100 protein-coding genes and 1 pseudogene (2 of these 101 cut by a window edge) are annotated in these 115,343 nt (G+C 39.2%); 70 read left to right on the forward strand and 31 right to left on the reverse strand.

Translation table 11 applies throughout. The features are described from left to right. The 10 genes from nuoI to spoIID all read left to right on the forward strand — a co-directional run. Positions 1 to 161, forward strand: partial view of an NADH-quinone oxidoreductase subunit NuoI gene (gene nuoI / locus M3175_RS15340; protein ID WP_066057898.1) — the end only. The gene continues 259 nt to the left of window position 1, outside the view; only the last 161 of its 420 coding nucleotides appear in the window; its start codon lies off the left edge, out of view; it ends in the stop codon at positions 159 to 161. Further along, complete coding sequence (locus M3175_RS15345; protein ID WP_251520584.1) at positions 158 to 679, forward strand: NADH-quinone oxidoreductase subunit J; 522 nt, start codon at positions 158 to 160, stop codon at positions 677 to 679. The genes nuoI and M3175_RS15345 overlap by 4 nt, the downstream gene beginning before the upstream one ends. Continuing rightward, a complete protein-coding gene (nuoK, locus tag M3175_RS15350) occupies positions 676 to 990 on the forward strand; it encodes an NADH-quinone oxidoreductase subunit NuoK (protein WP_160545851.1) in 315 nt (104 codons plus the stop codon). Before M3175_RS15345 ends, nuoK begins: the two co-directional genes overlap by 4 nt. 88 nt (positions 991 to 1,078) lie before the next feature. Continuing rightward, complete coding sequence (nuoL, locus tag M3175_RS15355) at positions 1,079 to 2,947, forward strand: NADH-quinone oxidoreductase subunit L (RefSeq protein WP_251520587.1); 1,869 nt, start codon at positions 1,079 to 1,081, stop codon at positions 2,945 to 2,947. Continuing rightward, a complete protein-coding gene (locus M3175_RS15360; RefSeq protein ID WP_251520589.1) occupies positions 2,944 to 4,440 on the forward strand; it encodes a complex I subunit 4 family protein in 1,497 nt (498 codons plus the stop codon). The genes nuoL and M3175_RS15360 overlap by 4 nt, the downstream gene beginning before the upstream one ends. Before the next feature lie 6 nt (positions 4,441 to 4,446). Then, positions 4,447 to 5,964, forward strand: coding sequence for an NADH-quinone oxidoreductase subunit NuoN (nuoN, locus tag M3175_RS15365; RefSeq protein ID WP_251520592.1), 1,518 nt, complete (start codon positions 4,447 to 4,449; stop codon positions 5,962 to 5,964). Positions 5,965 to 6,322: 358 nt separating this feature from the next. Next, the gene (locus tag M3175_RS15370) at positions 6,323 to 6,568 is read left to right on the forward strand and encodes a DUF1146 family protein (protein ID WP_251520597.1); all 246 of its coding nucleotides are present in this window, start codon (positions 6,323 to 6,325) and stop codon (positions 6,566 to 6,568) included. A 164-nt stretch (positions 6,569 to 6,732) separates the two neighbouring features. Continuing rightward, positions 6,733 to 7,479 carry a YwmB family TATA-box binding protein gene (locus M3175_RS15375; protein WP_251520599.1) on the forward strand — a complete coding sequence of 249 codons (747 nt, stop codon included), beginning with the start codon at positions 6,733 to 6,735 and terminating at the stop codon, positions 7,477 to 7,479. A gap of 32 nt (positions 7,480 to 7,511) precedes the next feature. Then, complete coding sequence (murA, locus tag M3175_RS15380) at positions 7,512 to 8,819, forward strand: UDP-N-acetylglucosamine 1-carboxyvinyltransferase (RefSeq protein ID WP_251520601.1); 1,308 nt, start codon at positions 7,512 to 7,514, stop codon at positions 8,817 to 8,819. A gap of 227 nt (positions 8,820 to 9,046) precedes the next feature. Further along, positions 9,047 to 10,066, forward strand: a complete 1,020-nt coding sequence (gene spoIID / locus M3175_RS15385; RefSeq protein ID WP_251520603.1) for a stage II sporulation protein D — start codon at positions 9,047 to 9,049, stop codon at positions 10,064 to 10,066. Positions 10,067 to 10,084: 18 nt separating this feature from the next. Here spoIID and M3175_RS15390 read toward each other — a convergent pair whose 3' ends face one another. Next, on the reverse strand, positions 10,085 to 10,459 hold the full coding sequence (locus M3175_RS15390) for a VanZ family protein (protein ID WP_251520605.1): 375 nt from the start codon (positions 10,457 to 10,459) through the stop codon (positions 10,085 to 10,087). Between the two features lie 123 nt (positions 10,460 to 10,582). Between M3175_RS15390 and spoIIQ the strand changes: the two genes are divergently transcribed. From spoIIQ to M3175_RS15430, 8 genes are all read left to right on the forward strand, one after another. Beyond that, on the forward strand, positions 10,583 to 11,488 hold the full coding sequence (spoIIQ, locus tag M3175_RS15395; RefSeq protein ID WP_251520608.1) for a stage II sporulation protein SpoIIQ: 906 nt from the start codon (positions 10,583 to 10,585) through the stop codon (positions 11,486 to 11,488). A 222-nt stretch (positions 11,489 to 11,710) separates the two neighbouring features. Continuing rightward, positions 11,711 to 13,318 (forward strand): gamma-glutamyltransferase family protein, encoded by a 1,608-nt coding sequence (locus M3175_RS15400; RefSeq protein ID WP_251520610.1) that lies wholly within the window; start codon positions 11,711 to 11,713, stop codon positions 13,316 to 13,318. A gap of 14 nt (positions 13,319 to 13,332) precedes the next feature. Next, positions 13,333 to 13,941 carry a pyroglutamyl-peptidase I gene (locus tag M3175_RS15405; RefSeq protein WP_251520613.1) on the forward strand — a complete coding sequence of 203 codons (609 nt, stop codon included), beginning with the start codon at positions 13,333 to 13,335 and terminating at the stop codon, positions 13,939 to 13,941. Positions 13,942 to 14,239: 298 nt separating this feature from the next. Beyond that, a complete protein-coding gene (locus M3175_RS15410; protein WP_251520616.1) occupies positions 14,240 to 14,419 on the forward strand; it encodes a hypothetical protein in 180 nt (59 codons plus the stop codon). A 138-nt stretch (positions 14,420 to 14,557) separates the two neighbouring features. Next, the gene (locus tag M3175_RS15415; protein ID WP_251520620.1) at positions 14,558 to 14,860 is read left to right on the forward strand and encodes a DUF4212 domain-containing protein; all 303 of its coding nucleotides are present in this window, start codon (positions 14,558 to 14,560) and stop codon (positions 14,858 to 14,860) included. A 69-nt stretch (positions 14,861 to 14,929) separates the two neighbouring features. Then, positions 14,930 to 16,597 carry a sodium:solute symporter family protein gene (locus M3175_RS15420; protein ID WP_251520622.1) on the forward strand — a complete coding sequence of 556 codons (1,668 nt, stop codon included), beginning with the start codon at positions 14,930 to 14,932 and terminating at the stop codon, positions 16,595 to 16,597. After that, positions 16,578 to 18,461 (forward strand): DUF294 nucleotidyltransferase-like domain-containing protein, encoded by a 1,884-nt coding sequence (locus tag M3175_RS15425; RefSeq protein ID WP_251520625.1) that lies wholly within the window; start codon positions 16,578 to 16,580, stop codon positions 18,459 to 18,461. The genes M3175_RS15420 and M3175_RS15425 overlap by 20 nt, the downstream gene beginning before the upstream one ends. A gap of 13 nt (positions 18,462 to 18,474) precedes the next feature. After that, positions 18,475 to 19,140, forward strand: coding sequence for a 3'-5' exonuclease (locus M3175_RS15430; RefSeq protein ID WP_251520628.1), 666 nt, complete (start codon positions 18,475 to 18,477; stop codon positions 19,138 to 19,140). A gap of 30 nt (positions 19,141 to 19,170) precedes the next feature. On the opposite strand, the gene M3175_RS15435 is transcribed toward M3175_RS15430, so the two are convergent. Next, entirely contained in the window at positions 19,171 to 20,007 is an 837-nt protein-coding gene (locus M3175_RS15435; protein ID WP_251520631.1) for a LysM peptidoglycan-binding domain-containing protein, read from the reverse strand. 661 nt (positions 20,008 to 20,668) lie between these two features. On the opposite strand from M3175_RS15435, the gene spoIIID reads away from it, so the two are divergent. The 7 genes from spoIIID (at position 20,669) to M3175_RS15470 (ending at position 25,937) form a co-directional block, all read left to right on the forward strand. Further along, entirely contained in the window at positions 20,669 to 20,941 is a 273-nt protein-coding gene (spoIIID, locus tag M3175_RS15440) for a sporulation transcriptional regulator SpoIIID (RefSeq protein WP_119710225.1), read from the forward strand. Positions 20,942 to 21,285: 344 nt separating this feature from the next. After that, positions 21,286 to 22,287 carry a rod shape-determining protein gene (locus M3175_RS15445; RefSeq protein ID WP_119710224.1) on the forward strand — a complete coding sequence of 334 codons (1,002 nt, stop codon included), beginning with the start codon at positions 21,286 to 21,288 and terminating at the stop codon, positions 22,285 to 22,287. Between the two features lie 373 nt (positions 22,288 to 22,660). After that, a complete protein-coding gene (locus tag M3175_RS15450; RefSeq protein WP_251520634.1) occupies positions 22,661 to 23,500 on the forward strand; it encodes a flagellar hook-basal body protein in 840 nt (279 codons plus the stop codon). Positions 23,501 to 23,518: 18 nt separating this feature from the next. Beyond that, the gene (locus tag M3175_RS15455; protein ID WP_251520637.1) at positions 23,519 to 24,346 is read left to right on the forward strand and encodes a flagellar hook-basal body protein; all 828 of its coding nucleotides are present in this window, start codon (positions 23,519 to 23,521) and stop codon (positions 24,344 to 24,346) included. Positions 24,347 to 24,360: 14 nt separating this feature from the next. Next, the gene (locus M3175_RS15460; RefSeq protein ID WP_251520640.1) at positions 24,361 to 24,645 is read left to right on the forward strand and encodes a DNA-directed RNA polymerase subunit beta; all 285 of its coding nucleotides are present in this window, start codon (positions 24,361 to 24,363) and stop codon (positions 24,643 to 24,645) included. A gap of 108 nt (positions 24,646 to 24,753) precedes the next feature. After that, positions 24,754 to 25,188, forward strand: a complete 435-nt coding sequence (gene fabZ, locus M3175_RS15465; protein ID WP_119710220.1) for a 3-hydroxyacyl-ACP dehydratase FabZ — start codon at positions 24,754 to 24,756, stop codon at positions 25,186 to 25,188. Between the two features lie 50 nt (positions 25,189 to 25,238). After that, the gene (locus tag M3175_RS15470) at positions 25,239 to 25,937 is read left to right on the forward strand and encodes a polysaccharide deacetylase family protein (RefSeq protein ID WP_251520643.1); all 699 of its coding nucleotides are present in this window, start codon (positions 25,239 to 25,241) and stop codon (positions 25,935 to 25,937) included. Positions 25,938 to 26,473: 536 nt separating this feature from the next. Here M3175_RS15470 and M3175_RS15475 read toward each other — a convergent pair. Beyond that, positions 26,474 to 26,899, reverse strand: coding sequence for a YwpF-like family protein (locus tag M3175_RS15475; protein ID WP_251520645.1), 426 nt, complete (start codon positions 26,897 to 26,899; stop codon positions 26,474 to 26,476). A 140-nt stretch (positions 26,900 to 27,039) separates the two neighbouring features. Between M3175_RS15475 and M3175_RS15480 the strand changes: the two genes are divergently transcribed. From M3175_RS15480 to M3175_RS15500, 6 genes are all read left to right on the forward strand, one after another. Beyond that, positions 27,040 to 27,618 (forward strand): DUF6944 family repetitive protein, encoded by a 579-nt coding sequence (locus tag M3175_RS15480; RefSeq protein WP_251520648.1) that lies wholly within the window; start codon positions 27,040 to 27,042, stop codon positions 27,616 to 27,618. A 193-nt stretch (positions 27,619 to 27,811) separates the two neighbouring features. Further along, on the forward strand, positions 27,812 to 28,198 hold the full coding sequence (gene ssb / locus M3175_RS15485) for a single-stranded DNA-binding protein (RefSeq protein ID WP_251520651.1): 387 nt from the start codon (positions 27,812 to 27,814) through the stop codon (positions 28,196 to 28,198). Positions 28,199 to 28,203: 5 nt separating this feature from the next. Further along, positions 28,204 to 28,329: a hypothetical protein gene (locus M3175_RS24920; protein WP_285852300.1), complete on the forward strand. Its 126-nt coding sequence runs from the start codon at positions 28,204 to 28,206 to the stop codon at positions 28,327 to 28,329. 186 nt (positions 28,330 to 28,515) lie between these two features. Further along, complete coding sequence (locus M3175_RS15490; protein ID WP_251520654.1) at positions 28,516 to 28,917, forward strand: CidA/LrgA family protein; 402 nt, start codon at positions 28,516 to 28,518, stop codon at positions 28,915 to 28,917. Next, positions 28,893 to 29,585: an LrgB family protein gene (locus M3175_RS15495; protein ID WP_251520657.1), complete on the forward strand. Its 693-nt coding sequence runs from the start codon at positions 28,893 to 28,895 to the stop codon at positions 29,583 to 29,585. Before M3175_RS15490 ends, M3175_RS15495 begins: the two co-directional genes overlap by 25 nt. A 181-nt stretch (positions 29,586 to 29,766) precedes the next feature. Continuing rightward, positions 29,767 to 30,693: an LCP family glycopolymer transferase gene (locus tag M3175_RS15500; RefSeq protein ID WP_251520661.1), complete on the forward strand. Its 927-nt coding sequence runs from the start codon at positions 29,767 to 29,769 to the stop codon at positions 30,691 to 30,693. Between the two features lie 205 nt (positions 30,694 to 30,898). Here M3175_RS15500 and M3175_RS15505 read toward each other — a convergent pair whose 3' ends face one another. From M3175_RS15505 to M3175_RS15525, 5 genes are all read right to left on the reverse strand, one after another. Continuing rightward, positions 30,899 to 33,724, reverse strand: a complete 2,826-nt coding sequence (locus M3175_RS15505; RefSeq protein WP_251520664.1) for a DEAD/DEAH box helicase — start codon at positions 33,722 to 33,724, stop codon at positions 30,899 to 30,901. Next, entirely contained in the window at positions 33,717 to 35,339 is a 1,623-nt protein-coding gene (locus tag M3175_RS15510; protein ID WP_251520667.1) for an SWIM zinc finger family protein, read from the reverse strand. Before M3175_RS15510 ends, M3175_RS15505 begins: the two co-directional genes overlap by 8 nt. Positions 35,340 to 35,634: 295 nt before the next feature. Next, the gene (locus M3175_RS15515; protein ID WP_251520670.1) at positions 35,635 to 36,930 is read right to left on the reverse strand and encodes an ABC transporter substrate-binding protein; all 1,296 of its coding nucleotides are present in this window, start codon (positions 36,928 to 36,930) and stop codon (positions 35,635 to 35,637) included. A gap of 81 nt (positions 36,931 to 37,011) precedes the next feature. Further along, positions 37,012 to 37,839, reverse strand: coding sequence for a carbohydrate ABC transporter permease (locus M3175_RS15520; RefSeq protein WP_251520673.1), 828 nt, complete (start codon positions 37,837 to 37,839; stop codon positions 37,012 to 37,014). Beyond that, on the reverse strand, positions 37,839 to 38,807 hold the full coding sequence (locus M3175_RS15525) for a carbohydrate ABC transporter permease (RefSeq protein WP_251520676.1): 969 nt from the start codon (positions 38,805 to 38,807) through the stop codon (positions 37,839 to 37,841). Before M3175_RS15525 ends, M3175_RS15520 begins: the two co-directional genes overlap by 1 nt. Before the next feature lie 175 nt (positions 38,808 to 38,982). Between M3175_RS15525 and M3175_RS15530 the strand changes: the two genes are divergently transcribed. The 11 genes from M3175_RS15530 to dprA all read left to right on the forward strand — a co-directional run bounded on the left by M3175_RS15530 (position 38,983) and on the right by dprA (position 55,398). Further along, positions 38,983 to 40,776, forward strand: a complete 1,794-nt coding sequence (locus tag M3175_RS15530) for a cache domain-containing sensor histidine kinase (protein ID WP_251520679.1) — start codon at positions 38,983 to 38,985, stop codon at positions 40,774 to 40,776. Between the two features lie 2 nt (positions 40,777 to 40,778). Then, entirely contained in the window at positions 40,779 to 42,371 is a 1,593-nt protein-coding gene (locus M3175_RS25170; protein ID WP_251520682.1) for a response regulator, read from the forward strand. A gap of 319 nt (positions 42,372 to 42,690) precedes the next feature. Beyond that, positions 42,691 to 45,864, forward strand: a complete 3,174-nt coding sequence (locus M3175_RS15540) for a glucosaminidase domain-containing protein (RefSeq protein WP_251520984.1) — start codon at positions 42,691 to 42,693, stop codon at positions 45,862 to 45,864. A gap of 623 nt (positions 45,865 to 46,487) precedes the next feature. Next, positions 46,488 to 47,213, forward strand: a complete 726-nt coding sequence (locus tag M3175_RS15545) for a ThuA domain-containing protein (RefSeq protein ID WP_251520685.1) — start codon at positions 46,488 to 46,490, stop codon at positions 47,211 to 47,213. Position 47,214: 1 nt separating this feature from the next. Next, positions 47,215 to 48,246, forward strand: coding sequence for a Gfo/Idh/MocA family protein (locus M3175_RS15550; protein WP_251520688.1), 1,032 nt, complete (start codon positions 47,215 to 47,217; stop codon positions 48,244 to 48,246). Continuing rightward, on the forward strand, positions 48,246 to 49,274 hold the full coding sequence (locus M3175_RS15555; protein ID WP_251520691.1) for a Gfo/Idh/MocA family protein: 1,029 nt from the start codon (positions 48,246 to 48,248) through the stop codon (positions 49,272 to 49,274). The genes M3175_RS15550 and M3175_RS15555 overlap by 1 nt, the downstream gene beginning before the upstream one ends. Beyond that, positions 49,271 to 50,239: a sugar phosphate isomerase/epimerase family protein gene (locus M3175_RS15560; protein ID WP_251520694.1), complete on the forward strand. Its 969-nt coding sequence runs from the start codon at positions 49,271 to 49,273 to the stop codon at positions 50,237 to 50,239. Before M3175_RS15555 ends, M3175_RS15560 begins: the two co-directional genes overlap by 4 nt. 20 nt (positions 50,240 to 50,259) lie before the next feature. Then, positions 50,260 to 51,951 (forward strand): glycoside hydrolase family 13 protein, encoded by a 1,692-nt coding sequence (locus M3175_RS15565; RefSeq protein ID WP_251520697.1) that lies wholly within the window; start codon positions 50,260 to 50,262, stop codon positions 51,949 to 51,951. A 298-nt stretch (positions 51,952 to 52,249) separates the two neighbouring features. Continuing rightward, the gene (locus tag M3175_RS15570; protein ID WP_251520700.1) at positions 52,250 to 52,834 is read left to right on the forward strand and encodes a transposase; all 585 of its coding nucleotides are present in this window, start codon (positions 52,250 to 52,252) and stop codon (positions 52,832 to 52,834) included. Then, the gene (locus M3175_RS15575; RefSeq protein WP_251520703.1) at positions 52,815 to 54,353 is read left to right on the forward strand and encodes a YifB family Mg chelatase-like AAA ATPase; all 1,539 of its coding nucleotides are present in this window, start codon (positions 52,815 to 52,817) and stop codon (positions 54,351 to 54,353) included. The genes M3175_RS15570 and M3175_RS15575 overlap by 20 nt, the downstream gene beginning before the upstream one ends. Then, positions 54,346 to 55,398, forward strand: a complete 1,053-nt coding sequence (gene dprA, locus M3175_RS15580) for a DNA-processing protein DprA (RefSeq protein WP_251520706.1) — start codon at positions 54,346 to 54,348, stop codon at positions 55,396 to 55,398. Before M3175_RS15575 ends, dprA begins: the two co-directional genes overlap by 8 nt. A gap of 158 nt (positions 55,399 to 55,556) precedes the next feature. On the opposite strand, the gene celB is transcribed toward dprA, so the two are convergent. Beyond that, a complete protein-coding gene (gene celB / locus M3175_RS15585) occupies positions 55,557 to 56,900 on the reverse strand; it encodes a PTS cellobiose transporter subunit IIC (protein ID WP_251520709.1) in 1,344 nt (447 codons plus the stop codon). 709 nt (positions 56,901 to 57,609) lie between these two features. Here celB and pulA point away from each other — a divergent pair. Further along, complete coding sequence (pulA, locus tag M3175_RS15590) at positions 57,610 to 64,980, forward strand: type I pullulanase (protein WP_251520712.1); 7,371 nt, start codon at positions 57,610 to 57,612, stop codon at positions 64,978 to 64,980. A gap of 47 nt (positions 64,981 to 65,027) precedes the next feature. Here pulA and M3175_RS15595 read toward each other — a convergent pair whose 3' ends face one another. Further along, a complete protein-coding gene (locus M3175_RS15595) occupies positions 65,028 to 65,312 on the reverse strand; it encodes a hypothetical protein (protein WP_251520715.1) in 285 nt (94 codons plus the stop codon). 75 nt (positions 65,313 to 65,387) lie between these two features. On the opposite strand from M3175_RS15595, the gene srtD (M3175_RS15600) reads away from it, so the two are divergent. Then, entirely contained in the window at positions 65,388 to 65,975 is a 588-nt protein-coding gene (srtD, locus tag M3175_RS15600) for a class D sortase, LPxTATN-specific (RefSeq protein WP_251520718.1), read from the forward strand. Between the two features lie 76 nt (positions 65,976 to 66,051). On the opposite strand, the gene M3175_RS15605 is transcribed toward srtD (M3175_RS15600), so the two are convergent. The 6 genes from M3175_RS15605 to M3175_RS15630 all read right to left on the reverse strand — a co-directional run bounded on the left by M3175_RS15605 (position 66,052) and on the right by M3175_RS15630 (position 72,519). Then, positions 66,052 to 66,663, reverse strand: coding sequence for a DUF2059 domain-containing protein (locus tag M3175_RS15605; RefSeq protein WP_251520721.1), 612 nt, complete (start codon positions 66,661 to 66,663; stop codon positions 66,052 to 66,054). 112 nt (positions 66,664 to 66,775) lie between these two features. Further along, positions 66,776 to 68,227 carry a zf-HC2 domain-containing protein gene (locus tag M3175_RS15610; protein WP_251520724.1) on the reverse strand — a complete coding sequence of 484 codons (1,452 nt, stop codon included), beginning with the start codon at positions 68,225 to 68,227 and terminating at the stop codon, positions 66,776 to 66,778. Beyond that, positions 68,224 to 68,715 carry an RNA polymerase sigma factor gene (locus tag M3175_RS15615; RefSeq protein WP_251520727.1) on the reverse strand — a complete coding sequence of 164 codons (492 nt, stop codon included), beginning with the start codon at positions 68,713 to 68,715 and terminating at the stop codon, positions 68,224 to 68,226. Before M3175_RS15615 ends, M3175_RS15610 begins: the two co-directional genes overlap by 4 nt. Before the next feature lie 135 nt (positions 68,716 to 68,850). Beyond that, entirely contained in the window at positions 68,851 to 69,465 is a 615-nt protein-coding gene (locus M3175_RS15620) for a PH domain-containing protein (RefSeq protein ID WP_251520730.1), read from the reverse strand. A gap of 120 nt (positions 69,466 to 69,585) precedes the next feature. Further along, the gene (locus M3175_RS15625) at positions 69,586 to 69,780 is read right to left on the reverse strand and encodes a hypothetical protein (protein ID WP_251520733.1); all 195 of its coding nucleotides are present in this window, start codon (positions 69,778 to 69,780) and stop codon (positions 69,586 to 69,588) included. A gap of 528 nt (positions 69,781 to 70,308) precedes the next feature. Continuing rightward, positions 70,309 to 72,519, reverse strand: coding sequence for an N-acetylmuramoyl-L-alanine amidase (locus M3175_RS15630; protein ID WP_251520736.1), 2,211 nt, complete (start codon positions 72,517 to 72,519; stop codon positions 70,309 to 70,311). A 449-nt stretch (positions 72,520 to 72,968) separates the two neighbouring features. On the opposite strand from M3175_RS15630, the gene M3175_RS15635 reads away from it, so the two are divergent. From M3175_RS15635 to M3175_RS15650, 4 genes are all read left to right on the forward strand, one after another. Beyond that, the gene (locus M3175_RS15635; RefSeq protein WP_251520739.1) at positions 72,969 to 73,625 is read left to right on the forward strand and encodes a 5-bromo-4-chloroindolyl phosphate hydrolysis family protein; all 657 of its coding nucleotides are present in this window, start codon (positions 72,969 to 72,971) and stop codon (positions 73,623 to 73,625) included. Continuing rightward, entirely contained in the window at positions 73,622 to 74,821 is a 1,200-nt protein-coding gene (locus M3175_RS15640; protein WP_251520742.1) for a toxic anion resistance protein, read from the forward strand. Before M3175_RS15635 ends, M3175_RS15640 begins: the two co-directional genes overlap by 4 nt. 432 nt (positions 74,822 to 75,253) lie before the next feature. After that, positions 75,254 to 75,916 (forward strand): hypothetical protein, encoded by a 663-nt coding sequence (locus M3175_RS15645; RefSeq protein WP_251520747.1) that lies wholly within the window; start codon positions 75,254 to 75,256, stop codon positions 75,914 to 75,916. 16 nt (positions 75,917 to 75,932) lie between these two features. Further along, the gene (locus tag M3175_RS15650) at positions 75,933 to 77,141 is read left to right on the forward strand and encodes an efflux RND transporter periplasmic adaptor subunit (RefSeq protein WP_251520750.1); all 1,209 of its coding nucleotides are present in this window, start codon (positions 75,933 to 75,935) and stop codon (positions 77,139 to 77,141) included. A gap of 35 nt (positions 77,142 to 77,176) precedes the next feature. On the opposite strand, the gene srtD (M3175_RS15655) is transcribed toward M3175_RS15650, so the two are convergent. Both srtD (M3175_RS15655) and M3175_RS15660 read right to left on the reverse strand, forming a co-directional pair. Further along, on the reverse strand, positions 77,177 to 77,821 hold the full coding sequence (srtD, locus tag M3175_RS15655; protein ID WP_371321702.1) for a class D sortase, LPxTATN-specific: 645 nt from the start codon (positions 77,819 to 77,821) through the stop codon (positions 77,177 to 77,179). Further along, positions 77,821 to 78,972, reverse strand: coding sequence for a processed acidic surface protein (locus M3175_RS15660; RefSeq protein ID WP_251520756.1), 1,152 nt, complete (start codon positions 78,970 to 78,972; stop codon positions 77,821 to 77,823). The genes srtD (M3175_RS15655) and M3175_RS15660 overlap by 1 nt, the downstream gene beginning before the upstream one ends. 189 nt (positions 78,973 to 79,161) lie before the next feature. Here M3175_RS15660 and M3175_RS15665 point away from each other — a divergent pair, with 189 nt between their 5' ends. Together M3175_RS15665 and gloA2 are read left to right on the forward strand one after the other, a co-directional pair. Next, on the forward strand, positions 79,162 to 81,165 hold the full coding sequence (locus M3175_RS15665; RefSeq protein WP_251520759.1) for a penicillin-binding transpeptidase domain-containing protein: 2,004 nt from the start codon (positions 79,162 to 79,164) through the stop codon (positions 81,163 to 81,165). A 53-nt stretch (positions 81,166 to 81,218) separates the two neighbouring features. Next, complete coding sequence (gene gloA2, locus M3175_RS15670; protein WP_251520986.1) at positions 81,219 to 81,605, forward strand: SMU1112c/YaeR family gloxylase I-like metalloprotein; 387 nt, start codon at positions 81,219 to 81,221, stop codon at positions 81,603 to 81,605. A gap of 70 nt (positions 81,606 to 81,675) precedes the next feature. Here gloA2 and M3175_RS15675 read toward each other — a convergent pair whose 3' ends face one another. The 4 genes from M3175_RS15675 to M3175_RS15690 all read right to left on the reverse strand — a co-directional run bounded on the left by M3175_RS15675 (position 81,676) and on the right by M3175_RS15690 (position 86,451). Then, positions 81,676 to 83,778: a S8 family serine peptidase gene (locus M3175_RS15675; RefSeq protein WP_251520763.1), complete on the reverse strand. Its 2,103-nt coding sequence runs from the start codon at positions 83,776 to 83,778 to the stop codon at positions 81,676 to 81,678. Between the two features lie 172 nt (positions 83,779 to 83,950). Next, complete coding sequence (locus tag M3175_RS15680) at positions 83,951 to 84,274, reverse strand: 8-amino-7-oxononanoate synthase (protein WP_251520767.1); 324 nt, start codon at positions 84,272 to 84,274, stop codon at positions 83,951 to 83,953. Continuing rightward, the gene (locus tag M3175_RS15685) at positions 84,271 to 85,188 is read right to left on the reverse strand and encodes an HD-GYP domain-containing protein (protein ID WP_251520783.1); all 918 of its coding nucleotides are present in this window, start codon (positions 85,186 to 85,188) and stop codon (positions 84,271 to 84,273) included. Before M3175_RS15685 ends, M3175_RS15680 begins: the two co-directional genes overlap by 4 nt. Positions 85,189 to 85,434: 246 nt before the next feature. Next, positions 85,435 to 86,451, reverse strand: coding sequence for a C40 family peptidase (locus M3175_RS15690; protein WP_251520785.1), 1,017 nt, complete (start codon positions 86,449 to 86,451; stop codon positions 85,435 to 85,437). A gap of 232 nt (positions 86,452 to 86,683) precedes the next feature. On the opposite strand from M3175_RS15690, the gene M3175_RS15695 reads away from it, so the two are divergent. Further along, positions 86,684 to 86,827, forward strand: coding sequence for a YwzD family small protein (locus tag M3175_RS15695; RefSeq protein ID WP_251520788.1), 144 nt, complete (start codon positions 86,684 to 86,686; stop codon positions 86,825 to 86,827). Between the two features lie 31 nt (positions 86,828 to 86,858). Here M3175_RS15695 and M3175_RS15700 read toward each other — a convergent pair whose 3' ends face one another. Next, on the reverse strand, positions 86,859 to 87,641 hold the full coding sequence (locus tag M3175_RS15700; RefSeq protein ID WP_251520791.1) for an SGNH/GDSL hydrolase family protein: 783 nt from the start codon (positions 87,639 to 87,641) through the stop codon (positions 86,859 to 86,861). 198 nt (positions 87,642 to 87,839) lie between these two features. Here M3175_RS15700 and M3175_RS15705 point away from each other — a divergent pair, with 198 nt between their 5' ends. The 18 genes from M3175_RS15705 to M3175_RS15785 all read left to right on the forward strand — a co-directional run bounded on the left by M3175_RS15705 (position 87,840) and on the right by M3175_RS15785 (position 107,198). Beyond that, positions 87,840 to 88,577 carry a YveK family protein gene (locus tag M3175_RS15705; RefSeq protein ID WP_251520794.1) on the forward strand — a complete coding sequence of 246 codons (738 nt, stop codon included), beginning with the start codon at positions 87,840 to 87,842 and terminating at the stop codon, positions 88,575 to 88,577. Continuing rightward, positions 88,567 to 89,271: a CpsD/CapB family tyrosine-protein kinase gene (locus M3175_RS15710; RefSeq protein ID WP_251520797.1), complete on the forward strand. Its 705-nt coding sequence runs from the start codon at positions 88,567 to 88,569 to the stop codon at positions 89,269 to 89,271. Before M3175_RS15705 ends, M3175_RS15710 begins: the two co-directional genes overlap by 11 nt. 90 nt (positions 89,272 to 89,361) lie before the next feature. Further along, positions 89,362 to 90,126, forward strand: coding sequence for a tyrosine-protein phosphatase (locus M3175_RS15715; RefSeq protein WP_251520799.1), 765 nt, complete (start codon positions 89,362 to 89,364; stop codon positions 90,124 to 90,126). 118 nt (positions 90,127 to 90,244) lie between these two features. Next, positions 90,245 to 92,065 carry a polysaccharide biosynthesis protein gene (locus M3175_RS15720; protein WP_251520803.1) on the forward strand — a complete coding sequence of 607 codons (1,821 nt, stop codon included), beginning with the start codon at positions 90,245 to 90,247 and terminating at the stop codon, positions 92,063 to 92,065. A 38-nt stretch (positions 92,066 to 92,103) separates the two neighbouring features. After that, positions 92,104 to 92,232, forward strand: coding sequence for a hypothetical protein (locus M3175_RS24935; protein ID WP_285852302.1), 129 nt, complete (start codon positions 92,104 to 92,106; stop codon positions 92,230 to 92,232). Positions 92,233 to 92,306: 74 nt separating this feature from the next. Further along, the gene (locus M3175_RS15725; protein WP_251520806.1) at positions 92,307 to 92,447 is read left to right on the forward strand and encodes a hypothetical protein; all 141 of its coding nucleotides are present in this window, start codon (positions 92,307 to 92,309) and stop codon (positions 92,445 to 92,447) included. A 129-nt stretch (positions 92,448 to 92,576) separates the two neighbouring features. Then, positions 92,577 to 93,197, forward strand: a complete 621-nt coding sequence (locus M3175_RS15730; protein ID WP_251520809.1) for a sugar transferase — start codon at positions 92,577 to 92,579, stop codon at positions 93,195 to 93,197. A 55-nt stretch (positions 93,198 to 93,252) separates the two neighbouring features. Beyond that, positions 93,253 to 94,443, forward strand: a complete 1,191-nt coding sequence (locus tag M3175_RS15735) for a glycosyltransferase family 4 protein (protein WP_251520813.1) — start codon at positions 93,253 to 93,255, stop codon at positions 94,441 to 94,443. Between the two features lies 1 nt (position 94,444). Further along, positions 94,445 to 95,464 (forward strand): polysaccharide biosynthesis protein, encoded by a 1,020-nt coding sequence (locus tag M3175_RS15740; protein WP_251520815.1) that lies wholly within the window; start codon positions 94,445 to 94,447, stop codon positions 95,462 to 95,464. Continuing rightward, a complete protein-coding gene (locus tag M3175_RS15745; RefSeq protein WP_251520817.1) occupies positions 95,464 to 96,573 on the forward strand; it encodes a capsular polysaccharide biosynthesis protein CapF in 1,110 nt (369 codons plus the stop codon). The genes M3175_RS15740 and M3175_RS15745 overlap by 1 nt, the downstream gene beginning before the upstream one ends. A gap of 3 nt (positions 96,574 to 96,576) precedes the next feature. Then, entirely contained in the window at positions 96,577 to 97,707 is a 1,131-nt protein-coding gene (gene wecB, locus M3175_RS15750) for a non-hydrolyzing UDP-N-acetylglucosamine 2-epimerase (protein ID WP_251520819.1), read from the forward strand. After that, positions 97,704 to 98,909, forward strand: a complete 1,206-nt coding sequence (locus M3175_RS15755; protein ID WP_251520821.1) for a glycosyltransferase family 4 protein — start codon at positions 97,704 to 97,706, stop codon at positions 98,907 to 98,909. Before wecB ends, M3175_RS15755 begins: the two co-directional genes overlap by 4 nt. 38 nt (positions 98,910 to 98,947) lie before the next feature. Continuing rightward, the gene (locus M3175_RS15760) at positions 98,948 to 100,162 is read left to right on the forward strand and encodes a glycosyltransferase (RefSeq protein WP_251520823.1); all 1,215 of its coding nucleotides are present in this window, start codon (positions 98,948 to 98,950) and stop codon (positions 100,160 to 100,162) included. A gap of 1,140 nt (positions 100,163 to 101,302) precedes the next feature. Next, complete coding sequence (locus M3175_RS15765) at positions 101,303 to 102,502, forward strand: O-antigen ligase family protein (protein ID WP_251520825.1); 1,200 nt, start codon at positions 101,303 to 101,305, stop codon at positions 102,500 to 102,502. A 57-nt stretch (positions 102,503 to 102,559) separates the two neighbouring features. Further along, positions 102,560 to 103,474, forward strand: a complete 915-nt coding sequence (locus M3175_RS15770; RefSeq protein WP_251520827.1) for a beta-1,6-N-acetylglucosaminyltransferase — start codon at positions 102,560 to 102,562, stop codon at positions 103,472 to 103,474. A gap of 81 nt (positions 103,475 to 103,555) precedes the next feature. Further along, on the forward strand, positions 103,556 to 104,755 hold the full coding sequence (locus M3175_RS15775; protein WP_251520830.1) for a glycosyltransferase family 4 protein: 1,200 nt from the start codon (positions 103,556 to 103,558) through the stop codon (positions 104,753 to 104,755). Positions 104,756 to 104,812: 57 nt separating this feature from the next. Beyond that, on the forward strand, positions 104,813 to 105,688 hold the full coding sequence (locus tag M3175_RS15780; RefSeq protein WP_251520833.1) for a glycosyltransferase family 2 protein: 876 nt from the start codon (positions 104,813 to 104,815) through the stop codon (positions 105,686 to 105,688). A 43-nt stretch (positions 105,689 to 105,731) separates the two neighbouring features. After that, positions 105,732 to 107,198, forward strand: a complete 1,467-nt coding sequence (locus M3175_RS15785; protein ID WP_251520835.1) for a flippase — start codon at positions 105,732 to 105,734, stop codon at positions 107,196 to 107,198. A gap of 898 nt (positions 107,199 to 108,096) precedes the next feature. Here the strand turns inward: M3175_RS15785 and M3175_RS15790 are convergent. From M3175_RS15790 to istA, 7 genes and pseudogenes are all read right to left on the reverse strand, one after another. Next, positions 108,097 to 108,510 (reverse strand): annotated as a pseudogene (locus tag M3175_RS15790) (ATP-binding protein); the annotation flags it as partial. Positions 108,511 to 108,632: 122 nt separating this feature from the next. Beyond that, on the reverse strand, positions 108,633 to 109,655 hold the full coding sequence (locus M3175_RS15795) for a site-specific integrase (RefSeq protein ID WP_251520838.1): 1,023 nt from the start codon (positions 109,653 to 109,655) through the stop codon (positions 108,633 to 108,635). Continuing rightward, positions 109,642 to 110,625: a tyrosine-type recombinase/integrase gene (locus M3175_RS15800; RefSeq protein ID WP_251520841.1), complete on the reverse strand. Its 984-nt coding sequence runs from the start codon at positions 110,623 to 110,625 to the stop codon at positions 109,642 to 109,644. The genes M3175_RS15795 and M3175_RS15800 overlap by 14 nt, the downstream gene beginning before the upstream one ends. After that, positions 110,618 to 111,859 (reverse strand): site-specific integrase, encoded by a 1,242-nt coding sequence (locus M3175_RS15805; RefSeq protein WP_251520844.1) that lies wholly within the window; start codon positions 111,857 to 111,859, stop codon positions 110,618 to 110,620. The genes M3175_RS15800 and M3175_RS15805 overlap by 8 nt, the downstream gene beginning before the upstream one ends. A 69-nt stretch (positions 111,860 to 111,928) precedes the next feature. Next, positions 111,929 to 112,297 carry an ATP-binding protein gene (locus M3175_RS15810; RefSeq protein ID WP_251520846.1) on the reverse strand — a complete coding sequence of 123 codons (369 nt, stop codon included), beginning with the start codon at positions 112,295 to 112,297 and terminating at the stop codon, positions 111,929 to 111,931. A 2-nt stretch (positions 112,298 to 112,299) separates the two neighbouring features. After that, complete coding sequence (locus tag M3175_RS15815; RefSeq protein WP_251520849.1) at positions 112,300 to 112,602, reverse strand: hypothetical protein; 303 nt, start codon at positions 112,600 to 112,602, stop codon at positions 112,300 to 112,302. Positions 112,603 to 112,797: 195 nt separating this feature from the next. Next, entirely contained in the window at positions 112,798 to 113,748 is a 951-nt protein-coding gene (gene istA, locus M3175_RS15820) for an IS21 family transposase (protein ID WP_251520850.1), read from the reverse strand. An 840-nt stretch (positions 113,749 to 114,588) separates the two neighbouring features. Here istA and M3175_RS15825 point away from each other — a divergent pair. Then, on the forward strand, positions 114,589 to 115,029 hold the full coding sequence (locus M3175_RS15825) for a hypothetical protein (RefSeq protein WP_251520852.1): 441 nt from the start codon (positions 114,589 to 114,591) through the stop codon (positions 115,027 to 115,029). 312 nt (positions 115,030 to 115,341) lie between these two features. On the opposite strand, the gene M3175_RS15830 is transcribed toward M3175_RS15825, so the two are convergent. Beyond that, positions 115,342 to 115,343, reverse strand: a 2-nt sliver of a protein-coding gene (locus M3175_RS15830) for an HD-GYP domain-containing protein (RefSeq protein WP_251520854.1). Its footprint extends 1,204 nt past the window's final position; a 2-nt sliver of its 1,206-nt coding sequence is all that appears in the window; the start codon falls outside the window, past its right edge — the gene reads right to left on this strand; only part of the stop codon is in view: it crosses the right edge, with 2 bases visible at positions 115,342 to 115,343.

Here is a 115,343-nt window from a genome sequence, read left to right on the forward strand (position 1 = left end):
TCTGTATCCTATGTGATCTTTGTACGGAGGTATGTCCGACAGAGGCCATCATTATGACGAATAATTTTGAGCTCGCGGAATATAGCCGGGATGAGCTATTTAAAAACCTAGAATGGTTAGATGAGAACGATGAAAATATTCGGAAGGTGAATAAAGCATGACAGTTACGGGTGAATTAATCGCATTTATGTCGCTAGCGCTCGTTGCGGTCATTGGCGGCGTTCTGTTATTGAATTTGACGAAGGTTGTTCATATGATCGTAGCACTTGTGTTCACCTTTGTGAGCATTGCGGGAATTTACGTCATGCTCTCTGCTGAATTTGTCGCAGCGGTTCAAATTTTAATCTACTCAGGCGCCATTACGATCATTATGCTTTTCGGGATTATGCTTACCCGTCATAATGATACGAGCGAGCCGGAGGAAGGCTGGATTCGAAAGACTCTCCTCTTTATCGGTGTCCTCGGCTTTGCCGTTGTAATGTATATCGGGGTGTATGATTTAGATTTGGCATCTGTACCAAACACTCTTCATGAAAATAATACCGAGCAAATTGGTGTGGCGCTTTACTCAAAGTTTGTCATTCCATTTGAAATCACTTCTGTTATCTTGTTAGTTGCTCTGATCGGAGCCATTGTATTAGCGAAAAAAGATGATGAAAAGGAGGCGAATAAGGAATGAGCTCAGTTCCCGTTTCAGCCTACCTCACGCTTGCATTGATTCTGTTTTGCATCGGATTGTACGGTGCATTAACGAAGCGCAATACCGTTATCGTATTAATTTCAATTGAATTGATGCTAAACGCAGTTAATATTAATCTGGTTGCGTTTAGTAAGTACGGAGCGAATCCAGGCATTACGGGTCAAGTGTTTGCATTATTTTCAATCGCTGTGGCAGCAGCGGAGGCAGCCGTTGGGTTGGCGATTTTAATTGCCCTTTACCGTAATCGAAAAACCGTTAATATGGATGAAATGAACACCTTAAAGCATTAGAAAAATATGACTCGCTTATATACAGCGGGCCTCAATCAAACGCGTAACATAACAAAACCGGTGCGCGTTCTAAAAGGGGATTGTGATATTGATGGAAAATGCATGGATCATACCGCTTTTCCCGCTACTATCATTTTTGTTCCTTCTTCTGTTCGGAAAAAAGCTAAAGGAAAACAGCGCCTATGTCGGAATCTTGCTAGTGGGTGTGTCGTTTGTTTATTCGCTCATCGTCTTATTTGAGCGGTTCACACAACCGACCTACAAAGCAGAGGGCACATGGCTTTCGATCGGAGATGTTCAACTAACAGCGGGTTTTGAAGTAAACCAGTTAAATGCGCTAATGCTCGTCATCGTATCTCTTGTTAGTTTGCTTGTACATACGTATTCAAAGGGATATATGCATGACGATGAACGCTTTCATGTGTTTTATGCGTATTTAGGATTATTCACGTTTGCAATGCTTGGTTTGGTTTTATCGCCCAATCTTTTACAAACGTATATTTTCTGGGAATTAGTCGGGGTTGGCTCCTTCCTATTAATCGGTTTCTACTTTTTTAAGGAAGACGCCAAAAAGGCTGCAAAAAAAGCCTTTATTATGACTCGTATTGGGGATGTTGGCCTTTTTATCGGGATGATTCTATTATTCTGGCAGGTAGGAAGCTTTGAATATGATGAGATTTTTGCTGCGGTAGAGGCAGGCTCGATTTCTGCAGGAATGATCACCGTTACGGCCATCCTTATCTTCATTGGGGCTGTTGGGAAATCAGGTCAATTCCCGCTTCATACGTGGTTACCGGATGCGATGGAAGGTCCGACGCCAGTGTCAGCATTAATCCACGCGGCAACCATGGTTGCGGCAGGGGTATACTTAGTAGCGGCTTTATTCCCGCTTTTCACCGCAAGTGAAACCGCGTTAATGACGGTAGCTGTGGTTGGAGCAATTACCGCAATCTTTGCGGCTAGCATCGGCTTAGTTCAAACCGATATCAAACGGGTTCTTGCTTACTCTACGGTCTCTCAGCTAGGTTATATGATGTTAGCGCTTGGGTCGGCTGGCTATGTAGCAGGGGTATTCCACCTGATGACTCACGCGTTTTTCAAGGCATTATTGTTTTTAGCAGCAGGTAGTGTCATTCATGCGGTTCATACGCAAAACATTGAAGAAATGGGTGGCTTATGGAAAAAGCTTCGCGTCACTGGTCCATTATTTTTAGTGGGAACATTGGCGATTAGTGGAGTTCCATTATTCTCAGGGTTTTTTAGTAAAGATGAAATCTTAATTTCTGCTTGGGTTCATGGAAACACGGCATTATTTTGGTTAGCTGTGATCGCTGCTTTCTTTACTGCTTTTTATATGTTCCGTTTATTCTTCCTCGTCTTTACGGGTGAGGCTAGAAAAGAAATCAAGCATGTTCATGAGTCTCCTGCTGTGATGACCCTTCCGATGGTTGTGCTCGGTGTTCTTGCCGTTGTTGCTGGATATGTGAACACACCTTGGTTTGGGACATTTTTAGGCGATTGGTTAGTGGAAGGCAATGAAGCGCTTGGCCATGGACACGTTGAAGGTCCAGCGTGGATTATGATTGTGGCAACACTTGTGTCACTAGCGGGAATTTTTCTTGCTTATCTCATGTATGGGAAAAAGTCTCTTTCACGCGATTGGCTATCTAGCCGAGCACCAGTGACGTACAGTGTTTTATACAATAAGTACTTTGTTGATGAGTTTTACGAGTTAACGATTGTAAACATTACAAAGTTCTTTAGCTTGTTCCTCAAGTATATTGAAGTGTTTATTGTGGAAGGGATCGTTAACCTGGTTACCCAGTTTGTTCAAACGTTTGGAAAAATTGGTTCACGCGTGCATAACGGTCAGGTGCAAATGTACGGAACGGTTGCTTTCGTTGGCTTAGCTGTCTTATTTGTGATTTTTGCTGTAACAGGGGGGTACTTCGGATGAATTTGATGTTAGCACTCATCGTGTTTTCCCCGTTACTAGGGATTCTCGTTTTATCATTTATACCAAAAATGCAGGAGAGCTCCATTAAGCTAGTTGGGGTACTTGCTACTTTGCCAGCAATGGTTCTATCATTGGCTGTTTTCTCTCAATTTAAAAATGGAACAGAACTGTTTGAGTACAATCTGAAATGGAACTGGATTCACTTTGGAATGAGTGAAGGAGTATTTGAAATTCCGTTTGAGTTGGGGATGGATGGATTCTCACTACTCATGGTGGTATTAACAAGTATTCTTTCCGTGTTAGCAGCGGTTGCTTCGTTTCATATTAAAAAAGAGTGGAAGGGCTACTTCATGCTATTCCTTCTACTTGAAGTAGGAATGCTCGGAGTATTCGTGGCCGAAAATTTAATTCTGTTCTTCTTATTCTTTGAAATCACACTTATTCCGATGTTCTTTTTAATCGGAAAATGGGGATATCATGAAAAAGAAAAAGCAGCATATAGCTTTCTGATTTACAATGGACTTGGTTCAGCAGTTCTTTTAATTGTCATTATGGTATTGTTCGCTCGTACAGGAACCTCCAATATTGATGTGTTGCAGCAATTGTTAACAGCGGATGCAGGTCATGCTCGAATTACGGACTCTGTAAAAATGGGGCTGTTACTAGCCTTATTAATTGCGTTTGGTGTAAAGCTACCTATTTTCCCGTTACATACATGGATGCTTCGCGTTCACGTTCAAGCGCCACCACCAATCGTTATGCTTCACTCAGGAATTCTTTTGAAAATTGGAGCTTACGGGTTAATTCGCTTCGGGATGGGAATTTTCCCAGAACAATTTACCTCCATCGCTTGGTTGCTTGCCACGCTCGGTGTGGTGAATTTATTGTATGGAGCCTTTCTTGCTCTGATTCAAAAGGATTTCAAGATGGTGTTAGCTTACTCTTCAATTTCTCATATGGGAATTGTGTTAATCGGAGTGGGAGCACTAAATGAAGCAGGTATTCAAGGAGCGATCTTCCAAGTGGTTTCTCACGGGTTAATCTCAGCTCTATTGTTCTTCTTAGTAGGCATCTTTTATGAGCGTTTCCATACGTCTCATATTCAAAAGCTTGGCGGAATGGCAAAGGGAATGCCGATCACAGCTGGTTTCTTATTAGCTGGAGCAATGGCTTCACTTGGTCTACCGGGAATGAGTGGATTCGTAAGTGAGTTCATGGCGTTTTTAGGATTATTCGAGGCCATGCCCGTACTTGCTGCTGTCGGCTGCTTAGGTATCATTTTAACAGCTGTGTACTTACTGCGAGCAGTGTTAGGAATGACATTTGGAAAAGCGCACCGAGAATTCACAGGTGTTTCGGATATTCGTTCCTTTGAATGGGCGCCGGTTCTCGTTCTTGTCGGGTTAATTGTGTTAATTGGTGTTTACCCAAGTGTACTAAGTGAAACATTAAAAGCCACACTTGAGACTATCATGCTTGGGTTAGGAGGGTGATGAAGGATGGATCTTGAACAAATGTTATCGTATCAATGGGCAATTATGACACCGGAGTTCATCATCCTTGGTATTGCAACCGTCCTTTCTATCATGGACTTGTTCATGCCGAAAAACCAAGATCGAAAAATTCTTGGCTGGATTGCATTCACTGCCATTATTGCAGCGTTTGTGTCTTTACTAGGATTGGTAGATTTAGAATTAACGAGTATTTTATATGATACGTTTCGCTTAGATTCGTACGCAAAAGCGTTCAAGTTGTTACTACTCATAGGTGCAGCGCTTGTTATGCTACTTGCGGTCAGCTATGAACCAAAGGAAGAGATGAAAGAATACAAGGGAGAGTTCTACTATTTATTTTTAACCGCTTTGCTCGGAGCGATGGTCATGACATCGAGCGGAGACTTAATCACATTATTTGTCGGACTTGAACTTTTATCGCTTTCTTCCTATATTTTAGCGGGCATGCGTAAAAAGCATCTTCCATCGAATGAGTCAGCTATGAAATATGTCATCAATGGCGGAATTTCAACAGCTGTCACCCTGTTTGGATTAAGCTATGTGTTTGGATTAACTGGATCAACCAACTTAACCGAGATTACAGGTGTGTTATCAGCGAACTTTGATACACAGCAAATCTACTTGCTTGGTTTATCTTTTTTACTAGTGTTTGTTGGACTATCATTTAAATTGGCATCGGTACCGTTTCATATGTGGGCGCCAGATGTGTATCAAGGAGCGCCAACGCCAGTTACTGCCTTTTTAAGCGTTGTATCCAAAACCGCTGGATTCGTGATTTTGCTTCGTATTCTGTTGTCTGTATACGGGGCAGCACCATCTGGTTCGAGTACGGCATCGTATCCGATGCTGATTAAAATGCAAGATTATATCGCACTGCTTGCAGGAGCAACGATGATCATCGGGAATGTTATTGCTTTACGTCAACGCAATGTGAAACGTCTTTTTGCTTACTCGAGTATCGCGCATGCGGGTTACCTATTGGTCGCGATAGCGGCATTGTCAGCGTTCATGTTTGACGCGATGTGGTTTTACTTAGGAGCATATTTGTTCATGAACCTTGGTGCGTTTGCCATCATACAGCTGATCAGTGGAAAAACAGATAATGAAGATATTAGTGCATTTGCTGGACTTTATAAGCGTTCACCAATCTTGGCCGTTTCAATGGGAATATTTCTTCTTTCGTTAGCGGGAATTCCAGGAACAGCAGGCTTTATTGGAAAGCTGAACATTTTTATGGGAACGTTCTATGTGGACCCAGCACACTATGTGCTAGCATCGGTCATGATCGCCACGACCGTCATTTCGTACTTCTACTATTTCGGCATTTTTACACAAATGTTCTTCCGACCAGCAGCAACCGATGAAAAAATTCAGCTTCCAGCTGGAATAATCGTCGTGTTAATTATTACGGTCGCAGCCACCATTGTGTTTGGTCTATTCCCGAATTTGGCGTTTGATTTCTTGCACAATCAATTCAACGGCTTTTCGGACATGTTTCAATAAGTAATACTGGGAGTAAAACTAGCAAAAGTTGGGGGACTTTTGCTAGTTACACACGGTAAGATGGGGTTTTAATAGAAGTAGCAAGAAGAGGGTTGGGGGACCCTCTTCTTTTTTGTGTAAGGAGGTTTTTATTGTTGGGGAGCGGGGTAAAGAGAGTTTTATGACGTTTAACGGTGGTACCAAAAGCTTAAATGGGTCATAAAACGTCAGCCCATAAAAATCTCTAAAAAAAACGAAACTTTTTCCCACCCTCACTCGTCAATAATGAGGTATGTGGTTCTGTTTTTGTAACAAAAATGATACAATGAAAGGTGGGCTTGCCCAAAGACCAATTGTATAAGGGAGAGAAGAAGTACCGATGATCGCAGAATTTGGACATCAAGCGTTGATTAGCATTTTGTCGCATTTGTTTTTTATTGCACTTGCTTGGTGGGCGCTACAGTCCATTAATTATGAAAAGTTACTAAGAGCGAACCATGTGTTACAAGCAAGAGTGTTGTTTATATTTTTATCGATTGTGATTGGTTCTACTGTTAGTAATTTTTTCCTGGATTATTTACTGTGGTCACAACAACTACCATTACTCTTCCAAATGATTATGTAAAATATAGGTCTTCTGACATTTTTATTAATGTCTAAATTTAAGTAAAATTCTCTTTGTGTGTTACTGCACAAAAGCTTACATAAGACTTGTCAAAAAGTGACGACAATTCCTAAGTATGACCTTGAGCTACCTGGTAACAATGGTAGTAAGGGGAGGAATTGTAGATGAAAAAACTTTCTTATGTCTTATTAATCATTTGCTTAACAGGTTTTGCCATTATAAACATTGGGAATAAAACGATAGTAGCGAAAGAACAGCTTGACTTACTTACACTTGCTTCTGTCGTGGAAGGGGAACAAATTCCCATCACTGAATGGTCTTTACATGCAAGAGAGAAAATGGACCATTTAACCAGTTTGGAGGACGTGAAGGAGTTCAGTAACGACTTGCAAAAAAAATTTCCTGAATGGTCATGGAATGTGAATTCTAAAGCGAATATGTGGGAAGCTACAGGTATAAGCACCACTGACCATGGTCCAAAGGAAAAAATCCAAGTTTTAACAACCCTCACAAATCAGCACCCTCAAACGTATATCATTTATGAGGTGAATGACCAGAAATTTTCGCAACAAACCACACAATTTCTTGAAAATGAACTACCATTGCAGCTCTCTGACATATTTCGAGGAAAACCAACAATTTTCTCTTGTATAAAAGGCGAATTCAGTGATAAGATGAATAAGTCTTTGCCTGATACTGTCAACCGTTTGCTGGCACAGTTTAAGGCAGAAGAGATTGAATCATTAGACGAAAATAATTTTGTATCATCATCGGCGTTTTCGCCTATGTTGTCAAAAGGTCTAACAAGCAAACAGAAAGAAATGAATCTACAACTAGGACTTAGAACGCAAGGATTGGGCGCAAAGACTACCCTAGTAGTTGGCACACCAATCATTACGATTGAATATTAATATAGAGAAAATGGACGCGGAGGGGAATACACTTGGAAAAAATCATCGTCCGCGGCGGAAGAAGGCTTAGTGGCTCAGTGAAAGTAGAAGGCGCTAAAAATGCAGTTTTGCCTGTGATCGCCGCAACATTATTAGCAAGTGATGGAAAATGCGTAATTAAAGATGTGCCGACGCTCTCCGATGTATATACAATCAATGAAGTGTTACGCTATTTGAATGCCAACGTTGGATTTAAAGATAACACGGTAACGGTTGATGCATCTGGAGTATTAAGAGAAGAAGCACCATTTGAATATGTTCGAAAAATGAGAGCATCTGTACTAGTAATGGGTTCATTGCTAGCTCGAAATGGCCGTGCACGAGTTGCATTGCCGGGTGGCTGTGCAATTGGTTCACGTCCAATTGATCAGCATTTAAAAGGCTTCGAAGCTATGGGTGCCAAGGTGAAAGTTGGAAACGGATTTATTGAAGCTGAAGCTCCAGAAGGTCGCTTACACGGCGCAAAAATCTATTTAGACTTCCCAAGTGTCGGTGCGACTGAAAATATTATGATGGCCGCGACTCTTGCCAATGGTACGACCGTGATGGAAAACTGTGCGAAAGAGCCAGAAATTGTGGACTTAGCCAATTTCCTTAACAAAATGGGTGCCAAAGTAAGAGGAGCAGGAACAGGTACAATTCGCATTGAAGGTGTAGACGTTCTTTTTGGTTGCGAGCATCATATTATTCCTGATCGTATTGAGGCTGGAACATTCATGGTTGCTTCCGCTATTACTGGTGGAAATGTGCTTGTAAGAGGAGCCGTTCCAGAACATTTAACCTCACTTATTGCGAAAATGGAAGAGATGGGCGTTATTATTGAAGAAGAGGCTGACGGTTTACGTGTCATTGGACCAGATAACCTAAAAGCCGTTGATATTAAAACGATGCCACATCCAGGATTCCCAACAGATATGCAATCACAAATGATGGCATTGCTTCTTCACGCAAAAGGAACAAGTATGATTACGGAAACGGTATTTGAAAACCGCTTTATGCACGTGGAAGAATTCCGTCGTATGAATGCTGATATTAAAATTGAAGGTCGTTCAGTGATTATGAATGGACCATCTAACCTGCAAGGAGCAGAGGTTGCTGCAACGGATTTACGTGCGGCTGCTGCGCTTATTTTAACAGGGTTAGTGGCTGATGGCATCACTCGTGTAACAGAGCTTAAGCATTTGGATCGTGGGTATGTTGACTTCCATCATAAGCTTGCAGCACTTGGTGCAGATATCGAGCGTGTGACAGAAGTGGTTGAAACAATCGCAGAAACATACGTTAGCGATATGAATGCTTAAATAAATATATATTCGTAAATGTAAACCGTAGAAGTATTCCATACTCTGCGGTTTTTTACATTTTTATTACATAAAATAATGACCACCTAGAATATTGTGATGCATCGTCGATGTTTTTATTCATAAAAGAAGAAAAAGTCATATTTGCTTGTCCAAGTCCATATGTATGAATGGAGACGGGACTACATATTCCTTGTTACCTAATGCGTACTGGAGGCACAAGCGCAATGAAACTAAAACCATTTGTAATCGTATCCGCCATTCTATTCGTCGTCACACTCATGATTCCTACACTCGTCGTGCTCCCTTTTTCAGAGGGTAAGGTAAGTGGAAAACTTGGAGAGGAAACCGCCAAAGAGACGGTAGCTGAAGCACCACCAACGGGTCCGGCCGTAGAGGTTGCTGTTTATCGTACAGCTTCAGAATCAGTTGAGACATTGGAGTTGGATAACTATGTGACAGGCGTCGTTGCTTCAGAAATGCCAGCCACGTTTGAACTTGAAGCATTAAAGGCACAAGCTCTTACAGCCAGAACCTATATCGTGAGACAAATGATCAGCTCGGAAAAACTGGAAGTACCGGATGGGGCGCTCGTGACGGACACGGTACAGCACCAGGTATATAAGAATGATGAAGAGCTTCGAAAAATTTGGGGCAAAGACTACACCTGGAAAATAGAGAAGATCCGTAAAGCTGTACAAGAAACGAGCGGACAGATCTTAACCTACGAGGGAAGTCCGATCGATGCGACGTTCTTTTCAACCAGTAACGGGTACACAGAAAATGCCGAAGCAGTTTGGCAAGGAGCTCTTCCTTATTTGAAAAGCGTTGAAAGCCCTTGGGATAAGAACTCAAAGGAATTTAATGGACAAAAGGTGGTATCCGTGGCAGATTTTGAACGCCTTTTAGGAGTAAAGGTGGGCTCAGGTGATACAATTGGGAAAGTCGTCGAACGAACATCCAGTAATCGAGTGAGCAAAGTGGATTTTAATGGCACGGTTTTAACCGGGCAAGACATTCGTACAAAGCTGGAGTTAAAATCAACCGACTTTACGTGGGAGCGAAAAGGCAACCAAATCGTTATAAATACAAAAGGGTACGGTCACGGCGTTGGTATGAGCCAATACGGGGCGAATGGAATGGCGCAAGAAGGGAAGAACTACGTAGATATCGCGAAGTACTACTACCAAGGAGTAGAAGTCGTATCATCAAACGATCTGCTCACGAAGATTACTGCCCAGAAATAGCTAGAGCGACTGCTCTAGCTATTTCTTTTTCAAAAAAGAAAAGCGGTTGACGACATAGTAGGCTACGGTAACACCAATCACGTCCTTCACAAGGTCAATCCATGTGGCCGAGCGGTAAGGAACGAAGGACTGATGGATTTCATCTGTTGCTCCGTACAGGCAAGCAATGATCGCGAAGATGAGGCTCGTCTTTTTTGATAGCTGTCCATTTCCATAAAGTGCAAGGGCGAATAAAAGATACAGAATACCGAATTCGATCAGGTGTAAGGATTCTTTGATGATGCGGTCGAGGGACAAATCGGGCAGGGCGACGAATTCGTCAGCCGGGAAGCTAGATAGTGTCCAAATAAGCGCCATATATGCAAGGGGAAGGGCCCAAAGAAATTTTTTCATAAAACAATCTCCTATCATGAATAATTGTAAAAGCTTTGTCGAAAAATAAGTCTAAAAATTTTTTTCCTCACAACGTATATATTTCTCTCACATTGTTCAAACTGATTGCTGAGGTGATGATAAATGAGAGAGGAAGAAAAGAAACGATCTTCTCAAGATTCAAATGTTAAGCGCTTTTTAAAGAAAAGATGGGCATTCCCAGCAATTTATCTAGGAAGCGCAGCGATCATTTTAACCGCGGTTTTATGGTATCAAAGCAGTGCAACAGACTCAGACAAGTTTGGGTACAACAACGAGGCTACTGACGTTACAGACAAGAAGTTCAATGAGCCAGCTGTTGAAGTATCACGTACAATGGAAAACTTTGTAATGCCGGTAACAGATCCAAACAAGGTCGAAATTCAAAAGCAATTCTATGATAATAACGGCTCAGAAGAACAGCAAGAAGCAGCCCTAGTATTCTACGACAATTCGTACCATCCAAACACAGGTATTGATATTGTTCAAAAAGATGGGGAAGCATTCGATGTAGTAGCAGCTCTTAGCGGAACAGTTACAAAAGTGGTTGATAACGATTCCCTACTTGGAAATGTAATTGAAATTGAGCATGACAAAGGAATTGTAACACAATATCAATCAGTTAGTGACATCAAAGTAAAAGTGGGCGACGAAGTAAAGCAAGGTAAATCGATTGCAACAGCAGGTGAAAGCCTTGTTAATGAAGAAGCTGGCGTTCATGTACACTTTGAAATTCGCAAAGACGGAGTAGCTCTAAATCCAATTGACTACTTCCAAAAGCCTTTAAGTGCACTGAAAGATGTTAATGTGTCTGATATGGAAAACAGCGGAAAAGATGATCCAAGTGCAGTAGAAGAAGAAGAGGAAGCAACAGATGACGCAGCAGAAAAGAAAGCTGCTGAAGAAGAAGATGCGGACAAGTCTACTGAAAAAGAAGGAACAGATTCTGGTAAAAAAGAAACTCCTGGAACTGAACAAGGAACTGACAGCACAGATAATTCTGATGCATAGGATATGAAATGAGAAAACCCGCCCTAGTGCGGGTTTTTTTGTTGAGGAGGAGGAACTTTGTTTATTAAGTGTCCACCTGGGACGGACAAAAACCAGAATTTGTCCACGAACGGTGACAGACACCCTAGTTGAGACCCTAGTTTGTAATTTCTTATTATTGGAAAAATTCAAAATCTATCGTATAATATTTCGAAAGACGAAGTTTAATAGGGGGAGTTTCATTTGTCATACCTTACATATCCGTATCGTTCACAGCGAATGGCAACGATTGCTAGAAATGGCATGGTGGCAACATCTCAGCCACTAGCAGCACAGGCAGGTCTTGATATGTTAAAAAAGGGCGGAAATGCGGTGGATGCGGCGATTGCAACAGCAGCGTGCTTAACCGTGGTTGAACCAACGTCAAATGGCATTGGTGGTGATGCGTTTGCGCTTGTGTGGATTAAAGATAAGTTGTACGGCTTAAATGGGAGCGGACCTTCCCCGCAAGGAATTTCCATTCAAAAAGTGAAAGAGCTCGGTCATGAAAAAATGCCATCGCATGGCTGGATCCCCGTTACAGTACCAGGAGCTCCTTCTGCGTGGGCGGAGCTCTCCAAACGATTCGGACGTTTGCCGTTAACGGAAGTATTAAAGCCGGCGATTACTTATGCACGTGATGGGTACCCGGTATCTCCAACGCTTGGAAAGTACTGGTCTGGTGCTTATAAAATTTATCAGAAACGCTTTGGGGATGATGCTACATACAAAGAATGGTTCCGCGTGTTTGGTCCCGATGGAAAGCCACCACAAATTGGTGAGCTGTGGAGATCTGAGGATCATGCGAATACACTTCAGGAAATCGCAGAAACAAATGCAGAAAGCTTTTACCGAGGCCGATTAGCAGATGAAATCGACGCTGCTTCTAAGGCTCATGGAGGATTTTTACGAAAAGAAGATTTAGCAGCCTATCAAGCGGAGTGGGTGGATCCAATTAGCGTAAACTACCGCGGCTATGATGTGTGGGAAATTCCGCCAAACGGACAGGGCTTGGTCGCACTGATGGCACTCAATATATTAAAAGGATACGAGTTTACGCATCGTGAAGATTTAAAGGGATTACATGTGCAATTAGAGGCGATGAAGCAGGCATTTACAGATGGAAAAACATATATTACCGATTCGAAAACGATGAAAGCAAGTGTTTCAGATATGCTTTCGGAGGAATTTGCCCAGCAAGCACGTGAGAAGATCACAGACGAGGCCCAAACCCCAGAACCGGGCACTCTTCCAAAGGGTGGAACGGTATATTTGGCGACCGCTGATGGAGAAGGGAATATGGTTTCTTTTATCCAAAGCAATTATATGGGTTTTGGTTCAGGGATTGTCGTTCCAAACACAGGAATCGGACTGCAAAATCGTGGCCATGATTTCTCATTGAATGAGGAAGACGAAAATGCGCTTGCTCCTGGGAAAAGGACGTATCACACGATCATTCCTGGTTTTATGACGAAGGATGGAGAGGCTGTTGGACCGTTTGGTGTGATGGGTGGATATATGCAGCCACAGGGTCATGTACAGGTAGTGATGAATATGATAGATTTTGACCTCAATCCACAAGCGGCGCTGGATGCTCCTAGATGGCAATGGATTTCTGGCAAGAAGATAGAAGTGGAGCATGATTTCCCGAATCATCTGGTTCAGGGGTTAGGGAGAAATGGACATGAGATGGTTGTTGCTCATGATTCGGGCGGCTTTGGTCGTGGACAGGTGATTATTCGTAATCCAGAGACGGGCGTGCTAACGGGAGGTACGGAGAAGCGTACAGACGGTAGCATTGCTAGTTATTAAGGGGAGACACATCTATGAAAAAGCTATTGTTAACGGGGTTTGAACCGTTTCTAAACCATCCCATTAATCCAACCGAGGAGATCGTATTGAGACTGGATGGAGAACAGATTGGTGAATACGAGGTGAAGGGAGTTCTTTTGCCAGTAGATTTTGAAAAAGCACCAGTGGCGATATTGGAAGCGGTTCGTGAGTTTGCCCCTGATGCGGTATTGTCGCTCGGTCTTGCTGCAGGACGGACGGAAATAACACCGGAGCGAATTGCGATTAATTGCCGTGATGGAGCAGCGGATAATAGCGGGAGGGCTTTAGTAGATTCTCAGATCGTTGAAAATGGAGCAGACGGCTATTTTTCTACGCTTCCTATTCGGATGCTTGTGGATGCTCTTAATGAAAAAGGCTATCCTGCTTCTATCTCCAACAGTGCGGGAACGTATTTGTGCAACAATGTGATGTATAGCGTTTTGCATGAGTTAAAGAAGAAACAAGTGAACATTCCAGCTGGCTTTGTACACGTTCCAGCCTCCCACGAGCTTGTAATTGATGAGAAAAAAGCAATGCCCAGCTGGTCCTCAAGAGACTTGCTTGAAGCCGTTAAAATGATGATTAAGACACTGAGCATGTGAGGTTTCACATGCTTTTTCTATGTTATAATTCATGTTTGGGTTTCTAATTTCAACATAGTGTTAACCGATATAACAAACTCCTTGAAATAAAAAAGTTTTCGACGAATGTCCCATCAGGAAAGTATTGGTAATACTGTGTTTCTAAGTTGTATCTCCAATTTTCGACAAGCCCTCTGGAAATTTAATGGCTAGTCTTACTTGACCAAGAGACAGTTTATGTAGATAATAAATATTGAATTTTCTTAAAATTTCAGAAAAGTAAAAATTGTTAACGCTTTCGCATAAAAGGAGGCAAGAAATGACTTTTTTTGGCTTACTTCTCATCTCTGTCGTTTGTTTATTTTTTGCATTTAAAAGAAAAAGACCCTTCTTCTTAGTAATTCCATTCCTATCCATTTTTGTTTACTTCATCGTTCAAATCATCCTAGTTCCCATGCCATTCATTGATACCATCAAATTTATCTTCAGCTTAAGTTAGTACGGTTGGTGACTTTTTCTTGCATAAGCGGCAAGTAAAAGTTCATATACATTTTTTGAATAGAAAGGAGGATCGGTTTTACAAAAAACGGTTCATCTAGACATGCACAGGAACATCATTTTTCATGGGGGTGTAAGTGTGAAGAAAATTGATAAAGAGGTAGCAGATAGTTATTTTCGCGAAAGAACTCGCAATATTATTATTTATTTTATCGTCTGGTTTCTCGTTTCTTTTGGGGTGGTCTTTTTTGCTGAGCCACTAAGTCAGTATTCCATTAATGGATTTCCACTCCATTATTTCATGGGAGCTCAAGGGGCAGTCATCACGTTTATTATTTTACTATTTGTAAATGCGAAGCTGAGTGACAATGTGGATAAAAAATATGGAATTGATGAGAGCAAAAATGAACAAATCAGTTCTGGAAAAGTGTTCGAGCATTAAAGGGGAATGCTCGGGTCTCAAATAGAAAAAGACGAACAAGGAGAAATCAATCAATAGGGGGGAATACATTTGGATACACAATTCTTGGTCTCATTAACGATCATTTTAGCGACGTTTGCCCTGTATATCGGGATTGCCATTTATAACAAGGCGAAGGCAACATCTGATTTCTATGTAGCCGGACGCGGTGTACCGCCTATTTTTAACGGAATGGCCATCGGGGCGGATTGGATGAGTGCGGCTTCATTCATTGGTATGGCGGGTACGATCATGCTACTCGGATACGACGGCCTTGCTTATATCATGGGCTGGACAGGCGGATATTTATTGCTTACGTTCTTACTAGCTCCTCAGCTTCGTAAGTACGGTCGCTACACGGTTCCGGAATTTATCGGTGACCGCTTTGACAGCCATACGGCTCGTGTCATTGCGGCTGTTATTACGATCATTATTTCTTTTACGTACTCAATCGGTCAGTTGTCAGGTTCTGGGGTAGTTATTGGACGACTGTTTGAAATCGATGCAAAGCTTGGAACGATGATCGGTGTTGTGTTAATTGCATTTTACGCAGCATTCGGAGGAATGAAAGGGATTACATGGACGCAGGTAGCGCAGTATATTATTTTGATTATTGCTTACTTAATTCCAGTTATTTTTATGAGCTTGCAAATTACAGGCAACCCAATGCCATGGCTATCATATGGGGAGCTTGTTGGAAAAATGGGTGAACTCGACCGGGAGCTTGGAATATCAGAATACTTTGCACCGTTTACAAACGGAACGAAGTGGCAGTTCCTTGCTCTTATGTTCACACTTATGGCTGGAACGGCTGGACTTCCACACGTAATCGTTCGCTTCTATACGGTATCAACGATGAAAGCGGCTCGTTGGTCAGGCGCTTGGGCACTTCTATTCATCGGGTTATTATACTTATCAGCACCAGCATATGCTGCGTTTTCACGCTTTATTTTAATGACAAAAGTGGCTGGTAGTAAAATTTCTGAGCTACCGGAATGGACAAAAACATGGGTGGATACTGGAAAGCTTCAAGTCGCTGATGGTAATGGGGATGGCATTCTTCAGTGGAGCGAGTTAGTAATTTCTAACGATATCGTCGTTATGGCTACACCTGAAATTGCCAACCTGGGTGTATTCGTAATCGGTTTGGTAGCGGCTGGTGCGATGGCTGCGGCTTTATCAACGGCAGGCGGATTGATGATTGCGATCTCTTCTTCCTTTGCACATGATATTTACTATCGTGTCTTGAAGCCAAATGCAACAGAAAAGAAACGTCTTTCTGTTGCTCGTTGGTCAATTGTTATTGCAACTTTATTTGCGGGTCTGATCGCTCTTAACCCTCCAGGAGCCATCACACAAATTGTGGCTTGGGCGTTTGCACTTGCAACAGGAACGTTCTTCCCAGCACTTGTTCTTGGGGTGTGGTGGAAGCGTTCGAACGCTAAGGGCGTTATTGCTGGTCTATTAGTTGGACTAGGCGTGACCTTAACGTATATTTTTGCCGCGAAATACGGTGGATTTACGATTTTAGGCATTATTGATACAGGAGCGGGAGTGTTTGGAGCAGCAGCGGCGTTCTTAACGAATATTATCGTTTCTTTATCCACGGAAGCACCATCTCAGAAAATCCAAGAGGAAGTTATTGATTTACGCTATCCAGAACAGATGGTGTATAAGAATGGCGAGGTTTGGATGAACGATGGAACAAAACAACTATAATGAAACTATTTTAGAGGCTGTACGGTTTCACCCCTTTTTTCAAGGGGTGGATGTCCGTACGGCCCTTTCCCTTATCGAGCTTTGTGAGCTTAGAATGTTTGAAAAGCAGGAAATGATGCTGAAAAAAGAAGTTCAGCGTGACGGCTTGCTCCTCATCCTATTAGGGATTGCGGAAGTGTATATAAAAAATGAGCAAGGAACGCAGGAGGAAGTCCTTGAGGTCGTTCAAAAAGGGGAGTTGATTGGCTTTTCGAGTTTGGCTGATTTCCTAGGTGTCTCCAAACCAGGCAAGGAGGCAGCCACTCAAGTGGAAGTACGAGCCGTCGAGCCGTGTAAAGCCCTTTATATCCCTTTTACGGTCATTGCCAAGCGGTGGGATGACCCGAATGTTCATGATTATTTATTAGCTCAGGTGAGTGTACGGCTTAAGGATATTTATGCTTCGTTAGCAGAGCAGGTTCAGCTTGCACGTGATTTTGGAGAAAGAGATGCGTTCATGCTGCGCGTCCAAGATTTGATGACACAACAAGTGGTCAGTGTGTCCCCGACCACAACGGTTCAAGAAGCAGCTCTCCTGATGCATAAAGAGCGCACAAGCTCTGTGCTTGTAACGGAAAATGGGAGGCTGGAAGGAATCATCACAGAACGAGATATGGTCGAGCGGGTGATTGCAGCAGGACGATCTTTCGATTGTGTTGCCGGAGATGTCATGACACCTCATCCGGTGACGATCTCACGTTTTGCTTATTATTATGATGCCTTATCTTTAACCCTTATAAAAGGAATCAAGCATTTGCCAGTCATAGAGGGTGAAAAACTCCTAGGAGTGGTGACGTTATCTGACTTATTGCGGAAAAAGAACGAAAATGTGATGAAGACGATACAAAAGATCGAGCAATGCACAGAAGAGAATATTGTTCAGGTGAAAAAGGCGATTTATGACATCCTTGAAACGCTTATTAAAGACAGAATTCCTATGTTAAAAACGTTAGAGATTGTAACTGGGTTGTACGATCGGCTAGTTAAGAGAGCGGTGGAGCTTTCAATAGAGGCGCTGGGGGAAGAGGTTCCCTGTCATTTCGCTCTCTATCAAATGGGAAGTGCGGGACGTGGGGAGCAGTTTTTGTTAACAGATCAAGATCATTTTCTTGTTTACGAGAAGGAGGAGTACAAGGAGTATTTTTCAAGATTAGGTGTGGAGATTACAAATATGCTTGAAAAAGCAGGTTATGCCCGATGTCTTGGTTTGATGATGTGTAGTGAGGGGAAATGGCGTGGGACCATCGAAGTGTGGCAGGAAAGAGTGAGAGGGTGGATGCTTCAAGCCACAAATGACCATCTCCTACTTGCACAAAACTTCTTTTCGTATCGCTTTTTAACAGGATCTCAACTGTTGCATGAGAGATTTGAAGAGGGAATACGAGAGTTATTACAGCGCTCCAAAATCTTTTTGTATCGACTTTCTCAAGTGGAGAGAGAGCATGTAATTCCGACTTTGGATCAACCCATTCGGTCGTTATTTAAGCTTGAGCGAAAGCAACTGGATATGAAAAAGGAAGTGCTGTTTCCTTATCATCATAGCTTGCAAATTCTCACTCTTTTGCATGGGGGAATGTCTGGTACGTCCGTTGACAAAATCGTCTTTTTAAAAGAGAAAGGGGTGCTTTCGGACGTGCTTGCCACGGATTTGGAGCACGCGGTGGAAGAGGTACTGCGTCTGTACGTGACTCAGCGCTGGCAGCAGAAAGGAAAGGCCCATATTGAGTTTGCTAGACTATCAACCCGAGAAAAAGAGGAGCTTATTTTAAGTTTAAAATCATTAAAAGAGCTGCAAAGCCAAGTGTTTGCTAACTTTTCTGTATAGGAGGAGGGAAGAGATGTTTTTTTTACGGAAGTCACTCACCTGCCCGCTTCTGTATCAGGAAATACCGTTATCTACTCCACTAGAAGAGCTGAAATTTGTCGTTTTTGACACGGAAACGACAGGGTTCGAAATAGCTACATCAGACAGATTGATAGAAATTGGCGCTGTTCTAGTAGAAGGATTTAAGGTTTGTGAGGCTTCTAGCTTTCAAACCTATGTGAATCCATCTCGACAAATTTCTCGGGAAATAACAGAATTGACGTCTATTTCTAATGAGCAAGTGGCTGGTGCACCCTATGCATATGAGGCGATTTCTGATTTTTTTGCATATGTGAGAGAGCAGGAAACGGTGAGTTTGGTCGGTCATTATGTAAGCTTTGATACGTTTGTGTTGAAAAATGAATTGAAGCGAGAAAAGATAGCGCTAAAGGGCACCTTTACGATTGATACTCTTGATCTGATTGGGTTTCTTGCTCCGTCCTATGATATGCGCGACCTAGAGAGATACGCACGTGCGTTTGGAACAAGAATTTATGAGCGGCATCACGCGGTAGGAGATGCGAAGACAACGGCATATTTATTTGTGGAGCTCCTCCAGCAATTTGGCGATCGCGGCTATCGTACGTGGGGGGAGCTTGTGAAGGCAACCGAGAGTCAAGCGCGTTCCATACAGCTGTAAGAGCATGGGGAAAACCCCATGCTCTTTATGTTATTCCGGTTGTATGGATACTAACGCACCATTTTTATAAGAAAGAATGTACTCTTTTCCTGAAAGCTTTTGATATGCCTCTGCCGTTCCGTACGACACTTTTAATGGAATTGTTCCAGTGGCGGTTTGGAACTCGACGGTAAATTTGTCAATGGCACCAACTACTTTGGCTCTTGTAGTAACGGGTGAATCGGTAATCAGTAATTTTTGCCCTATGATAATCATTTCTGTATTTAGTCCATTTTGTCCTTTTAACACATCAATGGACGTACCAAAGCGCTTTGCTAACCCATAGATTGTATCTCCAGGGGCAACGGTATAAAACTTCGCAAGCTGCTTTGCTTTTTGTGATATTTCTTTTTCCTTAGAGGGAATGAGTAAAGTTTGTCCGATTTTAATTGTATCAGATGATAGTTTGTTGGCTTTTTTTAGTTCTGAAATGGTTGTTCCGTATTTGGTGGAAATTCGATATAACGTATCTCCGGAAACCACTTTGTGTGTTTGAAAGGAAATCTCTTCGTAGTTCTCTTCTTCTCCAAGATGAGTAGGAACCTCAAGCTTTTGTCCGATATAAATCTTGTCGGAAACAAGCTTATTTTCCTTCATCAACTCGTTTACGCTTACATTGTATTGTTTTGCAATACGTGTTAGGGTATCACCCTTTTGAACGGTGTAGTAGCCTGCTTCTGTTTCTGCATTTGCTGACTTCATACCCGATCCAAATAAGGATGAAGCTGTAATCGCTGCCATCATGGTCACACCAGCAAGTTTACGACGGTTTGCCTTTGCAGCAGCTTTTCTTTCGTTTTGAATCCTTGCTTTTCTTGAATAGTCCATAATATCTCCCCAAAATGTAGTAATAAAACCAATATTTATGTATAAATTCACCTCATTCTACGTAATATGTCCCTGGGTAGACAATAGGGATAACCTCTCTAAAATTTCGACAGAGTTCTTCAAACCTTTCACCTATTTTTCAGCAAACTGTGAGAGTTTTTGGCATAATACGACCTACGCTTTTGGATGGTATTTCCAAAATTTACGCTAACAGGGTCAAAACGACCGGTAAATGATAGGTAGCTTGTCCTTTATATCGAATGGTCCTTTTTGCTTGTTTTTGACGATTTTGTAACAATTTTTACAAAAAAATTAAAGGGGAAAGGTTGTTTTTGTCCCATTTTTCAAAAAATTTTAAATAAGCCTTGTCCCTATTGAGTTTTTCGTGCATATATTTTCAACCAAGCTAATAAAATGGTTACAAACCTACAAAGAGAGTGTATGAGGTGAGGAGTCGTTTGCAAATGCGCGAGATTTAGTTCCATACATGTTTATTCCTTGTAACGTTTAGAAAGTGTCACACTTTCTGCCGCACACAATGCTCAGGAGAAATTGCTTTTTGAAAATAATAATGGATGTTGTGCGGGTAACAGTACACCAACGAAGCGGAAGCGAGTCTCATTTCACACTTCTCACATCCAATTTAGGGAGGGCGAGTGGTGTGCACGATTACATCAAAGAGAGAACTATCAAGATTGGAAAGTATATCGTGGAGACGAGAAAAACAGTTCGCGTAATCGCGAAGGAGTTTGGCGTGTCCAAAAGTACAGTCCATAAAGATCTAACCGAAAGACTACCCGAGATAAACCCAGAACTGGCAAACGAAGTGAAGGACATATTAGATTACCATAAATCGATCCGTCACCTGCGTGGGGGAGAAGCAACAAAAATGAAGTATAAGAAAGAAGAACTAGAAGGCGAACCTGTTCAGTGATTTTTAAAACCTTCCATTTATGTATGGAGGGTTTTTGTTTTGTTTGTGAGTCTACCTCGATGCTCCGTGGACAGATAATGAAAATACGGGTATTGGTCTTGTTTTACATATAAAAAGCTAATGATCCTTCGCATTTCAAAGTATATTTGACATTTTTTTCGACTTTTTGACAAATTATTATTGTAATTTACCTATTTGTGATAAAATAATCTATTAGAGACATTAGGTTCGTAATAGGTAAGTCTCTTTTCCTACACACCGAGTTTTTGATAAGAATTTAACCCATGATATATATGAGAAGAGCACGAATACGATTGTTACCTTTCAAGGAGGAAATGAAAAGGATGTTTGCTAGAGATATTGGAATCGATTTAGGAACAGCTAACGTACTGATCCATGTGAAAGGCCGCGGCATTGTGTTAAATGAACCATCTGTTGTGGCTATAGATAAGAATACGAATCGTGTACTTGCGGTTGGTGAAGAAGCGAGAAAGATGGTTGGACGTACACCAGGAAATATCGTTGCGATTCGCCCTCTAAAGGACGGAGTAATCGCTGACTTCGATGTAACAGAAGCGATGCTTAAGCACTTTATTAATAAGTTAAATGTGAAAGGCTTCCTATCTAAGCCACGCATTTTGATTTGCTGCCCAACAAACATTACAAGTGTTGAGCAAAAGGCGATTAAAGAAGCGGCTGAGAAGAGCGGTGGAAAGAAGGTTTATCTAGAAGAGGAGCCAAAGGTAGCAGCGATTGGAGCAGGTATGGATATTTTCATGCCGAGCGGAAATATGGTTGTTGATATCGGGGGCGGAACTACGGATGTTGCTGTTCTTTCTATGGGTGATATCGTTACTTCTTCTTCTATTAAGATGGCTGGAGATAAGTTCGATAACGAAATTCTTCATTACATTAAGCGTCAATACAAATTATTAATCGGTGAGCGTACGGCAGAGAATATCAAAATCAATATTGGAACAGTTTTCCCAGGTTCTCGTTCAGAGGAAATGGAAATTCGCGGCCGTGACATGGTGTCAGGCCTTCCACGCACAATTACAGTTCGTTCAGAAGAAATCGAAGGAGCACTTCGCGAATCAGTGGCTGTTATTGTACAAGCCGCAAAATCTGTTCTTGAGAGAACACCACCAGAATTATCTGCGGACATCATTGACCGTGGCGTAATTTTAACAGGTGGAGGAGCACTACTACACGGCATCGACATGCTTCTTTCCGAAGAGCTGAAGGTTCCTGTATTAGTAGCAGAAAACCCAATGGACTGCGTAGCAATCGGAACAGGCATCATGCTAGATAACATCGACCGTCTTCCACGCAGAAGACTAGGCTAAACCAAACAAAAGGCACTTCCGTCCGGAAGTGCCTTTTGTTTGGAAGCAGCTTAGAAGGGTGTCTGTCACCCTTCGTGGACAAAACAGTCCATTTTTCCACCTCAGGCGGACAGTTTGATCAGTGTCCACCCCGTACGGACAAAAAGGGCTAATCTGTCTTTCTGTGGTGACAGACACCCTCCGTGGACAAAAGGGGTCAATTTGTCTTTTTGTGGTGTCTGTCACCGGAGGGGTACCGGGAAATATTACCCGCCCCAAATTTCCTGAAAAAACATAATGTGCTTTTCGACATTTTTTTTTATAATAGATACTAAGTGTGATTTTAATTATTTTTGATATTTATATAGATAGTTGAAAATGAAGAGGTGACAGGATGTTTAGAGGGTTTTATACGGCTGCGTCAGGTATGATCTCCCAACAGCGAAGAACAGAGATGTTCTCTAATAATATGGCGAATGCGAATACTCCAGGATTTAAAGCAGACCAGGCATCGATGCGTGCATTTCCTGAGATGCTTTTAAAGCGTTATGATTCGCTGTCTATTCCGACTGAAAAAGGGTTGAACCTTACAACTGGAACAACGATTGGTGCGATTAACACGGGTGTATATATGCAGGAAGCTGTTCCGAAGTTCATTCAAGGAGATTTACAAGCAACAGAACAACGTACGGATATTGCACTAGTTGATGTATATATGCCGGCTAATGCGCAAAATGGCCTAGCAGGATCGGTTTTTTATAGCGTGCAAGGCACAGATGGTAGCGTAAAGTACACGCGTAATGGTGACTTTACATTAGATGGACAAGGATTCCTAACGACTTCTAGTGGCAATATGGTCCTAAATGACCAAGGACAACGTATCCAGCTTTCAAGCGATCAGTTCACAGTAAGCGAAGATGGCCGTATCACCGGTGCAAATGGAGAAACAGCCCGCCTAGGTGTTGGGTTTGCCGCCAATCCACAGCGTATGATCAAAGAAGGTGACGGGTTATACCGTACAGAGGATGGTAATCCACTTGCAAATGCCTTTAACACGGCAGGCATTCAGTTTAAGCTGCAGCAAGGGTATTTAGAGCGTTCAAACGTCGATGTGAGCCGCACGATGACAGATATGCTAACGGCGTATCGTGCCTTCGAAGCCAACCAAAAGGTACTTCAAGCGTATGATAAGAGCATGGACAAAGCAGCAAATGAAATCGGAAGAATTGGATAAGGAAGGAGGCACTCATTCATGAATCGTACGATGATTACAGCAACGAACACATTATCTCAGCTTCAAAAGCAAATGGATATCATCTCGAATAATATGGCAAACGTAGATACAAATGGCTATAAAAGAAGAGAAGCTACTTTCACGGATCTATTATTTCAGGAGTTTAACAACCAAGAGCGTGCGAATAAAGAAGTGAACCGACTTACTCCAAATGGTATCCGCCAAGGTACAGGAGCAAAGCTTGGACAAGCTCAACTCGTGATGACACAGGGGGCTCTTAAGCAAACGGACCGTTCACTTGATACAGCTTTTACAAAAGAAGGACAACTTTTCAAGGTACTTGTTCAAACAAATGGAGTTAATGAAGTTCAGTATACGAGAAATGGTGCGCTTTATTTATCGCCTCTTTCTAATACAGAAGTGATGCTTGTTAATGGCGATGGATTGCCAGTACTTGACGAAAACAATAATCCGATTACAATAAATGGTGAAGCCAAGGATTATAACATCAATGCAAATGGCCAGTTAACGGTAACGAAGACGGCAGGTGCAACAGAAGTGTTTAACCTTGGAGTGGCTCGTGTGAATAAGCCACAATTCTTAGAGCAACGCGGTGGGAACTTACTGGGTCTTCCAGTAAATGTCGCTCAAGATGAAGTCTTAACAGAGCTAAATGGAGGGCTTAGAGCAGAAATCAGCCTTCAACAAGGAGCTCTTGAGCAATCGAATGTGGATCTTTCAAAAGAAATGACTGAGCTAATCAATGTTCAGCGTGCATACCAATTTCAATCTCGCTCCGTAACACTTGCGGACCAGATGATGGGACTTGTGAACGGAATTCGTTAAAAGGGGAATCAACCATGGCTGTAAACAATAGTAACCAGGAAGCTGTTTCCTTACGCGAGCAGCGAAAAAAGGAACGCAGAGAAGAAAAGGAGAAAGCGCTGAAGGATGGCCGAAAGCGAATTCGCATTCGGCTGATTCCGATCTGGCTTCGGGTTATCATCGTTGCCATTCTACTTGTTGTTAGTACCGTTTCAGGTGCAATGGTCGGATACAGCGTCATGGGTAATGGCAAACCCAAGGATGTGTTTGCCAAATCAACGTGGACGCATATCGTTGATTTGGTGAATAGTGATAAATAAGCAGAAAGCAGTCAAACACATGACTGCTTTTTTTGTTTGCTTTTCCTAGGGGCTTTCCGCTACAATAGAAGATATAAAACCTAGTATTAGTAGGAGGTACTAATTCTCATGTTGAATATAGAACAAATTAAAGAAATCATTCCGCATCGTTATCCATTCTTGCTAGTGGATCGTATTTTAGAGCTAGAAGAAGGAAAGCGCGCGATCGGTATTAAAAATGTGACAGCAAACGAAGAGTTTTTCAATGGACATTTTCCAGAGTTTCCTGTTATGCCAGGAGTTTTAATTGTAGAAGCTCTTGCGCAGGTTGGAGCGGTTGCGATGCTCGTTAAAGAAGAAAATAAAGGTCGTCTCGCATTTTTTGCAGGAATTGATAACTGTCGCTTTAAGCGCCAAGTTGTACCGGGCGATCAGCTTCGTTTAGAAGTAGAAATGACAAGAGTACGCGGCACTTTCGGAAAAGGCAAGGCAGTGGCTACCGTAGAAGGCGAACTCGTGTGTGAAGTAGAAATTATGTTTGGTCTTGGAGACAAAAAGGAATAGAGTAATTTAGGCCGAATCAGAGGATTTGGTCTATTTTTTTTGGAGGTTATATGAAAAAGATTTTGATTGTTTTACTCGTACTCATAACGGTGAGTTATTCATTATTTCAAGTTTCCAAATCTCGAAGCTTTCAATTTTTTGGAGGCATTGTCGAAAAAGTAGAGACCGAAGAAAAAGTCGTCGCATTAACCTTTGATGATGGACCAGGAGTTCATACCGATGAGATTCTATCCATATTAGAGAAAGAAGAGGTAAAAGCGACCTTCTATTTAACGGGGAGAGAAATCGAAGAACATATGGAAGATGCCAAAAAGCTTGTACAAGCTGGACATGAAATAGGCAACCATACGTATTCTCATAAGCGAATGGTGTTAAAATCACCAAGCTTTATTAAAAACGAAATAGAATCCACCGATGAATCGATTCGAAAGGCTGGATACGAAGGGGAGATTACGTTTCGACCTCCATACGGGAAAAAGCTGTTATTCCTCCCATATTACTTAAATAAGCATGATCGACCAACGATTCTATGGAATATGGAGCCGGAGACAGATCCAGATATTGCCGACGATTCTAATAAAATAACGAATGACATTGTTAGCCGAATAGAGCCTGGTTCAATTATTTTGCTGCATGTGATGTACGAAAGCCGGAAGGAGTCCCTGAATTCGGTAGCATCAACGATTGAAGCTTTGAAAAAGAAAGGATACACCTTTGTGACAGTTTCGGAGCTTTTACAGTATGAATGAAAAACAGGGGTAGTAGGAAACTCTAAGGAAAAAAGGAGTTTCTTATCATGAAATTGAGACAACAATGGACAGTTAATGTGATCATGGTGATTGTCTCTTGGGCAACGGTGTTCTTTCTTGGAAAACAAAATATAAAGAGGTTCTTGCCTGCATCCAGCCTTTGAAGCCCTTAATGTGATATATGCAAAAAAGAAAAAATGGTGGGTCTTTTACAATAAACCTAAATCGTATGTAACGGGGGAAATGTCTTTTAATATGGGTCCGTTTATCCGTGGCTTCCATGTGGATATTAAAGTGGACGTACGGTAATCTGGGAAAGTTTTTGTTACTGAATGCAGGAGTCAATGCGTTTTTTGCTTTTATTGTGATCCGGTTTTTGGACCGCTTAAAAGTCGCTAGGTTGAAAAAAATCAGTGAACCACAATTTTTCCCATACTTCTTTTTCAAAGCCTTCTTTTTATACGGATTTCAGTATCTAGTTGATAAGGTAAGAAAATAAACGAAACGTCAACAAGCTCTGCTCGTTGACGTTTTTCTTATGAAGTGGAGGTTAATTTTGGTTTGGTTAGCATTTTTTCGCGAAATTCGCTTAATAGCTCTTCTCCGCTTAATCCTTTTTCAATCAGACTACTTAACAATAACTCAGCATAATTTTTCGATCTTTTTAAAAAGCCTTCAAATAAAACGGAAAGGCGCCCATCAATTTTTTTCACGGAAAGAACCCTTGTTGTAAAACTTGCAGGATCGTTTTCCTTTTTGGATATGACAACTTGAGCTGGTGTTTCCTTATCGGCCTCAAGAAGCTTCGTGAAAAAATCATGATAGTTAGCATCGACATACGCTTCAATCAGCCATCTGTTTCTTTCGTCCTCTTTGTTGATAATTAGTCCGTCATGGAGAGTAATATCTTGTGCTTCACTGTCGTCAATGATTTGTAAAGAAATCAATTTGAACGTTTTCATTTGATACCTCCCGAACAAGCTTTCCTAAATTATAACATATGCAGAGATGAAAGCGAATTCTTCAACCTTTTGAAAATATCTACGCGAAATGATCAAGGAAAAGCACGATGAATAAGATATTAGCATGAGCTATCTTAGAGGTGATTTCTTTGTATCTAGAGGGAGAAGAAATGATTGTGGTCGGGGCCAATTTATTGGCGATAGGTGCCTTTATTTCGGCAGTTGGGGAAACGGGGGCTCATCCCGTTGAAGAAATCAATAAGAAGCTGGTGCGTGACGGCAATGCGGTACAAGCGGTTGGGAATACCTTGCAAGGAGTTGGTCGGTTAAAGCTAATGGATGAGCCTGAAGGAGAGAAGAATATTCTTGGGATGGTAGGAACCTTTGTGCAGGCAGGTGGAAATACAATAAATAGTTTGGCCACCAATGTGGAAATTGAGAGCCCTTCCTTAGAAAATACAAGATTCAATTCCTTAGGAAGCACCATTCAATCAATGGGTGCAGCGTTAGAAGCGACTGGTGTTGCTCAAGTCGGGGAAGGTATGTCACCTAACCTTGAGGTGACTGGATTGAACTTAATTACCTTAGGCACAATTCTCGATTCAGTCGGTATACTAACTTCGGAGGAAAAGGAGAAACAAAAACGAATTCTACTTTTTGCAGGAGGGTGGGTGGAATTCGCGGGTACAGTTCTTATTGCCTATGCGTTGAACAAATAGCTTTGTCGAAAAAAACTTTTGAAACGGTAAAAATCGTAATTTGGAGGGGGATATAGAGGGTAAATTTGCATTTTCATCTAAGGAAATGATGAAAAGTTCATGGGAAATAAATAGGAAAATTGAACCATAGTCGTTTTACATAGGTATCCATTTCCAATTATGATAGGAGCATCAATTGGAGAGGAGATGACAGATGATCAATCAAGTGACGTTGGTAGGGAGGTTGACGAAAGATCCCGATTTGAGGGTTACCCCAGAAGGAGTATATGTCTGCAATATCATCCTCGCAGTAAACCGACAATATCGAAACCAAAAAGGAGAGGTGGACACAGACTTTGTTCATTGTACCTTATGGCGAAAAACCGCCGAAAACACGACGGCCTTTTGTAAAAAGGGCTCCCTTATTGGCATTACCGGTAGAATCCAGACACGCAGCTATGATAATCAGGGGAAAAGAACGTATGTAACGGAAGTGGTTGCAGAAAATGTTCGATTCATCGGTCCGAGAAGAGAAGACGACCGGGCCGCTAAAATCCCACTTCCAACTCCTCCACCAGAAAGAGAGGTCGTTGCTCCTTGAAACATATGAACGAACATGTAGTGGAACAGCTGATCGAACTCGTCGGGAAATCCCATGAACATATTTCTCTGTTACAAATGAGAATCGCTCAGTTAGAATGTGCGATTCGGGAAACACATTTAAGATACTAAAATTATCCTCATATGTTCTCCCTTAGATAGAATCAATAACTTCCTCACTCCCCCTCACTATTCGAGTAGCTTAATTGGCTGCTCGTTTTTTTATTACTATCGATTGGAATGCAGAATCGAGCCTTTCTAAATGTTTTTTATAGTAAAATAAAGATAGTCTTTTAAATAAGGTGGCGGTTCAACTCGATGATGTATACTACAAAGGTGATTTTTCAGATTGGTATTTTGTTTGGGTTATTTTATATAGGCAGTTATCTTAAAGATTTACTCCATATCCCTCTCCCTGGGAGCATTATTGGATTGCTATTATTATTGATTTTACTTTTATTAAAAATTTTGCCCATTCATTGGGTTCAGGACGGTGCGAATGTTCTCATCACTTTTCTTCCGTTGCTTTTAGTGCCTGCAACGGTCAGCGTGATGAACGAACCGTCTCTTTTTTCAGGAAAAGGGGTAATCTTATTTGGGATTATCATTGGTAGTACGATCGTGACGATGATTTCAGCTGGGTGGGGTAGTCAGCACTTGGAAAGAATCGCAAAAAAAAGAAAGGAGAATGTCAGGTGCAACAATTCCTTGTCTCAATAATTATTGTGGTGTTAACGGTCGGCATGTACCTAGGGATGAACCGATTATACCTAAAGTATTCTTTCGCGTTTCTTCTTCCCTTGCTGACAACCACCATTGCGATCATTGTGATCTTAAGCGTGCTTCAACTGTCTTATGAAACGTATATGATCGGTGGAGAATGGATCAACCAGTTGCTGGGGCCAGCGGTTGTAGCACTTGCTCTTCCCTTGTATAAGCAAAGAAAAACGTTAATGAGCCAGCTCGTCCCGATTGTGGGAGGGGTGCTCATAGGGTTAGTAGTAGGGATGATCAGTGGCGTGTTGCTTGCGGAGGTTTTCGGAGTTTCTGAAAATCTCATCCTCTCAATTATTCCTAAATCGATTACCACTCCCGTTGCGATCCAGGTAGCATCGGCAATCGGGGGCATTCCTTCTTTGACCATCGTATTTGTGTTGCTAGCCGGTCTGACGGGAGCCGTTTTAGGACCACTTATTTTTAGGTGGTTTCGGATTACAAGTCCAATAGGAAGAGGTATCGCCTTTGGTAGTGCCTCGCATGCGATTGGGACCTCGAAAGCGAAGGAGTTCGATGAATTAACAGTCTCTATTAGCTCGGTTTCAATGACGTTAAGTGCGATTTTAGGATCTAGTTTTGGGACGTTGGTGGTTTGGTTGTTTAATATGTAGGCTGTTTTAGTAAAGATTGTTGTTAAAATCTTAAAGCCGATTTTAGCGTGGAAATAGCTATTTTGCGCTAAAGCAACAAAGTTTAAGAAAAGAGCCAATATGTAAAAGAAAATGTCGAACACTTTTTGTAAAATTGGATAATTTTTCTGGTATTCTGTTTTCATAAAGGGAGGTTGTCTTTATGAGGGCAGAAAGGCGTAAGAAAAAGCGGAGATGGGCAAGGGTAACCGGAATAATCCTGCTGTTGCTTTTTCTTGGAGCAGGTGCGTACGCATACTCCGTATATCATTCGCTAAGTAAAGCGATGGAAACAATGCATGATCCGACGAGTCGAAAGGTTTCCGATAAAAGGACACAGGAAGTTTCTCTTGATGCCAAGGAGCCGTTCTCTGTGCTGATGCTGGGTGTGGATGAGAGAGAAGGAGACAAAGGCCGATCAGATACCATGATAGTGTTGACGGTGAATCCGGAATTAGAAACAGTGAAGATGTTAAGTATTCCGCGAGATACGAGGGTGGAGATTGTTGGCCATGGTACCGAGGATAAGATTAATCATGCGTATGCCTTTGGGAATGAAGAAATGGCAATGGCAACCGTTGAAAACTTCCTCGACATCCCGATTGACTATTATATAAAGGTGAATATGGAAGGCTTTCAAGATATTGTGGATGCAGTAGGCGGAATTACAGTGAACAACTCGTTTGAGTTTTCTAACGGAGGCGTTACTTTTAAAGAAGGTCAAATCGGCTTAACGGGTGAAGAAGCTCTTTCGTATGTGCAGATGAGATATGATGACCCACAAGGAGATTTTGGGAGACAGCAGCGTCAGCGTCAAATTATTCGCGGAGTTATTCGTGAAGGAGCAAGCTTGAGCTCACTAACCAATTTCGGTGATATCTTCTCCGCACTCGGAGAAAATGTTCGAACGAACCTAACCTGGGATCAAATGGTCGATATCCAGAAAAACTATCGAAAGTCCGGAAGCATGATTGACCAACTCACCATTCAAGGAAAGGGCGGGTACATAGGGAAAGTATGGTACCTCTTTGTCTCCGACGAAGAAAAAGAACGAGTGCAACAAGAGCTAAAAGGACACTTAGCAATATAAAGGAAAAGATATAAGGAAAAGACCCAGCCATGGCTGGGTCTTTCTACGTCCCGCTTGCGGTGACAGACACCCTTCGTGGACACTTTCATATGTTTTGTTCACCTGAGATGGACAGTAGACAAAGTGTAAAATGTCCACTCCAGACGGACAAATTGATCCAATCTGTCTTTTTGTGGTGACAGACACCCGTTTTACCCGTTTTAAACTAGGAGAGGAGGATTAGGTCGCGTAGCTCGTCGGTGGAGAGCTCGGTAATCCAGTTGTCGCTTTGGATGATGGCATCGTTTAGCGTTTGTTTTTTCTCTAGCATGGCGTCAATTTTTTCTTCGAGTGTGCCCGTGCTGATGAATTTGTGCACGTGAACGAATCGCTTTTGACCGATTCGGTAGGCACGGTCGGTTGCTTGGTTTTCGACGGCTGGATTCCACCAGCGATCGTAGTGTATGACGTGATTCGCCGCTGTTAGATTTAACCCAGTTCCACCGGCTTTTAAGCTTAGTAAGAACACAGGGAACTCACGGTTTTGGAATCGTGTGATCATTTCGTCCCGCTTAGCTTTTGGCACACTTCCGTTTAAGAAAGGAACTTCAATTCCGTACTTCTTATTCAGTACCCTGCGAATAATCTCACCCATCTCGATGTATTGAGTAAAGATAAGGCCACTTTCCTCGCGCTCGAGTACGGCTTCGATAAGCTCGGTTAATTTTTCAAGCTTAACGGAACGTTCGAGAAGCTGTAATGGCTTTTCTTCCTTCAAATAAAGAGCAGGGTGGTTGCATAGCTGTTTTAAGCGGCTCAACAATTGTAAAATAAGACCCTTTCGCTCGAGGCCAGTAAGTGTTTCGATCTGAGCAAACGTATCTTGAACGAGTTGCTCGTACAGTGAGGCCTGCTCGGCAGTAAGTGGACAGTATTCTTTTTGCTCCTGCTTATCTGGTAGATTGAGTGCCACTTCTTCGTCTTTTTTCGTCCGTCGTAGTAAGAATGGTCGAATCAATGCTTGAAGCTCACCGATTTTTTCCTTCTCATTGTCTTTTTCAATCGGCAAGACGAACTTTTTCTGGAAATTTCCTAAGCTTCCTAAGTACCCGTGATTCGTAAAATCAAAAATGCTCCAAAGCTCAGTCAAGCGGTTTTCCATCGGTGTTCCCGTTAGTGCGATATGGTGCTTACCGTTTAGCTTTCGGACCGCACGAGATTGCTTTGTCCCCGCATTTTTAATATTTTGCGCTTCGTCAATCGCGACTGAGCTCCATGTAATGGTTTCAAACTCGGCTGCATCAATATGGGTCAGTCCATATGAAGTTAAAACAACATCCGACTCTAGCACTTTCTTGTTGAACTTCTCCTCTTTCAAACGATTCGAACCGTAATGAAGATACACCTTCATATTTGGTGCAAAGCGTTCGATCTCCTTTTGCCAGTTTCCGAGTACGGAGGTTGGGCAAACTATCAGAGCTGGTGCCGGGTTTTTATCCTCTTTTTTCACCTGTAAAAGGTAGCTGATCAACTGAATCGTTTTTCCAAGTCCCATATCGTCAGCTAATATTGCGCCAAACCCATATTTACGCAAGAACAATAGCCAGCTCATGCCTTGTTTTTGATAAGGCCGCAGCTCACCGAGAAAGCTTTCTGGTACCGCCACCTCTGGGATCGAGCGGACGTCCTGGAGCATCTTAATCATTTGCTTCCACTGACGGTTCAGCTCAATTTGAATTTTGGCAAACGCACGTGGATCATCTAGCGATTGTGAAGGATCCTCGTCATCTCCACCTAAAAGCTCCTGCTGAATGAGGTCTCTTACGTGCAAGCCTTCTTTTTCGGCCTTTTTCATCAGATCTTGAATCGTCCGAATAAATCCTGGATCGAGCTTGATCCATCGACCGCGAATAAATACGAGGCGTCTTTTTTCCTCGACAAGCTGATGGAATTCGTCCTCACTCAGCTCTACGCCGTTCATCGAGAAGCGCCAGTTGTAATCAAGCATCGCCTGAAGACCTACAAATGACTGACCGCGTGAGCCCGTTCCCTTGAGCTTCGCTTTAACCTTCAAGTTCGCATTCTTCATCGCTTGCCACCAAGATGGGAGGAGAATTTCGACTCCCAATGCCAGCAACGTTTCACTCGCATCAGACAAGAACATCCAGGCATCGTTTTCCGTTAACTGACTAGTAACACCGCGTTTTCCTTCAAGCCATGGAAAAAGTTCGACCCACCGCTGCTGCTCACGTTCAATGTATGAATCGTATGCATACCAGCTTTTAGGCATATTGCTGTCGTCTTTGGCATCCACAATCAGATCTGGTTGATTTTTTCCGCGTAAAAAGATTTGCAATTCCCATGTTCCATCAAGATCAGCGGGTTCCTCTAAGCGCAGGCCTAGTGAAAACGGTACTTGAGACTCCTTCAGTCCAATCCATTCGCTCCATGTTTCTTCATCAAAATAGGTAGCCAAAGCTCGTGGAGATAGGGCTTGATTTTTTAAGGCATCAAGCTTCACTCCTACCTTTTCATGCCATTCCTGATTTCGGTCGAAGAAGGAGCTAAGGGAGGAGTCGAACCATTTTTCTATAAAAAGCTGAACGGTTTCTTCCTCGGAAATTTGCTGCTCGAAAAAAGACGGATCAAATTCCTGCTTTACCCGTTCAGGAAGAGCCCAGCGGAATTCGTCTTGTTCCCATGCTGAAAAGTCAGGAAGCCAATCTTTTTCCGAAATCGCTTCGTGTAGTGAATGGGCAGAGGCTAGGCAGATTTGCGCCGTTTCATCCCAATCCCACTCAATGAGCTGGTTGAATTGCTCTTGTGCTAAAAGGGACACCAGCTGCCAAGCGTCAATCATCACGCCAGGATGTTGGTCAATCGTTTCTTCATCGACAAAGGTTCCATAATACGATTCCTTGTGTCGGTTAAAAAGAAGCGATTTCCACTGGGACGGTTGGACGTCGTCGTTATGGTCATTGGTTGCCCAAATAAAGTAGCGATTATTCTCTATATGACGAATGTGTATGTGTACGAGTCTCGTTTTAAGCATGAATCAGCTTACCCCTTTGACATTCTTCGTGAAATGCTCGAAGACGTTTCGTTCGTTCAAGTAATAGGTCGAAAAATTGCTCAAACTCATCTTGGCGTTTGAGTTTTTTATATAGTGTTCGAAGCTTTTTTAGCTCACGAACGGCTTGGCGATAGTTGCCACGATTTTTCAAATCAATATTTTTTTGAATCGATTGATGGTACAGCGGCAATAGGACGGACGGGTCCTCTTTTTGAAGCTCTTTGATTTTATCGGTCGAGATGGAGGTCATGTCATAGCCGATATAGGCTTGCAGGTCGCTCCATTTTTCGTATTGCTTTTCCATATATAAGTATTGTTCGTATTCACGGTAGCTATAGGGAAGAAGCTGCATGAGAATTTTTTCATACAGATCGATTCGATTCGTTTCTGAGCAATATGATTGCAGTACCCTTGTTGCATAACGTGTGAAGTCAAAGCACGCGTAGCTGTTCGGTAAGCTGAGTAAATAAGGTCGTAAGTAGCCAATAAATGCCTCAACGAATGGCCCCATGCGTTTCCAGTCACGTTGTGATTTAAAGTCCTCTAACCAAATGAGAAGAAAGGGACTAAGGTCTGCTTCGTGCTGACTGATGATGGATAAAGCTTTTTCGTCTCGCTTTAATAATAGGTTCAGATGGATGTAGCCAATTGAAAGGGCGTAGGAGCCATTGATTTTTCCAAGGTTCGCTAGTTTTTCTAGCTCTTCTTCACGCCAATGCTTCTTTTTAAAAAGAGAACTCCAAAGCAGCTGATAAAGCTGAATCCGTTCAAATTCTAAAGCAACCTCGTCAATGAGAAGGTCGGTCACATCATCCTTCAATCGGGCAATGAATTCATCAAAGGCGAAGGGAAGGGCGTGTACGCTCAGGCGATTGTTGAGCACCTCGGTTTCGTCAATGAGTGAGAAAAAAAGCTGCTGGTAGTTTCGTTCGATGTCATAGGAGCTATGACCGGATTCCTGGCTTAAGTTGAGTAACTGGCGGAACGAAAAGATGTTTCCGATCAGCAGGTAGAGCTGTTTCCATTCTTGTTCAACAGGTGCACTTGCCCGGAGACGTCTCGTATATGCCTGGTACAGTTCTGGAATGAGGTAGGGCTTGGGTGTTCCTTGGCCCTTCATGATTGATTGAAAGCTATTTTGAAAGGTTTGAACCCAATGATCATAGTCGGGTTTGATGGTACCTGATCCTTTCATTAAATCCTTGGCCTTCATGAGTCCGAGCTGTTGCGCCGTTTTTTTCTCATGAAGAGGGGTGCGCCATTCCTCGACCCAGTCAGCCACACTGCCAACTTGGGAAAAAGCGTAAAGAAAGGTAGCGACGATATGACGGCAAATTCCATCGGCTGGGCAGGAGCAGGAGCTTGTTTGGAAGAAGTTCAGCTCGACCTGAACAAACACCGGTGTAACATCCTGAACCGTTGATGTAACCGAGCCATCCTCGTAGCGGACCTTTGTAACGAGTCCTTGCCTATATATAAGAAGTCCTTTTTGCATCAGCTTCGCATCCGGTTCATAACCCGGACTTAGGAGCTTCGAAACATCTGCGGCAGCCGTTTCAATTAATTCTTTGTAAACCTCAGGGATATGTGACATCCGTCCAACCCTCCCGTTATCAAAAATAGTCTATCCTCCATTATACCACCGAATACGGTGACAGACACCCCTCGTGGACAGAATGTGGGAAAGTGTCTTTTTGTGGTGACAGACACCCTTCGTGGACAGAATGGGGGGAAGTGTCTTTTTAGGGTGTCTGTCACCACTCGTGGACAGAAACACTATTTTTGTCCGTGTGAGGTGGACAGTTAACGAACAACCACAAAAAAAATGACCCAACCAGCCGCGTGATATCCTACGGCTGATCGAGTCAGTTCAAAATTTCATCATTTTATTATTTCTTAAGCTTTTTCCAAGTGTCGTCGAATGCTTTCATGGTTTCTTCTTTTGAAGCTTGGCCGCCCACGTATGCTTGAAGAGCTGCACCGAATTCTTGACCAGCACCATCTGGGTACTTCATGAACTGCCAAGAGTATGTTTTGCCTTCTTTAGAGTATTTCAGAAGGTCCGCACCTAGAGGTCCGATGTCATCAGCTGAAGCATCGATGGATTTGAATGCAGGGATGTACTTGAATTCTTTTGTCATAGCTGTTTTACCAGCGTCAGAAGTAACCATCCAGTTTAAGAAGTCTTTCGCTGCTTCTTTTTCTTCATCTGTAGCACCATTGTGAATAACCCAGTTACTTGGAACGTCAACCATTAGCTTATCCGCTTGTGCTGCGTCGTCAGTAAGTGGCATTGGAATGAAGCCAACTTCGATTTCAGGGTTGATTTTGTCTAGCATTGGTTGAATCCAGTTCCCTTGTTGCGTCATAGCCACTTCACCAGTCGCAAATAGAGTAACTTGTGTGTTGTAATCTGTTGTTAATGGGTTTTTGTTACCGTACTTGATTGTTAAGTCAATTAGGTCGAAATACTTGCTCACATATTCGTTGCCTTCAATTTTTCCAGAGCCATCGTTTAATCCGTTAAAGAAAGCTTCTGTGTCTTCTTGGTAAGCAAATGGAACGTTTAAGCCGTGGTTTGCTAATACCCACCACTCGCCGTATCCGATCGAGAATGGAGTGATTCCAGCGTCTTGAAGCTTCTTAGCAGCCGCTTCTAATTCAGAGAACGTCGTAGGAAGCTCAGTGATTCCTGCTTTTTCAAATAGTGCTTTGTTGTACGCAAAACCGTATCCTTCCATGTTCAATGGCATTCCGTATACTTTGCCATCGATTGTCATTCCGTCTAATGTACCTTCGAATGCATCGTCAATCCAAGGTTGATCAGATAGATCTTCAAACTTATCCTTCCAAACAAGGGCAGCAGCATCTCCGTCGTTCATGAAGATATCAGGAGCTTTATTAGAAGCAAATTTTGCTTTAAGAGCAGCTGCTCCGTCCGCTCCGCCTCCAACCGTTTCAATGTTGAATGTTACATCTGGATTTTCTTTTGTATATTCATCTGTTAGCGCTTTCAATTGATCAGCAATTTCAACCTTACCTTGGAAAACATCAAGAACAATTTTATCATCCTTACTTCCACTTTCCTTGTCGCCTGACGCGCTGTCACTTGAACATGCTCCTAAAAGAAGTGAGGCAGACAAGACACCTGCTAATACAGAATACTTTTTCAACTTTAAAGCCATTTTTGTTTTCCCCCTTGGAAAATGATCTTTAATATATTGGATCCCACAGTCTGAAGTTTTCAGACTGTGGAGGTAAAACCCTTACTTAATCGAACCACTAGTAATCCCTTTAATGATGTGCTTTTGCATTGAGAAGAAGAAAATCAATAATGGGATAATTCCAAGTACCAATGCCGCTAATGCTAAATCCCACTGCTTCGTATATTGACCGAAGAAGAAGAAGGTTGCAAGTGGAATCGTTCTTAGCTCCGGATCTTGAAGAACAAGAGACGGCAACAAGAAGTCATTCCAAATCCATAAGCTGTTTAAAATCACAATTGTTACAGTAATCGGTTTTAATAATGGAAAAACAATTCTCCAGAAAACCCCAAATCGAGAGCAACCATCAATAATAGCTGCTTCTTCCAGTTCAACTGGAATGCCTTTAATAAACCCGTGGTACAAGAAGATCGTCATCCCAGACCCGAAGCCTAAGTACATGATCACAAGGCCCCACATACTATTCAGTAATCCGAAGTTTCCTGCTGTTTTAATCAGCGGAATCATAATCGATTGGAACGGGATAATCATTGCTGCAACAAAGCTCATAAAAATCACATTACTAATCTTCTTTTTTGTACGAACGAGCATATAAGCTGCCATCGAGCAAAAAATGACTAGAACGATGTTACTTGAAACAGTAATAATTAAAGAGTTGGTAAAAACATTCAAGTAATCTAGTTTCTCAAACGCTTGTACATAATTCTCAAACTGAAACACTTTCGGTAATGCCGAAGTATTCGTTAAAATCTCGGCGAAAGGCTTCAGGGAGTTTGACACGACATAATAGAAAGGGACTAAGAACACGAGTCCGAGTGCAATCGCAAGGATCTCAACAATAAATGTTCTTCCTGTATACTTGTGACCCATCACGATTCAACCTCCCTTTTCTTAGAAATCGTCACTTGCAGCACAGAGATCGCTGCTACAATAAGGAAGAAAATCAATGCCTTGGCTTCACCGATTCCATAACGGTTGTTCACAAAGGCCTCTGTATAGATATTAAGTGCTAACATTTCTGTTGACTTAAATGGTCCACCATTAGTTAAAGATAGGTTCGCATCAAAGATTTTAAAAGATGATGCTGTTGTTAAGAATAAACAGATCGTTACAGCTGGTGCAACTAACGGCATCGTGATGTGTCGAAGAACCTGCCATCTGTTTGCTCCATCAATTCGTGCTGCTTCAATTAATTCTTGTGGAACGTTTTGCAGTGCTGCGATATAGATGATCATAATGTAGCCAGCACCTTGCCACACACTCACGATCACGATTCCCCAGAACGCCGTTTTTGCATCTCCTAGCCACGCTAGTTCAAAAAGTGGAATTCCAGTTAATTCACCGATTGAAGCAAATCCTTTAACAAAAATGAACTGCCAAATGAATCCTAGCAATAATCCGCCTAGTAAATTCGGCATGAAGAAGACCGTTCGTAAAATATTACTTGTTTTCAGCATTTGTGTAACTAGAAGCGCTAATCCAAAGCCGATCGCGTTTGTTAGCACAATTGCTACCACGGTGTATTTTGTTGTTAAAATAAATGATGCGTGAAACTGTTTATCTTCAAAAAGTAAATACTTGAAGTTATCAAGGCCTACCCATTGAACCGATCCGGTAACCCCATTCCAATCTGTAAACGCGTAATAAATACCTGTAAAGAAAGGAATTAAGACAATTAAGGTAAATGCCAAGAAAACAGGTCCTACGAATAAGGTAAACAACCCCGCGTTTTTCAGCTTCTTTTTACTTAGGAAAGGTTTGGATTCAGTTTTGTGCTTGGTTGTCTCGCTTACAATCACTGATCCGTCCACTTCTTTTACATTACTTTGGCTATTCATCCCCAGCACCTCCATAGACCTATTTTCAACTATTTTAAGAAACTATGAAACGGCTTACATTGACCAACTGGGTGGAAAATATTGAACCGTTTCTTTTTTTACACCCTCTGTTGAAGTCCAAGAAAATTGTGCTACAATGAGTGGGATTTCTACCAAGGAAGGATGAGGAAAAGCGATGAAATGGGGAATTCGGAAAAAGTTAATCATCTTTTTAATGCTGGCAACCATCCTCCCATTTGGTATGGCGATCGGAATTACCTATTATCAGACAACCAACTCGATTAATGATCAGTTTGTTTCTACGAACCACGATCTTATTGCAAAGGGTGAGCAGGAACTCACAGTATATTTGGAGGATATTGCGCAAATGACCACCGTTCTCTATCGTTATGAACCATTAATGAGTGTGATGCGAGAAGGAATCTCTGATGATATAGGAAGTAATCAAGGCGAAATAAGAAGGGCACTTGCCTATTTATTTAATACCCGACCTGAAATTGAACAAATGCACTTATACATTGATAAGGAAAAGGATTCGTTTATAAACTATCATTCTACAATCAGCGGCCGTGGAGAATATGAGGATATTCTTTCGCATCCTTATTATGCTCAGCTGCCAGACCATGACGATTTTTATTTGATTGAACCACCACATGAAATATCCAGCTATAACAATATGTCCTTTATACCGAAATCACAGAGTACAAAGGTCCTCAGCTTTCACAGTGTTATTCGCGATGTACCTGCGGAAGATATTTTAGGGTTTCTTTCCATTGATATTAATTTATCAAGAATCGGTGCAGTAGCGGATCGATTATATACGAAGGACGCCGAAGAGCTTTTTATTGTGAATGACCAAGGAATCGTGGTGTATTCCTCGAATGAAGCGATGATTGGAGAGCCGATGACGGAGAGTTGGTATGAGCCTATCAAGCAGCAACCACCGTTCACAAAGAGCATTGAGTGGGACGAAGGGGTGATCGTGTTTGACCAATTTTCCGGACCGGTGGAAAATTGGTATATTGCGAAGCGAATTCCGTATGATGTGCTTTATCAAATGGCAAGACAAACCGCCTATACGAATATCGTGATTGGAATTGTCACGCTTATTGTCGTGCTAGTCGCTACCATGTTTGTTTCGTTTAAAATTACCGCCCCTATCAAAGTGCTGATCACCAATATGAAAAAGGTAGAAAAAGGGGAGTTCAAGGCTGATTTTGAGTCATTAGGAAACGACGAAATTGGTATGCTAGGAAAACATTTTAAGAGCATGATTGAAAAAATAAATGAACTGATTGAACGCGAATACCGGTTGGATATCGAAAATAAAGCTTCCCAGCTTCGCGTTTTGCGCTCGCAAATCAATCCGCATTTTTTATATAACTCGCTTCAATCAATTGGCACGTTGGCACTCAAAGCTAACGGGACAAAGGTGTATACACTGTTAACGTCACTTGCTGCAATTATGCGGTATAGCATGAATATGAGAGAAGATGTTGTCCCATTATCACACGAAATTCGACATGTGAAATCGTACTTGCAGCTGCAAAAACAGCGATTCGATGATCAGTTTCAATTTCAGTTGGTGATTGATAAGGAAGCCGAGGGAATTCTTGTTCCAAAAATGATGTTACAGCCGATTGTTGAAAACTGTTTTAAGCATGGTTTTGATCAGCATACAGACAAACAATTGATTACCATTTCTGCTTCTGTCAAAGAGAATCGGATGCTTCAAATCCGTGTGAAGGACAATGGAACGGGTGTGACAGAGGAGCAATTAAGCCTCATTCGTCAGGAATTATATAGTGAAACGGAGAAGTCTTCTGAATCGATCGGACTGAAAAATATTTATGACCGATTAGTGATTTATTATCGTAATCAAGCTAATTTTATTATTTTTAAAAATGGAGAAGTAGGCTTTGGGGTAAGCATTGATATTCCTGTTGAAATGCCGAAGGAGGGGAAATAGCCGTGATCGTTTTAATTGTTGATGATGAAACGCATGTACGTGAAGGAATCAAACTTCTAGGGAATTGGGAGAAGCACGGAATCACCACGATCTATGAAGCAAGCAATGGAGAAGAAGCAACAAACCTTATTGAAAAACACCGCCCAGAGATTATTTTTTCCGATATGAAAATGCCGAAAATGGACGGAACGAAGCTACTCGAATGGATCAAAGGAAATCACCCTTCAAGCAAGGTGATCGTCGTCACTGGGTACGATGACTATCATTATATGAGAAAAGCCATTCACTTCGGAAGCACGGATTATTTGCTAAAGCCAGTGGACCCGGAAATATTGAATCAAACGCTAGAAACGGCAGTGGACGAATGGAAAAAGGAAGAGCAGGAGCGGAAAAAAGAAGAAACTAGCGGACAGTTGATGAATATGATGAAGCCTGTCTACCGCGACCGAAAGTTCACGCAGCTCATGAATAGTGATGAAGGTGTAGATGAGGGTCTGTTCGAGGAACTAGGGTTTCAATCATCACGAAGCTACACGGTGGGGATCATTCGGGTGAACCGCAGAACAATTGAGGCATTTGGTGGGGACCGTGATTTAACCTATTTTACAGTGCTAAATGTGGTAAATGAAATTTTAATAGAAAAAGAATGCGGAATAGGGTTTCGATATTTATCCAATAAGGGTGAGGTTGTGATCATCTTTTGGAATCGGTTTGATGAAATCGGGGACATTCTCACAGGGATTTATGAATCCTTGAAAACAGCTATGAATATCGCTTGTCCGATCGCTTTAGGAAAAATGGTCATGGAAAGCTCACAGCTGAAGGAGTCATACCGAGAAGCGAGAAAGGTACTTGTTGGCAGAAATCTGTTGGAGAAGAAAGCCTGCAAGGTTTATGTAGAACAGGTGATGCCAGAAAAACCGTTGAAAAGCATTATGGACTACTCCTCAAGCATAGACTTGGCAATTCAAGCAGGGGAAATCGAAGCATTCGACGAGCTCATCGAGCAGGTGCGGACCGATTTTACCGAACAGGACTACTTATCGGTTAGACAGGTATTGCAGTTTGAAAATGAGTACTTGCTGTTGAGCAATCGCTCGTATAAAGCTAATAAAATCGCGGTGAAGGTGTCTGAAAATGTCGAGGGCCGAGTGGATTCGTTTTTTGATGAAGACGGGAACTTCATGCTAGATGAATATGTGGTTGCGAAAAGGCGCGAGATCAGTTTATTTCTGAGAAAGCTGAAGAAACAGGCCAGTAAGAAAACAAGCAATATCATTGAAGATATTGAAGCGTATTTGCAGGCAAACTTTGATCGTGACGTGAAGCTACAAGAGATTTCTGAGCATTTTTACATTAGCAGAGAGTATATTTCACGAAAGTTCAAACAGGAATTTAACGTGAATATCTCTGACTACATTGTGAACATCCGAATGAAAAAGGCTAAATCACTGCTGAAAAATAGTCAGTTGAAGATCTATGAAATTGCAAATATGATTGGCTATCAGGATGATAAGTATTTTCGTAAGGTGTTTAAGAAGGTTGTGGGGATAACGCCGAATGAGTATCGTGCTGGTTTGGATGGGAAGAAATGATGAATATGGTTTTATGTTGAAGTACTCTATTCACTAGGGTACTTATTTTTATTTAAAAAAATATAAAACTATTTATTTTGATTATGTCAGTAAAGGATAGTCCTAATTTACTAGAACTAGGAAGAAAATAGCCATATATAATTCTACTACTTTTTGGTATCCTAATAAATGTAATAAATATTTTGTTGAACATTGTCTATTAGTAAGAGAAAGAAGATGTTCGTCTACTTCTCATAGTTTACTATTATAATTTTTTACTATATATAATTTTACGTTTATTCTAAAAAAGCTTGTAGGGGGTTTAAAAAAATTGAATTCGGTGCAAAAGATCTTAATATTACTTATTACTACACTACTTATAAGTTTCTCTTTTGTTTCCAATATAAGTATTAGTTATGCATTAGAAAACTCAAATGGTGAAGGGTCTAGTTATTATCTCATCCACTATAATGGTGAAGAGCAAATGCTTTCGATTAATAAAGAGATAACCGTGACACTAAAAGGATGGACGGACGAAGCTAAGTCATCTGTTAAAGCTACTATCTCCCATTCTACTAATCAAGCAATTGATTCTATTTTGAAAGTTAGTGAGGGGTTAAACGAGCTATATTTAACAGATGATGAAAGCATCTTTTATCGGGTCATTGTCTCAAATACATTTAGTGCAGAGAAAGTCATACCTCTTGAGTTAACCGATGAGTGGAATGTTGTTGAAAAAAATGATAATGGAACTTCCATTGAAGAGAGAACCACAGTTGATGAATATGGAACTTTTATTAGAAATCATGAATTAGTATATGTTATTACTGAAGAAAATAATCAAAAAAGGGAGATAACGGAAGAGGAATATTACTCCCTAAATGCTGCAATTGAAACAACTACTGAAAATAAAACGCAAGATGCAGCTGTTGAGGATTCATCTCCTATTGATCAAACTTCGGTTAGTACAAAAACAACAACTAAGCAAACGGTGATGTTTACAGCCGCCACTATTCCTTCTGTTGTTTATTCTACACATGTGCAAGGTTACGGATGGTTAGATCCAGTGTCTAATGGTAAAATGTCTGGAACATCAGGAGAATCAAAACGTTTAGAAGCTATTAAGATATCTTTGAAAAATGCCCCATTTTCAGGAGATATCACTTACAAGACGCATGTCCAAACTTATGGCTGGTTAAATAATGTATCCAATGGTGCGATTTCTGGAACATCTGGGGAAGCAAAACGATTGGAAGCCATCCAAATAAACTTAACTGGTGAAATGGCTGAACGTTATGATATTTATTATCGTGTACATGCTCAAACTTACGGTTGGTTAGACTGGGCGAAAAATGGCCAGTCTGCTGGTACTTTGGCACTTTCGAAACGTTTGGAAGCTATAGAAATTGTATTAGTCGAAAAAGGTGGAGCTGCACCTGGTTCTACAAATAAGCCTTTTGTTATTGAGCCATTGGTTTCTTACACAACACATGTCCAAAGTTATGGTTGGTTAACTCCTGTTACTAACGGAAAGACATCAGGAACATCAGGAGAAGCAAAACGTCTCGAAGCAATTAAGATTTCTTTACAAAACACCCCTTATTCAGGAAATATTACTTACAAAACCTATGTCCAAAGCTATGGATGGTTAAGTAATGTGTCCAATGGTGCTTTATCTGGTACATCGGGGGAAGGTAAGCGGATGGAAGCCATCCAAATAAATTTAACCGGTGAAATGGCTGAACGGTATGATATTTATTATCGTGTACATGCGCAAACCTATGGTTGGTTAGACTGGGCCAAAAACGGTCAATCCGCTGGTACTCAGGGTCTTTCTAAGCGGTTAGAAGCCATTCAAATTGTGTTAGTTGTAAAAGGTGGGGCTGCTCCAGGGGCTACCAACAAACCATTGGTAGTTGACCCATCTGTTAGTTATTCCACGCATGTTCAAGGAATTGGCTGGTTAGCTCCAGTTTCTGATGGAAAATTGTCTGGAACATTAGGACAATCAAGACAGTTAGAAGGGATTAAGATCTCCCTGCAAAATAAACCATATACCGGTGATATTACTTACAAAACTCTGGTACAAGGATATGGCTGGTTAAATAATGTATCCAACGGGGCGTTATCGGGTACGTCTGGAGAAGGTAAGCGTCTAGAAGCCATTCAAATAAATCTATCAGGTGAAATGGCACAACATTATGATGTTTATTATCGTGTTCACGCGCAAACCTATGGTTGGTTAGATTGGGCAAAAAATGGCCAATCAGCAGGTACCGAAGCACTATCAAAGCGTTTAGAAGCAATTGAAATTGTCTTAGTTGAAAAAGGTGGAGTTGCACCTGGTCCTACAAATAAACCATTTGTTAAACCTAGCGTGATTACTACCTACAACAACTATAATCTTTCGTTAAATGAAGCTGTAAGTTTGCAAATGAAAGCATCACCAGCACCACAGACAGATAAATACAGAAACGCTCCTGCTTATGTGAGCAAACAATATCTACAAATGTATGATGGAGGCTCAATAACTGGTAGTAGTGTGAATTTACGAACATCTCCAGTTTTAAGTACCGATAATATTGCTACAAATGTTAAAAGTGGAACTGCCTTCCTTGTGTTGGATGATAACGTTACAGGTGATACCTTCTCTGGAAGTACAAGATGGTACAAAATCCAATACGATGGTAAAGAATTGTATGTTCATAACAGTCTTGCCAATATAAATTCGAGAGTTGGCAAGGTAACTGCTGATATCCTTTATATTCGAGCAGACAAGAATGATACTAGTCACATTTATGGTTCCGCAGGTAAAGGTTCCTTACTAACCGTTTTAGTGGAAGATAATACTAGTGGTTGGTACACAATAAGTATTGGTGACTGGCGTAATGCAACATCCTCTGATGTAAAGGGATTTTTGGATCCAACTAAATACATGGGGGATGTAAAGTATAGGCTTCAATTCATGAACCTAAGTAAACCTAGTGATGTATCTGTAGAAACCCTAAATCAATACCTTACAGGAAAAGGAATTTTAGCAAATCAAGGAAAAGCATTTATCGATGCTGGTAAGAAATACGGAATTAACGAAGTATATTTAATGGCTCATACGTTACTCGAAACAGGAAACGGCACTTCTACACTTGCAAAAGGTGTAGTATATAACGGGAAAACTGTTTATAACATGTATGGTGTAGGTGCGTATGATTCTTGTCCACTAGACTGTGGAGCGAAAACGGCTTATGAAAATGGCTGGTTTTCTCCGTATGCAGCAATTGTGGGTGGTGCAGCCTTTATTAGTAATAAATATTTAGGTGGAAATAACCCATACAAAATTGTTCAAAATACAATTTATGAGATGCGTTGGAACCCTGAGTTAATGTCTACTAAATTGGTAGCAGGAAATCAATATGCTTCAGACATTGGATGGGCTTATAAACAAGTTAATACTATGTACGAAGTCTATAAAATCCAACCATTCAGTATTTATCTTGAAATACCTAAATATAAATAAATTCTAAATTGATTCTATTTATTAGTAGTACAACCATCTTCGGTTGTACTACTTTTTTGTCTAGCCATAACACAATACATTACATAAAAGAGTGTGAACTAGCGCAGTTTTCATGAGGGGAGGAAACTGGTCTAGCGGTAGGTCAGTTGAGTTTCCATGAGGGCAGAAAAACTAGGTTAGCGGTAACTGAAGGAGCAGTTGAGTTCCCGTGGAGGGAGGAAAACTAAGCTAGCGGTAATCAAAAGGGTAGCTAGGTTCCTGCGAAGGCAGGAAAACTAGGTCAAGCAGTAACCAAAAAGGTAGTTAGGTCCCCATGAAGGCAGGAAAGCGAGTCTAGCGGTAACCAAAAGAGTAGTTAGGTTCCCACGAATGTAGGAAACCTATGCCACCGGTAACTAAACATCCAGTTAGATTCCCATAAAAGCAATAAAACGAAACTAGTGTCAACTAAAAGGGTTTCTAAGTCCCCATGAAGCGGAATATATATATTTGATAGTAATTCAATTACACAATGCACCCACTAAGGTCAATATATTCCACCCTACTCGTCAATGTAAGCCGTTTCATAAAATCTTTAAATCTCTAAAATAGGGAGTAAGATATTGTAAAAGGAGTGGTTTGACGTGGTGAAGGTAACAGTATGGAATGAGAATCGACATGAGCAGAAGAATCCAGTGGTAAGGGATATTTATCCGGAGGGTATTCACGGGGCGATTGCGTCGTTTTTAACTTCAGCAGGTTACGAAGCGAAGACAGCGACTCTTGATGAGCCGGAGCATGGGTTAACGGATGATGTGTTAGCAAATACAGATGTACTTGTTTGGTGGGGGCATTTAGCTCATAACGAAGTGTCAGATACAGTTGTACAAAAAGTGCAGCAGCGCGTTCTTGATGGAATGGGCTTAATTGTGCTTCATTCTGGCCATTTTTCGAAAATCTTTAAAACATTAATGGGAACAAGCTGTGATCTGAAGTGGCGTGAAGCAGATGAGAAAGAGCGTCTTTGGGTTGTAAGCCCGAGTCACCCGATCGTAGAGGGAATTGGTGAATATATCGAGTTACCACAGGAAGAAATGTATGGAGAGCATTTTGATATTCCACAGCCAGACGAGCTTGTTTTTACTAGCTGGTTTGAGGGCGGAGAAGTGTTCCGAAGCGGTTGTACCTATACGCGCGGAAATGGAAAAGTGTTCTACTTCCGACCAGGACATGAAACGTACCCAACTTACCATAATGAGCAAATTCAAAAGGTAATCACAAACGCTGTCAAATGGGCACAGCCAGTGAAGAGGGAGCGTCCAGTATACGGGAATGCGAAACCATTAGAAACGATCAAAGGGGGAAACTAGTATGAAAAAATTACGAGTAGGTGTGATTGGCTGCGGAAGTATCGCGCGCCATCGCCATTTACCTGAATACGCTGCAAATCCAAATGTGGAGCTTGTGGCAGTTTGCGACAATAACGCAGAAAGAGCACTTGAAATCGGTGAAAAGTACGGAGTTCCATCGTACACAAGCTTTGTGGAACTTTTAAGAAACGCAGAAGTGGATGCAGTGAGTGTGTGTACGCCGAACTATCTTCATGCACCGATCTCCAATGCTGCACTGTTGGCAGGCGTTCATGTACTTTGTGAAAAGCCAATGGCGACTTCAGAAGAAGAAGCAAAATCGATGATTGAGACAGCGAAAACTAGCGGTAAAAAGCTGATGATCGCACACAACCAACGTTTTGTGGCATCTCACCAAAAAGCTCGTCAACTGATTCAAAGCGGAGAAGTTGGAAAGATTTATAGCTTCCGTACGGCTTTTGGACACGGTGGTCCAGAGGGCTGGAGCGTGGAAGGCAAGGAAGGTTGGTTTTTCCAAAAAGATAAAGCGTTTGTTGGTGCGATGGGCGATTTAGGCGTTCATAAAACGGACCTTCTTCGATATATATTAGGAGAAGAAATCGTTGAAGTGGGTGCATTTGTTGAGACGAGTGCGAAGGAATTTGCTACGGTTGATGACACAGCGGTTTGTGTGTTGAAAACAGAAAGCGGTATCATTGGGACGCTTGCGGCGAGCTGGTCGTATGTGAGCAAGGAAGATAACTCAACGATCATTTATGGAGAAAATGCGATTCTTCGTTTAGAGGACGATCCGACGAACTCACTTGTTGTTCAATACAAGAACGGTGATGTGGTGAATTATCAGCTTGGAAAAATTCAGTCGAATGACGAGGGTGGCCAGTCGAGCTCGCATGTGATTGATTTGTTTGTGGATGCTGTGCTGAATGATAGAGAAGTGGCTGTAAGCGGCGAAGAGGGAATGAAATCTCTTGGAGTGATCTTAGCGGCTCTTGAATCTAATGAAACCAAACAGATTGTGAGAGTAAAAGAATAATGGAAAAGCTACGAATCGGGATTATCGGGGTTGGCGGGATTGCACAGGCCCGCCATATCCCGGCTTTTCTTGCTTTAGGAGATAAATGCACGATTACGGCTGTTAGTGACGTGAATGGTGAACGAGCTCGTGAGGCGGCGGAAAAGTTCAATATCCCACATGTGTTCCAGGACTATAAAGAACTTTTTCAAGAGGTAGATGCGGTTTGCATTTGTACTCCGAATAAATTTCACGCGGAAATTACGATTGCTGCGTTTGAAGCGGGAGTCCATGTGCTTTGTGAAAAACCGATGGCGCTAAGTGCGGCAGAGTGTGAGAGGATGATTGAGGCTTCGAAAAAGGCCAACAAGGTACTGGCGATTGCCTATCACTACCGTTTTATGAAGGAAGCCATCGCAGCTAAGAAGTCGATGAAAGACGTTGGAGAGGCAATGGTTGTTCGCGTTCAAGCTCTTAGACGTCGAAAGGTTCCAGGCTGGGGTGTTTTTACAAACAAAGAACTTCAAGGTGGCGGAAGTTTAATTGATTTTGGCTGTCATCTTCTTGATTTGGCTCTCTGGCTAATGGGCAATCCCAAACAAACAAGCGTTACGGGTCGCGCGTACAACACATTAAGTAAAATTCCAGGTCAAGTGAACCAATGGGGAGAGTTTGACCATCAGACGTTTGAGGTGGACGATCATGTAACGGCTTATATGACGTTTGAAAATGGAGCTTCGATGCTGTTTGAAACGTCCTGGGCAGCGAATATAAAAGAAGATGTTGCGAACGTGAGCATTTCGGGCGTAGAAGGCGGAATAAATGTATTCCCATTTGAACTATATACAACAAAAAATGGGATGCTTTTTAACACGCAAGCGGATTGGATGCCAGGGGAAGAGGAGCCGGATGTACCACAGGCAAGGAATTTTGTCGCGGCTTGTTTGGGTGAGGCGGAGCTTGTCGTTAGGCCGGAAGAGGCGCTACAAGTGTCACAAATTATAGACCAGATTTATGAAAGCAGTGAAAGGGAGGAAGGTTCACGATGAAACTAGGCGTATTTACAGTGCTTTTTGCAGAGAAATCATTCGAGGAAATGCTTGATACGGTGAAAAATGCAGGCTTACATGCGGTTGAAATTGGTACAGGGTGTTATCCAGGGAATAACCATTGTGATTTGGACGCGTTATTGGCAAGTGAAGAAGCACGAGCAGAGTATCTTCGCAAAGTAGAGGAACGCGGCTTAATCATTAGTGCATTCAGCTGTCATGGCAATCCAATTTCACCGGATAAAGATTTTGCGGAACAGTCCAATGATACGTTGTTGAAGACGATCAAGTTGGCATCACTTTTAAACGTACCAGTCGTGAACTGTTTCTCTGGTACTGCTGGTGATTCAGAGGATGCGAAACAGCCGAACTGGCCGGTGGCACCTTGGCCGAATGAGTATGGCGATGTGTTGAAATGGCAGTGGGAAGAGAAATTGATTCCTTACTGGCGTGAGGTTGGGCAATACGCGAAGGATCATCATGTGAAAATTGGTCTAGAGCTACATGGTGGATTTTTGGTTCACACGCCATATACTTTGTTAAAGCTTCGCGAGGAAACTTGTGACGCGATTGGGGCGAATTTAGATCCGAGTCACTTATGGTGGCAGGGAATTGACCCAGTGGCTGCAATTAAAATTTTAGGAAAAGAAAATGCGATTCATCATTTCCATGCGAAGGATACGTATATTGACCAAGACAATGTCAATATGTATGGATTAACGGATATGCAGCCGTATGGGGAGATCCGAACTCGTGCATGGAATTTCCGCAGTGTGGGTTGTGGACACAGCTTGAAGGAATGGTCCGATATGATGAGTGCATTACGAACTTATGGCTACGATTACGTCGTGAGCATTGAGCATGAAGATCCAATTATGTCGATTGAAGAAGGCTTCACTCGCGCAGTTGTGAATTTAAAGTCCGTGTTAATTGAAGAGCCGGTTTCACAAATGTGGTGGGTGTAAGCAGAAATAGAGGTGCGAACGTGAACAAAAAGTGGTGGAAGGAAAGCGTCGCTTATCAGGTGTATCCAAGAAGCTTCATGGATAGCAATGGAGACGGGATCGGCGATTTAAAGGGGTTAACCTCGAAGCTAGATTATTTAAAGGATTTGGGAATTGACGTGATTTGGCTTTCGCCGATGTACAAATCGCCGAACGACGATAACGGGTATGATATTTCTGATTATCATGACATCATGGAAGAGTTTGGCACGATGGCGGATTTTGATGAGCTGTTGGCGGGAGTTCATGAGCGTGGGATGAGGATTATTTTGGACTTGGTGATCAACCATACAAGCGATGAGCATCCGTGGTTCATTGAGTCAAGTTCGAGCAAAGATAACCCGAAGCGTGATTGGTATATATGGGCTGACGGGAAGGATGGCAAGGAGCCGAATAACTGGGAGTCCATTTTTAGCGGTCCGGCGTGGAAGTACGACGAGGCGACCGACCAGTATTTCATGCATATCTTCTCGACGCGTCAGCCTGACTTGAACTGGGAAAATCCAGAGGTGCGAGAGTCGTTGGAGAACATGGTGAACTGGTGGCTCGATAAGGGGATTGACGGATTCCGTGTGGATGCCATTTCTCATATTAAAAAGAAGCCAGGGTTCCCTGATATGCCAAATCCAGAAGGTCTAGATGTGGTTCCTTGCTTTCCTTACATGATGAATGTGGAGGGAATCGATGAGTGGCTGTCTGATTTTTCACAGAGGACCTTTAAAAAGTACGATGTGATGACGGTTGGGGAAGCAAATGGCGTTCGTATTGCCGACGCGGATCGCTGGGTTGGAGAAGAGAACGGCTATTTTAATATGATTTTTCAGTTTGAGTTTTTGGACCTTTGGGATAAGAACTCGGATGATAGTCGTGTCGATGTTCGCGCGTTGAAAAAGGCGCTAACCAAGTGGCAAACGGGATTGGAAGGGAGAGGCTGGAATGCCCTCTTTATCGAAAACCACGACCAGCCGCGCCGTGTGTCGAGCTGGGGAAATGACAAGGAGTACTGGAAGGAAAGCGCCAAAATGCTGGCTGCATTGTACTTCCTGATGAAAGGGACTCCGTTCATTTACCAAGGCCAAGAAATTGGAATGACAAACGTGCAATTCCCGTCGATTGAGGATTACAACGATGTGGGTATGGTGAATTATTACCGGGTGGAACGCGAGAAAGGTCGCTCGCACGAAGAGCTCATGCAGCTCATCTGGAAGCAATGTCGAGACAACTCGCGCACGCCGATGCAGTGGAATGCTTCATCGGATAAGGCTGGATTCACGAGCGGGGATTCAACTTGGCTTGGGGTGAACCCGAATTATGTGGATATCAATGTTGAGGCACAGCTGGACGATCCGGATTCGATTTTGAATTTTTATAAGCAGTTGATTCAATTGAGAAAGGACCAGCCTGTATTCGTGTACGGTACGTATGAGTTATTGCTGGGGAATCATCCGAAGCTGTTTGCATATACGCGCAAATGGGGGAAAAAGGTGGCGCTTGTGGTCAATAACTTCAGCGAAGACATGACGAGATTCAGAGTGCCCGGAAATTCTGTGGTAAGTGCTGGAGGAAAACTAGGAGACTTTGAACTAGTGTTGGCAAACTACGAAGGTGCTGAAAAGAAGCTCCGCAAAGAATTCACCCTCCAACCGTACGAAACAAGAGTCTACTTACGGTGAACTTAAGGTGACAGACACCCTCCGTGGACAAATATGGCCAATCTGTCTTTTTAGGGTGTCTGTCACCCTTCGTGGACAGATTTGGTCTTTTTGTATTTCTGGGGTGGACAGTGAGATTGCCATAATATTTATGATTTGTATGAGGTAAACTGCTGACTCTATTTATTGGTGGACTAGAGAGTAGTATAATACAAGAAACCGATCATTTCTGCTCCAAACAATTTGACCTCTATCTCCCCAAAGTTACCGTTCTCTCAAAAACAAACACTACAAAAATCTAATTCAAGGAGGCTGACGCATGGCAAGACGTGCACGTACCTGGTTTCCGGGTGCGAAGTATCATATCACAAGTAGAGGAATCAGAAAGCAACCCTTATTTTACGATGATCCGGATCGAAGACAATACTTAGGAATGTTACTAGAGACAATGGAAAGATACGATTTCAATATCCACGCCTACTGCCTTATGTCCAACCATATTCATCTTCAGCTTGAAACCTCGAAAACCCCACCTGGTCCTATCATTAAGTACTTTCACAGCAAATATGCCAGATACTTTAACCTCAAATATGATTTCTCCGGACATGTATTCGAAAAGAGATATTTCCACGACATAATCGACTCTCCTGAACATGAACTAGACCTTAGCCGTTATATTCATAGGAACCCCTTAACTGCTGGTATAGTCGAATCCCTAGAAACCTACCCTTGGAGCAGTTACCGCGCCTACATGCTCAACGAACACAACCCCCTTGTAACAAAAGACCAAATCCTCTCCTATTTTCCTGAACCAAAGCAAGAACACTATTTTCAGTTTTTAATGCAAAAAGAGAATTATGGATCAAAAGAAATGGAGATGTTGTATGGCCTCGATTGTTTATAGTTTTGCTTTGCAGGGGATTGATGGGCAGGTGGTTGAAGTCGAAACAGATACGATGGTGGGAATGAGTTCGGTTTCCATTGTGGGTTTAGGTGATAAAGCGGTGAAAGAGGCAAGAGAAAGGCTGGAAGCAGCGATGCTATCCTCAGGATTTGTTTTTCCTGTAGTCAAAGTGGTATTTAACCTTGCCCCTTCTGATATGAAAAAAACGGGGACTCATTACGACTTAGCCATGGCAATTGGTTTACTTTTAAGGAGTAACCAAATACCCGAACCTAAGGATTTGAATCAAACGGCATTTATTGGGGAACTTTCATTAAACGCTAACATTCGCGGAAGCAGTGGAGTCCTTCCTATGGTATTAAAAGCAAAAGAGGTTGGCATTAAGAAAATTCTCCTTCCTGTAGAAAATGTACAAGAAGCGAGATTAGTAAAAGGAGTAGAAATCTATGGATGTAGGGATTTGAGAGAGGCTGTTGGAATTTTGGGAGGAAAGGTACCAGAAAAACTTCCACTAAGTGAAATTGGTATTTCAGGACAACAAAGCACACTAGATTTTATAGATGTTAAGGGTCAGGAGATCATCCTTGATTACATGGTAATAGCGGCAGCTGGAGGACATAATCTGCTAATGATTGGCCCACCTGGTTGTGGCAAATCAATGATTGCAAAAAGAATTCCAACTATTCTACCAGAGATGAGTGAGAAGGAGTCATTGGAAGTAACCAAGATTTATAGCATAGCAAGTATGTTACATGAGAAAGGAACCTTAATCACAAAGAGACCGTTCCGTGCGCCTCATCATAATGCTTCAACAAATTCACTCATTGGCGGTGGGCCATTTGCAAAACCAGGAGAGATTTCTTTTGCACATAATGGTGTTCTATTTCTTGATGAGATTGCTGAGTTTAGTAGAAAAACTCTTGATGCTCTAAGACAGCCTCTTGAGGATCAAATGGTGACAATCACTAGAGTGTTGGGTTTAAACTCGTATCCTGCCAATTTTATGCTAGTTGGTGCGATGAATCCTTGTCCATGTGGTTATTTTGGGAGTGAAAAATGTAGGTGTACGGACTATGAAATAATTAAATATCGGCAAAGATTATCAGGTCCGATAATTGATCGAATGGATATTCAGAAATACGTTAATAATGTAAATTTCTTTTCAAGTGATCTTCCAAGTAAAAGTTCGGCTGAATTAAAAGTACGAGTGGACTATGCAAGAAAGATACAGGAAAAAAGGTATAAACATATTTCAGGAATAAGCTCGAATGCTCAACTAACGGCATCATTAATTACGCAGTTTTGTCCGTTAGATTCTGAAACCACTTCATTACTTCAAAAGGCATATGATCGTTTTAAGTATAGTGGCAGAAGTCTTCACAAATTTATAAAAGTGGCGAGGACCATTGCGGATCTAGAAGGTGAAAAAGAAATAACTTCAAATCACATGAGAGTAAGCTTACAAAGTAGAGACTTAGATAAGGACGCATTCCATTTGTTTGGAGGAAGCCATGGATAAGTATTGGATTTGGCTAGCAAATTTAAAATATATTGGGCCAGTTATGCAAAAGAATCTCTATTCTTATTTTAATGGTGATCTGAAGCGGATTTACCATTCAGCACAAGAGGAATTAAAAGGAGTTCCAGGTATCACTACACGTATGATTCAACAAATAATTGATAACAAGAACTTTAAAAAGGTTGATTCAATTATTAGAACCATTGAGGAAAAAGGAATTGGTTTGTTACCCATTACAGATGAAAGGTATCTTGAAATCGCAAAGACATGTGGCGAATCGCCAATCCTACTTTATTTTAAGGGGAGGTTGCAAAACTTTGAACGATCAATGGGAGTCGTTGGTGCAAGACGTTGTACTGAATATGGGAAAAAAGTAGCTAGGGACATAGGACAAGAACTTGCTAAAAGGGACATAGTCTTAGTAAGTGGCTTTGCGAAAGGTATTGACTCGTATTCACAAGCAGCCTGTATGAAAGCGGGCGGTAAAACGATATCCTTCTTAGGAAGTGGGGTAGACATATGTTACCCCTCTGAACAGCGAAAGCTTTATGATGAACTGATTGAATCAGGAAGCATATTTTTATCTAAATATCCACCTGGAACACCGGTAAAACAGCAACATTTTATAGAAAGAAATGCCTTAATTAGTGCTTGGTCTAACGAGGTTGTTATTGTTGAAGCAGGGGTTAAGAGTGGTGCACTTTGGACGGCGAAATTTGCTGAAAGGCATAAACGGGAGGTATATGCAGTCCCACATCCCATTTATTCATTAGAAGGCCAAGGATGTAATCAATTATTGGTAAAAGGAAAGAAACCATATATTGGTGTGGAGTCAGTGTTTCAAGAAAAGAGGAGTGGTCATTCAAAAGCTGCTACTAAACTAGATACAAGTTTTGAATTATTGGAGAAAATTCCACAGTCTAGCTCAATCAGCAAATTAAAGCAGATGTTATGGCCGGAATATGAAGATCTAGAAGAGCAACTATTTTCAATGGAATTAGAAGGGAGGATCATAATAAGAGGAGACCTAATAGTAAAAATATAATGAAATAGGGTTGACTCAAATTGAGCCAACCCTATTTTTGTAAAATTGTCCACTCCACACGTACAAAACCAGTAAAACTGTCCACGAAGGGTGACAGACACCACTCGTGGACAAAACAAGCCATTTGTCTTTTTAGGGTGTCTGTCACCACAACACAACTACATATTCACAGTGTTTTCTGTAGATGATGTATTCGTAGCGGCGCCTTTCTCTTCTGCGAGCTTCTGCGTGTCCCACATTTTAAAGAATGGGAAGTAGATGAAGAAAGATACTACGATGATGGCCAATTGAAGAATGGCACCTGAGATACTGCCTGTGATGATATAACCGTTTAGGATAGGAGGCATGGTAAACGGAGTTACAACACCGATTGGTTTTGCTACCAATCCTAAATCCATGGAAACAAACGTCATAATAACCGCAGCAACAGGAGCTAAGATAAATGGAATCATCATAATTGGATTCAGAACGATAGGCATACCAAAGGTAACAGGTTCATTAATATTAAAGATTCCAGGTCCAATACCAAGGCGCCCTAACTGTTTCATCTGCTGGCTTCTTGCGAAAAATAGCATGGCTAGTACTAAAGAGAGAGTTGTACCAGATCCACCGATAAAGACAATATCATTAAACTCGTTTGTTACAATATTTTTTACAGGTTCTCCAGCTTCAAATGACATCGCATTTTCTTGTGTCAGAGTTAACCAAACCGGTAAGATAACTGCGTTAACGATGTTTGCTCCGTGTAAACCTAAGCACCATAACATTTGAATAAGTATAAATACAATAATTGTTCCAACCAAGCTTGTGCCAAGGCTGGTTAGTGGCTGTTGTAAGAGGACGGATACAACATTGTGAATGCTACCGAAGTCACCGATGTTTTCTACAAGCAAGCGTAATCCCCATGCTACAACAACGGCTACAAAGGCTGGTATTAAGGCAGAGAAGGATCTTGAAACAGCAGGAGGTACTCCATCTGGTAACTTAATGACAATATTCATTTGAGTAATTTTTCGATATATTTCGGTTGATAGGATGGCAATGACCATTCCAACGAATAAGCCTTTACTTGTAAAAAGTCCAGTATTATAAGCATTTTCCATGATGTCTGCACCAGTATTTGGATCTTGTCCAATCACATAGCTAGTAAAAGGGGATACAACAAAGTAAGCAGCAAGTGAAATGGCAGCCCCAGCCAGTGCATCGAGCTTATAGCTTTCAGATAAACGGTAAGCAACCCCAAATGTAGCGACGAGCCCCATGATCTCGAAGGTCCCTCGGTATGGATATAAGAGGCTAGTTTTAATGGTTGGGTGTTCTGCTAGAAAGTTAGTCCATGCAGTAATTGGGAAGTTAGCAATGATTAAAAAAAGAGAACCAATGATAATCAGCGGCATGGCTAGGATAATACCGTCTCGTAGTGCACCGAGATGTCGTTGGGCAGCCAATCTACCTGCCACAGGCATTACTTTTGTTTCTAAGAAGCTATTAAATTTACTCATCCTCTTTCCCCCTATGTTCGTCTTTAACTCACGTTCTAAGATCGATCTAAAAATATTTAATAGGTGAAAACTCTTCTGTTTTTCTGGATGCGACAAATAAAAACTTCATATGTTCGAATGTTCCCCGGATAACTAAATAACTGAAGATTCAGACATTCCGGTATGTAGGTGCTGGTGAAAACTGACAAGTACTTGTAAGTAGTATTGTAATCGCTTACAGCTAGTAAGGTAAATAAATAAAGTGGTTATAGGGATTTTTACCATCCATTGTCATTTATTCCAACTTAGAAACAACATGTTACCCTTAGGTTATCTAAATAATATTCAGCGTCGTTGGATAATTTGAAAATAAGTGTCCACTCCAGGAGGACAAAATGGGTGAAAGTGTCCACGAAGGGTGACAGACACCGCTCGTGGACAAATTGTATCTTTTTGTCTTTTTGTGGTGACAGACACCATAGAGGGGTGATATTATTAGGTTAGTAGTTTGTGAAAGCGCTTGCGCAACTTGTTGCACAGGATGCCAATTAAACTATTATCTCTTTTTTCATCATTTGTGCAATCGATTGCGCAAATTCCCAGCACCCTCTTGCAACAAGAAGCTACATAAAGTACCAAGTTAGTACCACATTTTCCAACAACATCACCAAGGTTCACAGCTAGTCAGCAAGTTAGCACCACCCGTAAAACAAAATAGGAGGAGAAGCGATTGAGTAGGAAGAATATGAGGGCGTTCTCGATAGTGATGGTTATTGCTCTTCTACTTCAGCTAGTTTCAGGAAGTGGATTGTATACAAGAGCAAACGCCGAAACCACACCAGCGAGCCCGATCATCCATGAAGACAATAGCGTTACCTTTAACTATGTAAGTAAAGGGGAAACGGCCGTTTATGTTTTAGGCTCATTTAACAGCTGGTCCACAGAAACAGCGACCCCAATGACCGAATCAAACGGTGTATTCACCGCAACAATACCAGCTTTACAAGCAGGAGACTACCAATATAAGTTTCTACTAAACAACAAAAGCTGGGATCAAAGTACGGCGGATCCACTGAATACCAATCCGAAAGCGGGAGATAACTCTACTTTCCGTATCGGACCACCACCAGCGACAGCATCAAGTCCGATCATCAACGATAATGGCACGGTCACATTCCAGTACTTAGGTCAAGCTGACCGCGTGCGTGTCGCAGGCAGCTTTACGAGCTGGGCTGACAATGCAAAAGAGATGACGAAAAACGCTGAGGGCGTATGGCAGCTCACTACAGAGCTAGCTCCAGGAACCTACGAATACAAATTTATTCTAGGAGACAGCAACTGGATCACCGACCCAAGCAACCCGAACCAAGCGAACGGAAACTCCGTCGTTCATGCACCAGGCCTCATCATCAACGCACCAGCCACAACTAAAAAAGGCCAATCGGTCACTCTCTCTGCGAAAGCACTTAACGAAAAGGGAGAACAGTCCGACGTGACTCCACAATGGAGCCTGAAGGACGGGAGAGACGGAATTACGTTATCCAACAACAGTTTAACGATCGCTGACACGTACTCCGTTCAACCGAACGACAGCATCACCGTCCAAGCATCACTAGACGGAAAAAAGGCAGAAAAAACGATTCAAATCCTTAGCACTTCTTATTCTTATACCATCAATTACTACCGTTTTGACGGTGCCCAAAACAATTGGGATATGTGGATTTGGGAGGATGGAAAAGACGGAGCGGCTTATCCATTCACCACAACAAAAGATGGATTTGCCCAAGCAACATACGAATTCTCATCCAAATCCATCAACATCATCACAAGACCAGGAAACTGGACGACACAGGATGTAACACGAAAAATCGAAATCAAAGACGGAGACTCTGTTGAAGTTTGGCTCACCCAAGACCAAACCGAAGTGAGCTATACCAAGCCAGACTTAACCGCAGCAATTCAAGCGGCATTAATGGATGCAAAAAACAGCATCACCGTGTCTGTTAACAAAAAGCTCACAGATGACACCATATTCACACTAACAGATGTCGAAGCCAATAAAGACATCGCAACAACAAGCACAAAGCTAAGTGACACAAAAGTGAAGCTAACCATCACGGACCCTTCACAAATCGATGTAAGAAAGCAATACCAAGTCAATGCAACCGGTTACCAACCTACAAAGGTTACGATGCGTAATGTCCTGAACGATGACCAATTTTACTATGATGGAAAAGATCTAGGGTACACGTACTCACCAACACAAACAACGTTCAAGCTTTGGGCTCCAACCGCCCAAAAAGTAAGCGTTGCCATCTATAACGACCAAGGCACATACGAAGGGGCGTTCGTCACCGACAACACGAACGGGACAGAAACCCTAATGACCCGTGCCGCAAACGGCGTGTGGTCACACACACTAACCGGTGACCAAAACGGAAAATATTATATGTACAAAGTCGAGTTCGCGGACGGAACGACCAACTATGCGGTTGACCCGTATGCCCGCTCCACTTCGCCTAACGGTCAACGGACCGCGATCATCAACTTGGATGATACGAACCCAGCAGGTTTTAATCCGGAATCCAAACCAGCGTATGTGTCGCCAACTGATGCGATTCTATACGAGCTGCACGTGCGCGATTTTTCCATAGATGAAAATTCAGGCATGACCAATAAAGGGAAGTACAAGGCATTCACCGAGTCGAACACGACGGGGCCAAATGGCGTCAAAACAGGTTTAGACTCACTCAAAGAATTGGGAGTGACTCACGTTCACTTATTACCAGTCTATGATTTCGGTTCCGTGAACGAACGAACCGTCAATGACCCATCTTCCACTGATCCAAAGTTCAACTGGGGCTATGACCCGATCCACTTCAACGTACCAGAAGGATCGTACGCAACAGACCCAGCCGATCCAACTTCCCGCGTGACCGAGTTCAAGGAAATGGTTCAAGCGATGCACAACAAAGGCATTCGTGTCGTGATGGACGTCGTGTACAACCACACGTACATCCCTGAAGCAACCCAGCTTTCGGGCGGTTCTCCATTTGATAAAATCGTTCCGGGCTACTACTACCGTACGGACGATGCCGGAAAAATTACGAACGGTTCGGGCACAGGAAATGAAGTCGCGTCCGAACGACCGATGGTTCGTAAGTACATCAAAGACTCCGTGAAATACTGGGCTACTGAGTATGGTGTCGACGGCTTCCGCTTTGACTTAATGGGCTTAATCGACCGTCAAACGATGAGCGAGTTAACGAAGGAGCTGAAGGAAGAGGTTGACCCGAGCATTCTGGTTTATGGCGAGCCATGGACAGGCGGATCGACAAGTCTTGATGCTTCCTTACAAAACTTCAAAGGAACGCAGAAAGACCAAGGATATGCGGTATTTAACGACAATATCCGTGGCGCGATTAAAGGTGGAAGTGACGACGCGTCTACTGGTTTCGCAACAGGCGCAACCGGGAGGGAAGCGGACGTTGCCCAAGGTGTTATCGGTTCGATCACCGACTTTACGAACCGTCCATCTGAAAGCATCAACTACGTGACTGCGCATGACAATTTAAACCTGTGGGATAAAATGATGAAGGTCGCGCACCAGGATATCACGACAAATCCGCATGCGATTATCACAGAGGACAATGCCCTTCAAAACGAATGGGTCAAACGCAGTCTACTAGCCAATGGCATCGTGCTTACCTCACAAGGAATTCCTTTCCTCCATGCAGGGGAAGAAATGCTGAGAAGTAAATACGGTAACCACAATAGCTATAAGAGCCCAGACAGCATCAACCAAATTCGTTGGGAGCTGAAGGACCAATACAAGCCAGTGTTCGATTATTACCAAGGCTTGATCGAGCTACGTAAAGCGCACCCAGCGTTTAAAATGAACACAAAAGCAGCAATTGAGCAAAATCTGCAAGTGTATAAAACTGACGACAATATCGTCGCATTCCAGTTGAAAAACTATGCGAACAACGATTCTTGGAAAAATATCGTCGTCATTTACAACGCTAACAACGCAGCAAAGGAAGTTAGCCTTCCAACCAGCACGTCCTGGAATGTGGTAGTCGACGACCAAGCAGCCGGTGTCGAAACGCTTCGCACGATCAATGGGTCAAACGTAACCATCGCTCCATTATCCATGATGGTGCTGTACGATGAGGCAGAAGGTGAATACACACCAACGGTCACAAGCATCGAAACGAGCACAACGAGCTTTGCAATCAACCCAGGCACAACGAAAACAATTACCGCTTACGTGAAAGACCAAAAGGGCCGCATCATGCTCGACCAGAACATCACATGGACATCATCAAACCCAGAAGTAGCAACCGTCGATGGTGGGAAAGTCTCCTCTGTGAAAAATGGGACAGCAACGATTGTTGCCGCAGTTGGGGATGTGAAGGTGGAAATTGAAGTGACGGTCGCCACACTCGCACCGAAGAGTATCACGATTTCAGGCGATAAATCCGTCTACGAAACCTACACAGCTCAACTATCGGCACTAGTCCGTGACCAGTTCAACCAAGAAATGCTTGGCGCAAAGGTTACTTGGACATCGTCTGACGAAGCCATAGCGATTGTGGATGGAACGGGGAAGGTATCCGGCCTAAAGCCAGGAACCGCAACGATCAAAGCAAAAGCAGGTGACGCAGAAGCAACAATTGCTTTAACAGTAAAGAAAAACGTGAAACGCTATGTTCGCGTGAAATACGTGAGACCAGATAAGGACTTCACCTACTGGAATCTGTGGGTATGGAATACAGGCGTGAAGAACGACCAAATCGACTTTACGGAAATCAAAGGCGACACAGCGATTGCCAACATCGAAATCGCACCAACAACCGAATCCATCGGCTTCCTCATCCGAAAAGGAACCGACTGGGCAACAGCAAAAATTTCACCGGACAGTGACGACCATGTCGTGAAAATTGACCGCGATGAAGTCATCACAAAGGTAACCGTGGTCACAGGTGTGGCAGGCCAAACTGTCGTACCAGCGGTCAAAGGGCCAGTTTTAGAAGATGGAAATGTGACGTTCTACTATCGTGATGAAGAGTTGTACCAAAACGATCTGATGCACACGATTGAAGATGTGAAGGTAAAGGTCGGAGCTCAGGAATACGTGATGACGTATGACGAGAAGAATGAGTATTTCTATTATACGTTGAAAAATCTTGACCCAGGCACATACGAGTATAGCTTCCTTGTCACAAAGGATGGAAAAACAACTGAGGTGACCGACCCGAAAAACACCGTTGATGGCAAATCGGTGATTGTATATACCGTGCCAAAGGTGACAATAGAAGGTCAGGTCTCACCAGGAAAAATACAGCATAACGAAAATGCCGTATTAAAAATCAACGTGACAACCGAACAAGAGGTTACTTTTAAAGAAATGTACGTCGATTTAACGCCGCTTGGTGGAAAATCAAAGTTCATGATCGACCCGCAGCTTCAAGCGGTCACGATCGGAGTGAAGGATTCCGTTGCTGCAGGAATCAAGAATCTGACAGTAACAGCGGTGGACGAATTCGGAAACCGACACAACCAAACGGTACCAGTCGAAGTTGCACCACGAACGTACCAAGGAGATCTTGACTTTGATTGGGATGAAGCGCGAATTTACTTCATGCTCACCGACCGTTTTAAGGATGGAGACGCAAGCAATAACCCGGTTGGATACGATCCAAACCACAGTGAAGCGTACCATGGCGGGGACTTCCAAGGTATCATTGATAACTTGGATTACTTAGATGACTTAGGCATCAACACCATCTGGATTTCACCAATCGTTGATAATATCGACTTCAATAAAGGTGTCGATTTTAAGACGAGCCCAGGTCTAGAAGCCAAGCAATACGCGTACCATGGCTATTGGGCAAAGGACTTTATGTCTCTAGATGAAAGCCTAGGTGATATGGAAACCTTCAAAAAGCTCATCGAAAAAGCGCACGACAAAGGTATCAAAATCATGGTGGACGTTGTGTTAAATCATGCGGGGTACGGTATGGATACCATCGAGCCAAACTGGCAAGGTCAAGCAGGCCTGCCAACGGCTGAGGAGCAAGCGGTGTTAAAGGATATGCTTCGTACCACAATGGAGGACCCAACTGTTCGTGGAGAACTAGACGGACTTCCTGACTTCAAAACCGAAGATCCAGCCGTTCGTGCAAAAATCATTGAATGGCAAACGGCTTGGTTGGAAAAAGCAAGAACGGACAGCGGAGAAACAATCGACTACTTCCGTGTGGACACCGTGAAGCACGTCGAAGAAACCACATGGATGGCGTTCAAAAATGCGCTAACTGAAATCAGCCCGAGCTTCAAAATGATCGGTGAATATTGGGGTGCAAGCGTCACGAATGACGGAGGCTACCTGCGTTCTGGACAATTGGACTCGTTGCTGGACTTTGATTTTAAAGAAAAAGCTAAGAACTTTGTGAACGGTGATATTAGCGGGGTGGAGTCGTATTTAGTGGAGCGTGATGCTCGCATTGACAACACAGGTACTCTTGGACAATTCTTAAGCTCACATGACCAGGACGGCTTCTTGTCTGAGTATGTGGGAGGAGATGTGGGCAAGCTGATGGTCGCTGCCGCCCTTCAAATTACGTCCAAAGGTCAGCCAGTGATTTACTACGGAGAAGAGCTAGGGAACTCCGGCAAATCCAGCTGGGAATCTAGCAATGGTGTCGTATCAGCATTTGCACAAAACCGTGACTCCATGCCATGGGAAAAGCTTGAAAGCGGAGACGAAACAACGGTTAAGCTGCATGATCACTATACGAAACTACTAAATATTCGTGGTGATTACTCGAAGATTTTCTCAAAGGGTACCCGAATGATGGTAGCTGGCGGAAACGCAGAGAAGTACTCCATCACGAAGCGTGAGTACCTTGGAAAGAAAATCTATGTTGGATTGAACACAGTAACAGAAGCGAAGAAGGTCACGTTTGCCGTGGACTTTGAGCCGGGCACGGTGCTTGTAGATGAGTATAGTGGAGTGAGCTATACGGTTTCTGGCACGAAGGAAGTAGCTGTGGATCTGGCATCTCGTGATGCGGGAGGAACGTTTGTATTAGCGGCTGCGAATTCTACTGGTGAGCCGGGGGATGGCGAAGATCCTGGCGATCCGGACGATGGTGAAAATCCAGGTAACCCAGGTAATGGCGGGAATAACCCGGGAACACCGGGTAACCCAGGTAACGGAGGCAATAATCCAGGAACACCGGGCAATCCAGGAAATGGCGGCAATAATCCAGGAACACCGGGTAACCCAGGTAACGGAGGCAATAATCCAGGAACGCCGAGCAATCCAGGCAGTGGTGGAAACAATCCGGGGACACCAAATAACCCAGGTAATCCTACGGTACCTGGCAATCCCGGAAAACCAAGTAATCCTGAAACCACAGAACAAAGCAACGTAATTATAAAACCAACCGTCAAAAATGGAGTAGCAACCATCACAGATGCTGATGTAGCAAAAATGGTTCAAAACGGCACATTAACGGTGGAGGTTCGTAACGATTCAGTAGAATTAAGCTTAACCGCAGCTCAAATTAAAGTGCTAAAAGAAAAGGGTGCGAAGATTGTTCTTTCTAATAGCAAAGCAACATTAACCATTCTAGCTTCTATTTTGCCAAATGGTGCAGTGAAAATAGAGATGAAGCGTATGAAGGATATGGATGATGCAATCAGTGCGGTCTATGATTTCAATATTTACGATGAAAAGGGCAAGAAGGTCTCACGTTTTAGCGAAGCCATTACGGTAACCTTCAATGTGGGAGCACAGGCAAACGGAAGTAGTCTGGATGTGTATTTTTATAATGAAAAAACGAAGAGGTGGGAGCTTGTTCCTGGCGCTGAATACAAAAATGGAAAAGTAAGTGTTCCAACCACACACTTTACGACTTTCGCAGTCTTTAAGAAGGATATGTCGAAGGTAACAACAGCACCTTTAGCAGGAAAAATATTACCAAATACAGCAACAAACTTCTATAACATCCTATTGTTAGGATTTGCATTCCTCTTTATGGGATTGACCCTGTTTGGTGTGAACAGAAGAGATAGATTAAGAAGGAATTAGAATGATTGAGGAAGGGAGTCTCTCAGAGTTGAGGGATTCCCTTTTCACTAGGAACCTAGTTTGGAACGGAATATGGATAATACAACGAGGTTTACCAATGATATCAAAGCTATTGCAATACAATAGTATATAACACCAAGACCTTGACTAATTCCATCCGTTTCAGTTAAAAACCACCAGACACTAGCAATTCCTAAAATAACGATATTGGTGAAAACCGAGAGCATAACAGGTCTCCGTAGATTAGTTGAATTCTTTAATGAGAAGCGGCCAATCAGTAACGATAAGACTAGGGAGAAGAGCATAAATGCAAAAAATAATACTAGCTTCATTAAGTTTTCCTCCATCTTTTTTCTATAAGTATATAACAAATTTTAACAGAAAATTTTATAAACATTACTATAATTATGAGGAGAGGAGGACTGGTCCAGATTAAGTACATTATCTATTTTTTCATTTTCTTAGGGTTGGGGATTATTGGTTATGCCGGTTATCAGATTCTTCATTCGAATATACAAGCAGAGAAATCATTGAAGGAAGCAAAAGGGAAAGTGGAAGTGCAGGATGACCATGAGGATGAATCAGATTTTGAGCCAGTGGTTGGGGAAGTGGTGGGATTGCTTTCTCTTCCAAAAGTAGAATCAGAGTTAGCGATTGTGGAAGGAACGGATCCAGACGAACTCGCGAAAGGTGTTGGCCATTACAAAGGTTCATTTTTTCCAGGGCAGGGTGGACAAATTGTGTTATCCGGGCATCGTGATACCGTTTTTAAAAGGGTAGGGGAGCTTGTACTTGGTGATGAGCTTGTGATGAAGATGCCTTATGGAGAAGCTTCGTATGAGATTGTAAATACAAAGATTGTTAATGCAGATGATACGAGTATAATAACCTTGCAAAATCAGGAAGAGGAGCTGATTCTTACGACCTGTTATCCGTTTGGGTATGTGGGTGATGCTAAGGAGAGGTATATTATTTATGCGAAGGCAAAAAACTAAAAGGTTGGTGCTAAAGGCAGCCAACCTTTTATGTACTTTTTTACGTAAGGTTTAGGTTTATAAAAAACAAATATAATTATTTAATGATTGTAAAAAAAGATCCTGTAAGAACCGAACCACCAGAGTATTCAAAATCTACCGTTTCCTTAGTGCCGATGTTTCCAGAAACGGTCACTTTGTTGTAATCTTTATAGGTGGATCTGGCAAGCTGTAGATATTCATCGAACCCGATTTCAATGTTTTTATCCACTGACTTATGATAGGAATAATCACCTGAATTAAATGACCAGGTAAGATTTACAGCTTCTTCACCTGCTGCGGTTTCAATAGGGTAGTAGTATTTCCCCTTCTTATCATATACCCATTTCACATGAGTCATACTTACTGCTTGATTTACCGATACTGTCCCTTTTTTCGTGTCAAAAACGACTTCGGATTTTGGAATAATAGCTTGACCATAAGTATACTCATCTTTCTCAAAATTGTACTTTTCTAAATACAAAATATATTGATCTTTGTTTTCATAATCAGTTGTTAGATTTACAAAGGTGTCAGTTGTCCCTTCGCCACCGTAAAACATGGCTGCGTTAATTGATGCTTTTTGTACAGGAGAATTACTTTGAGCCATTGCTGGTCCAGCAATTAACATGAATAAAATGGTAAATAGTAACACTTTAAACTTTTTCAATGAATACACCTCCAGATTATGGAAACCTAAACCTGTATTCTATTGTACTTTATTTGGGACAAGATGTACGTAATAAAGGTTCGACAAATTCCTGCAAAAAACTATAGTCATATTAATAGATTGGTATATAAGGTCTTTCAACAACACCAGTCTCTGCATTAATATAAACCCCATTTTCTTCCCCTTCAAATACATAAACAAGAACGTAATCGGCAGTTACGGCAGAATATATGATGCCTTTTCCAACCGCGTTCCCTTTTTTACCCGAAATTTGTTCAGCCTTGTTTTCCATTTCTTCTTGAGAAAGCTTTTCCTCATAATTCTTTGTGAAAAACTCTTTCGATAATAATGATGTCTTCGCTGATAACATAAAAAATTGGCCAGTATCTGCATCAAATTCAATCACAAATGGTTCTGATATCGGAAAATACATTTTATATTCTCCTGCAATAGGAGTGAACCAAAATCTAGATGACTGACCATCATTTACAGGCCTTAGTTCAAAATTGGCAGTCTCCCCATAAAGAGACTTAAGCATGTTATTAGCCTCTTCTGTTAATTCTTCGGTATTCTTTGACTTTTGACCCATTAATTTGTTTGTGTTATTTGTAGCAAAAGAAATAGCGCCTGAATATCCGTTAATTACTCCACTTATTTCAGTTTTTCCATCTTCTAGGTCAAAATTATAATCACTTTCATTTTCATTTAGATTTTTCTCCAACTGAATGTTGCTATCCTGGGCATTGAATGCGGATGTTATAATCTCCTTTAGTTCATTCTCATTTAACAGCTCCATCTCCGAAGGAAGTTTGTGGTAACTGTTATAAAAATAAGCTAGTTCTTCTATTTGGTTAATGGGGCTAGCAATTCCTTCAACATCCAAGATTTCAAAATACGAACTGTAGCCATGGTGAAAATCCGTATATTCCTCTTGGACACGTTTAAAAAGAGTATTTGTATACCTTTGTAAGAGTTCAATGGCCTCACGGTCTGTTTCATCCTCTAATCCTTGGTTTTTTCGTTCCCTAAGGATTGCAGCCATTTCATCTAACGCTTGAGTGTTCACAATAAAGTGGTAGGAGCTATTAGCAAATCGGATGCGTTCTAACCAACCCAATTCATTACCCAAGTCAATGATATCGTCCATTTGATAAGAAAGCAGCTCTCTATTGGTGTCGATCTCGTATGGGTTTTTAGCGATAATATTTAGTGATTCACTGTATAGATACATCCCGTTCATTAAGGTAGCTATTTTCTCTCGGTTAGCAGCATACTGGTTAATAGCAGTCACAATAATGACGGCTGCAAGAAGACCAGCAACTAATTTCATTCTTCGTAATCGAAAACTTAATCGAATACGGTCATCCAAATCCTTACTTGGTGTTTGTTCATTTTCTTCGTAAAAAGGGGATACGTCAGAAAAACCTGTTCCTTCTTGATACAATCTCCTGCAATTACTGCAAAACCTTAAGTGTTCCTCTATTGCACGACAGTTCTCCTGTTTTAACTCATTTTCTACATATAACGGATACAAATCCTCTACAAGACTACAATTTAGTTTCATCGTCCTTCCGCCTCTCCTTCCAGATAATATTCCATGAATTTCTTTTTTGCCCGATAGATTCCTACCTTGATGTTCCCTTCAGTCTGATTTAGAATATATGCCATATCATTTATTGAAAAACCTTGATCTCTAAGAGCCAATAGGGAGCGTTCTTTTTCAGAAAGTCTTTGAAAGGTTTGCTTCACTATTATCACTACGTCCATATTATGAGTTGTATCACTTGCTGGAGGTTCACCAGACTCTGGATAGGGAATCTCATTCTGTCTGGCTAATCTCATCGCTTCATTTATGTATGTATTTCTAGCAATCTTAAAAAGCCATGTTTTAAGGGAGGACTCACCACGAAACCGCGCATATCCCTTGAAAGCCTTAATAAATGTATCATGTGTTAGTTCTTCAGCAATGGAGCGATTTCGACACATATTGTTGAGATAGCGGAAAATGGGTTCTTTGTATGCCTGATACAGCTCTTCAAGCGGATCTGTCATGTTTCTCTCTCCTCCCATTGGTAATGACAAACGAAAATGGAAAAGGTTACAAAAAGATCATAATCTTTCTTTTAGTTTTTTAAAATTAAAATATAAAAAGAACCACACAAATGTGTGGTTGCTAGCAATAACTTACTAATTATTGATATACTTCTCAAACACATCACCAAAGTCCTTCTCATGGTACTGCTCACGAATAGACGTTAGCCAGTTGAAGCCAAATTCAGTAAGCTCTTTATATTGTTGAGAAAGCTTTAATTCCTCTGTGCGAGAGTTTTGAAGAATTGCAACAGCCTTCTCTAGACTTTCGTTCGCCAAGCTAGTAACAACTGAATTCTCATAAGTAGTCTCGGAGATTCGTAGCAACGCCTTATACAGATCCTTCAGCTTTTCCATTTGATCCTTTTGAACATCAATATCAAATTGAACATCCCCCAAGCGGAATTTTATCTCCACATCCATGTCAAGCTTTCCGGCCGTTTCCAATGTTACATTTGAAATCTTGTGCTGAGAATAGGGATAACGATACAAAGTACGTTTAGAGGATGCAGCACTTTGACCATCAACATGAATCAATGCCAAATTCGTAAAGCAATATTCATCTGCCTTTGTCTTGATCAAAAAGTATATTTTTTCATTGTCTTCGTGCATCACATAATCGTCAGCGTCCGTCTTATCAAAGTCTCTTGGATCAATAATTTTTCCAATATCCGATAAACCCAAAGCATCAGCAGCAATTTTTTTAAACAACTCCATCATCTCCCTGGAAAATATGTACTATTCCATTTTAATTCCAAATGGAGAATTTATGAATACTTTTTAAGGTAATTATCAATAGCAAAGCCAGACTCTAAGAGTCCGGCTTAATAATTAATATTTCTTTTTCCCTGCCAAGAACATAAGGCCATGATAGATAAGAGCTAAAGCAAAAATGAGGACAGTTAAAACTCCAATGCCGTCAATTAGTGGATTAAGCGGCGCTAAGAAACCGCTTACAGGAACGCGTAATAGTCCAAAACCAGCAAGCATAGCAGCTAAGAATAATAAAGGATAACTATTCAACATAAATCCCTCCTTTCAATAGTATGTATATTCATGTAGTGGGACATATGTTAAAGAAGTTCACAAAATTTTGCTGAAAAGGTGGAATATATACAGGCTAACTGGCATAGTGGCAAATCCTAAATGGTTCATTATTCTGAGGTATGACTTGTAGACATTGCCTGTGACCGAAAGCTAATGGCTTTTAAAATAAAGATTTTGTCCTGAGCAGTAAGCATCTTCCAGCTTTTGACCTTAATCTTCACAAGACCACTCCTTTGTATTTGTCACTTCAACCTAGGTATCAAGTACTGTTTATTTACCACCACCTAAATCTAAATAAACAACAAAAACTTCAACAAAGTTTGACAAATTGGCAAAAAAACAGCATCAGTCAGTAAAAGACTGATATTTGTTGGGCACTATTCACGAATCTCAAAATTTCTTCAAAACAGCCTCTCCTAGTGCATACAAGCTATCAATGGTTTTAATAAATGAAAAGAGACTAGAAACCTTTTGTTTCTAGTCTAGACACATGAATATTTATACACCTTAGTATATTCTAAAATACTCAACTACTCCATCAGAGATAGCCTTTGCTAATTTTTGTTGATAAGAGCTTGTCACTAATTTTTGACGTTCGTTTGTATTGTTAATGAATCCAAGTTCAATCAAAGTGGCAGGCATAGCGGCTTCACGAATAACTGAGAACGCACTGCCATCTGTTCCACGATCATTTGCACCGGTATATTGAATCATATTATCTTGAATCAAATTAGTAAGAGTTACACTCTTTTTAATCCTGTCACTGTTATTATGCATATCTTCATTAATTTTTGAAGGATAATCAGGATTGTATTCATAAAAGTAAGACTCAATACCATTAGCAGAAGTTGTTCCAGATCCTGTAGAGTTTACATGAATACTAATAAATAGATCTGCTTTTAGATCATTAGCCTTTTGTGAGCGATCTAATAGAGATACATAAGTATCGTCAGAACGTGACATGTAAACTTTATACCCTTGAGCAACGAGTAAAGCTTTAGCTTTATTCGCAACAGCTAGGTTTATGTTTGCTTCTTGATATCCACCAGCTACTGCACCAGGGTCATTGCCCCCGTGTCCAGGGTCTAAAAATACCTTCAATGGTTCTTTAAACGCTTGTGTAGCAGATACTGAAACACTTTGACCTTTAAGTACCAATTTAATTTCTATTGCTTCTAATCTTTTTCCAAGGCCTTCCGTGCCGGCTTTCATTCCATTTTTAGCCCAGCCTAACCAACCGAAAGTCTGGGAGTGGACACGATAATAAACATCATAATACTTTGCTATGTCGCCAGTTAAATTAATCTTAATGGCTTCCAATCGCTTTGCTTGACCAGAAGTTCCAGAAACTTGCCCGTTAGATACTTCATTTATCCACCCATAAGATTGTACATGGGTTGAATAAGTAATACCGCCACTGTAAGGGAGGTTTTCTAAATTAATTTTTATGGCTTCAAGTCGTTTAGCCTGTCCTGAAGTTCCACTCATTGCACCATCTTTGACAGGTTGTAACCATCCGTATGTTTGAACATGGGTAGTATAAACTACTGAAGTTGGTGTTATATAACGTCTTTCGGAGGAACCAGGTGCCTGTTCTCCCTTTTTAACAAGCACGATTTCTATAGCTTCAAGTCGCTTAGCAAGGCCAGAGGTACCAGATGATTCTCCATTTTTAGCCCAACCTAACCAACCAAAGGTTTGTGCATGAACACGATAATACACATCATAATGGGTTGCCATTTCTCCTGTTAATTTTATTTGAATAGCCTCAACCCGTTTGCCTTCTCCAGTTGTGCCACTAATACTACCCGCAGGTACATTAGACATCCAACCATACTTTTGAACATGCGTTGTATAGGTTAATCCTCCAGAATAAGGAGTATTTTCTAAGGAGATTTTAATTGCTTCTAACCGTTTTGCTTCGCCTTCAGTACCAGAAAGAGCACCATCTCTTACAGCTTCTTGCCACCCAATTTTTTGTATATGGGTTGAATATGTTATTGATGGTACTTTGTTTGCTACAGTTGTGGTAGTAGCCGGGGTACTAGATTTACTGAATCTTGTAAGTGGCTGAACTTCCTTTATACTTTTTGTTGTTGGAGTAGCTTTTACCTCACTAACTGCATTAGATTCTATAGTTGTTGTATCTTTAACAATATTTAAAGAATCATATTTTTCCTTTGTAATAACAAGCTTTTCACCACTTTGTCCGGATGAGTAATAAATTAGACCTTTATTTTCAATGACAGTATCATATTCATCAACCGTTTTAACTTCTTCGATGGAAGTTCCATTGTTGTTTTGTACGACGATAGTGGATGAGTCCGTTAATTCTTGAGTGGTCACTATCTCGGATTTAAATATATCAGCAACAATTATTCTATAGTTGATAATTTCTGTCTCATTTAAAGGCAACTCATTAAGTTCTTCGTTTACTTTCAGTGTGATGTCTTCTGTGGAATTTGAAGAATCAACAGAGGTTATATTCCCATTAACTGTTGTCTTTGAATCATCTGCCCAACCAGTTAATTTCAAGGTAATATTCCCATTCACTATTACTTCTTTTTCTTCTCCATTATATTGAATGAAAAAGTAACTCGAGTCCTTTTGATAGTTATCTGTATTAGGACTTTCAAGAGCATAAACAAGGGTTCCATTTGTAGAGAATATGAAACCTATTAAAAGTGTCCAAAATAAAAATAAAGCTTTTCCCTTCATATCCATCTCCCCGTCAGAATTTTAACAGTATAACTATGTTAGTCTAGCATAAAAAATGAGGAGGTAGATTAATAACTTGAAATTTTTATACAAAAAATAACAAATTCCGCAGAATTACATGACTACTATGAATATAAGACAACCCTACAAAGAAGTGTCCACTCCACAAGGACAAAACCCATAGGTTTGTCCACGAGCGGTGACAGACACCCTAAAAAGACAAAACACCCAAAAGTGTCCACGGAGGGTGACAGACACCCAGTCTCCCCATCGCTCTCAGCCTTGAGACCTAGATGCAAATACAAAGGAAGTCCATTTTGAACCTGGTCAATTTCGGGTATATTGGTTATAAACAACCTACACATAGATTCACTTAAACATGAAACCTTTTTAACAAATCGTTCGTATTACTTAGCATAGAAATCCCGAGAGGTCAGGAGTCGATTACAGTGAACTTCTTAATTGCAGTGCTTATATTTGTCTTTATCTCCATTCCAGCGGCCATTACGACTTGGCTAATTAGCTTTTTGGCTTTGAATAATGGGTTCCTCACAGCATCAGGTATTTCACTTGCTGCAGGTGTCGTAGCTTATTTGATCGCCAATGGAATCGTAAAGGCAAAAACATTCAAGAAATATAACATCTCGCGTAAAGAGTATGTATACATTAGAAAGAACCTAAAGGAAGCGAAGCCTAAGCTTCATAGATTAAGAAAGGCTTTCTTCCAAGTAAGAGATGTCGCAGCCTTTAAACAACAGCTTGACACACTACGAGTAGCAAACAAGATTTACTCAATCACTAAAAAGGAACCAAAGCGCTTTTATCAAGCGGAACCGTTCTACTATTCACACTTAGATTCAATGGTTGAGCTTGCAGAAAAATATGCTTTCCTATCTACACAACCAAAAAAGAACTCTGAATTGCTTATTTCTCTTCAAGATACAAAAATTGCTCTACGTGACCTTTCACATGTGATTGAAGAGGATTTAAACCAAGTGCTATCGAATGATATAGATAAACTGAACTTTGAGCTGGATGTGGTGAAGAAAATTACTCTTAAGCCGAAGAATCTAGACCCGAATGAAGAAAGTAGGAGAATCAAATGACAAATCGTAACACAGAGCCGCAATTACAACGAGCAGCATCTAGCAGCAATATGTTAGACGATTTGCTCGGAAACCCATTTGCTGATCCGATTTCAGCACAGGACCAACCCATTTTAGCTACGCAACAAACAGATAAGCCATTAAAGCTAATTGATGTCATCCCACCGGAGAACAGGGAGAAGGCATTCCAGCTAGCCCAACAAATCGACCCGAAAAATCATCAAGCGATCATCACATACGGAACACAAGCCCAATCCAAGCTGATGACTTTTTCAAATTCGATGATTGAGCATGTGAAAAAAGAAGACATTGGAGAAGTGGGGGAGATCCTCTCTGACCTTATGAAGAAATTTAATGAGGTAAACCCCGACGAACTAAAGCCCGAAAAACGTACGATGTTCTCAAGAATGTTTGGGAAAATCCAAAACTCGCTCCAAGAAGTCCTGTCTAAATATCAGAAAACAGGTGCTCAAATCGACCGAATCAGTGTAAAGCTAGAGCGCTCAAAAAACACACTTATGAGTGATGTCGTGTTTCTCGAGAAACTATACGAGCACAATAAAGAATACTTCCACGCACTAAACGTATATATCGCAGCTGGGGAATTAAAATTAGATGAACTCAATCAATCGACCATTCCGAAGCTTAAGCAGAAGGCAGAACAGACTCAAGACCAAATGGCGTTCCAAGAAGTAAATGACATGATGCAGTTTGCAGACCGCCTAGACAAGCGTATATACGATTTAAAGCTCAGCCGTGAAATAACAGTGCAAAGTGCACCACAAATTCGCTTGATTCAAAACACAAACCAAGCACTGATTGAAAAAATTCAATCATCCATCATGACAGCTATTCCATTATGGAAAAACCAAGTGGCTATTGCATTAACTCTAATCCGTCAAAGAAACGCCGTAGAAGCTCAAAAGCAAGTCTCCAAAACAACTAACGAGCTATTACTCAAAAATGCGGAAATGTTAAAAACGAACACGATCGAAACAGCAAAAGAAAACGAGCGTGGACTAGTCGATATTGAGACGCTTAAGAAAACGCAAGAAAACCTCATCCAAACATTAGAGGAAACCATCCGCATTCAGCAAGAAGGTCGTGTCAAGCGTCGTCAAGCCGAGCACGAACTAGCTCAAATGGAAGACGAACTAAAACAAAAGCTACTTGACTGGGGTACCAACCCGCGCTAAAAGCGGGTGACAGACACCCCAAAAAGACAAAACTGACCAAACTGTCCACGGAGGGTGTCTGTCACCCTTCGTGGACAGTTTACCCTTATTTGTCCGCGTGGAGTGGACACTAGCGATAATACCGCCAGGGTATTCATCCACCAACCATTAATTTCTCACAATTAACTCGTCTATTTTCTTCTCAATATACATCAGATACCATTTTAAAATCGCCCAAATAGCCAATGAAATTTAACAAAAATTATGTTTAGGTAATAATAGTAATTAACCAATGATCTTAATTCATTTTGAGCAATGATCAGTTCTCCATTTTTCAACCACCTCCACGTCGGAAGTGGTCTTTTTTTGTCGATTCCGTTTCCAAAAAATATCAAATCAAGTAAAATAAAATGTAGGAATACCGCAACAAATGCCAAATTATGGAGGAAACATATGATCTATCGTGTACAATTGTTCCGCGGATTAAAGGACCCATACATCATTGGACACCAGTTGACAAAAGCAGAAAAAATAGAAGGAACTTGGAAGTATACGATCATCCTCACTTTCGCCAGTTTCCTACTCTACTCAATCAGTGCTTATCTTGGGATAGGAAGCGATATTCTATCAAAACAAATCTATCAGTTAACGAGCGCGGATTTTGAAGCAACCAAGCTTCTCTTTGCAATTGGCCAAGTGCTCGCTGGAGTTCTCGGTACAATACTATTCATCTTTTTCCCTGCGCTTGTATTCTGGCTCTTTTCTGATACCTACTATATGAAACTAGTTAATATCCAGCTCATCATCACGACCATCATCCTACTAGAAAAAGCAATCAGTATCCCATTTCAATATTATTTAGGTCTAGACCCGATGTCACTTCCATACTCACTTGGAGTCATTGCTCAGTATTTTACAGATTACCGGTATATCATCCTGGTCTTAGCACAAATCACATTTTTTCAAATTTGGGTTATAGTCCTCCAATATACATATGTAAAGGCAGTAATGGACAGAAGCAAATCGGTCGTACTAGCTATCGTCATCTCAACCAACGTGTGTATCTGGCTTGTTCTTGCATTATTTTCATATATTGATTTCGAAAAATTACTATAAAGGAGTTGCTAGATTTATGAACTGGAAAAAGTGGACAGTCATCCTTGTGGGTGCTCTATTCATGATCGGCAATCTCTACCTAATATATAAAAAGGATAGCGAAATCAAGAGACTCAGCCATGTGAATACATGGACAACCGTGAAAGAGCAAAATTTAGTAGAATCCAAAACAGATGAAGGGCTCATCACCCCTGTAGAAGAGGAATATATCTACTATGAAGAAAACACGGGTGACTTCGGTTCTTTTCTTGTAAAAGAAGGGGATCAAGTAGAAGACAATACGCCTATTTTAGAGCTGTCATCTGTCAATATTGATGCAGCCATTTCTCAAAAGGAACTCGAGATTTCAAAGCTGGAAGACGAAATTGATGCACTTGAAGATAACATCGACAGCTTAGATGATTTACTAAGAGACATCGAGAGGTCCACAACAGAAGAGAACGAGTCATCAAACACCATCATGGCCAACTCACTGGAAATTGAAATATATGAAAAAGAATTACAGTTAAGTAGATTAGAAGCAGAGTTAGATCAACAAGAGGAACAATTAGCAAGTATTGATGACAGCCTATCTAGTCTCACAATTAATAGCAGCATAACAGGTACAGTAAAAGAAGTTCGTCATGACCTGAACAATCCAATCGTTACAATCGCATCCAATGAGCTACAGGTGGAAGCCACCCTTACCGAAAAAGAACACCCAGCCATTGAAGAAGGGATGAAGGTATATATAACGTCGCCTCTTCAAAAAGACAGAATGGAAGGAACCATTACAAGCATATCAACTCTTCCAAAGGTAGAACCGAAGGAAAAAAAGGAGACGCAGTACACATATACCATTCAAATGAATGAGCAGCCAGGTTTCCCGATACCATTTGGCTCACATGTTGATCTGAAAATCGTTACGAATGTAATAAGTAATGCCTTAACCATTTCAACAAAAGGTATTAAGGAAAAAGGGGCAAAGTCGTACATCTATGTGATCATGTCAAATGGAGCGATTGAACGCCGTCAAATTGAAACAGGATTACAACTTAACCACGTAAAGGAAATAAAGGCAAATGCTACAAAGGATGAAAAAGTAGTCCTAACAGCAACAACACTGAAACACAACACGAAATTATACACATCACTCAATGTAAAGCAACTAGAAAAACAAGCATTCAAGAAACTAGGAAAGAAAGAGTCATTAAAATTAGCCGTAAAGGGCTTTGTAACCCAATAAGAAAAGGCAAACCAGATTCCTGGTTTGCCTTTTGTTTAGCTGCTAGATACGAGTGAAGCAACAAGAATGTACCGTTGTGGCGCATCACCGATAAAATCAAACGGATAACAAGTGGATACCGTTAAGGTTGCTTTCGGTTTTGGTACAATCACGGTACGGTCATCTGCATCCACAATCCGCACACGGTTCACTCGGTAAGTAAATTCACCCGCCGAAGTAGTTACGACAAGCAAATCCCCTTTGCCCACTTCACCAAGCCTTCGAAACACAGTATCACGATGACCAGATAGAACAGAGTTATCTGACTCTCCAGGAAGGACACTTCCCGCGAAATGTCCAACTCCTTTTTCTAATTCCTCTTCAGCAGTGCCATGAATAATGGGGAGAGTGGCTTCGATTTTTGGAATAACTAAATTTCCAATATTTTCACCAATCTCCGGCTTTTTGGAATAAAGCTCCTCATCTTGACCGGTAGAAGCTTGTACCTCTTCTGTGTTTGCAGCAGACTTAGTTTCGGTAAATTCAACCTGTCCCATTTTGTAAAGAAAGAATCCCTTTAGAAACTTATAACTATTCGTTCCACTAAAAAAAATTCCGAAAGAAATGAGCAAAATAGAAACCACTAGAAGGATGGGGGCCTTTTTTTTCTTTTTTCTATTTTTTTCTTTCCTACTTAACATCATTTTACAGATTCCCTCGTTCTAAGGCGTAAAAATAGAAAGGCTCCAACAATAACGAATCCAAAACCGATTAACGCTCTATCAACATAATTAGAGTCAGTGTTTGGTAGTTTTCCACCTTTTACAGTCTTAGCAACTGTTTTATTATTCGTAATAATTTCTTCAGCTTTTTGAATATCTTTTCCTGTCTCAGCAATAACCTCAGATCCAAACATGTCAGCCGTGAATAAAACATCTAATAGGAAATCACCACTAGTACTATAAACCTCTATTAACAAATCGTATCCCTCTGAAGAGGTCATCTTCATGAGAGACTCTATTGAAATAGCCGTTTTTACACCATCCTTAACAAGGTAGTATTTCGTTTGGATTTGAAAAATATTTTGTAAATCATTAAAAATATCTAGAAGCTCAGCAATTTGTTCTGCTGTTAGCTCTTCCACATTTTCAAACTCTTCTAATCCAATCATTCTTTCGCTCAGTTCAAGTAGAGCAGCTTCGTCAAAATCAATCGCTTCAATGTGAAGGAACAATCTCTCAATTTCTTCTTCAGTAAGTCCAATAGAATCAAATAGCTTTTGAATTTCCTCCAATGCCTCTCCATCTGTTTGATAGATATCGATAGCAATCTCTAAATCTTCAATATACTCATAATTCTCAATCGAATCATCAAACGTATTTAAGTATGCTTCTAATTCTTCTTTAGAACCAAATCCATACGCTTCCAAAAGATCCTGAAGATTATTTTCATCAATCGGGGTACCTACCCACTCATTTAGATAATAGTCTACATATTCACTTAGTTCTTCATTAAAAATTAGATAAGTGCCATCAAGAACATCCTGACCTTCTTCAATATCCCCATATTCTACAAGTAATTCATTTAATTCCTCACGAGTTAAATCAAACTCCACAAGTACTTGTTGAACACCTTCCTCTGATAGCGGAGTCCCTAACTCATCAACAGAATCAAAGTATTCTAAACCCCATTCCTTGCTTTCAAGATAATCAATGTAATCTTGCTTTTCCCAGCCGATTTCCTCCAGAAACGCATCTACTTCTGGGTCATTTTGCTCAAGGGCAAAAGCCTTCGTTGGGATGAAGCTAAAACCAATTGCTAGAATAGAAAGTACAATTAAAAACTGCCTCATAATTTCCTCCTAAATGGAAAAAGTATAGTACTAGAATAGTATAGTTTGAAAACGGTTATTTTGCTATAAGAACTTCTCAGTATTTGTAAAAAAATATAGAAACGACTCGAAACCTGTAAGGATGAAAAAATGTAAGCTTGAATGGTGAATATGGTAAAATTAAGAAAGTAAGTTACGAGGAGGAGAAGCATGAAAAAATTCATATGGCTCCTAATGGTTTGTAGTATCTTTATCCTAACAAGCTGTAACAAAGAGCCCGTACCTGAGGAGCAGTTCTCAACATATGTAAAGCTTTGGAATGACCATAAATTTGAAGACATGTACGACTATCTTTCCGCAGAAGCAAAGGACAGTATAAATAAGAAAGAGTTTGTCGAACGCTACAAGAAAATATACAGTGATCTTGTAATCACCGATCTTAAAGTCACTTACGAAAAACCAAAGGAAGCAAAGGAACGAGATAAAAAGGTCACAGAGGTAAGTCTTCCTTTTACCGTTAGCATGAATAGTATTGCAGGTGAGATTGCCTTTGAGCATGATGCACGGTTAACGAAGGAAGAAAGAGAAGATAGTACAGACTGGTATCTTAACTGGGACACTACATATATTTTCCCTGAGTTGGACGAAGGAGATAAGGTGGGAATCAACACCGTCACTCCAACACGTGGAGAAATCCTAGATCGCAATGGCTTAGAGCTAGCCACTACTGGAACCGCTCTCGAGATGGGGCTAGTACCTAAGGACATTGAAGGGCAGGAAGCTGCGGTCATTGAACAGCTTTCCACTGTCTTAGCGATGACGAAAGAAAGCATTGAAAAAGCCTTGAATGCTAGCTGGGTCCAACCTGATTATTTTGTCCCAATAAAGACCATCTCCGAAAGTGATACGGAGCTGAGGGCAAAGCTAGCTCAAATACCAGGTGTGCAGAAGAAAACAGTGGAAGCCCGTGTGTATCCATTTGGGGAAGCTGCTGCTCACTTAATAGGGTACGTGGGACCCATTACAGCGGAGGAGCTGGAAGAACAAGAGCCTGGAAGCTACTCCGCCAATGATGTAATTGGGAAAAGAGGACTGGAGCAGGTTCTTGAAAAACGTCTAAAAGGAGAACAAGGAGTGCAAATCCTTATTCAAAAGGAGGACGGAACAGAAACCGTATTGACAGAAAAACCCGTGAAAAATGGAGAAAATATCAAGCTTACGATTGATGGAGCAGTTCAAAAGGACATGTACACTCAGTTAAAAGGGGAAGCAGGAACGGGTGCGGCTATTCACCCAACAACCGGGGAAACTCTTGCGCTTGTGAGCAGCCCAAGCTTTGATCCGAATAAGCTAACCCTTGGAGCTACAGCCGCTGATTGGAAAGCATTAGAGGAGGACCCGAAGCAGCCACTTTTAAATCGTTTCAAGGCAAACTTTTCTCCAGGGTCAGTAATCAAGCCAGTAACAGCAGCCATTGCCCTCCAGGCAGGAACAACGGACTGGCAAAAGACGATACAAGTTAGTGGTAAGAAGTGGCAGAAGGATTCCTCTTGGGGGAGCTATTACGTAACGAGGGTGACTGATCCAGGTGCTCCTGTTGCTATGGATGATGCGTTGCTTTACTCAGATAATATCTATTTCGCACAAACCGCACTAGAATTAGGAAGGGAGAAGTTTGAACAAGGTCTCAAGAACTTTGGGTTTGAGGAGGAAGTTGACTTCCTATTCCCGTTAGAAACCTCTACTTTTGGAAAAATGGATTCAAATATTCAAGTAGCTGATTCAGGTTATGGTCAAGGCCAGCTTGAAATGAATGTCCTTCATTTAGCAAGTGCGTATACGATGCTCGTCAATAATGGAAATATGATTAAGCCCACACTTCTCTTGGATGATGAGAAAAGCCAGGTATGGAAATCCTCCTTAGTAAGTGAGGAACATATCACGAAATTAAACCAAGCCTTAACACAAGTAGTTGAAAATCCAAGGGGTACTGCCCATGCAGCAAAAATAGAAGGCTACCCGTTAGCTGGAAAAACAGGTACAGCTGAATTTAAGGAAAAACAAACGGAAGCTGGAAAAGAAAATGGCTGGTTTGTTGCCTATAACACGAACAACCCGAGTCTTCTTGTCGCCATGATGATTGAACATGTCGAGGGGAGAGGAGGTTCTAAGGTTGTCGTTGACAAGGTAAAGAAAGTGTTCAAACCAGAATAATGAGAGAACCTCTCCTACGAAGGAGGGGTTTATAAATGAAGGGAAGATTGGTAATGAACCTAAACAAGATTCATCATATCGCAATTATTTGCTCGAACTATGAGGTGTCAAAGAAGTTCTATGTAGATATTCTCGGTTTAACACCAAAAGCAGAGATATATAGAAAAGAAAGAGATTCGTATAAGCTAGATCTTGAAGTGAATGGTCAGTATCAAATCGAATTGTTTTCTTTCCCAAATCCACCGAAAAGACCTAGTTATCCGGAAGCAGCGGGGTTAAGACATCTTGCCTTTGAGGTAGAGGAAATAGAGGAAGCGGTTTTGGAGTTAAAGGATAAAGGAATTGATATTGAACCCATTCGTATAGATGAGTTTACCGATAAAAAGTTTACTTTCTTTGTTGATCCGGATGGGCTGCCAATTGAATTGTATGAGAGATAAAAACTGTTTAAGGCACTTGAAAATATAAAAAAAGCTTGTAGAGAAAACACTGTCTCTACAAGCTTGCTATTTAACGTTTGATAAACGGTAATGATGTGGAACCAGGTGCTTGCCCACCCTTTGAAACTAGAAGGATTTCTATAGCTTCCAACCGTTTGGATAACCCTGCAGACCCTGAGACTTGCCCGTTTTTTGCCCACCCTAACCAACCAAAGCTTTGGGCATGAACACGATAGTATACATCATAGTAATTAGCCAATTCACCAGTTAATTGAATTTTAATGGCTTCCATTCGCTTACCTTGTCCTAATGTCCCGGATATTGTTCCATTGGATACATTATTTAGCCATCCAATACCTTGAACATGAGTCGAATACGTAATAGAACCACTATAAGGGGCATTTTGCAAATGAATCTTAATGGCTTCTAATCGTTTGGATTGTCCCACCGTTCCACTTAGTGCCCCATCTTTAACATACTCAAGCCAGCCATATGTTTGAACATGTGTGGTGTAATTTATGGTAGGTTTAGTCACAAAAGCTCTATCAGTGGACCCTGGTGCTTGTCCACCTTTTTTAACTAAAACAATCTCAATGGCTTCCAATCGCTTGGAAAGGCCCTCAGTCCCTGAGGCTTGCCCGTTTTTCGCCCATCCTAACCAACCAAAGCTTTGTGCATGAACTCGGTAATAAAGGTCATAATAATTAGCAATCTCTCCAGATAACTGTATTTTAATGGCTTCCATTCGCTTACCTTGCCCTAATGTCCCGGATATTGTTCCATTGGATACATTATTTAGCCACCCAATACCTTGAACATGAGTCGAATACGTAATAGAACCACTATAAGGGTTATCTTTTGGTAAGCTAACTTTAATGGCTTCCATTCGTTTCGCTTGTCCTATTGTTCCACTTAATTCACCATTAGAAACAAAATCCAACCATCCATATGTCTGTACATGTGTTGAATAGCTAACAGATGGGCTTGTTACAGGGCTTAAATTTGATTGATAATAGATCATTCCATAACCATAATAAGGGTCTCTTCCCGTAACACCTAAATCTTTTGTATGATTCCTAAGTAACGTTTTTAATTCACTATTTGTTACATTGGGTTGTTTCTCTTTTAAAAGGGCCAACATACCGGTGACATGAGGCGTTGCTTGTGATGTACCACTTTCAATAGTATAATCCCCATTTTTATAAGTACTAATAATATTTTCACCAGGGGCTGAGAACTCTACTTCGTTACCAGTGGAAGAGAAGTTGCTTATATTTAAGGATTGATTGACGGATGAAACTCCAATGGTATTCGTAAACTTTGCAGGATAATTTACTGAATTCTGTAACCCATCATTCCCGCTAGCTGCCACAATAATAATCCCGCTATTATAAGCTTTGTTAATCATTTGTTCAAATAGTTTACTATATTCAGAAGTACCTATACTTAGATTTACAATATCCATTCCATTGGTAATAGACCAGTCCAACCCTTCCAAGATATCTTGAAGGTTACCGGACCCCGCTTTATCCAATACTTTAACAGCAAAAAGGTTAACACCTGGTGCAACCCCAGTAATATCTAACCCATTTACACTCGCAATATTAGGCTGGGCCGCAATAATACCGGAAACATGTGTCCCGTGTCCATTGTCATCTTGCCACGAATTTGTGTAATCCACCGTTGAGACTCCACCTGCGATAGTTAACTCTTTATGGCTGGCAATGCCTGTATCAAGTACGGCTACGTTGACTCCAGCCCCCGTAAAACCGTCATTCCAGGATTCTCGAGCATTAGTTTCGTATATATTCCATGGAGTTCCACCTGTAGATGTAGCCATCGATGATTGTAAAGCTTTTAATGGTTCTATTTCTGTAATACTAAATGAGATGTTTTCTTCTATATAATCAATATTAGGGTTAGATTCTAACTGCTGTATTTCATCTTCTGTTATAGTTACGGAAATTGCTGGAACTGTTTGAAACTCGTAGTCTACTTTTTCCGTTTCTTCTAATATATCTTCTTTCCCGTCTTCATTTTTATAAACAATAATAACTTCCTTTTTTTCCTCGTTTGCCATTTCATCTGCTTTTACTAAGGAAGGATGATAGCCAGAAAAAAACATGAGGAGAAAGGAAAGAATAGTTAGCAAGGATGATTTAATTGGTTTCATTTGCAATTTCCCTCCATTCATATAAAATTCTAGAAATAAGTCTAAATTTTATTAATAAAATGATCTTTAAAGTGGAAAACTTAGATACAAAGACTAGAATAAAGGCATTAAAAAAGCCTGTAAAGAAATAAAAATTTCCTCTACAAGCAGCACAAACAAAAAAGCGAGTGTATTAAAGCATAACAATAGGAGGGTCTATTCCTAAAACAGGTTGACCATTAATAGTTAACCAAATATAGTAGTGGTCAATTTCAGTCTTTAGAATGGTCTCTAACTTGGCAATGAATGCTTCTTGAATCTCAAAAGACATTTGGGCAGTTTCTTCTCCAAGAGGAATATTCTTTAATCCAAGTAAATCGGCAGCCGCACGAGCTTGCTCAGGGGTTACTTCAATATACTTGTCGTACTCAGATAAATAAGCTGCTTTAGCAGGTGCAACGGAAATGCTTATTGCAAAGATTAAAACTGCTACGAAAGATAATACTAATTTTTTCACTGTTCTTTCACTCCTAATATAGTATCTTTTAATTCTATAAACTTATCAACAACGTCAGGATGGTACATGGTTCCACGACATCGTAATAACTCATTAAACGCGTAATCTGGTGTTCTTCTATCTTGATAGACTCGATCTGTCGTCATGGCATCATAGGAATCTACAACAGAAATAATAGAAGCTTCTATAGTGATCTCGTCACCTGCTAATCCCTTCGGATACCCCTTTCCATCATAACGTTCATGATGCTGTTCAACAACAATCCCTGCTGATCCAACAATAGGTATAGAGGATTCCTCTAATAACTCTCGACCATAGGTAGGGTGTTTTTTCATGGTTTCCCATTCTTCAGGCGTTAGCTTTCCAGGTTTCTTAAGAATTTCATCAGGTATCTTAATCTTACCAATATCATGAAAAAAAGAGCCTAGATTTAATCTTAGTATCTGCTCTGGCTCAAGGTCAAAAGATTCTCCAAGAATCATGGAAAGCTTCGTAATCCTAGTACAGTGGTTCATGGTATACCCATCTTTAGCTTCAATTGCTCGAACCATCTCATGTAATTCCGTCACAGTTCTACTATATTGATAGAAAATAGGTTGTGATGAAACATATAAAAACTCTGTGGTACCGACAGCTTGAAAGGTATAGTGAGCCTTAACTGGATATCTGTGAAAGGAATCGCCAGGTTTTAGAGATTTTAAGCCACTATCTTCAGGAAAGGTCTTCAATTCCCCGTTAAGGACAATAAAATACTCTAATGCATTCCAGCCTTCTTCAGGACCTAGTGCCCAATTAGCTCCATGCTCTAGCTTATGATGTATAATTTCTGTTGTATTGCTAGAGGCTACCAATGATACTTGCAGTCCTTTTAGCTGGACTGTCTCTATAAAATCCTTTTCATTTATATTAATCACTGAGAATCCTCATTTCTAGTAAAAAATACGTCTGCTACTATATAACATCGGAGAAGATTCCTATTTTTTAATAGCTAATTTTAAAAAACTTCCAATCTACTAGGAAAAAACAATCATAAATCCATTATATAGAAAATGTTTGATAGAGGAAAGTAGAAAAGTATTTCCTATATAACTAATTTGTGAATATTCATATAATTTTTTGTATAAAAAACACCTCCAAGGATATTGGAGGTTGATCGAAATTTAATAAAATCTTTTATACCCGTCAAAGCGCTCTTTGTAATAGGTGTTGTTTAAGTTTGTAATAACGACTCCTTTAGCATCTGCATGAATAAACTCGTTATTACCTATATAGATTCCCATATGAGAGATTCCCGCTTTATATGTATTTTCAAAGAATAGTAGGTCTCCAACTTGTGGTTTGTCCACATAATAGGAGCGGCTATAGTATCCTTCTGCAGAGTATCGGCCAATTTTTGTTCCAGCTTGGTTAAAGACATAATAAATGAAACCACTACAGTCAAATCCCTCAGGAGTGTTTCCTCCCCATACATACGGAATCCCAAGCAATGTTTTCGACGTCTCTACAACAGGGTCGACATTTGTAGTCGGACTAGTTTCTGGTGTAGCAGGAGTTGCCGTTTTACTAACTTTTAACTTTTGCCCTACATAGATCATATCTGATTGCAATCCGTTTAACGTTTTTAACTCCTGCACAGTAAGTTTGTACTGAGTAGCGATCTTTCCAAGGTAGTCCCCGCTTTTAACAACATACTCGGCGGCCGTATTTTCCGCAACTGGAGTTGTAGGTGCGGAAGTAGACGGGGCAGGTGTAACAACAGGAGTACTTGTAGTATTACTAGGATTTGAAACAATAAATTTCTGTCCTGGATATATTAGATCACTATTTTGATTGTTCCATTTTCGTAGATCGCTCAACGAAATTTTATACATGCTGGCAATTTTACTTAGGCTATCTCCAGAAGCAACCGTGTGATACTTCACCTGTGTAACGGTTGGAGCTTGTACAGGTTGTGTAGGTGTGGTACTTTCATCCACCTTAAGAACTTGATTGATATAAATCATATTGGAGGATAGATTATTTAAAGATTTAATAGCAGGGACAGTTGTATTGTATTTAGTAGCAATACGAGTAAGGGTGTCGCCTTTTTGTACGGTATATGTACTAGCTAGTGTATTGGTAGCAAAAGTAGAGGTTAATAGAACGGCAGAAGTAAGAGATACGACTTTTTTCTTCATTTTTTGACAAATCCTCCTAATCTATAGAAATAATTAATTCTATCTTACCATATTGAGGCGGTGTAAAATGGGTATTTATCTATAATTAGGTAAAATGATCTATGAAAAATATAGTATAAAGCAAATTGAACTTTTAACGAACAGAAATTTCGCTATTAAAAACGAAATATATTTACAAATTCTGACGTAGGAGGTAAAATCAAGAATATTGCAACAATTGGGAGGAGAAGTTTTGAATTCTGAATCCAAAAATAATGAGTTTCTAGAACTCATCCTCAAAATATATGAAAAAGGCTCAAAGCAGGACGTGAAACTGCATCAATTAATAGAAGAAATAAAAAAGGACTTACAACCACTTGTAAAAATAAATAGATAACAAAAAACCTGCCGAATAAACGGCAGGTTCCCTATTGTACAATAAACCGCTGAATGAAAAATTCGGCCCACACACGGTGACCTTCTTCATTTGGCTGATTGTCTTCATTTAAGTAATTTCGTACTTGCTCGGACATCGGATCGGGCCAGCTAGTCCAGTGATCAAGGTAAAGGATGTTATTTTCCTCAGCGAATGACTTCAATTCTTCTACTTGAGTTCTATACAGCTTAGGCTGATACAAAGGATTCGGTGGTTGAAGAATAAATGTTATATTCGGGTTGGCTGCTTTTACTTCGTTCATAACAGTTGTTATATATTCATGAGATTCTTCAATAGGAACGACAGCGTTATCGGTGAGAACAAAAGGTTCCCAAATAATCAGGTCCGCTTGTTTAGCCGCCCACTCCGCTTGCTTTCCTGCTGAAACAAATTCGGCAGTTGTTTCAGAATAGGTGGTGGTTTCAATGGTCATTGCCTGTTCCCCATATGTAGCTAACAGGTCATTTTGAAATAGAGCTGTCCAAGAGGTTTCACCCTCACCCAACTGCTCGGAACCAACGATAAGAATATGATAAGGACGATTTTCAGCGAGTGCTGTTTGGAATTGTTGTTTTTCTCCTTCAGACCAATTCGCAGCATGCTCCATCAGTGGATCTGTTTGGGCAAATGCTTCTGTCTCATCGTCATTAACGGCGGTAGCGTGATAGCTAGAACCATCTCCGGTTATTTCTATTTTCTTTTGCCAATGAAGGTTACCTAGGATTAATAGAACTAAGCATATGAAACCGACAAAAATAGTAAAAAAGGCTTTCAATAGTATGTCACTCCTTTTTGTTTTTATTAATTATGGTTAATTTATCTAAAATACTATAATTTTACCAAAAAATCGTTATTATCAGAGATAAATAAGAGGAATCTTCTTCAAAATTATATAAAGTATGACAAAAAACGTCATTTTTCTCAACATGTTTTATGCTATAATACTAGAAGTTTTTCATTTTAGGAGGATACGATGGAAGAAACAATTAGTCTAAAAGAACTATTTTTGACGTTGCGAAAACGTCTTAGTTTAATAGCTTTAATTACCATTCTTTTTGCAACAATCAGTGGTCTGATTAGCTTTTTTTACCTTACTCCAATCTATCAAGCATCAACGCAAATTCTTGTAAACCAATCAAAGGATGAACAAGCCGCCTACAATGTGGGGGAAGTACAAACAAACCTGCAGCTCATCAATACGTACAATGTCATTATTAAAAGTCCAGCCATTTTAGATTTGGTTTCTAAGGAACTAGACTTAAATATGACAGCTGCCCAGTTAAATGGAAAGATTACGGTGCAAAGTGAGCAAAACTCTCAAGTCGTTAATATTTCTGTACAAGACCCAGATCCAAAGCTTGCCGCAGATATTGCGAATACTACAGCCTCTGTATTCAAAAAAGAGATTAAAGAGATTATGAATGTTGATAACGTAAGTATTCTAGCAAAAGCAGTGGTAGTAGATAACCAATCCCCAATTAAACCACAGCCATTAATGAATATTGCGATCGCCCTTGTGGTCGGATTAATGCTGGGTGTGGGAATCGCCTTTTTATTAGAATACCTTGATAACACGATTAAGACCGAACAGGATATTGAACAAACACTTGGACTACCTGTACTAGGTGCAATCCCAACGATTCAAGAAACAGTGCCAGAAACTAGCCGTTCAAGCAAAACACGTACACGAGGTGAGAGAGTTGGCGTTTAAAAAAGAGAAAAAAGCAAAGGTGTCTGACTTTAAACGAAAACTGGTTGTAAAGAACGATCCGAAGTCACCGGTATCAGAGCAATATCGTACGATCCGTACCAATATCCAATTCTCAACAGTGGATCATGAAATTCGTACGCTTATGGTTACATCATCTGGGCCGGGTGAAGGGAAATCGACAACAGCTGCCAATTTGGCAACGGTATTTGCGCAACAAGGGAACAAGGTTCTGCTTGTTGATGCTGATATGCGAAAACCGACCGTTCACTATACGTTTAGCTTAATGAATACATCTGGATTAACGACCATATTAAAAAAGCAATCTGATTTACATGAGGCAGCCACGCAAATCGATTCATCAAATTTATTTGTGCTACCATGCGGACCGGTTCCTCCCAATCCAGCTGAATTAATAAGCTCACGCTCCATGGACGAGTTTATTGAAGTAGCACTGAATGAATTTGATATGGTTATTTTCGACTCACCACCTGTACTAGTGGTAACAGATGCTCAGCTTTTAGCCAATAAATGCGATGGAACCGTACTGGTTGTTTCCTCTAACTTCACGGAAAAGGAAAATGCATTGAAAGCGAAGGAGCAGCTGACTGCATCGAAAGCAAAGCTATTAGGAGTCATTTTAAATAATAAGAAGCAAGACAAATCTCAATACTATTATTACTATGGTGGAAAATAGGAGTTAATTGCCAGATTAGTAGGTATATGGTATGATATATAACGATTTTCTAAAATCTCAAATTAAAATATTTGGAGAGTAGTGGAATGTATGATTGATATCCATTGTCACATCCTCCCATCCGTTGATGATGGGGCAAAGGATGTAAGTGAGTCTGTTGCAATGGCAAGAGAAGCGGTAAAGGAAGGCATTGATACAATTATCGCTACTCCCCATCATAAAAACGGACAATACGATAACAATAAGCGAACGATTATCGATGAGGTAACGAAGCTGAATGAGGTGCTTCAGAAGGAACAAATTCCTTTGAAGATACTACCAGGTCAGGAAACAAGGATCTTCGGGGAGTTTTTAGAAGAAGAAGAGCTCATTCATATTCTCCCATTAAATCAGACTCAATATGTTTTCGTAGAGCTCCCTTCAGGTCATGTACCTAGGTATACCGATCGATTATTATTCGATATTCAACTTAAGGGATTTACACCGATTATCGTCCACCCAGAAAGAAACACAGAAATCATCACCAATCCGGATATTTTGTATAACCTCGTGAAGAAAGGGGCTCTTACACAAGTAACGGCTTCGAGTGTAGCGGGATATTTCGGAAAGAAGATCCAGAAGTTCTCTGCACAACTAATTGAGGCAAACCTCACTCATTTTCTAGCATCTGATGCACATAATGTGAATAATCGAGCATTTAAAATGATGGATGCGCTAGATATTATAGAGTCTAAGTTTGGGGTCGACATGGTCTACTTCTATACCGAAAATGCAGAGTTACTAATTGATGGGAAGAATGTGATGAAAGAGATTCCAGAAAAAGTGAAAGTAAAGAAGTTTCTAGGAATCTTTTAATTCGAGTTTTAATATCTAAGAAAAAATATATGAATCATATGTCTTTTCTTAGATATTTTTATGCTAGTAACGCTTTAAAGCGGTGCTTGGGTAAATATTAAGAAAGGGGAGGGTACGATTGTCTTTTCAAAAAAGGTTAACGTTTTTAACCGTGCTAGACTCACTCATCGTGTTAACAGCCATCTATGTAAGCTATATCATACTTCATCCAACAGTCCAGGTTTTTACATACAAGACTTTACTGATTAGTTCCGTTACCTTACTGGTTAGCCATCATATTTTTGCATCATATTATCGTTTATATCAAAAGGCCTGGCAGTATGCGAGTGTTGGAGAATTGGTAGCGATCGTAAAAGCAGTGAGCTTTGCAGTGATTTCAGCTGCATTTGTTCAGTTAGTACTATTTCAAGACATCTATGTTAGAGCACTTTCTCTTGCATGGATGATGCATGTATTACTGATCGGTGGCTCGAGATTTTCATGGAGAGTGTATAGAGATCGTTACATAAAACCAAAAAATGAGCAGAGAAGAGCACTTATCGTTGGAGCAGGGGCAGCTGGAACTCTACTTGCACGTCAACTATTAAATAATCAGGATGCGGGAATTGTTCCAGTCGCTTTTATCGATGACAATACTCACCTCTTAAAGCTAGATATTCATGGAATACCTGTTGTTGGGACATCAGTGAATATTCAAGAAGCAGTTGAAGAATTAAATATTGATAAAATTATTATTGCCATTCCTTCCCTTAATAAAATTGAAATGAACTCGATCTTCCAGGAGTGTGCGAAGACAAAGGCAAAAACCGTGATTATGCCTAAAGTGGAAGATGTTATGATCGGGCGAGTGTCTGTAAAACAATTCCGGGATGTAGAAGTGGAAGACTTACTTGGACGTGATCCAGTCGAGCTGGATATGGAAAGCATTTCGAAAAAAATAACAGGTAATACGATTCTAGTAACTGGTGCTGGGGGATCCATAGGTTCAGAGCTTTGCCGACAAGTGAGTAAATTCCAGCCAAAGAAGCTTTTGTTATTAGGACATGGTGAAAACTCCATTTATCAGATTGATATGGAACTAAGAAATACATATAAAAATCAGTTTGAAATCATTCCAATTATTGCGGATATTCAAGATCGGGATCGCATCTTTGAAGTGATGGAACTACACAGACCAGATGTGGTGTATCATGCAGCAGCGCATAAGCATGTACCGTTGATGGAGTACAATCCAAAGGAATCTGTGAAAAACAATGTCATTGGAACAAAAAACGTAGCAGAAGCAGCAGATACCTTCACAGTTGGAACGTTCGTACTTGTATCTTCTGATAAAGCAGTAAACCCAACGAATGTGATGGGATCAACGAAGCGGATTGCAGAAATGGTTATACAGCACCTAGCTCAGAATAGTAAGACAAAGTTTGTGGCTGTGCGATTTGGAAATGTACTTGGCAGTCGTGGAAGTGTCATTCCTTTATTTAAAAAGCAGATTCAAGCTGGTGGTCCGGTGACTGTAACTCACCCAGATATGACTCGTTACTTTATGACGATTCCTGAAGCTTCAAGACTTGTTATGCAGGCAGGTGCACTTGCCCGTGGGGGAGAAATCTTCGTCCTTGATATGGGTGAACCAGTTAAGATTGTTGATCTAGCGAAGAACCTCATCAAATTGTCTGGTTATACAATAGAAGAAATCGGTATTCAATACTCAGGAATTCGCCCAGGAGAAAAGATGTATGAAGAGCTTCTTGGCGAGAATGAGGTTCATAGTGAAGCGATTTTTCCAAAGATTTTTATTGGGAAAGCTGTTTTGGATGGATATGACGAAGTGGAGTATTTGATTAATAAGTTTGTTCAGATGACTTCTTTGGAGATTCAGGAGTATGTTTTGGGATTGGCGAATAAGAAAAGTGTTCAAGAGAGTGTATTTGTAAGTTAGAGTGATTCTTTTATTCTAGATATACTGACTTTGTTGGTGTGGTGTATCTAGAATATTTTTATGAAAAATACATTGGTGATGTCTCCTTACCGTTATCAATGGAGGCACTCGGCTATGTTGTGGGTGGAAACACCTTAGACACGTTTGTTGTCATGGGTATGGTGTGAGGTGGGGTTTGATGCCCTGAATATATTTTAATTATAAAAACTTAATTTTTATTATTACATGGAGGTATTTTTATATGACCTCTAAGAACATGACAACCGTGAACTTGTTGAAAGAAAAAGGATTTAGATTATTTGAGGTACTGATCACCATAGTTATACTAGGAAAAATAGCAACCATTGTTAAAGGGGAATATCTAAACCGTATTGTTAATTAGATTGAATAGATATTACGAGGTGACTATGAAAAGTAGATAACATTTTAGTGGTTTAGTAGTTGGTTGGAAAGACGGATGGTTTCCAATTAAGTCCTAACTTACTAAATAACTTTTTAAGGGTGGTTCAGCATGTATATAAAAATTAAAAGATTGATAGATATCATTCTTTCTTTCATTGGGCTTATAGTATTAGCACCGATTTATTTAATTCTAATTATTGCTATTAAGATCGATTCAAGAGGTCCGGTTCTGTTTAAGCAGAAGCGTATTGGTATCAACAAGACACACTTCAACATCTTGAAGTTCCGCACTATGAGAATACATACTCCTAAGGATACACCTACACATTTGCTGGAAAACCCAGAACAGTATATTACTAAAATGGGGAAGTTTTTGAGAAAAACTTCACTTGATGAGTTACCACAGATTTGGAATATCTTTGTTGGGCAAATGAGTATTATTGGGCCAAGACCGGCATTGTGGAACCAATACGATCTTATTGCTGAACGAGATAAATATGGTGCTAATGATATTCCACCTGGATTGACTGGATGGGCACAAATAAATGGTAGAGATGAACTTCCAATTGAGGTAAAGGCGAAGTTAGATGGAGAATACGTTGAAAGGGTCGGTCTTTGGATGGATGTTAAATGTTTCTTTGGAACCGTAGTTAGTGTTATTAAGAGTGACGGTGTTGTTGAAGGTGGTACAGGAAATAAGAAAGAAATTGCGAGTACTAGAGAAAATTAAAGCTTAAGAGAAAACATAAAGTATTTGTTTAATAGAAACACGGAGGCATCTACATATGAATATACTGGTTGTTTGTCAATATTACTATCCTGAACCTTTTAGGATTTCAGATATATGTGAAACTCTTGTTGAAAAGGGTCACGAAGTTACGGTATTAACAGGTCTTCCTAATTACCCAGAGGGTAGAGTACTTGATGATTATCGATATGGTCAGAAAAGAAATGAAGTAATAAACGGTGTAAAAGTAATTAGGTGTTTTGAAATAGGTCGAGGGAACAGTAATTTTCAACTTTTCTTGAATTATCTTAGTTTCTCTGTAACAGCGTCGTTTAAGGCGCTGTTATTAAAAGAAAAGTTTGATGTTATATTTGTTAATCAGCTTTCTCCAGTAATGATGGGAATTCCGGGGATATTTTATAAGAAGAAGCATAACAGAAAAATGTTGCTATATTGTCTTGACCTATGGCCTGATAGTTTGGCTGCAGGTGGAATAAAAGAATACTCAATAATTTATAAAGTATTTAAAAAACTATCTAAATGGATTTATAGTTCAGCTGATACTATTGCGGTTACCTCTAGTATGTTTAAAGAATATTATAAAAACACACTTGGGATGAACATAGATAATGTTATTCATTTACCACAGTATGCTGAAGATTTATTTTCTGAAAGTGCTGAAGTTACAAAAGAAAATAAATTTAATTTTGTATTTGCTGGAAACATTGGTGATATGCAAAGTGTCGATACAATTGTTAAAGCTGCAAATGAATTGAGAGATCGTTCTGATATAACTTTTCATATAGTTGGAGACGGATCAAAATTAGAAAATTGTAAGTTGCTAAGTAAAGAATTAGGTCTTGAAAACATTTTATATTATGGGAGAAGGCCTGTGAGTGAGATGCCACAATATTACGGATTGGCAGATGCGATGTTAATTACCTTAAAGAATAATAAGAACATTTCTTACACGTTACCTGGAAAAGTTCAATCTTATATGGCAGCTAGCAAACCAATAATTGGCGCGATTAATGGCGAGGCAAGTCAAGTTATAAATAAAGCGATGTGCGGGTTATCATGTCCAGCAGAGAACTATAAAGAATTAGCAAATTTAATTATACAGTTTTGTAATAGTGATAAAAAAGAAGCAATGGCAAAAAATTCATATGACTACTACATTAAAAACTATAGCAAGGAAAAGTTCATGTTAATGTTAGAAGACAACTTAATTAACTTGGGGGAAAAATAAAATGTTTAAAGATAGAACTCTACTTATTACTGGAGGTACTGGTTCCTTCGGTAATGCAGTTATGGATAGATTTTTAGATACAGATATAAAAGAAATTAGAATTTTTTCTCGAGATGAAAAAAAACAAGATGATATGAGAAAGCTTTATAAAAATGATAAGTTAAAGTTCTATATAGGTGATGTACGAGACTTAGCAAGTGTGAAAAACGCAATGCATGGCGTAGATTTCATTTTCCATGCAGCAGCATTAAAGCAAGTACCTTCATGTGAGTTCTTTCCTTTAGAAGCTGTTAAAACTAATGTATTAGGAACAGAGAATGTTCTAACTGCTGCTATTGAAAGTTGTGTAAAGAAAGTGATATGTCTGTCAACGGATAAAGCGGCTTATCCTATTAATGCAATGGGGATTTCTAAAGCAATGATGGAAAAGGTATTTGTAGCTAAAGCAAATACTGTAGATCCTGACCGAACATTAATTTGTGGAACTCGTTATGGCAATGTGATGGCTTCAAGAGGTTCTGTTATTCCATTATTTATCGAACAAATCAAAAGTGGACAACCCTTAACTGTAACTGACCCTAATATGACAAGGTTCTTGATGAGTTTGGAGGAAGCTGTAGAACTAGTAGTATTTGCTTTCGAAAATGCTGAAGCAGGGGATATTATGGTACAAAAATCTCCAGCTTCAACTATAGGTGACTTAGCACAAGCACTTAAGGAATTATTTGTGGTTGATAATGAAATAAAAGTCATTGGTACTCGTCATGGTGAAAAGTTATACGAAACATTGCTCACAAGAGAAGAGCATGTAGTTGCACAAGATTTAGGTGGATTTTATAGGGTACCTGCAGATAAAAGAGACTTAAACTATGATAAATACTTCTTTGAAGGTGACCATAAGTTATCATCTGAAGAGGAATATAATTCTCATAACACTGAGCGTCTAAAAATTGAGGCAATTAAAGATAAACTTTTAATGCTTGACTATGTTCGTGAAGAATTGAAAGGTTGGAACCAATAATGAAGATATTAGTAACCGGCTCAGAAGGGTTTATTGGGAAAAATCTCATCGCAGAGTTAAGAAATAGAAACTATACAGATATCTTTGAACATAGCAGGGATACAGATCCTTCCTTGTTTAATGAATATTGTAAAGAAGCAGATTTTGTATTTCATCTTGCTGGGGTAAATCGGCCAAAGGATCAATCTGAATTTATGGATGGAAACTATGGTTTTACGTCGACACTATTAGAAACACTAAAAAAGCATCACAACACTTGTCCGGTGATGATTTCCTCATCCATCCAAGCAGAGCAAGACAATCCATATGGGATCAGTAAAAAAGCTGGAGAAGATTTGCTTCTTCAATATTGTAATCAAACAGGAGCAAAAGTACTCGTGTATCGCTTTCCTAATGTTTTTGGGAAATGGTGTAAACCCAACTATAATAGTGCAGTAGCTACATTTTGCAATAATATAGCTAGTGATTTACCAATCACTGTGAACGATCCGAACGTTATTATGAAATTAGTTTATATTGATGATGTTATTGAAGAGCTTATTAATGCTCTAATAGGAAATGAAAATTCAGTTGGTGAGTTTTGTGAGGTTCCAGTAGAACACACTATTACTCTAGGTGAAATTGTTGATCTGATTTATTCTTTTAAACAAAGTCGTGAAGAGCGTTCAATTCCTAATATGTCTAATTCTTTTTCGAAAAAGCTATATAGTACTTATTTGAGTTACTTGCCAGAAGATCAATTCAGTTACGATCTGAAAATGAATGTAGATACTAGAGGTTCATTTTCAGAGTTTATTAAGACTCCAGATAGAGGGCAAGTTTCAGTTAACATTTCTAAACCTGGCATTACAAAGGGGAACCATTGGCATCATACAAAGAATGAAAAGTTCCTGGTCGTTAGCGGACATGGGGTTATCCGGTTTAGAAAAATTGGGTCTGATAAAGTTATTGAATATTTTGTCAGTGGGGAAAAATTAGAAGTAGTTGATATCCCCACTGGATATACACACAATATAGAGAATCTTGGAGAAATTGATATGGTAACCGTTATGTGGGCTAATGAACAATTTGATCCGAAGAAGCCTGATACTTATTACCAGGAGGTTTAACAAATGAAGAAGTTAAAAGTTATGACAGTAGTTGGGACTCGACCAGAGATTATTAGATTGTCAGCTGTAATTAATAAATTAGAAGAGTCAAATGCGATAGAACAGATACTTGTCCATACAGGGCAAAATTATGATTATGAATTAAATGAAGTGTTTTTTAATGATTTTAAATTAAGAAAACCGGATTACTTCCTTAATGCAGCAACTGGTACTGCAGTTGAAACTATTGGAAATATCCTCGTTAGAATAGATCCTATTATGGAACAAGTAAAACCAGATGCTTTTTTAGTCTTGGGAGATACAAATAGTTGCTTATGTGCAATTGCAGCGAAGAGAAGGCATATTCCAATTTTTCATATGGAAGCAGGAAATAGATGTTTTGATCAAAGGGTACCAGAAGAAACAAATAGAAAGATAGTTGATCACATTGCTGATATCAATTTAACGTATAGTGATATTGCCAGAGAGTATTTGTTAAGGGAAGGATTACCTGCTGATAGAGTTATTAAAACTGGAAGCCCTATGTTTGAAGTACTCAATTCAAGAAAAGCAGATATTGAGAATTCGGATGTATTAGAAAGATTGGAACTTGCAGAAGGTAAATATTTTGTAGTTTCGGCTCACAGAGAAGAAAATATCAGTTCAGAGACTAATTTTCTTGATTTAGTTGATAGCTTAAATGCTATTGCAGATAAATATAATTTACCTGTTATTATTAGTACGCATCCTAGAACTAGAAACATGATTAATTATAAGGGAATAGACTTTCACCCTTTAGTTAAGGCATTAAAACCGTTAGGATTTAATGATTATGTAAAACTTCAAATTAAAGCTAAAGCAGTTTTAAGCGATAGTGGAACGATAAGTGAAGAGTCTTCTATTTTAGGTTTTAGAGCCCTTAATATAAGACAAGCTCATGAGAGACCAGAGGCAATGGAAGAGGCATCAGTTATGATGGTGGGATTAAATAAAGAACGGATCCTTCAGGGGCTTAAAGTTTTAGAAAATCAAGAAGAAGGAGATTTAAGGATAGTTACAGACTATAGCATGCCTAATGTGTCAGATAAAGTATTGAGGATTATATTGTCTTATACAGACTATATCAATAGAGTTGTTTGGGGGAGCAACTTGTGAAAGTATTGCAGATAAACTCGGTATCTGGAGTTGGGAGTACCGGGAGAATTACATCAGACATTCACAATATACTAGTTGATCACGGTCATGAAAGCTATATAGCATATGGTAGAAAATCTACCGAAAATATTGATAATCTAATTAAAATAGGTAGTAGATATGAAAATTATTTACATGTAGCCTCAACAAGGGTATTTGATAATCATGGGTTTGGGTCAAGTAAGGCTACGCGAGAATTTATTAAAAGTATTGAGAATATAAATCCTGATCTAATCCATTTGCATAACATTCACGGCTATTATATTAATGTTAAAATTTTATTTAACTATTTAAAAAAAGCAAACAAACGAGTAATTTGGACACTTCATGATTGTTGGCCTTTTACAGGTCATTGTGCATATTTTGACTTTATAGGATGCGATAAATGGAAAACTCAGTGTAATAGTTGTCCAGAAAAAAATTCTTATCCTTCTAGTTTATTTTTAGATAATTCAAAACGCAATTATTTAAATAAGAAAGAAATTTTTACAGGGGTAAAAGATTTAACAATAGTTACACCGTCAAAATGGTTAGCGAGTTTGGTTAAAGAATCTCTTTTGGGTCAATATCCAATAAAAGTAATTAATAATGGAATCGACACTGAAACATTTAAGGTAGAAAAAAGTGATTTTAGAAAGAAGTTTAACATAGAAGATAAATATGTAATTTTAGGAGTAGCAAGTGCTTGGGATAGAAGAAAAGGGCTGCGCTATTTTTATGAATTATCAAATAACCTTAAAAAAGATGAAGTAATAGTTCTAGTAGGACTAACAGAAAAGCAAATAGAGGGACTCCCTAAAAATATTATTGGGATATCAAGAACTAATAATGTTAAAGAATTGGTTCAAATTTACTCTGCATCTGATGTATTTGTTAATCCTACATTAGAGGACAATTTTCCAACAACAAATCTAGAGGCATTGGCATGTGGTATTCCAGTCATTACCTTTAATACAGGTGGAAGTGTTGAAAGTATTGACACTGATACAGGAATAATAACTGAAAAGGGAGATGTAAGAAAATTAGAGAATGGGATACAAAAAATAAAAAAAGTAGGAAAAGAGTTTTATTCAGATAGCTGCATGAAAAGAGCCAAAGAATTTTTTAATAAAAATGATCGTTATCTGGAATATATGAAACTATACAAAGAGTTAGTAGATTAAATACACCCATCATTTTGCTTGGAAGTAGGAACAGTTAAATGAAAATTTTGCATATTCAACAATATTATAATGAAAAAATGGGCTACCAAGAAAATATCCTACCATATTATCAAAAGAAACTAGGACATGAAGTAGTTTTAATTACATCTACAAGGTCCGATGGTTTTAATAATGACAGTCGAGTAAAAAAAGAAGCGGAATTTGAAGAAAATGGTTTTATAGTTAAAAGGAAAAAAATAAAAGGTGAATTTAAGAGAAGATTTGTTATTTTTGATGATCTATATAAAATTTTAGACGATGAAAAGCCAGATTATATCTTTCACCATTCAGTCACCTCACCTTCAATAAAAACTGTGAGTAGATATAAACAAAATAACCCACATGTATTTATCGCAGTTGATAATCATGCAGATCTAAATATTTCAGGTAGAAATAAATTATGGAAGTTGTTTTACTATAATTTATTTTGGAAGTACATTATTTCTAAACATGATAAGTTTATAGATATCTATTTTGGAGTAACACCTTCACGGTGCTTATTTTTAGAAGAAGAACTAGGAGTTAGAGTTGATAAAATTAAACTGTTACCTATAGGAGCAGACGTGGATAATGCAGACGTGACAATAACTAAAGAAAAGCTTCTGGAAAAATATGATATCGATAAAAATTGTATAATTGTAACACATGGTGGGAAAATCACACCTGAAAAGCAAATTGATCGAATTATTTTAGCTTTTAAAAGAGTTAATAATCCAAATATTAGACTGGTTTTATTTGGCGATATACAAGATAAAAAGGTAGAAACTTTGATAAAAACGGACAGTCGAATACAATTCATTGGTTGGTTAGATAGGAAAGACACTCTAGCATTGTTAAAACATAGTGATATTGGTATTTGGAATACGCAGCATACAACTCTTTTAGAAGATTGTGTTGCTGTAGGTCTACCATTGTTATTAAGATACTATGGAAGCACAAGTCATTTAATTGATAGAACTGGCCTATTTTTATATGAGGGTTCAATAAGGGAGATATATGAGAAACTGCTTATTCTCATTGAAAATAAGCATCTGTTAGAAAAGTTTAAGCAAAATGCATTTAATCTTTGTAATTTACTATCGTATGAAAATATTGCATTTGAAAGTATAGAATATACTAAAGACTTACGAGCTAAAGAAACACATAAGAAGTTTATGTCAGTTGAATACTCGGATGATAACTATTTGAATTTTAGAGTAATTAATAGAATGTAAATAAATAGGTGTTATATTATTAAATTACAATAGTACGAATCGGATATGTAGGTTTGTCAAATGTTGTTTTACTAGTTCCGCATAATGAATTTATAGCTATAGATGTTAAGAGGTCTCCTATTTATAGATGCAGAAATTGAGGAGTATTTGCTAACAAAGAGTTAAACTAAATACCAATAACTGATTCACAAAAGGCGTTTAAGGATGCGGAATAAATTCTAATGGCTACTCCAACTGATTATTATCAGTTGGATAATAATTCCAGTACAAAAGCTATTGAAAGTATACTAGTTAATATATTATCTCTATACCCAGATGTAATAAAGATAATTAAGTCAACTGTTCCAGTAGGGTACAGAGAAAAAGTTAAAGAAAAATTTATTACAAGTAATATTATTTTCTCCAAAAATCTTTAGGAAAGGGAAAGCCTAGTATGATAACCTTTACCCACCTAGAATAACTCTAGGAGAGCAATCAGATAGAGCTAAGAGATTTCCTAACTTATTAGTAGAGGTAGCCTTTGCTAATACTTATTTAGCAAAGAGAGGAGCTTTTTAATAAACTGATACTTATTCTAAGCTAAGAGGGTTAGTGCTAAGTCTCAGAATTGAAATTATTATATTTTTATAATCCTTCTTTTGGATATGGTGTTACTACCTACCTAAAGATACAAAGCGATTAATTGCAAACTATAACGATGCTCTAAACAACATAATTGCAGTTGTAGAAGATGCTAACAGAACTAGAATGGAACCCTTTTGCCTTAAATCTCTTTATAAAACTTTGTACTGAAGAATACCTAAGATTATCAGATTTCTTTCCAATAGTTAACCTGTATATACAAGTGTTTTGGCTTCTTAAATATAATCATTTCAGCGTTATAACCAAATCCCGAATCTAATTCATTTAATAACTTTAGGGAATTAAGGACCTTTAAGAATCAAGGAAAATGAGTGATTTTTTTGTAGTAAATAAAATATCTAATTATGTTAAAGATATTTTGAAAAGGTTATACAAGAGATATATTTAGTGGGGAATAATTCATAATGTTATATCAATAGATTTGCTACATTGTAATAGTTTTCCACAAACTAAGAGATACATTTAATCGTAACAGTAGATAATTAGAGGATGATTTATATGACCCGTGATTATAAATTAAGTAGAAATGAACAAACTAAAAGAATATTAATGGTGCTTCTTGCTAGTCTAACTATAATTCAACAAATGCCGGTATTAAGGGAAATGTTTTATTCGGAAATAAGAGTGGTCTTATATATAACCTTTGGATTTTTTAGTTTTATTTCTCTTTTTTCGATTAACCGCTTTTTAAATCTCCGGGTTGTTCAGTTTTTTATAATAACCATTTTATACAGCTTTTTGCTTTTTTTAGCTTTAATTATCTCTCGGAATATTAATATGATTATGTTTGAATATATAATTCCGTTCGGGATACTACTTTGCTCATTAAATACAAAATTTAATAGTAGGCAATTAAGTAAATTCTTAATTTGGTATATCATATTAGCTGCAATCTTAGGGGTTACTTCTATATTTTATTACAATGGGGGCTACCAGATTTCTGCTAGGTATATGATACCAAGTAAAAATCAAATAGGGCCTATATTCGGTATTTCTTCAATTATTATGGGTATATGGATACTAAACAAAAGAATATTGGATTTTAAGTATAGTTATTTATTGTTGAAGATTGGTTTGTTTGTTGTATTATTATCGACAATTTTAGTAGTTAGGAATAGAGCAAGTATTGTAGCTATTGTAATTACACTATTATTATTTCTTATTAGTGAGTATAAAATAAAAAGAACATTAAAGAACTTAATAATCTTTCAATCATTTTTGATTGGAATGATCCTACTAATTACATTTGGTGCATTTGACAGTATAATAGAAGCTTTTTGGAAATCTATGACTCTTAACTATGATATTTCTAATATTAATTCACTTAGTGCTCAGAGAACAGAAGTTTATAAGCAAGCTTATAGTTTTGCTCTCAATAATCCTATTCTAGGAGAAATAGGAGGAACGGAATTTACCTACTATACTCCACACAATTTCATTCTAAATAAATGGGTTGAATATGGAATTTTTGGTTCGTTACCTTTTATTTTTTTGTATCTATACCTTTGGTATTTTACTCTAAAATCTATTTTTTCTTTTAAAGAAAGAGTGAGATTTTCTCTTCCACTATGGGTAATTCTAGTTTCTTTAATTGTCAGCCTTTTTGAGTATACTTATCCATTTGGACCTGGGGTAAGTCAACTTATGGTTTGGTTTTTATTAGGACAGTATTTTAAGAGTGAATATGAGGATTATTAAAATCTGTTTGATTACTTTGATTTTATTTATGATAAACCCCTGAAAATGGAGGGAACAATGAAAGTTGCATATTTAATTTTATGTCATAATGATGAAGAGCACATATCAAGATTAGTCAAAAAAATTACAGAATTTGAGTTTTTTGATGTTTATATACATGTTGATTTAAAGGTTGATATTTCAAACTTTAAACAAAAAGTTGGAGATAACAAATCAGTTACATTTGTAGAAGAGAGATACGAGGTAAGTTGGGGAGGATATAGTGCTGTTAAAGCAACAATGTCCCTTATTAATTCAGCTAATCAGAGGTATGATTATGATAGATATGTATTGTTGCAAGGGCTAGATTATCCACTTAAAACTAATAAAGAAATCTATAACTTTTTTATGGAAAATAAAAATAAAGAGTTTATTAGGGGGTGTAATATAAGTAAGTCCACTGATAAGTATTTTTATAGTAGATGCAAGTATTACTTGTTTTATGAGAAAATAAATCCAATTAAAAAAGTAATTAATAAATTAAATTATATGGTTGATTTAAAAGTTAGAAGTGGATATATAAAGGATGGTAGAATTTTTGACGTCTATTGGGGAAGTGCTCAATGGGCGCTAACAAGTGAATGTATAAAGTATATAATTAAATTTCACAATGAAAATAAAAAATTCAATAGATATTTTAAACATTCTTTTCCAGTAGATGAGTTATACTTTACTACTATAGTTTTTAATTCTAAGTTCAGTACTTCTACATCCATGGGAGGACCAGAAAACGAGAAAAGAGGGTTGGTTAACTGGAGAAACATACATTACTTTGAATACCCCAAAAATATAAAAATTTTCTCTGAATATGACTTTCAAACCTTAATGGAGCGAGATGAATTATTTTGTAGAAAGGTTAATTCGATAATATCTAGAGATTTACTTGAAAAAATTGATAAGGTGCACCAAAACAAAAATGATAATTATTTCTAATTGCTTATATCATAGAAATTTAAAGGTGAGTATAAAAGTAGATAACTTAAATTAAATAATAGATAAATTTAAGGAGTAAATATGAATATAGCAATTATAACACCTGGGTTTCTTCCAGTCCCAGCCGTTCATGGTGGAGCAATTGAAACATTAATAACAAATTTAATTGACCAAAATGAAGAATTAGGGATTAATAAATTTGATATATATACAATAGCAACAGATAACTTGACAAACATTAAATATAAGCACACTAATGTGATACAGGTACCTGTATCAAAGTTAGCAAAGATACGCCGAAGAGTTCAATATATCTTTGCGAAGGTATTACTAAGAAAAAACGAGTATCATATTGTTTTTGGTGATATCTTAATTAATAAATATTTAAAGTCGGGATACGACCTAGTTATTATAGAAAATAATATGACTCTTTATGCTGATATTTACAAAAGAACTAATTATAAAAATAATTTAATTTTTCATTTGCATAATGATATAGGTAGTAATTCGAAGCCAGAGCATCTAGTAAAATTAATTGCTAATACTGCTGTAAAAATAATTACAGTAAGCGATTATTTAAAAGATAGAGTGAATAGTGTGTATGTGAATAACATAACAAATGTATTGTATAATAGTATTGATTTAAAGCTTTATGATCTTAATAGATTAACAAAAACAGAAGTATTAAAGAGAAAATATAATATTAATAGTAAAGATAAAATTATTATGTACTCAGGGAGAATTTCAGCCGATAAAGGAGTTAAGGAGCTTATTTTAGCATTTAAAAAAATAGAATATATTAATAATGCAAAGATAATGATAGTTGGTAGTCCGTGGTCTACATTAAAAACTAGTGATTCATATCTAGATGAAATTAAGACTCTGTCAAGCTCTTTAATAAACAGAATAATTTTTACCGGATATATACATCCTGAATATATGCCTGAGGTCTATGCTCTGGCAGATGTTGTAGTAATCCCTTCATTGGTTCAAGAGGCTTTTTGTATGGTAGGATTAGAAGCTATGGCAATGAAAGTCCCATTAATTGCAACTAATTCTGGAGGGCTACTAGAAGTTGTTGATAAAGAGTGTGCAGTAATTGTTGAAAAACAAGAAAATATTGTAGAAAACCTTGCTAAAGCAATGGAACTACTTCTTATGAATGACGAATTAAGAGTAAAGATGGGAAACAGTGGTTATGATAGAGTCAATACTCTTGAAAAATTTAATAAAGAAAATTATTATCAAGAATTTTTAAGGATAATTTCTAATTCAAATTAATAATTGGTAATGCCAATTTATTCAATGTTAATCAATACAAAGATTGAGGTGTGAAGTTTGAATATTGCTTTTGTCATATTACATTATCAAACTATAGATATTACTCTAGATTGTGTAAGTTCTATTTACAAAAATATTGATAAAAATCAATTCAAAGTTGTTATAGTGGATAATGGCTCTCCTAATAGAAGCGGGCAAATCTTAATAGAGCATTATAAAGAGGATAAAAATGTAGTAGTATTGCAAAGTGAACAGAATTTAGGATTTGCAAGAGGTTTAAATACTGGAATATCCTTTGCTAAGAATAATTTCCAATGTGATTTTATAGTCTTACTGAATAACGATACAGAAATAATTAGTTCCAATTGGGTAGAAGTTATAAACGAAAAATTTATTCAATATAATTTCCATGTACTAGGGCCAGATATAGTATCAATAGATGGAAAGCACCATGCTAACCCTATGAAACATAAAATAAAAGGAGTAAAAGACTTAATTAGAATAATATTTATCCAGTTGAAAGATTTATTTAAATGTTATTTTTATATTGATTTTCTTTTAAAAAGGTTATTGTCAAATAGACAGAAGAAAGTTAAGGATAATAAAGCTGGGAATAAAGATTTATTAAATGTGCAATTACAAGGCAGTTGTTTTATTCTATCAAAATCATATTTTAATAATTATGAGGGGCTATATAATAAAACATTTCTTTACTTCGAGGAAGATATTTTAAAATATATAGCAGATCGTGATAATTTACTGTTAATGTATACACCAGAAATCACACTTCTTCATAAAGAAGGTATATCCACAATGGCATACAATAAGACAAGGCGTAGAAAAGATATTTTTTCAATAAAACATAGTTTAAAATCATCACTTGTATTTTTAAAATTAATGTTAAAGGATCGACAACCCTCAAGAAGTATTTAAAATTTAATTATATTATTCAGTAGTATGGAGAATCATAAATATTATGACTATAAATAAATCAGTAAAGGGAAATTTCATTTGGAATTTAGCAAGAATATTACTTACTATTATATTTCCCTTAATATCCTTTCCGTATGTTTCAAGAATATTGGGTACTGACGGATTAGGAAAGGTAAACTATATATCGTCTGTCAGTGCCTTTTTTGTTATGTTTGCTCTTCTTGGTATTCCCACTTATGCTATTAGAGAAGGCGCAAAAATAAGAGACGAGAAAGAGAAATTAGGAAAGTTTGCTACAGAAATTTTATTAATTGGGATAATATCATCAACAATTGCACTTATAGCCTATATAAGTCTTTTTTATTTCCCTGAATTCACCAACTATAGAGAATTATTAATTGTTTTCGGTTTCTCAATTCCGTTTAGTATAATAGGGGTATCATGGCTATATCAAATTGTAGAAGATTACAAACGTATAACATTACAATCAATAATATTTCAAGTATTATCTTTAATCATGTTATTTATCTTCGTGAGGGATAGAGGAGATTTTATTCAATACGGACTAATAACTGTTTTTTCAAGTGTAGGCTCTAATATTTTGTATTTAATACATGCTCGTAAATATGTAAAGTTTTTTGGCTACAAAAAATACAATTTTAAAAGACACTTAAAGCCAATATTAATTATTTTCGGAATGAGTGTCGCATCGAGTATGTACTTAAACTTTGATATAACTATGCTAGGCTTTATGAAAGACGAGACAAGTGTGGGACTTTATTCAGCTGCAGTAAAAATAAATAGATTAGTAATAGTCTTAATTTCTTCATTAAGTACCGTCATTCTTGCAAGATTAACCTATTATATACAAAATAATAATAAGGATGGTTTTGAAAAACTATTATATAAGACTAGTAACTTTATTTTATTGTTAGCAATACCAGCAACATTTGGTTTATATTTATTAAGTGAACCATTAATTCTAATGTTTAGCGGAAATGAATTTAAAGATGCTAGTTTAACTATGAAAATCTTAAGCGTAAATGTTTTATTTGCACCATTAAATGGTTTAATTGCCTATCAAGTTTTTATGCCTCACAATAAGGAGAAATTTTCATTATATGCAGTTTTAGTAGGATGTGTGATTAACTTAATATTAAATGTAATTGTGATACCAGTATATGCCCAAAATGGTGCAGCGCTTACTACAGTATTAGCAGAAATAAGTGTATTCATTATGGGATTATATTTAGGGAGAAAATTAATTAATATTAGAAGATTATTTAATGGAATTCAACAGTTTTTATTATCAAGTTTAAGTATAATCTTTATTTATACTATGGTTATACTTATAACTGACAACATTTTTTTGCATGTTATCCTAACTACAATATTTGGTTGTGCTATATATCTAACAACTTTGAAATTATTTAAGAATGAACTCGTACTTGAATTATTTCAAATAATCTATAGGTTATTCATGAAAAAAAGTAAACAACGGATATATTGAATTTATAAAAAAATTTAAAAGTGTCGCATCTGATTAAATGTTGGGTCAACCCTAACTAATTAACCTAATGGTGTTTCGGAAAGTATGTGTCTTTATACAATAATATAGTTGTTTTTATTGGACGCCTCCCCAAGGTATAACAGTTGTCGAAGTTATACATTGGGGAGGCGTCTTTTGATTCTAAGGATTTTTACGATGAAGAAAGAATGTGAAATAGGATATGAGTTGAGAATAATAGTGTGTCTCTTCTCATCCAACAACTAGAACTGGTATTGAAACAGGATATATTGTCTTCCTATTAAAAGAGGTTTGAATATTATTGCTGTTGAATTGAGCCATTTATGCGGAATTTTGATCCAGCCATTGCGGAGAAAAGAGCCACCACCCTTTACGGAATGGAAAGCCACTATAAATAGGATCCAGAAAAGCCGCTTGTATAATTATGTTGCATGCCAGCAGGCATGACACAATTATACAGGAGTTTTTCTGTGGTAAATTGTCGAAATATTCTGGAACTGTATTGAAGGAATCAGTTAAAGAACTATTAGTTCTAGCACTGGACATTCAAGGAATACAGTTTCAGATGTCGTTCAACGTGCCAAGAAATTTGATGTGGAATGCTTGAACGATACAATGACCAATCCATGTGTGACTGCTAGACTAGAGTAGATAGTTTTTGCTAGAAAAGATAAAACACTTAGTTACTCAAATGTACCAGTAATATATAAGCCTCTTCCATTGTAAGATGTCTATGAATTTATTCATACATCAATGGAGGATTGAGAAAAGGTGGATAAGTGGGATATGGTATATGGTAATACAACAGTTGTATTTTGCAAGAAAAAAATGCAGAGTTGCGCAAGACTTTTTGCAGAGTTTTGCCACCCAATTTCAATAACTATCTAGCCTTAGACAATGCGTTTGATAGCCTATAACTTCCACCATTAAACGTTAAGACGTGTGCGTGGTGGATCAAACGATCTACCAAGGCAGCTGTTAATCTTGAGTCAATAAATATGCGGTTCCATTGACTAAATTCAAGATTTGAAGTAATTATTAAGCTTTTCTGTTCATACCATTCTGCTATTAGTTGAAACAATAGTTCTGATCCTTCCTTACTGAAAGGTAGATAGCCCATTTCGTCCAAAATAATTAGATCTACCTTTTCAAACCTTTTTCTAAAGGTGGCCAGTTTATCCTGTTTTAACGCCTGTTCTAATTGTTCAATGAGGAAAGAAACACGAAAGAATCTCACCTCATATCCCACTTCACATGCTTTTCTTCCTAATCCTGTTGCTAAATGGGACTTACCCTTATGAAAAGCTTTGCATAAAGGCAATTATCGAAAGTTTTTGTTTATGGAAAGATATTAGTAATTAGGCGTAACATTCGTAGCTGGCATAACAAATATCTTTCCATAATACTCCAAAATTCCTATCGACAAAATTCCTCCAGCCACTTTAATAAATCTGTATCCTCATCCCAAACAGGGGTATCTTGCTTCACAACCTCCATATATGCGGCTTCTAATGCATTTCTTTTTATTTCCGTATTTGCTCTTAAATATATATCAGTTGTAGTAACATTTACGTGTCCTAGTAAATCCCTTATATAAATTAGATTTACACCAGCCTCCAATAAATGCATAGCTTTTGTATGCCTGATCATGTGAGGATGAAGTCTGTCAGAGAACAGAACATCTGAATGATTTTCCTTAGCCTGTTTTAAATACTTTTCTAAAATGTATGTGATTCCAGGCCTTGTAAATGCGCGTCTATTGCTATTAAAGAAAAGTGGATAATCTTGTTTTCCATTTTCCAATAGTTTGTTTTCTTTCATGTAATTCTCCAACAGAACTCTTGTTTTATCCATAATAGGTACACTTCTTCGTTTATTTCCTTTGCCGGTTAAAGTAATTGTGGCTGGTTTCGTAAGTCTGACATCTCTTGTTTTTAAATCAATTAATTCTTGTACTCGTGCCCCTGTATCATATAGAGTAGCCATTAACGTTAAATCTCGACGCCCTTTTTTCTTGGTAGTATCAGGTTGTTCTAATATATACCTTAAAGATTCCTGTGAGAGGAATTCAACCGTCTTTATCTCCCTTTTTTTAAAGGGAATTCCTAATATTTTTTGACATTCAAATATATTTTCAGGGTGTTCTGACTGTGCATAACGGTAGAAACTATGGATTGCTGCTAGTCTTTGATTACGGGTGTTAATTCCGACGTTACGCGACTTTTCAAGCCAAAGGAGAAAGTCTCTAATTTTTTCTGCTTTAATTTTTTCAAAGGTAAGGTACTCTGGCCTGATTTTCAATTCTAAATTAAAATAAATTAGCACTTGTTTAAAGGTATCCCGATAGGACTTTATCGTATTAGTACTAACATTACGATGGCTAGGAAGGTAATCGGAAAGGAATCGTGTTAGTGTTCTGGCAAAATCAGTCTGTTTCACTGAACGATACCTCCGGTATTAAAGTTGAAAAATTCTGTTCAACTGATGCAATAATTTTTGGATATAAATCAGCAGTCAGTCTTAAGTAATGTTGTGTACCTCTTAAATCAACGTGTCCTAAAAATGCAGAAAGATAGGGAAGGAGATTCGTAATATCTTCTTCATCTAAGACCCATTTTTTCAAACAATGGACCGCAAAAGTGTGCCTAAAATCATGAAGTCTTGGTCCCTTTCCACTATGGGATATTCCAGCCTTCCACAATATCTCTCTAAATAGGTTATATATAGTACTTTCCTTATAATGTCCTCCGTAAGGGGATTGGAATAAATAAGTATCACTGGACTTTAGGTTATGAGTTTCTTTTACATACAAACGACAACGCTTCGTCAATGAATCTGTCATTGGAACATTTCGTTCTTTTCCAAATTTCGTATCCCGAATGAATAAAGTCCCATTACCCAAATCAACATCTTTTAGTTTTAAATTCAATGCTTCTGAAATCCGGAGGCCACAACCATATAACATACGGAACAGAAAAGGTAAGGTCAGATGTCTGTTGGGAGAAACATCTGAAAAAGGATAAATGTCGCATGTGGTAAAAATGTTCTTCAACTCTATTTCAGAAAAAATGTAAGGAACATAAGAATATCTATCAATCGAAATAGTTGCAGCTGGAAAAATGTATGCCTGATACCCAAGACGAACCATATATTTAGCGAGCCCTCGTATGATAGAGATTCTTCCATTTCTAGTACTGACAGTCTCATTTGGCCTTTTTTCTGTCCAAAGAAATACTAATTCTTTCGAAAGTTTTATATCTATTAAGTTTTCATTGGCAGCCAATGTGTCAAATTGTTTCAAAAGAGAAGATCCTTTTTTGTACTTATAGCCAACAGATCTCTTTTCCTCAATGTATCCATCAATCAATGGACCAAGAATACTTTGAAACACTACAGATTTCTTAGACATTCTTAAGCACCTCCTCTGGATCAATGGCACATTTCCTTAACCCATCCATTCCTGTATGCAGATAGACATTGGTAGATTTAGAATTAAAATGTCCTAGGATCTCAGAGATTACTGGTAATGGGGTTCCCTGCTCAAGCAAAGTACTCGCAAGAGTATGACGAAGCGAATGTAACCCTTGCCGTTTACCATCAGGAACAGTAATTCCAGAAAGTCTGGTATATTTTGTAATGATATTATGAAGATTAGCGTCTCTTCCAAATGCCTCAAAGGGTGCATTCATCCGAATAAAAACGAATGGAGAGTTACTAATAGGACGCCCATTTTTTAGGTAATCAATTAATGCCCAACCTATATCATTTAATATTGGATATGACACGATATTCTTTGTTTTATTTTGTCTTATTTCTATATTTTTTGATTGCCAGTTTAAATCTGATAACTTCAAGGATTTGATGTCACCAACCCTAATACCAAGTTTGGCAACCAGAAGCAGAATCGCATAATCTCTCTTTCCGGTTGGGTTCCCTCTATCAATACTATTCAACATACGAATAACATCATCTTTATTCCAGACAGAAGGAACAGGTGGATAATAATATTTACTCTGTTTAGGAACTTTTAAAGACAAATCTTCATCCGTATATTGGTTAAAATAGAGAAATCTTAAATAAACCCTAAGGGCTGTTAAGATAGATGCAATACTTTTTTCATGATACTTATAAATTGTTTTTACATAATCAGAAATTATATTTGCAGTAATATCATTCGATTTTTGAACATCTCTACTGTCAAGATAATCTATGAAAAAGAACAAACGTTGCATCCGTGTTCGTAGACCTCTTTTGGAGTACTCGTTATTTTCGCATTCCTTTTCATAGCCAGTAAGTTCTGATTCAAACTGTGGTGGTTTAACATATCCTGGCTTTTTTACAATCCTTCGGATAATCACACCATGAAGCTGATAATCGCCTAGAACTCTAATTCTTCTAATAGGACCTTTGAGTTCTTTAGGTATAGCTTCTTGATAATAGTTAACTGTACAATTGTATGTTTCCTTCAAAAAAGCCCTTCCTAACGCTTCTGAAAAATAGAACTCATCTCTTGCATTTGCAAATGAAATTACTCTTTTGTAAAAAGCACGATATCCACAAATAGTGTTATATGCATAATTTAGCCTTTCTAATTCAGATAAAACATTTGCAACTAATTCTTCAATGATTATTCGATTTTCCATATGGCACCTCCTAGATTTTAATAAATCTATTGTGAGGTGTTATGGAAAGAAATAAACGTATATTTCAATTCAAATAGGGCATATACACTTATTTCTTACCATAAACAAAAACTTTCCATAATTTCCAGTCCCTGGTGATCCAATTAATACGACATTCTGCTTTTGTTTGATAAAGTCTAGGCTCATTAAACCATCTTTATCAATTTGTGTTGGAAATCGGATTCTCTCGTTCCATTCATAATTGCTTAAACTCTTAGAATCTAAGAATTTGGCGTTTCTTATAAGGCGCTGTACCTTTGCTTTATCGCGTAAACGAAACTCTTCTTTAAATAACGCTTCTAAATACTGTTTTGGAGAGTCAAATGGAATTGTTTCATAAATTTCGGAAACATAAGCTAACCTTAATGACTTACACATAGAACGGATAGAGTCGCTCATCATTACTCACCCCTTTCTAGTGGTGCCAAGGAATCATACTCCGACCAGTCTAACCCGAAGGGATTCTCATTCTTCCCAGAAATTAAGTCATAAAATTCCTCATTAAGTCTTTTCATATCATGTGTTACGAGTAAGTTAACTAATTCTAGTAATCTTTCTTTACGAACCACTAAATCTTCAACCATTAAATAATCATTAACTCGTCCCGGTAGGTATTTTTGATATCTTGAATAAGGTACTACTCTTGGTTTTCGAATCCAATCTTTGAAGATTGATACCCACGGAATAGCTCGCTTTTTGTTCATGTAGGGTCTAAAATCTTCTAATAGAATTTCCCCATCGGGGGAAACTGCTTTAAATTTATCCCAATATAATACGAAATATATAAATGGATAATTTGATGCTTTGGGAATATGTATTAATGTGCTATCAATCTTGGCTTCATTAAACTTATTTACCTTTGCTTCAACCTCTTTAAAGACTGGATAATCTTCCGTGGGCTACTCCAGTAAAAACTCCTTCTCTATATTCCAGAGATCCTCAATCATTACTTCTTTTTCATAATGAAGTCTTTGTCTGTCATTTTGGAGTTGAATATGAAGTGTTTCCGTTAAATCTTCAAAGCTATTCATGACGGGAGATGTTGTAAAGAAGTTATATCGAATATAACCTACTTTATTTTCAACACTACCTTTTTCGTGCCCACTGCGTGGATTACATACCTGAACTTCAAATCCATAGTGATTTTGAAATTGGATAAAGGCATCAGTTAATTTGGCCTCCTCGATTTTTGATCTTACTTTCTTAACAGCTGGAGTTAAATTATCAATTCTAATTCTCCTAGGAACTCCCCCAGATTGAGTAAATAAGACTTTCAATCCTTGAAGAAAACATTCTTGGTTTTCGGATGGTAATGGTACAGCGAATGCGGCATTGCTATGAGGGTACGACATGACTAGAACATGTGTATCCATAAACTCCCCATTTTTAACAACTTCCATTACCCCAAAGTCTACTTGTGCATCGCTAGGAGGATGTTCTAAACGATCATGCCCTTTATCAAGTTCTTCGTTATGGCTATTCTCCCAGTCAGATATAAAGTAACAGACGGTTCGATAAGAGCCCTTGAAGCCTAGATCCAGTAGTTCACTAAATATCTGCTTCTTGGTTCGGCGTAACTTTTTCTTTAATTTGCTATCTTCAAAGAGCCAATCTGAAACTATTTCTCCCCACTTATCTGTATACATCATTCCATTTGATTGTTTGATCTTTGAATCTGGTAATTGATCCTCATCAGCATATTTCTTGGCTGTCCTCCAATTAATCCCTAATGTTTCCTTAATCTTTGTTATAGATAATCCTTTTTTGTTTCTTAGGTGTTTGATACAATTAATATCAGACATTGCTAGCATCCTTTCATGTTCCTCCACTCTGTATTGATTCGACACCATTACAGTAGAGGGACTTGGGGTGGCTGGCAAGTCTTTTTTTATGCACCTATTAAATAAAGTGCGGAACTCTGCATTTTTTCTTTGCATAGCTCTGCACTTCTATTTTGCAATACACAACAGTTAATAAAGAAAGGATTTAGTAAATCCAAGGTAGCAGAAAAGCTGGGGGTCACAAGTGGCGTGAAGGAAGACAAGATCCTTGTCCATACACTACCAGAGTATGTAGAAGTCCATTTAGTGGTAAACTGTTGAACCTTATTTTAGAAAAGAATAGAGAAATTATTGAAGAAATAACAAATATTAATGACAATCATATTTCAATAGTGATAAGTATGAGAGTGTCTTAGATTCCCTTGGAGTTCCAGATGAAAAGTATGGTGATGGAGGAGAAGTATATTTTACATATGGAGATGTTGAAATACATACTTTAGCAATAGAAAATAACGCGACGGAGTTTATGAAGACCTGATTGTAAATCTTCACCGTAGGGATATATTCCATACAAATGAGGAAGTGTTTTAACGTTAGATGAGCCAGATAGAGAAGTGGTTTGATCCTTAACACTCTGCAATATCTAATAGACGACTACAAAGTCAGTTGGAGTGTTCCTAATGGAGCGCTCCCCTTTTATATAATAACGCTCGGCAGCTAAGAGATTTGTTGAGTTAGATATATAAACTATTATAAATAAATGATTGGTTGGAAAAGCTTATTATCAAGGAGTACTCCTGATTGTAGATGGACAATAATCTGAAAGTAGATCTAGTGTAAACAAGAGTTATTACCGTTTCTCCCAGATTGCTTGGTAGTATTTATTTATGGTGTTAGGAGAGTGAAACGATGAGAATTGTAAAGGTTTTGATTATTTTCTTGTTTTTACTTGGAGGGTCCGGAATGGGGGGCTATTTGCTTGGGACTATACCTGTTCCCAATAAAATACGAGAAAATGCATCTAATGATATAAAGAAACATGGACAGATTGAAGAGATAAAAAATGTGATTAAAGATGACCCCGAAATAAAATCATTTATTGAGGAAGGCAATATTGCATTAGATGATAGTAAGCTGTCATTTCATACTAAGGAAGAAGCTATTATGGTATTGGTGGAGAAAATTGGAGTTGCTAAGTTAGTAAGTATGAAATCAAATTATGAAAAGGGTACGCTTTCTAAGAAAGAAGTACTCCAAACGATCGAAGAGAACTTATCCGAAGAAGAAATAACTGCATTACAAGAGGTAGCATTTAGAGAACTAGTGGGGACAGGTTCCTTGCCCCATTAGTGGTGTGGAATTTACTACTAGTGCTTTGAATCTGGCAGTATATTTACATGATGTTTGATAAAAAATCCTAAAAAAAAATCAATCAAACGTTTGATTGATTTTTTTGGTTCATTTTATAGAAGCACGGGAATGGTTCCCATGCTCCTCAGAAGAATAAACTTACCAAAGTACCTAATTCCTATTCTTTTTTATCCGTTATTGGAATGGGTTTAAATCCGCCAAGTTCCAATACTGTATCATTCAAATATTCTCTTCGGGAATGTTCTGAAACAGAATGGATATCCTTCGGTAGTAAAAGCATCGTCCTGCAATTC

This window comes from Robertmurraya korlensis, from assembly GCF_023715225.1.
GTDB lineage: Bacteria > Bacillota > Bacilli > Bacillales > Cytobacillaceae > Robertmurraya_A.

Bases quoted from the DNA above. Each gene is read 5' to 3' on its own strand.
- M3175_RS15345 (WP_251520584.1), top strand. From the start codon at position 158: ATGACAGTTACGGGTGAATTAATCGCATTTATGTCGCTAGCGCTCGTT.
- nuoK (WP_160545851.1), top strand. From the start codon at position 676: ATGAGCTCAGTTCCCGTTTCAGCCTACCTCACGCTTGCATTGATTCTG.
- M3175_RS15360 (WP_251520589.1), top strand. From the start codon at position 2,944: ATGAATTTGATGTTAGCACTCATCGTGTTTTCCCCGTTACTAGGGATT.
- nuoN (WP_251520592.1), top strand. From the start codon at position 4,447: ATGGATCTTGAACAAATGTTATCGTATCAATGGGCAATTATGACACCG.
- M3175_RS15370 (WP_251520597.1), top strand. From the start codon at position 6,323: ATGATCGCAGAATTTGGACATCAAGCGTTGATTAGCATTTTGTCGCAT.
- M3175_RS15375 (WP_251520599.1), top strand. From the start codon at position 6,733: ATGAAAAAACTTTCTTATGTCTTATTAATCATTTGCTTAACAGGTTTT.
- spoIID (WP_251520603.1), top strand. From the start codon at position 9,047: ATGAAACTAAAACCATTTGTAATCGTATCCGCCATTCTATTCGTCGTC.
- M3175_RS15390 (WP_251520605.1), bottom strand. From the start codon at position 10,459: ATGAAAAAATTTCTTTGGGCCCTTCCCCTTGCATATATGGCGCTTATT.
- spoIIQ (WP_251520608.1), top strand. From the start codon at position 10,583: ATGAGAGAGGAAGAAAAGAAACGATCTTCTCAAGATTCAAATGTTAAG.
- M3175_RS15405 (WP_251520613.1), top strand. From the start codon at position 13,333: ATGAAAAAGCTATTGTTAACGGGGTTTGAACCGTTTCTAAACCATCCC.
- M3175_RS15410 (WP_251520616.1), top strand. From the start codon at position 14,240: ATGACTTTTTTTGGCTTACTTCTCATCTCTGTCGTTTGTTTATTTTTT.
- M3175_RS15425 (WP_251520625.1), top strand. From the start codon at position 16,578: ATGGAACAAAACAACTATAATGAAACTATTTTAGAGGCTGTACGGTTT.
- M3175_RS15430 (WP_251520628.1), top strand. From the start codon at position 18,475: ATGTTTTTTTTACGGAAGTCACTCACCTGCCCGCTTCTGTATCAGGAA.
- M3175_RS15435 (WP_251520631.1), bottom strand. From the start codon at position 20,007: ATGGACTATTCAAGAAAAGCAAGGATTCAAAACGAAAGAAAAGCTGCT.
- M3175_RS15445 (WP_119710224.1), top strand. From the start codon at position 21,286: ATGTTTGCTAGAGATATTGGAATCGATTTAGGAACAGCTAACGTACTG.
- M3175_RS15450 (WP_251520634.1), top strand. From the start codon at position 22,661: ATGTTTAGAGGGTTTTATACGGCTGCGTCAGGTATGATCTCCCAACAG.
- M3175_RS15455 (WP_251520637.1), top strand. From the start codon at position 23,519: ATGAATCGTACGATGATTACAGCAACGAACACATTATCTCAGCTTCAA.
- M3175_RS15460 (WP_251520640.1), top strand. From the start codon at position 24,361: ATGGCTGTAAACAATAGTAACCAGGAAGCTGTTTCCTTACGCGAGCAG.
- fabZ (WP_119710220.1), top strand. From the start codon at position 24,754: ATGTTGAATATAGAACAAATTAAAGAAATCATTCCGCATCGTTATCCA.
- M3175_RS15470 (WP_251520643.1), top strand. From the start codon at position 25,239: ATGAAAAAGATTTTGATTGTTTTACTCGTACTCATAACGGTGAGTTAT.
- M3175_RS15475 (WP_251520645.1), bottom strand. From the start codon at position 26,899: ATGAAAACGTTCAAATTGATTTCTTTACAAATCATTGACGACAGTGAA.
- ssb (WP_251520651.1), top strand. From the start codon at position 27,812: ATGATCAATCAAGTGACGTTGGTAGGGAGGTTGACGAAAGATCCCGAT.
- M3175_RS24920 (WP_285852300.1), top strand. From the start codon at position 28,204: ATGAACGAACATGTAGTGGAACAGCTGATCGAACTCGTCGGGAAATCC.
- M3175_RS15490 (WP_251520654.1), top strand. From the start codon at position 28,516: ATGATGTATACTACAAAGGTGATTTTTCAGATTGGTATTTTGTTTGGG.
- M3175_RS15500 (WP_251520661.1), top strand. From the start codon at position 29,767: ATGAGGGCAGAAAGGCGTAAGAAAAAGCGGAGATGGGCAAGGGTAACC.
- M3175_RS15505 (WP_251520664.1), bottom strand. From the start codon at position 33,724: ATGCTTAAAACGAGACTCGTACACATACACATTCGTCATATAGAGAAT.
- M3175_RS15510 (WP_251520667.1), bottom strand. From the start codon at position 35,339: ATGTCACATATCCCTGAGGTTTACAAAGAATTAATTGAAACGGCTGCC.
- M3175_RS15515 (WP_251520670.1), bottom strand. From the start codon at position 36,930: ATGGCTTTAAAGTTGAAAAAGTATTCTGTATTAGCAGGTGTCTTGTCT.
- M3175_RS15520 (WP_251520673.1), bottom strand. From the start codon at position 37,839: ATGGGTCACAAGTATACAGGAAGAACATTTATTGTTGAGATCCTTGCG.
- M3175_RS15525 (WP_251520676.1), bottom strand. From the start codon at position 38,807: ATGAATAGCCAAAGTAATGTAAAAGAAGTGGACGGATCAGTGATTGTA.
- M3175_RS15530 (WP_251520679.1), top strand. From the start codon at position 38,983: ATGAAATGGGGAATTCGGAAAAAGTTAATCATCTTTTTAATGCTGGCA.
- M3175_RS15550 (WP_251520688.1), top strand. From the start codon at position 47,215: ATGAAAAAATTACGAGTAGGTGTGATTGGCTGCGGAAGTATCGCGCGC.
- M3175_RS15555 (WP_251520691.1), top strand. From the start codon at position 48,246: ATGGAAAAGCTACGAATCGGGATTATCGGGGTTGGCGGGATTGCACAG.
- M3175_RS15560 (WP_251520694.1), top strand. From the start codon at position 49,271: ATGAAACTAGGCGTATTTACAGTGCTTTTTGCAGAGAAATCATTCGAG.
- M3175_RS15570 (WP_251520700.1), top strand. From the start codon at position 52,250: ATGGCAAGACGTGCACGTACCTGGTTTCCGGGTGCGAAGTATCATATC.
- M3175_RS15575 (WP_251520703.1), top strand. From the start codon at position 52,815: ATGGCCTCGATTGTTTATAGTTTTGCTTTGCAGGGGATTGATGGGCAG.
- dprA (WP_251520706.1), top strand. From the start codon at position 54,346: ATGGATAAGTATTGGATTTGGCTAGCAAATTTAAAATATATTGGGCCA.
- celB (WP_251520709.1), bottom strand. From the start codon at position 56,900: ATGAGTAAATTTAATAGCTTCTTAGAAACAAAAGTAATGCCTGTGGCA.
- M3175_RS15595 (WP_251520715.1), bottom strand. From the start codon at position 65,312: ATGAAGCTAGTATTATTTTTTGCATTTATGCTCTTCTCCCTAGTCTTA.
- srtD (WP_251520718.1), top strand. From the start codon at position 65,388: ATGAGGAGAGGAGGACTGGTCCAGATTAAGTACATTATCTATTTTTTC.
- M3175_RS15610 (WP_251520724.1), bottom strand. From the start codon at position 68,227: ATGAAACTAAATTGTAGTCTTGTAGAGGATTTGTATCCGTTATATGTA.
- M3175_RS15615 (WP_251520727.1), bottom strand. From the start codon at position 68,715: ATGACAGATCCGCTTGAAGAGCTGTATCAGGCATACAAAGAACCCATT.
- M3175_RS15625 (WP_251520733.1), bottom strand. From the start codon at position 69,780: ATGTTGAATAGTTATCCTTTATTATTCTTAGCTGCTATGCTTGCTGGT.
- M3175_RS15630 (WP_251520736.1), bottom strand. From the start codon at position 72,519: ATGAAGGGAAAAGCTTTATTTTTATTTTGGACACTTTTAATAGGTTTC.
- M3175_RS15640 (WP_251520742.1), top strand. From the start codon at position 73,622: ATGACAAATCGTAACACAGAGCCGCAATTACAACGAGCAGCATCTAGC.
- M3175_RS15645 (WP_251520747.1), top strand. From the start codon at position 75,254: ATGATCTATCGTGTACAATTGTTCCGCGGATTAAAGGACCCATACATC.
- M3175_RS15650 (WP_251520750.1), top strand. From the start codon at position 75,933: ATGAACTGGAAAAAGTGGACAGTCATCCTTGTGGGTGCTCTATTCATG.
- srtD (WP_371321702.1), bottom strand. From the start codon at position 77,821: ATGTTAAGTAGGAAAGAAAAAAATAGAAAAAAGAAAAAAAAGGCCCCC.
- M3175_RS15660 (WP_251520756.1), bottom strand. From the start codon at position 78,972: ATGAGGCAGTTTTTAATTGTACTTTCTATTCTAGCAATTGGTTTTAGC.
- M3175_RS15665 (WP_251520759.1), top strand. From the start codon at position 79,162: ATGAAAAAATTCATATGGCTCCTAATGGTTTGTAGTATCTTTATCCTA.
- gloA2 (WP_251520986.1), top strand. From the start codon at position 81,219: ATGAACCTAAACAAGATTCATCATATCGCAATTATTTGCTCGAACTAT.
- M3175_RS15675 (WP_251520763.1), bottom strand. From the start codon at position 83,778: ATGAAACCAATTAAATCATCCTTGCTAACTATTCTTTCCTTTCTCCTC.
- M3175_RS15690 (WP_251520785.1), bottom strand. From the start codon at position 86,451: ATGAAGAAAAAAGTCGTATCTCTTACTTCTGCCGTTCTATTAACCTCT.
- M3175_RS15705 (WP_251520794.1), top strand. From the start codon at position 87,840: ATGGAAGAAACAATTAGTCTAAAAGAACTATTTTTGACGTTGCGAAAA.
- M3175_RS15715 (WP_251520799.1), top strand. From the start codon at position 89,362: ATGATTGATATCCATTGTCACATCCTCCCATCCGTTGATGATGGGGCA.
- M3175_RS15725 (WP_251520806.1), top strand. From the start codon at position 92,307: ATGACCTCTAAGAACATGACAACCGTGAACTTGTTGAAAGAAAAAGGA.
- M3175_RS15730 (WP_251520809.1), top strand. From the start codon at position 92,577: ATGTATATAAAAATTAAAAGATTGATAGATATCATTCTTTCTTTCATT.
- M3175_RS15735 (WP_251520813.1), top strand. From the start codon at position 93,253: ATGAATATACTGGTTGTTTGTCAATATTACTATCCTGAACCTTTTAGG.
- M3175_RS15740 (WP_251520815.1), top strand. From the start codon at position 94,445: ATGTTTAAAGATAGAACTCTACTTATTACTGGAGGTACTGGTTCCTTC.
- M3175_RS15745 (WP_251520817.1), top strand. From the start codon at position 95,464: ATGAAGATATTAGTAACCGGCTCAGAAGGGTTTATTGGGAAAAATCTC.
- wecB (WP_251520819.1), top strand. From the start codon at position 96,577: ATGAAGAAGTTAAAAGTTATGACAGTAGTTGGGACTCGACCAGAGATT.
- M3175_RS15760 (WP_251520823.1), top strand. From the start codon at position 98,948: ATGAAAATTTTGCATATTCAACAATATTATAATGAAAAAATGGGCTAC.
- M3175_RS15765 (WP_251520825.1), top strand. From the start codon at position 101,303: ATGACCCGTGATTATAAATTAAGTAGAAATGAACAAACTAAAAGAATA.
- M3175_RS15770 (WP_251520827.1), top strand. From the start codon at position 102,560: ATGAAAGTTGCATATTTAATTTTATGTCATAATGATGAAGAGCACATA.
- M3175_RS15775 (WP_251520830.1), top strand. From the start codon at position 103,556: ATGAATATAGCAATTATAACACCTGGGTTTCTTCCAGTCCCAGCCGTT.
- M3175_RS15785 (WP_251520835.1), top strand. From the start codon at position 105,732: ATGACTATAAATAAATCAGTAAAGGGAAATTTCATTTGGAATTTAGCA.
- M3175_RS15800 (WP_251520841.1), bottom strand. From the start codon at position 110,625: ATGTCTAAGAAATCTGTAGTGTTTCAAAGTATTCTTGGTCCATTGATT.
- M3175_RS15805 (WP_251520844.1), bottom strand. From the start codon at position 111,859: ATGGAAAATCGAATAATCATTGAAGAATTAGTTGCAAATGTTTTATCT.
- M3175_RS15810 (WP_251520846.1), bottom strand. From the start codon at position 112,297: ATGAGCGACTCTATCCGTTCTATGTGTAAGTCATTAAGGTTAGCTTAT.
- M3175_RS15815 (WP_251520849.1), bottom strand. From the start codon at position 112,602: ATGAACAAAAAGCGAGCTATTCCGTGGGTATCAATCTTCAAAGATTGG.
- istA (WP_251520850.1), bottom strand. From the start codon at position 113,748: ATGGTGTCGAATCAATACAGAGTGGAGGAACATGAAAGGATGCTAGCA.
- M3175_RS15825 (WP_251520852.1), top strand. From the start codon at position 114,589: ATGAGAATTGTAAAGGTTTTGATTATTTTCTTGTTTTTACTTGGAGGG.